The sequence below is a fragment of the Kribbella sp. ALI-6-A genome, assembly GCF_001984195.1.
GTDB lineage: Bacteria > Actinomycetota > Actinomycetes > Propionibacteriales > Kribbellaceae > Kribbella.
In genome coordinates, this window is record NZ_MTQN01000009.1 from 394085 (window position 1) to 509427 (window position 115343).

The following is a 115343-nucleotide window of genomic DNA, read 5'->3' on the forward strand; positions in this document are numbered from 1 at the left end:
TCTGGGCGTCCTGGTCGGCGCCCACAAGGAGTCGATCGCCCATGGTGGCGCGCTGATCGTGGTCGGTCCGCAGCCCCGGGTCCGCAAGATCCTCAAGATCACCAAATTGGAGAAAGTGTTCACCGTCTACTCGTCCCTCGACGACCTCGCCCCCGAGCTCGCCCAGCAGCAGCTCTCGGCGGAGTCGGCCGCGGCCCAGCCGCCACTTCCCGGGGACGCCACCGCGACCCCGCCACCCCAGCCTCCGCTCCCCCACCACCAGGAGCCGAGCTTCTCGCCGCCGCTCCCCCACCATCAGGCGCCGAACCTCTCGCCGCCGGGACGTGACCGCTGATGACCTCCGGCGGCACGATCCCGGACGACGTCCGGAACCCGCTCCTGGCAGACTCGGCCGCCGTCCGCGCGGAGATCGTCGACGAGGTCGGCCTCGCCATGACCGGCTCGCTCAACCTGCGCCGCTGCGTCCTGCAGCTGCTCACCGGCGTGAAGCCGGACATCGCCGACTGGGCGGTCGTGGTCTGGGTCAACCCCCGCACCGGCGGGCTGACCCTCTGGGGCGGCGACGACCCGTCGGCGACCGCGAAGACCTCGCGCCGCTCGATCGCCGGTCAGGCGCTCGAGCGGGTGCTGGTCACCGGGCACACCGAGCTGCTGCACGTAGCGCTCGAGGACCCCGCGTCCGACGCTCTCGCCACGATGATCCCGAACGCCGGACTGCGTGAGCAGGCGGCGGCGTTGCGGCCGGTCGACGTACTCGGCCTGGGCCTGACCGCGCGCGGCGTCACGCTGGGTGCGCTGGTGATGGTCCGCGGCCAGGGACGGGGATTCTCCGAGCAGGACGTCGCCGTCGGTGAGCAGCTGGCGGCCCGGGCGTCGCTGGCGCTCGACTCGGCGCGGCTCTACGAGCAGACGAGCCGGGTCGCGGCGGCGCTGAAGGAGAGCCTGGTCCCGCCGGAGCTGCCGGCGATTCCGGGCCTCGACATCGCGGCCAGGTACCGGCCGGCGATCGAGCACCTCGACATCGGTGGCGACTTCTACGACGTCTTCACCTCCGGCGACGAGTGGCTCGCCGTTCTCGGTGACGTCTGCGGCAAGGGCGTCGACGCCGCCGTCCTGACCGGTCGGGCGCGGCAGAGCATCCGGACGGCGGCGCACTTCGAGCGCGAACCGGGTGCGTTGCTGGCAGCGTTCAACACCGTCTTCTCGCAGGACACGTCGAACCGCTTCATCACGCTGGTCTGTTTGCGGATGCGACCGGCCGCCGACGGGTCGTCGGCCGAGGTGGACATCGCCGTGGCCGGGCATGCCGGGCCGGTGCTGGTGCGCGCCGACGGGCGAACCGAGCAGCTGCCGATCGAGGGCACGGTGGCCGGCGTCGTACCGCGGGTGGACTATCCGACGACCACGGTGCGGCTCGAGCAGGGCGACGCTCTGCTGGTCTTCACCGACGGGGTCGAAGAGGCCCGCGGCGAGAGCGGGTTCTACGGGACGGATCGGCTGATCCGCCTGCTGCGCGAGTACGCCGGTGCGGGTGCGGACGCGATGTGCGGAGCGGTCGAGCAGGACGTGGTCGAGCATCTCGACGGTCGCGCCCACGACGACATCGCCGTGCTGGCGATCAGTTGTGGAGGCACCCTCGGATGGCAGAGCTGACCGTTCCCGAGCTCGACGCGCTCGGCGCCTTCGAACTGGCCTTGGCCACTGTCGACACGGCGGCCGCCCTGCAGGTCGTGGAGGGACTGCTCGCGAACGGCGTACCGCCCGTCGTCGTCCTGACCGACGTCGTCGCCACCGCGCAACGCAACGTCGGGGCGCGCTGGCAGCGCGGCGACTGGACGGTGGCCGAGGAGCACGCCGCGACGGCCGTCGCCGTCGCGGCCACCGAGGCCGTCGCCCGGCACGTGCGGCAACTGCCGGTGACCCGCGGCAAGGCGCTGGTGGCCTGCGCCGAACGGGAGTGGCACGCGCTGCCCGCGATGATCATCGACTGCGCCCTGCGCGCGGACGGCTGGGACACCACGCTGCTCGGGGCGTCGACTCCGCCGCTGCGCCTCGGGCAGTACCTGCAGGATCTCGGCCCGGACGCTCTGGCCGTGAGCTGCTCGATGCTGGGCGCCCTGCCGACGACCAGACGGTTCATCGAGGCGAGTACGACGGCCGGGATCCCGATCGTGGTGGGCGGCGCGGCGTTCGGGCCGGACGACGTACGGGCTCGGGCGCTGGGGGCGACCGCGTGGGCGGCTGACGCGCCGAGTGCCGTACAGGCCGCGCGGGAGTTGCCGACGGTCGTGCAGATGGCCGAGCCGCTTCCCGCGGACGCGACCGCCGAACAGGCCACGCTGGAGCTCTCGCACCGTGAGCTCGCCGGGCGCCTGCAAGCGGTCTGGGAGGTGGATCCTGCTGTGGACATCGCCGAGGACGCGATCAACCAGACCCTGCATGCGGTCTGGGCCGCTCTGCTCACCGGCGACGTACGCCCGATTCCGCAGACGGCTCAGTGGATCGCTGATCTGCTGAGTGCTCGCGACGCGGACCCGCGGCATGCGGTGACACTCGGGCAGCACCTGTGTACCGAGCTTCGCGACTATCCGCTGTCCCACACGCTGCTCAGCACGTCGTGGCCCGCGGCCGTCGGGATCTGACGGCCCGCGGAGCTCATGGGCAGGTCGGCGTGATCGCCTGGGCCGCGGTGCGGTCGCCGGCGGTGATCGGCAGCGCGTACTTGCGGGCGACCTGGAGGTAGCGCAGCACGTAGGTGCAGCGGTAGGCGCGGTTCAGCGGCATCCACTCGCCCGGACCGGCGTCGTTCTTGGAGGCGTTGGCCGGGCCGTCGACCGCGAGCAGGTTGGCGGCCTGGTCGTTGGCGAAGTCGACGCGTCGTTGGGCCGACCAGCGGGCCGCGCCCATGTCCCAGGCCCGGGACAGCGGGTAGACGTGGTCGATCTGCACCTTGGACGCCGCGGCCTTGCGGAACTCGACCCGGCGGCCGGTGTAGGGCTCGGACGGCAGCAGGCCGGCCACGACGACGCAGCTCTTCGCGGTGCGGTTCTGCACCACGGTCAGCTGCGCGGCCAGTACGTCGTTACGGGTGTCGCACCCGTTGTGACCGCCCGGGCCGTTGTGGTCATCGGTCCAGGCCTGACCGAAGCGGTCGCGCTGGTAGCCCGGTACGTCCGGCCGGACCGCGACGACCCGGGCCTGCCGCAGCTCCGCGGCGATCGCCTTCGCCGTACCGGTCGCCGGCTTGGCCGGTCCCGTCGGCTTGGGCGCCGGTGACTTGGTGGCGGTGGGTTCGGTCGCGGGACGGGAAGGGGTCGGGCTGGAGCCGGCGGACGGGTAGGTGCACCCGGCGGTTGTCGCACAGACGAGCAGGACCACGGCGAAGCGAAGGCGGATCACGCGACCGCAAACTACCGGCCTGCGAGCGGCCCGCCCGGCGTACGCGCCGACGCCGGGCGATCGACTACGTCACTCGCTCAGGACCTGGACGACGCGTCGATTTCCGCGCCCGCTCGGCGCGTCGGCGGAAGAATGAGTGCGCTTCGGCGGGGCGCCATCGGTGAGCTTGGTACCGGTTGATTGACTGGGGTCGTGGGTACGGGCGACAAGGTGCTGGTAGCGAAGCGATACAAGTTGGGTCCGTCCATCGGACGCGGGGGCATGGGAGAGGTTTTCCGTGCCACCGACGAGGTGCTCGGACGTACGGTGGCGGTGAAGTTGCTGCTGCCGACCGACCGCGACCCCCGAGCCGCCGAACGCTTCCACCGGGAGGCGCAGGCCGCCGCCCGGCTGAGTGATCCGCAGGTCGTGTCCGTGTACGACTTCGGCAACCACGACGACGGCTTCTTCCTGGTGATGGAACTGGTCGAGGGCGGCACGGTCGCTGACGAGCTCACCCAGCACGGCCCGCTGCCCAAGGACCGCGCGATCGACATCGTCGAACAGGCCGCCGCGGGTCTGGCGGCCGCGCACCGGGAGGACGTCGTCCATCGCGACGTGAAACCGGGCAACCTGCTGGTGGCTCCGGGCGGGGCGGTGAAGGTCGCGGACTTCGGCATCGCTCATCTGCCGGGCCAAGGGGCGACCACGCTGACGGCGACCGGTCAGATCATCGGCAGCTCGCACTACCTCGCTCCCGAGCGGGCGCGGGGTGGCCGGGCCGGCAAGGCGTCGGACGTGTACTCGCTGGGCTGCGTGCTGTACCAACTGGTGACCGGGCGTCCGCCGTTCACCGCGGAGAACCCGACCGCGATCCTCTACCAGCACGTCGACGCCGAGCCGGTACGCCCGAGCCTGGAGCGGCCGGAGCTCGCCGGGTCCTTCGAGACCGTGCTGCTGCGGATGCTCGCCAAGGACCCCGCCGACCGGCCGACGGCCGCGGAGATCGCGGACGGCGCCCTGCGGGCCCAGCAGCCGCTCGGTGACGACTGGCGCGCGGTCGCGGGAGTCCCCGCTGCCGCGGGACTCGCTGCGACCGCTCCCTCGGCTGGTGCTGCTGATGTCCCCGCAGGCGCTGATGTCCCCGCCGGGACCAACCCGCTCGAGGTTGCACCCCGGCCGCCGCGACGCCCTTCGACGAAGATGCTGGCGGGGCTGGTCGCCGTCCTGACGACGACAGCGGCGGTGCTGGCCGGAGTCGCGATCTACGGCAACGACCCGACGCTGCCACCGACGACCGATCTGGGTCCGCAACCGGAGCTCACGACCCCCACGCCCGGCACCACCGCCAGTACGACGGACCCGACGACCACGACTTCCACCAGCGGTCCCACCCAAGGGGCGCCCGGCGGCGAGGCGAGCCCGACGGCGACGGTCCAGCCGACCCAGAGCCCGAGCGCGCAGCAGACCCCGACGCCTGGCACCACGCCGACCGGCGGTACGACACCGTCGCCGACGACGTCACCCACGGGGTCCGTGGAGCCGACGCCTACCCCTAGCCAGCCGACCCAGACGACGCCGTCGTCGGAACCGTCGCCTTCGACCACGCCGTCGTCGGACCCGTCTCCGTCCAGCACTCCGGTGAGTACACCACCCACGCCGGATCCTGCGCGGAACACCAGCTCGCCGTCGACGGACTGACTCCGCGCCGGCCGGAGGGTCGACCGGATCGGCGGCTGATTGCCACAGTTAACGATTACTCAGGCGAGCTGTCGACCAGCCGTTGCCGGAGACCGGTCGCGCGCAGCGCGCGGCGGCTGAGTGCGAGCCGGACGGACTCCTCGGTGCCGACAACCCGCACCCGGCTCTCCGCGCGCGTGATCGCGGTGTAGAACAACTCCCGCGTCAGCAGCCGTGACTCCTCGTTCGGCATCAGCACGGTGACCTCGGCGGCCTGGCTGCCCTGGGCCTTGTGGATCGTCATCGCGTGCAGCGTCTCGATGTTGCCGAGGCGGCTGGGTGCGAAGTCGCGGCGCCCGCGCGAGCTGTCGATGCACACCCGCAGCGAACCGTCCGGCCGCCGAATGGTCACCCCGACGTCACCGTTGTAGATGCCCAGCGCGTAGTCGTTGGCCGTCACCAGCACCGGCCGTCCGACGTACCAGGTGTCCCACAGCGGGTCCTCGGTCTCCTCGGTGATCCACCGCTCGACGGTCCGGTTCCAGTGCTGCACGCCCCACAGACCTTCCCGATGCGCGCAGAGCAGGCGATGCCGGTCGAGCGCCGCCAGCGCGGCGTCCGCATCACCGGCCTCGGCAGCTTCCCGGATCGCCAGTACGTCGGGAAGCAGCGCGGCGCGCAAGGTCTCCCGCGGGTCGTCCTGCTCGACGAAGTGCACCCGCTCCCCACCACCCCGCAGTACGCCGAGTACGTCGTCCGCCCGGTCCTCGCGCACGGCCAACGCCAGTTCGCCGATTTCGCTGCCGAACCGGTGCGAGGTCCGCAGCTCGGCGGCCTCGATGTGCCCGCCGGACACCAGCCCGTCGACGAGATCGGCCAGCACCGCGCCCGCCTCGATCGACGCCAGCTGGTCGGGGTCGCCGACCAGCACCAGCCGGGCTCCGGGCCGGACCGCCTCGAGCAGCCGCGCCATCATCGTCAGCGACACCATCGAGGTCTCGTCGACGACGACGATGTCGTGCGGCAGCCGGTTGTCGCGGTCGTGGCGGAACCGGCTGGACGAGTCCGGCCGCCGCCCGAGCAGCATGTGCAGGGTCCGCGCGTGGAAGTCGCCCAGCCGCGCGGTGTCCTCCGGGGACAGCCGGTCGGACATCTCGCGGCGTACCGCTTCTTCGAGCCGGGCCGCGGCCTTGCCGGTCGGCGCGGTCAGCGCGATCCACGGGCGCCGCTCCCCCGCGATCTCCGCCTGCTCCGCGAGCAGCGCCAACAGCCCGGCGACGGTGGTCGTCTTGCCGGTGCCCGGGCCGCCGGTCAGCACGGTCGTCCACTGCCGGACCGCGGTCTGCGCCGCGGCGCGCTGCTCGACGTACGAGCTGCCGGGGAACAGCCGGTCCAGCCCTGCCAGCAGCACGGCTTCGTTGGCGATCCGCGGCTCCAGTCGCTGGGCGCGACGGCGAAGGTCCTGCTCGACCTGCTCCTCCTCACGCCAGTAGCGATCGAAGTACAGCAGGGTCTCTTCCAGATGCAGCGGGTACGGCGCAGCGAGCAGCGGGCTCGCCCTGAGAGCCGTCAGCCACTCGTCGAGCGCCGGCCAGTCCAGCTCGGCGCCTTCCTCACCGACCTCGTCGCGCACCAAGGCGAGGTCGAGGCAGATCGACCCGGCCCGTACGGCGCGCGCCACCAGCGCGCAGGCGAGCGCCACTGTCTCGTCGGTCTCCCCCAGCATGGCCGTGAGCCGCGACGCGACGTGCACGTCGGCGGCCAGGAGCACGCCGGCCGTGTTGAAGTCCCGCAGGATCCCGGTCGCTCCGAGCGCCAGCGCCGAGTCGAACTCATCGACGGTCGTGGTCATGCCGTCCTCCCGTCGAGCAGCTCGGACAGCGCGAGAACCATTGCCGCAGGCAACGGCCAGCTGAACACCCCGGCCGGATGGCCGTCCACCACCGGAGTCTCCGGGCCGCACATCCCGCGCAGATAGAGATAGACCACTCCGCCGAGATGCGTCTCCGGGTCGTACGCCGGCAACCGCCACCGCAGATAGCGATGCAGCACGACCGAGTACAGCATCGCCTGCAACGGATAGTCGGAGTGCAGCATCGCGGCACCCAGTTCGTCCCGCCCGTACGCCGCGGACGTCGCCGGCTGCTCCGGATCGCCGAGCCGGTTCGTCTTGTAGTCGACCACCACGAACCGATGACTCTCGCCGTCCGGAACCCGCAGGACGACGTCGATCGACCCGGACAGGTAGCCACGCAGACTCTGCCCACCGAGCAAGGGCTGTTCGAGCCGTTCGGCGTACGCGAGCAGCGGGTCGTCAGCCGGCAGATGCGCGCGCATCAGCGGCGCCAGCTCGGACAGGTGCACGTCGACAGACGCGTGGTCGCCACCGGCCAGCGGAATCTCGAAGTCCAGCTCCCGAAGCCGGTCGCGGCGGCCCAGATCGCGCAACGTCAGGCCCGGCGCCAACGGCCCGAGCGGCGTGTCGTGCATCGGCAGCATCGCCGTCGCCAACTCGTCAGGCGTCACGTCGACCCGCCAGAACGGCAGCTGGTCCCGGATCCGCGCGGCCAGCTCGGCGTGCAGGTCCGGCGCCAGCGGGTCGGCGTCCTCCAGCACGGCATGCACCAGCGACCCGAACGTCGCGCCGACCGGCAGCCCTTCCATCGGCGACGGCAACGCGTCGGGCGGCGGGATCGTCGGCGCCGGCACCAGATCGACCGCCTCGTCCTCCAACTGGCTTTCCTCCGGCTCGCTGCCGACACCGCCCACCTGCTGCTCCGCGGCCCGGATCAACCCCGAGTACGACGTACGCCGCCACTGGAGGTCGACCTCACGCGAGAAGCGCGCGATCGTCAGCCCACCGGGCGATTGCTCCACAAGGGGCTCGACGTGATCCGCGATCGCGGATTCCTCGACCACCGGTCCCCCGGCCTGCTGCCAGCGCCGGAGCCAGATCAGCACCTCGTCGTCGGACGTCGCCCGGTCCAGCTGGTCGGGCACGACCGCCTCGCCCTGCTTCCGGCCGCGCAGCAGCCGGGAGATTCCGCCGTTGACCTCGTCCCACGACGGCGCCCACCAGGCCACGACCTGGGACTGGGCCCGCGTCAGTGCGACGTACGTGAGCCGGATGTCGTCACCGGCGACCTCGGCCCGCCAGCGCTTCTCGTTCGCCCGGTACTCGGCCCGGCCCTTGCCGCCGATGTCGAGGCTGCGGATGCCGTTTTCGTGGAACAGCAGCAGCTCCTCCTCGTCGAAGATGTGCCGGTTGAAGCCGAACGGGAGGTAGACGACGGGATACTGCAGTCCCTTGCTCACCCACACCGTCATGATCTGGACCGCGGCGGCGTCGCTGTCGAGCCGGCGCGTGCGCTCGGCCGTCCGGCCCCTGCCGGTGCACTCCTGCCGCAGCCAGTCGAGCAACGCGGGCAGCCCGAACTTCTCCCGGTGCGCGGTGTCGTGCAGCAGTTCGGCCAGGTGGGCGAGGTCGGTCATGTCGCGCTCGCCGCCTCGCCAGGCGAGGACCCGATCCGCCATCCCGTTCAGCTGCGCGGCCTCGAAAACCGCCGCGACGCCACGAGCCCGCAGGTGATCGGCCCAGGCCCGCAGCGTCAGACCGATCCGGTCGGTGAGCTCCTCGCCGCCGGCGTGCAGGCTGGCCGCGGTCTCGCCGAAGAACATCGTCGTCGCCGCGGCCCGGACCAGGCCGGAGCGGTGCGGCTGCTCGAACGCCTCCAGCAGACACAGCCAGTCCTGGGCCGCCTGCGACGCGAAGATGTCCAGGTCACCGGAGTAGACCGCCGGGATCCCGGCCTGGGCGAGCGCCTCGCGGCAGGCCCGTGCGTCCTTGTGCGCCTCGACGATCACCGCGACGTCACCCGCGCGCAGCGGCCGTTCGCCGTACGTCGGACCGGCGGCGAGCAGCCGCCCGATGTCGGCCGCGAGATCCCGCGCGATGTGGTCGCGCAGCTCGTCCATCGGGATGCTCTTGCGGGACGACGAGCCGAACTGCTCGCGGCGTACGACCCGGAGCCGGAACGGCGCGTCGCACGGCGCGCCCGCGAGCCGGCTGCCCTGGTGATGGGCCGCGACGGGGTGGACGACGATGTCGGGGTGCCCGAGCCGGGCACCGCCCAGCACGACCTGCAGACAGTCGACGAGTGGCTGATCGCTGCGCCAGTTGGTCCCGAGGGTCCGTCGCTGCCCCGCGGTCGCCGCCGCCGTCAGGTACGTCGCGATGTCGCCGCCGCGGAAGGCGTAGATCGCCTGCTTCGGGTCGCCGATCAGGACCAGCGTGCTCGAGCCGTTGAACGCGGCGTCGATCACCTTCCACTGCACCGGGTCGGTGTCCTGGAACTCGTCGACCATCACGACCGACCAGCGACGCTGCATCCGCCGCCGCGCCGGCGCGGCCGGATCCTGCAGCGCTTCGGCCAGGCGGGTCAGCAGGTCGTCGTACCCGAGCACGCCGAGCCGGCGCTTGCGGCGCTCCACCTCGTCCAGGACGGCCAGCGCGAACTCGACGCGAACCCCCTCGGGAGAGGACTCGGCGTACTTCTCTGGCACCAGTCGGGTGTGCGGGTTGCCGACCACCTTCAGGGCGAGCTCGAGTGCGGTCCCGCGCGTGATCGGCGGCTGCTCCGCCGAACCGCCGAACCGGGCGAGGTAGAGGTCGTCGACCACTTCGGCAACGAGATCGGTCAGGTCCTCGACCAAGGTGACCCCGGCGTCGGTGTCACCGGCGACGCCCAGGGACCGCAGGACGAGCTGGCAGAACTGGTGCGTCGTCGCGATCGTCGCCGCGTCGAAGTTGGCCAGCGCGTCCCGGAGCCGCCCATGCCGTACGGCGAGCTCGGCGGCGCTCCCGTTGACCAGATGTCCGAGGAGCCCGGGATCGCCCCGCCACGGATCGGGATCGGCCAGAGCCTGCTCGGCCTCCAGCAACTGCGAACGCACGCGTTCGCGCAGCTCCTGGCTGGCCGCGCGGCCGAAGGTGATCAGCAGCATCTCGTCGAGGCGGGCGGCGCCCTCGGCGACGTACCGGGTGACCAGGCCGGCCAGCGCATAGGTCTTGCCCGTGCCGGCGCTTGCCTCCAGCACAGTGGTTCCCGACGGCAAAGGCCCCAGGAGATCGAACCCGTCCATCAGGGCGCTCCCTGCTCGAAGCGCAGCATCGGTTCCCACAGACGCGCCGCGTAGGCGCCGAGCCGGGTGGGCTCGCCCTGCCATTCCTCACCCGGACGCGTCGGCTCGAGCAGGACCTTGAGCGGTGCGTTCGGTCCCCACACGCGGACGTGCGCGGGGTCCGCGTTCTCACCGTCGTAGTTGGCGGGCTTCCACCGCCGCCCGGCGGCGGTCATCGGGTCGTCGTCGGTCCGGCGCGCCTGGCACCAGGCGAAGGAGGTCTTCAACGGCAGCGGCAACGGTTCGCGGCGACCGCTGTCGTAGATCGAGATCAGATCGGCGAGGAAGCCACGCGCCTGCGGTCCGACCGGGCCGAACAGCCGGCTCGCCGGAGTGCGGCCGCTGCGGGGACGGCCGATGGCCAAGCCGGTCCAGTTGTGGTCCTCGTCGTTGGCCGACAACGCGAGCAGCTGGATCCAGGAGGTCAGCAACTGCTTGGCGTCGAGCCGCGAGTAGCTCACCGAGACCAGCCGATACCCGTACACGCCGGGCACCGTACCGGTGAGCCGCCGGCCACCGCCGAGCTCCACATCCACGTCGAACGCCGTGGCGCCGCCCTGCCGATGGGGATGCGCGGTGATCGCCAGGCCCCGCGCGATGTCTCGGATCTCCGTTGCGGTCCGCCAGCCCAGTCGTCCCGGCGGCAGCGTCCCCCGGCGCCACTCGGCCTGCAGCGCGGCGTCCGGGTGGATGCCCGCGAGCATGTCGCGCAGCATCCGGTCCCCGACCGACCACTTCTCCAGGTTGTCGATCTCCACCGGCATCGCGTCCGAGACGCCGTCGATCTCCCACGGCAGGGTCAGGTCGAGCGCCCGGAAGAACCCCTTGACCGGGTCACGGAAGAACGCGAGCAGATCCGCGAGCGCGACGTCCTCGCCGCCGGGCAGTATCAGCGGCTCGGCCAGGAACGTCGGCCGCGGCGGCCGCGAGCCGCCGCCGACCCGCGCCGCCACCAAAGCGGTCGGGTCGAAGGTGAACGGCCCCGGCGTACCGAGCCGGCCGGACTCCAAGTTCTTGCGGTCGAAGGGCTGCAGCGGGTGGTTGACCACCACCGCGTCACGCACCTTCGAGTCGGTCGTGCGGTCCAGGGAGTCGAGCAACTCACCCAGCGGTACGGCGGGCGGCCGCGGCTGACCCGAGTACTCGTTGGCGCCGGTGTAGGTGACGACGAGCGACTCCGTGGCGGCGAGAATCGCGTCGAGCATCAACTGCCGGTCCTCACTGCGCACGTCCCGCTCGCCAGTGACCGGACGCCGGGCCAGGACGTCGTCGCCGTCGGACAGACCGAACCGCGGGAACACGCCGTCGTCGAGCCCGAGCAGGCAGATCACCCGGTGCGGCACCGAACGCATCGGCACCATCGTGCACACCGTCAACGTGCCGCTGCGGAAGTTCGCCCGGGTCGGGCGACCGGCCAGATGGGACGACAGCAGTGCTCGGACGTCGGCCAGGCGCAACGAAGTGGCGGTGAGCGGCCCGGCCTCGGCCGCGACCTGGGCGAACTCGCGGTGCACCTGGCCGACCTGCCAGCCGTCGTCCGGCCCGACGCGGGTCAGCCGGTCGATCCCGTCGCGCAGGGCCTCGAGCCAGGTCGCGAGCGGCTGCGTCCCGTCGAGGCGATCAGTTGCCGCACGCAACCGATCGACGTACTCCGCGAACCTCCCGGCCAGCTCGATCCGGGTGCTGCCCACGTCGTCGAGCGGCAGGGTGGTGTCGATCCAGGCGTGCGCGTCAGCCGACATCGTGACGCCCGCCAGGACCCGGTCGACGCCGAAGCGCCAGGTGTTCTGCGGGAAGTCGGCCAGGCCGAACTGGTCGCGGTCGGTCCGGTCGAACGCCCACCGGACGCCCGACTCGCGCACCCACGCGGTCACGGTGTCGAGATCGTCGTCGGTGAAGCGGAAGCGCCGGCGTACCGGATCGGTCTGCGCCAGGTCGAGCACCTGGCTGGCCGTCGCCCTGCTGCCCGCGAGATCGAGCAACTGGGACGCGACGCCGAGCAGCGGATTGGTCTGGGTCAGCGAACGGTCGGCCAGTTGCACCCGGAGCTGATGGGCCGGATGGCCGTTCTTGTGCAGGTCGCCGAGGCCGAAGCGAGCGCTGATCAGCGGCGCGTAGGTCTCGATGTCGGGGCACATCACGAGGATGTCCCGCGGCTCCAGCGTCGGGTCGGCCTGCAGCATGCCCAGCAGCACCTCACGCAGTACGTCGACCTGCCGGGCGGTGCCGTGGCAGGCGTGGACCTGAACACTGCGATCGCCAGGAGCCAGCTGTCGTCCTTCAGAGGCCACGGTGTTGTTGCGCAGATCGTGCTGCAGCCAGCCGAGAAGTGTGCCGGGCGTCGTTGGTGACGGGAGGTGGCTGTCGACGCTCGGCACCGCCGCGAGCGACAGCTGCAGCTCGCGACTGTCCCGCCCGAGGGTCGCCAGGAGTGGGTGTGCGGCCTGCTGATGCGTCACGTCGTTGGACCGCTCTCCCGCAGTCGCACCCTGCAGCCGCTCCCAGAGCACGCCGCTGGGGTTGGGAAGCCAGAGGTGTACGTCGCGGTGCTCGGCCAGCGCCGACAGCAGCTCGATCTCCGTGACCGGCAGCCGCGTGTGGCCGAACAGCGACAGCCGCGCCGGCAGATCGAGCGACTCGGGCTTCTCACGGAGCTGCGCCACCGTCTCGGCGTGACGGACGGTCGGTGGCGGTGCATCGATCCGCTCGGCCAGTCGCCGCCACAGCTCCGGCTGCCAGCTCAGGTCGTCGTCGATGACCCCGCCGAGGCCGTCGGTGTTCCGCCCGGCGCTCCAGTCCGCGAGCACGGCCGGCCGCTGGACGGCGTACGCCGCGAACAGCCGGGCCAGCCGCGCCGCGACGGCGTACCGGCGTCCGCGGCGCAGCTCGGCCTCGGAGCCGGTGTCGAAGTGGCCGAGGTGTCGCGCGACCGGCTCGCACCACGCCTCGTCGAGCGAGTCGTCCAGCACCGCGAGCAGCGGCCACGCCATGGCGTCGGCCGCCCACGGGTCGTCGTCGGTGATCCCGAGTACCGCGGACACCAGCGACCGCGGCGACGTGAACCGCACCCCGGCGCACACGCCGTCGCCACCTCCCGGCCCGGCGCCCAGCCGGTGCGACAGCCGCTGGGACAACCACCGCTCGATCCCCTTGGCCGGCACCACCACCAGCTCCTCGGCGAACGGGTCGGCCGGCGGCACGGCGAGCAGGTCACCCAGTCCGTCGGCGAGCACGTCGGTGCGCTCGGCGCGGTGCAGGTACAGGGTCACCGAGGAAGCATGCCACGCCACCCCGGCACGCCGTCGGAGGGCAGGCCCAGGCTGTGGACGACCGGTCACTCGTCGGGGTAGCGAAGCCCGATCTGCGCGCGGATCTCGTCCATCGTTCGCATGATGCCGACCGACTCCTCCGGCGGCAGCAACGGGCTGCCCGCGGTCTGGCCTGCGGTGACGAGGCGTTCCATCTCGGCCGCCTGGAACTGCATGCCGCGGCCGCTCACCGGTTCGTCGTAACGGTCGAGCACCTTGCCGCTGTTGTCCAGCAAGGTGACCGGCGCCGGCGTGTACCAGGTGTCGGCGATAGCGATCCGTCCTTCGGTCCCGAGCACGGTTGCGCTGTTCGGACCGCGGGTCTCACTGGAGGAGTACGTCGTCGAGATGGCGCCGCCCTCGTGCCCGAAGACGGTCGCCACCGAGGCGTCGACGCCCGAGTTCCGGAACGCGGCGCGGGCCTGGACCTCGACCGGCCGGCCGAGAATGTCCCACGCGAACGAGACCGGGTAGATGCCGAGGTCGAGCAGGGCACCGCCGCCGAGCTGGAGATTGTTGATCCGGTGGTCGTCGGCCTGCGGAAGGCGCTGGGTGTGGTCGGCGTGCACCGAGCGCACCTGGCCCAGCCGGCCCGACTCGATCAGGCGGTGGACGTGGGCCATGTGCGGAAGGAACCGGGTCCACATCGCCTCCAGCACGACCAGGCCGCGCTCCCGGCCCAGGTCGGCGACGCGCTGGGCCTGGTCGCCGGTCAGCGTGAACGCCTTCTCCACCAGGACGTGCTTGCCGTGCTCGAGGGCGAGCTCGGCGTTGGCGGCGTGGAAGTTGTGCGGGGTCGCGATGTAGACGACGTCGACACCTGGGTCCGCCACGAGTTCCTCGTAGCTGCCGTGTGCCCGTGCGATGCCCAGTTCGGCGGCGAACGACTCCGCCGACGCGAGCGAACGGGAGCCCACGGCAACGACCTGGTGCCCGTGGGCCAGCAGGTCGCGGGCGAAGATCTTGGCGATCCCACCGGTGGCCAGGATGCCCCAGCGCACGCTGCCGTCCGAGCGCGGGAACGGCTCCACCGCGGCGCTCACTGGTCGACCCCGTAGTCGAGCACGACCTGCAGCGCCTTCTCCGGGGTGGCGTCGAGCATCTCGAAGGCAGCCGGTGCGTCTTCGGCGGCGACCACGTCGGTGATCAACTCCTGCAGTGGCAGCTTGCCGTCACGCTCCAGCTCTAGAACGGTCTGCGACATCCGCAGCTCGTCCCAGCGGTGCTGCAGGATCGGCGCGACGCCGGAGATCTGCGAGCAGATGATCGCCACCCGGTTGTGGTGGTACTCCTCTCCCAGCCGAACGGCGGTGGCGCCGCCCTGGAAGAAGCCTCCGGCCACGACCCGGGAGCTGTAGGCGACGGTCCGGACCGCCTCCTGCAGCGCCTGGTAGCTACCGCTCATCTCGATCACGACGTCGGCGCCGCGGTTGCCGGTGAGCGCACGGACCCGCTCGGCGACGCTGTCGGTCGTCGGGTCGAGTGTCAGCGACGCCCCGAGCCGTTCGGCCAGCTCACGCCGCGCCGCCACCGGGTCGACGACGATCACCCGGGCGCCGTTCAGCCGGGCCAGCTGCGCGACGATCTGTCCCGGTACGCCGGCGCCGAACACCGCCACCGTCTCGCCGACGTGGATGTCGGCGTCCAGGATCGCGTTCAGCGCGATCGCACCGATCTTGGCGAAGATGCCGGCGATCGGCGTCGAGCCCTCCGGCAGCAGCCGGTCCTGGACCCAGTCGACCGGCTTGACCACCGACGACCGGTGTCCCCAGGTCCCCCAGACCAGGCGACCGACCAGGTCCGGATCCACGTCGTCACCGACGGACTCGACCCGGCCGACCTCCTCGTACCCCCAACCGTCGAGCGGGTAGGAGTGGGTGGAGTCGCCGGGGACGAACAACCGCCGCTCGGCGTCCCACTCGCTGTTGAGGTAGGGGTTGCTGCCCCGGTAGGCGGTGAGTTCGGTCCCGGCGGAGATCCCGGAGAACAGGGTCTGCAGGCGGACCTCCCCCGAGCCGGCCGGCTGGTCGGGGAAGTCGACGACTTCGGCCTTGCGCGGTGAAGTGAAGCGAACGAGACGTCCCACGGTCTAGATCCTGTTCTCGGTGGTCGGGTTGTTGTCAACGGCAACGAGCCGGAAGAGCAGCGCCTGCTCGGGGTACAGCATGGGTGCCTGCAGCCCGATCTCGGCCAGCAGGTGCCCGGTCACGGTGGTCGGCTCGGTCCACCACGACGGCGGGCCGGCCGCCGTACGGGTCAGGGCGGCGGCGGACAGCTCCACCGGCTCGATCCGGTACGACGTCTCGGCCTTCAGCCCGGGAATCCGGATCCTGCCCGGCCGGGCCTGGTCGGTGGTCGACATGGCGACGAAGGCGAACAGCGCCCTGTCCCCGGCCTGACTGACGACCCCGTGCGCCCAGTACGCGTCGTCGGGGTAGTCGCTGTGCACGGCCCGGCCGGAATGGATCAGCGCCCGTTCGGCCTTGTAGAGGTTCACCCAGGCGGCCAGTTCGTCGAGTTCCGCCGCGGAGGCCGTCCGGAGATCCCACTCGATGCCGAAGTGGCCGAACAGCGCGGTCGCGGCGCGGAAGGCGAGCGAGTGGGTGCGGTGCGTGGTGTGCGCCGTCGGTGCGCCGACATGTGCGCCGACCAGCTCCGGCGGCAGCACCAAACCGGTCCACCGCTGGATCTGCTGACGCTCCAGCGCGTCGATGCAGTCACTCGCCCAGACCCGGTCGGTGTGCTGCAGGATCTCGAGGTCGACCCGGCCGCCACCCGACGAGCAGGACTCGATCTCGAGCCAGGAATGCCGACGGCGCAGCTCGTCCATCAGCCGGTAGACCGCCGCCGTCTGGGCGTGCACCCGCGGGGCACCGGTCGCGCGGTCGCCGGCTTCGGCCAGATCGCGGTTGTGGTCCCACTTCAGGTAGTCGATGTGGTGCTCGGCGACCAGCGCGCTGATCGCTTCGAGGATGTACTCGTACGCCGCCGGGACGGTCAGGTTCAGGACCTGCTGGTACCGGCCGCGGAGCGGCAGCCGGTCCCCCGGCGCGAGGATCCAGTCCGGGTGGGCACGGGCCAGGTCGGAGTCCTCGTTCACCATCTCCGGCTCGAACCAGAGCCCGAAGTCCATCCCGAGTCCGCGGACCGCGTCCACCAGCGGCGCCAGGCCGTTCGGCCAGACCTCCGGGTCCACCTGCCAGTCGCCCAGGCCCGCGCGGTCGTGGCGGCGGTGCCGGAACCACCCGTCGTCGAGCACGAACCGCTCGGCGCCGACCTTCGCGCCGTGCTCGGCCAGCTCGACCAGCGACTCGAGATCGTGGTCGAAGTACACGGCCTCCCAGGTGTTCAGCACGACCGGCCGCGGCGAGGTGGGGTGGTTGCCACGGCTCCGCAGAGTCTCGTGGAAAGCGGCCGCCACCTCGTCCAGCCCGGATCCGTACGCCGCGTACAGCCACGGTGTCGTGTACTTCTCGCCAGGGGCCAGCAGGATCTCCCCGGGCAGCAGGAGCTCACCGCCGCCGAGCATCCGGATGCCGGCCAGGCCGAGTTCCGCGAAGGTGGTGTGGTTGCCGCTCCACGCGGTGTGGACGGCCCACACCTCGCCGCGCTGGAAGCCGAACGACGGCGATCCGGCGGCGAGCACCAGGCTCGAGTCCGAGCCGGTGCGCCCGCGACGTCCTTCGCGAACGTGCGTGCCCGCCGTGAAGGGATGCCGCTGGGGAATGCGCTCGCGCAGGTGGCGGCCGGTGAAGTCGAGCAGTTCCTGCGCTTCGGCCGGTACGGGAAGGGCCAGGCGGACGGCGTCCACGCCGTACGGGCTGGTCTCGTCGGTGTTGGTGAGTTCAGCGCGCAGACGGAGAAGACCCGAGCCCAGGAGATCGATCGTCGTGGTCAGCGCGAGCCCTGCGTCGGGGTCGACCGCGTCCGAGACCAGTGTCTGCTGTTCGCCCGGCGCGCCGGTCAGTTCCCAGCCGACCGAGTTGAATCGGCTCGAGAAGGTCGTTCCGTTGCGGTGGCCTTCGAGTCCCGGCAGCCCCATCCAGCCGGCCGATTGCTCCGGCAGGATCGCGGGCACCCCGGCGCCGTGCAGGCCGTCGGCGCCCGACTGCAGCTCGGCCAGCGTCCGCAGGAACGCCTCGTCCGCTGGTGAGGTGGCCAGGCGGGGTCCCCAGTGCAGGACGCGGGGAACGGCGGCCGAGACGTCGACCACCACCGAGACCTGCCCGGCGGTGAGCACCACCGGGCGCACGGGCGCGGCGCCCGTCGATTCACTCATCGGTTCGATCCTGTCGCTAATAATTTCATCGTGAAACGTGTAGGGTTCAGCATGCCACAGGATCGGGAGGTCGGGTGAGTGGCATCCGTTCCGGCGGCCGGCCACGGGAGAGCTGGGGGCGAGAGATGGAAGACGACGACACGGCCGGTACGGCGCCGCTGTCGGAGCTGTCACGAGCGGTCGCGGTCGACATTCTCGTGCACGGACCACGGTCCCGCCTGCAGCTCGCCAAGAGCATGGGCCTGTCGGCGGCGACGCTGACCCGGCTGGTCAAGCCGCTGCTCGAAGCGGGCGTGCTGGCCGAGACCGAACCGGTCCGGACGCCGGGCCGGGGCCGTGCCTCGATGCCGCTGGACGTGGTCGCCGAGCAGCACCGGTTCATCGGGGTCAAGCTGACCACCGAGTCGATCTACGCGGTCGTGACCGACCTGCGCGCACGCATCCTGGACACCTGCGTGCAACCGATCCGCTCGCTGGACGTACCGGACGTGATCGCCGAGGTGGCCGAGATCGTCGCCGACTTCCGGTCCCGCGGCGGGCCGTCGATCGACGCGGTCGGCGTCACGGTCGGCGGTCTCGTCGACGCCGGCGAGATCGTTGCCGACTCACCCTTCATGCACTGGCGCGAGGTACCGCTGCGCGCCTTGCTGGCCGAGCGTCTGGGCCTGCCGGTCCAGCTGGACAACGACGTGGTGGGGCTCACGCAGGCACAGCACTGGTTCGGTGTCGGCCGGGGACACTCGGACTTCGCGCTGCTGACGGTCGGGGCCGGTATCGGTTACGGGCTGGTGCTGAACAACGCGATGATCCGGACCGAGGTGACGCCGGTCAGCCACTTCCCGATCGACCCGTACGGGCCGTTGTGCCCGCTCGGCCACCGCGGCTGCATGACCGGGTACCTCACCTCCGGCGCGATCACCTCCGCCGTCTCCGGCGGTCTCGGCCGGCCGGTCGGTTACGACGAGGTCCTCGATCTGGCCGTCGCCGGCGATCCCGTGGCCCGCCGGATCGTCGACGAGGCGGCCCGCGCCCTCGGCCAGGCCGCCGCCGGCGTCAGCGCGCTGACCGGCGTCCAGCGCATCATCCTGTCCGGTGAGGGCGTCCATCTGGCCGAGGTCGCCCGCGCTGCGCTCGACGAGGGCCTGCGCCGGTACGCCGGCGTCCGCGGGCCGAACACCGAAGTGGTGATCCGGTCGATGGGCTTCCTGGAATGGGCGCGCGGCGCCGCCACGATCGCGATCCAGCGGGACTTCGCCGGCGGGGTCGGGTCGGCCACCGCCGGTCTGATCGGCCCCTCTTGACACCTTTTCTTTTCATCGCGAAACTAGATCAGCATTCTGATGGGCCGCTCAGGCCCCCGTGGTGGCAGGGCAGCACCCGCTTGCGGTCCGGGCACGGACGCACATCGAGACGAGGAATGGCCATGAAACTCCGTTCAACACTGCAGGCCGCGCTCGCCGCCGCCACGTCGGTCCTCGTCGTGGCCGGCTGCACCGGCACCGGTGGTGCGGCGAGCCCCGGCACCGCCGGGGAGAGCAAGACCCTGCGGTACCTGGTCGAGCAGCCCGAGGACGCCGAGGCGCTGAAGAAGCTCGAAACCCGGCTCGCGGACTTCGAGAAGTCCTCCGGCATCGACGTGAAGCTCGAGGCGATGCCCTACGACAACATGCGCACCGTGCTGCAGACCCAGCTGCGCTCCGGCGACGGACCGGACGTGTTCAACTGGGGCTCGGGCCCGGGCTTCGGCGGGGCACTGGCCAAGGCCGGTCTGCTGTACGACCTCACCGGCGCCTACGAGCAGCACGGCTGGAAGGTCTACCCCTTCGCGAAGGACCGCGTGACCGTGGACGGCAAGACCTACGGCATTCCCGGTGAGATGGAGACCGTCGGCCTGTTCTACAACAAGGACCTGTTCGCCAAGAACGGCATCCAGGCGCCCCGCACGCTGCCGGAGCTGACCGCCGCGGCCGCGGCGCTGAAGGCCAAGAAGATCGTCCCGATCGCCGCGAGCGACAAGGAGGGCTGGCAGGGCGGCCACCTGCTGAGCATGGCGCTGTCGAGCGCGGTCGGCTCCGAGGGCATGGACGCGCTGCTCAAGGGCGAGAAGTCCTGGAACTCGCCGGAGGTCGTCTCGGCTCTGAAGCTGTGGGAGGACTACGGCAAGGCGGGTTACCTGCCGGACTTCCCCACCTCGCTGAGCTACGACAACGCCACGGCCCTGTTCTACTCCGGCAAGGCGGCGATGCTGCCCAACGGCAGCTGGCTGATCCGGGAGCTGGACGCCAACGCGAAGTTCCAGGTCGGCTACATCCCGTTCCCCGCCCAGAACGGACCGGGCATCTTCACCGCGGGCCTGGGCTCCGGGCCGTACGTGTCGGTCGGCACCAAGAACCAGGACGCCGCGCTGAAGCTGGTCGACTTCCTCGCGTCCCCGGAGCACGCGCGCTGGCTGGTGCAGAACCTCGGCGTGATCCCGCCGCAGCCGGTGGACGTCAGCGGCCTCAAGCTCTCGCCGCTGATGACCCAGACCCTGCAGGACACCTCGAAGCTCGCCAGCGACAAGAGCGATCTCGGCTACAACATCGACGTGCTGACCACCGACGTGTTCAACAAGGCGATGTGGGACGGCGTCCAGGGGCTGCTGTCGGGTCAGCGCAGTGCCGAGCAGGTCGCCGAGAGCCTCGACGCCGCGTTCAAGAAGTGACGGCGGGTTCCCGATGAATCGCACCGTCGTCGAGACGTCGCCGGCCCCCACGGCGGCCCCGTCGTCGAGCACACCCGTCAAGCCGCCCCGGCGGTCCGGCCGGCCCCGGTCCGGGACGCCGAGCGTGACCCGCAAGGCGCAGACCCGGCTGGGACTGATCCTGGTCGCGCCGCTGATGGCCATGGTGGTGGTGTTCCTGATCTTCCCGCTGGGCAACGCGCTGTACTACGCGTTCGTCGACTTCAACGGGATCAACCCCCGGCCGCCGTTCGTCGGCCTGGACAACTTCGTCGAGCTGTTCAAGGACCCCAGTGTCTGGGCGGCCCTGAAGAACAACGTGATCTGGATCGTGCTCGGCACGGTCTCGCCGCTGGTCATCGGCCTCGGACTGGCCCTGCTGGTCTGGGGCGTCCGGCGCGGCAGCATCTTCTACCGGGTGGCGTTCTTCTTCCCCTACATCCTTCCGCAGGTGGCGGTCGGCGTGGTCTGGGGCTGGATCTACGACCCCACCCGCGGCTGGCTCAACCGTGGTCTCGAGCTGGTCGGTCTGGGCTCGCTCGGCACCGGCTGGCTGGGCAACCCCGACACCGCCCTGTACGCCGTATTGGGCACCGCCGTGTGGGCCACCTCGGGCTTCGTCTTCGTGATCCTGCTGTCCGCGCTGCGCAACGTCGACACCGAACTCGTGGACGCGTCGCTGCTGGACGGTGCCGGACCGCTGAGCCGGCTCTGGTACGTCGTCCTGCCGCAGATCATGCCGGTGTTCCTGATGGTCACCACGATCACGCTGGTCGGCGGCTTCAGCGTCTTCGACATCGTCTTCATCATGACCGGCGGCGGTCCAGCCGGTGCCACCGAAGTCCTCGGCACCTACGCCTACGGCAACGCCTTCCAGCTCAACCGGATCAGCTACGGCACGGCACTGGCCCTGGTCATCACAGTGCTGGCCATCCCGTTCGCCGTCTGGCTCAACCGGCTGCAGCGCCGGCTCTCACTGCAAGGAATGGGCGCATGAGCACGAGCAGTACCACTCTCCGGCCGCGGCAGGCACTGCGCGGCGGCAGGCACCTCGTGCTGGCGATGCTGTCGGTGCTGATGCTCTTCCCGCTGATCCTGGTCATCTCGACGGCGCTGAAGACCGGCGAGGACGTCCGGACCAATCCGTTCGGTCTGTTCTCCTCGGTCTCGGCGGACAACCTGGTGACGGCCTGGACGGTGGGCTCCTTCGGGGACTACGTGCTGAACAGCTTCCTGCTCTCGGTGCCGAGCACGATCCTCGTGGTCGTGCTGTCCACGCTCGGCGGGTACGCGTTCGCCCGGTTGCCGTTCCCCGGCCGCTCGATCGCCTTCTACCTGGTCGTTCTGGGCCTGCTCGTGCCGTTCTTCACCTACATGATTCCGCTGTACTTCCAGCTGCGCGGCATGGGACTGCTGAACACGCTGGTCGGGGCCAACCTGGTGCTCGCCAGTACCGGCCTGTCGTTCGGCACGTTCTTCATCCGGGCCTTCTTCACCGACCTGCCGACAGAGATCGAGGAGGCGGCCCGGATCGACGGTGCGTCGGAGTGGCAGATCTTCCGCAGCGTGATGCTGCCGCTGGTCAGCTCGGGCGCGGGTGCGCTCGCGGTGTTCACGTTCCTGCAGAACTGGAACAACTTCCTCGTGCCGCTGCTGTACCTGCCGGGTGGCCAGTACCGGCCGCTGACGACCGGCCTCTACCTGTTCCTCGGCGGACGCTCGGTGGACATCGGTCCGCTGGCGGCCGGCACCCTGATCACGATCCTCCCGGTGATGGTGCTGTTCGTGGCCCTGCAGCGACAGGTCACCCAGGGCTTCCTCTCCGGAGCCGTCAAGGGCTGACCCACAGCCCCTCCCCTGTCCGATCCCGACCACGAGGAACCCCCGTGCACGACGTACTGGACCCCCGCGACATCGTTCCCGACGAAGCCGAGCAGCTGGTGCACACCGGCTATCCGGCGGAGTCCTTGGCGGCCAAGGCGCAGCAGGCAGCCCGCGAGGACGACCTTTCCGGACTCGCGCTGATCGAGAGTGAGCTCGGTCAGCTCGAGCGCTCGCCCGGCTGGGCCTTCGACGAGCCGGACGACGCCGACACCTTGCTGGCGCTTGCGGCGGCAGCGCCACGGGCCGCCGTCGACGAGGCCGCGCTGCCGGACCGGATCCGGGGCGCCTGGCTCGGCCGCACGGTCGGCAACACGCTGGGCAAGCCGGTCGAAGGACTGAGCCGCGGTGAGCTGGAGATCTATCTGCGCGCCGCGGGCCACTGGCCCCAGACCGGCTACCTGCCGTTGCTCGATCCGCTGCCGGAGGGTGTCTCCCAGCTGCATCCCTCCGCCACGACGGCGTCGGCCGGGTTGTTCGACGACGTACCGCGGGACGACGACATCGACTGGACGATCCTCGCGCTGTACGTGCTCGAGCGGTACGGCCGTGGGGTCAGCACCGAGCAGATCGCGGCCGAGTGGCTCGACCGGGTGCCGTTCACCCAGACCTATACCGCGGAGCGCGCCGCGTACCGCAATCTGATCCACGGCCTGACGGCACCGCGGACGGCGACCCACCGCAATCCGTACCGCGAGTGGATCGGCGCCCTGATCCGCGGCGACGCGTTCGGTTATGTGAGCCCGGGCGATCCCGGCGAGGCGGCGCGGCTGGCGCTGACCGACGCCCGGCTGACCCACACCGCCAACGGCGTGTACGGCGAGCTGTGGGCAGCGGGTCTCGTCGCCGCCGCGCTGGCGGCGGACTCCGCGGCCGATGCGTTGGCCCGCGCGAGCGTTCTCGTCCCGAAGTCGTCCCGGTTGGCGGCTGCGCTGCGCGGCGTTCAGGAGCTGTTCGACCGTGGCGCCACCCACACCGACGCGCTCGACTGGGTGGACGCCGAGTGGGGACACCTGCCGTGGGTGCACACCGTCAACAACGCCGCCCTGATCGCGATCGGCCTGACCTGGGGCAGCACCTTCATGGACGCCGTCGGCATCACCATCTCCGGCGGCCGGGACACCGACTCCAACGCGGCCACGGTCGGCAGCGTGTACGGCGCGCTGCACGGCGCGGCCGGCGTACCGGCCGAGCTGGTCGGCACCACCCACGACCAGGTGCGCAGCGCGGTGCGCGACTTCGACCGGATCACGATCGACGAGCTCGCGGACCGTACCGTGCGACTGGCACGGGACTTCCTCGCCACCGGCTCGTGATCCCGCGGATCTTCCCCCGCCCGGCGACGCTGGTCGGGCACCGCGGGCTGGGCAAGGGACTGGTCCAAGGCCATCGCGAGAACACGGCCGGCTCGTTCCTGGCCGCCGTCGACGCGGGCCTTCAGTGGCTCGAGGTGGACGTTCGCCGCACCCGCGACGACGAGCTCTTCGTGGTGCACGACGCGGCGCTGGCCGACGGCACGTTCCTCGCCGAGTTGACCGGCGAGCAGGCCCGTCAGTACGGCGCTCTGCCGGTCCAGGATCTGCTGGACCGGCTACCCCCGGAGGTCGGGGTGGTGTTCGACGTGAAGTCGTCGCTCGAGGACGCCGGCCGTGCAGCTGACGCGACCACCGCCGCGCTGCTCGGAACCCTCGCGACCGAGTCCGCGCGACGGCGCCCGACGTTGGCGCAGTCCTTCGACCCGGCGGCATTGCGCCAGCTGCGACAGGCCGCGCCGCAGGTTCCGCTTGGCCTGCTCACCTGGCTGCACTTCCCGATCGGGCAGGCCGTCGCCGCGGCGGCACACCTCGACATCCAGGTCCTGGCCGTCCATGCGGGGTCCCTGTGGCCGACGACCGCCGCCGAGCCGCAGGACGTGCCCTCGCTGGAACGCATCGTCGCCCTCGTGCACGGAGCCGAGCGCGAGCTGCTGGTGTGGTGCCCGACGGCCGAGCAGGCCGGGCACCTGGTCGCGGCGGGGGTCGACGCGATCGTCATCGACGACGTTCCGAGTCAGGTCCGCCGGCTCGCCGCGGGATGCCCGGTATGACCGGCCTGTCCCCGGCCCCGGCCGTCGTGGTGGTCGGCAGCGCGAACGTCGACCTGCGGTTGACCGTCGAGGCGATGCCACGTCCCGGCGAGACAGTCCTTGCCTCCGACATCGATCGCGGCCCGGGCGGCAAGGGCGCCAACCAGGCCGCGGCAGCGGCTCGCGCCGGAGTCCCGACCGCGCTGGTGGCCGTCGTGGGCGACGACGACGGTGGGACCCTGCTCCGGTCCGCCCTGACCGACGCCGGCGTGGACCTCCGCCTGCTACGAACGTCGTCCACCCCGACGGGCACCGCGATCATCACCGTCGATCGCAGCGGGGAGAACGCGATCACGGTCGCCGCCTCCGCCAACGACGAACTGACGATCGACTCCGATGCCGAGCAGGCCGTCAGAACGGCGGCCGTGCTGCTGGTACAGCTCGAGATCCCGCTCCCCTCGGTCCGGGCAGCGGCCGCCGCGGGGCAGTACGTGATCCTCAACGCAGCCCCGGCGACGACCCTGGACGACAGCCTGCTGGCCCACGTCGATCTGCTCGTCGTCAACGAACACGAGGCCGCCGTCGTGGCCGGAAGGACGGACTCGGCCGGCCTTGCTCTCCTGGAGCGAGTCCCCGCGGTGGTTGTCACGCTCGGCGCCGCCGGCGCCGTACTGCTCCGCCGCGACGCCGAGCCTGTTCGCGTCAGTGGAGTCGAGGCGAACGTCGTCGACACCACGGCAGCAGGCGACACGTTCTGCGGCGTACTGGCCGCCGCCCTTGCCACGGGCAGTCCCTTGCCCACCGCCGTCGCCCGGGCGAACGCGGCCGCCTCGCTCGCCGTGGAGAAGCACGGTGCGATCCCGTCCATCCCCGACGACGCCGCGATCACGGCCCGGTTGGCCGGCACGTCCTAGAAGTTCACCAGTCGTGGACCGTGCCGTCCTTCAACCGGTTGAACGGCAGGTACGCCGGCTGGTACGGGAATCTGGCCGCCGCCTCCTCGTCCAGCTCCACGCCGAGGCCGGGCTGGTCGCCGGGGTGGAGGTAGCCGTCCTGGAAGGTGAACGTCTGCCGGAACACCTCATTGGTCAGCGGGCCGTGCGGCATGTACTCCTGGATGCCGAAGTTGTGGATGGCGAGGTCGAGGTGCAGCGCGGCGGCCATGCCGATCGGTGAGATGTCGGTCGGGCCGTGGATGCCGGACTTGATCTGGTACTGCGCGGCGTAGTCGAGCAGCTTGCGCATCGCCGTGATGCCGCCGGTGTGGGTCACGGCGGACCGGACGTAGTCGATCAGCTGTTCGCGGATCAGCGCCTGGTAGTCCCACACGGTGTTGAAGACCTCGCCGATCGCCAGCGGCGTGACCGTGTGGTTGCGGACCAGTCGCAGCGCTTCCTGGTTCTCGGCCGGTGTGCAGTCCTCGAGCCAGAACAGGTCGTACGGTTCGAGGCTCTTGCCCAGCCGCGCCGCCTGGATCGGGGTCAGCCGGTGATGGACGTCGTGCAGCAGCGGCAGCTCCGGACCGAATTCGTTGCGGACCGCCTCGAAGACCGTCGGGATGTGCCGCAGGTACGCGCGGCTGTCCCAGTCCTCTTCGGCCGGGAGCGGAGCGCGCTGCGCCGGTTCGTAGTGTTCGCTCGCGGCGGCCGGGGCGATCACGCCGTACACGGCGTCGATGCCCGGGACCGACGTCTGCACCCGGATGGAGCGGAAACCCTCGTCGAGATGCCGCCGAATCGAGTCGAACAACTCCTCCTGGTCGCGCCCGGACGCGTGGCCGTACGCCATGATCCCGGTCCGCGAGGCACCGCCGAGCAGCTGGTAGAGCGGCAGCCCGGCGGCCTTGGCCTTGAGGTCCCACAGCGCCACGTCGACCGCGGCGATCGCCGTCATCGTCACCGGCCCCCGCCGCCAGTACGCCGACCGGTACAGGAACTGCCAGGTGTCCTCGATCCGGTGCGCGTCCCGGCCGATCAGCAGCGGTACGACGTGATCGGTCAGGTACGACGCGACCGACAGCTCGCGGCCGTTCAGCGTGGCGTCACCCCAGCCGGTCAGGCCGTTGTCGGTGGTCAGTTTCAGCGTGACGAAGTTCCGGTCCGGGCTCGTCACGATCACTTCGGCGGCGACGATGTTCACGGGGCTGGGTCCTCCTTGGCCTGGGGGCAGTGGACTTGCGGACGACGAGTTCGGTCGGGAGTTCGCGGATCGGCTTGTTCGGCGGTGCCTCGGCGGCGAGCAGCTGCACGAGCAGCTCCACCGCCGCCCGGCCCGCGACGTCCTTGGGCAGGTCGAGGGTGGTCAGCGCGGGATCGACCATCGACGACATCGCGATGTTGTCGATGCCGACGACGCTGATCTGCGCCGGTACGGCGACGCCGCGCTCGCGCAGCCCGCCGATCACGCCGAGCGCGACCAGGTCGTTGTAGCCGATCACCGCCGTCACGCCGGAGATCAGCACCCCCTCGGCGGCCGCGGTGCCGCCGTCGAAGGTCGGATCGAAGTTGCCGAGGGCCACGAGTTCGAGGCCGGCGCCGCGGCACTCGGCCTGAAGCGCCTTGAGCCGTCCGCGGTTGCTCCAGCTGCTGCGCGGGCCGGCGACGTACCCGATCCGCCGGTGGCCCAGATCGGCCAGGTGCCGGACGATCTGGCGCATGCCGCCGGCGTTGTCGACGGCCACGGCCGGGATCGAGCCCTCGCGCCGGTTCACGAGCACGACCGGGACCAGACTGGCCGCCTGGCGGAGCTCGGCGGGCTTCATTCGCGGTGAGCAGAGCACGATGCCGTCCACCTGCTTGGCCAGGTTGCGGACCAGGCCGAGTTCGGCCGTCGCGTCCTCGTCGGTGTCGACGACGAACACCTGGTAGTCGGCCCGGTGCGCGGCCTGCTGGATGCCCTTGACCACCGACGGGAAGAACGGGTTGGCCAGGTCGGGCAGGATCAGGCCGAAGTTGCCGGTCCGCCCGGTGATCAGTCCGCGCGCCGCGCGGTTGGGCCGATAGCCGAGATGCTCGGCGACCTTCGTCACCCGCTCCAGCGTCGCCGCCTCCACGACGTCCGGCATCGACAACGCCCGGGAGACGGTCGACGCAGACACGCCCGCGGCCTTCGCGACGTCGCGAATGGTGACGACCATCGCACGCCTCCTCGGTCCGGCCGGGTGAGTCGGCACCGAGTCTGAAACCGTTTGCAGGCCATGTCAACAGCTCGCTCCACCGCCTGCAATCCTTTTCAGATCTCAGCCGGCCCAGCGGCCGGTCAGGAAGGTCAGGGCGACGACGGTGGACAGCGGGACCGCGAGGCACAGATACGCGGTCCTGAACCTCGGCCTGCCCTGAGCCCACAGCGCCAGACCGATCCACAACGGCCACCACAGCAGCGTCGCGCGGGGAATCGACATGTACCAGTACGACGTTCCCAGGGCCAGCAGGCTCACCCCGACGTACGCGGCTTCGCCCCAGTGACGCCGGCGCAGCAGCAAGCCGAGCAGGACCAGACCGATGACCATGGCAACGAGTTCTGCCTGGAACATGATCCCGTAACCCGTGGTCTGCAGGTGGCCGAAGGCGGACTCCCACGTCGTGGCCCAGGAGTCCCACGGGACGGTGAAGGTCCGGTACCAGCCACGCTCCTGGGCGTGCTTCCACGCCATCCAATCGCCGGTCTGCGCGTGGAGGTAGCAGAAGTACCCGATCACCGGCAGCGCCGGCACGGCCAGCCACGGTACGGCGCGCCATCGCCGGTGGGCTCGGACGGTGACGACGAAGTGCACGGCGACCGCGACGGCCAGGAACAGTCCGGTGATGCGCACCGACGTCGCGAACGCCGCGAGGATCGCCGCGAGTGCCCAGCTGTGCCGCCGCGCGGCCAGCCAGGCCGGAAGCGCGAACGCGAGGAACAGCGCCTCCGAGTAGCCCACGGCCAGGAAGATCGCGCAGGGCGACAAGAGGAAGAACAGCACCGCGTCCTGGTCGACGCTCGTCCCTGGCCGATACGCCCGGCCGATCCGTGCCAACGCAACGACGGCAACCCCGCCACTGACGAAGGAGATCAACAGCCCGGACAGCGTCCAGTGCGGTACCACGGTGTGCACGGCTCGCAGCACCAGCGGAAATCCCGGGAAGAACGCCTCCCGGTTGTCCCACTTGTCCGTCCACGGGCCGGAGCTGCCGGGGAAATAGCCGACCCGGGCGATGGCGACGAAGTGGTACCAGTCCCACCGCTGGAACGCCGTACCGAACTTGGCGGGCTCGCGGGTCTCGGGGTTGCCGGGGAACAACCACAGCGCGCAGTACGCCGTCATGCCCACGGCGAGCCGGGTCAGCAAGTAGAGGTACAGCACCCTCCAGTCGGCCGGCGACAACCAATCGCGCCACACGGCTGGTGCGAAGACCCGGCGCAGGCCCGTGGTGTCGGCGGAGCGCAACGGCTCCGTCCTGGTGGTGTGCACTGTCGCATCCTTCGCGGCGCCCGGGAGGGGATCTGGGGTCGACGATCCGGTCGCACCGTCGAACGATTCACCCTGTACTTGCCCGCCGCCCCCAAATCCCTTCTCGCCGTCCTGGCCGGGGCCCGTGGTTGCAGACGTTTGTCGGTGCCGACCGGTAGCGTCCTCGGTGTGGACGTTGGGGAACGCATCGAGGAACTCGCCGACCGGATCGTGCAGCTGCGCGACGCCTACTACCGAGGTGCGCCGGCCGTGGCGGACGCGGAGTACGACGCGATCGAGGACGAGCTGCGCGCGCTGATCGCGGCGAATCCGGAGCTGACACCGGATCCGAATCCGCTGGACCAGGTCGGTGCGCCCGCCGTGCTGCACGCACCGATCCGGCACTCGCGGCCGATGCTGTCGCTGGAGAAGGCGACACGTCCGGAGCAGGTCGAGGCGTTCTTCAACCGCTTCCCCGGCCGGTCCGTGGTGGTCATGCCGAAGCTCGACGGGCTGTCGCTGGCGCTGGTCTACGAGGACGGCCGCCTGGTCCGCGCGATCACCCGCGGTGACGGCACGACCGGTGACGACGTGACTCCGCTGGTCCGCGCGCTGGCCGACGGCGTACCGCCGACTGTCGACGCTCCGGGCCGGGTCGAGGTGCGCGGGGAAGCGGTCATGCTGCGCTCCACCTTCGCGGCCTACAACGCCGCCCACCCGGACAAGCCGCTGATCAACCCGCGCAACGCCGCCGCCGGGACGCTGCGGGCGAAGGATCCGGCCACGGTCGCCGAGCGCCGCCTGCAGTTCCTCGCCTTCGACCTGCACACCGACCCCGACAGCACCGACTCAGACCTCGACCGGGCGCTGCGCACCCTCGGGTTCGCCGTCGCCGACATGCGGCACTGCGACGACGCGGCGGCGGCGCAGGCGGTGATCACCACGATCGAGCAGCAGCGCAACGAGCTGGACTACGACCTCGACGGCGCCGTCCTGCGACTGGCCGACCGGGACGCTTTCGCCGCGGCCGGGACCAGGTCGAGCTCGCCGCGGGGCGCCCTGGCGTTCAAGTTCGCCGCCGAGGAGAAGACCACCGTGCTGGCCGACGTGGTCTGGGACGTCGGCAAAACCGGCAAGATCGCCCCGGTCGCCTGGCTCGAACCGGTGTTCGTCGGCGGTACGACGGTCACTCGCGCGACGCTGGCCAACCAGGAGGTGATCCGGGCGCGCGGCATCAAGATCGGCGACACGGTTCTGGTCCGCCGGGCCGGCGACGTGATCCCGTTCGTCGCGGGCGTGCTCGACGCCTCGAAGCGCACCGGCGCCGAGCAGGACATCGTGCCGCCCACTCACTGCCCGTCGTGCGGACAGCCGCTCACCGAGCAGGGCAACAGCCGCGAACTGTTCTGCACCAACGTCTCCTGCCCGGCCCAGACCGTACGACGCCTGATCCACTGGGCCTCCCGGGCCGCGGCCGACATCGACGCGATCGGCGGGGTCTGGATCGAGCGCCTGGCCGAGGCGGGCATCCTGGAGAACCCGTCGGACTTCTACCACCTGACCAAGGAACGGCTGCTCGAGTTCGACCGCATCGGCGAGGTCTCGGCCGCCCGGATGATCGAGTCGATCGACGCCAGCCGCCAGGTCGGCCTGCGCCGCGCGCTGATCGGTCTCGCGATCCCGATGGCCTCCGAAGGCACCGCGGCCCGGCTCTGCCGAGCGGGCTTCGGCTCGCTGGAGGAGGTCGCCGACGCGGGCGAGGATGGTCTGGTCGCCGTGGACGACATCGGCCCGAAGGTCGCCGCCTCCCTGGTCGAGCACCTCAACCGCCTCCGCCCCGAGCTCGAACGCCTGCGCGCAGCCGGTGTGTCACTCGACGTGCTCGACGAAGACCTGCCACCCGTCGTCGCCGCTGGCGCACCGTTGGCCGGCAAAACCGTGGTCGTCACCGGCGCCATCAGCGACCCCCGCTCCGGCGAGAAGGTCCCCCGCCCCGCCTTCCAGCGCCTGTGCGAACGCGCCGGCGCCACCATCGCGTCCTCGGTCTCCGCGGGCACCGACCTGCTGATCACCGGCGCCGACGTCGGCGCCGCGAAACTCACCAAGGCCGAGAAGCTCGACGTCCAGGTCGTCGACCAGTCCGAGATCTGGTCGCAGCTGTTCGCCGCCGGCATCACGCTCTGAAATCCGTCCCCCGGAACTTGTGCAAGCGCGCCTCAGCCCAGGGCGCACGCCGTACAGTGGCCACTAGGCGTGCATGAATTACGCACAAGTTCGGAGACAACACGTCGCGCTCCCCCGGCGCGATGATTGAGGGTGACCGATGGCGCAGCAGCAACTTCCGGCGCCGGTGCGCTGGGCCGACGAGCGGCTCGGCATCGCCAAGCTGGGCAAGAAGAACCTGCGCAAGGTCTTTCCCGACCACTGGTCGTTCATGCTCGGGGAGATCGCGCTCTACAGCTTCATCGTCCTGATCCTGACCGGCGTGTTCCTCACGCTGTGGTTCAGGCCGTCGATGGCCGAGGTCGAGTACCAGGGCTCGTACAGCCTGCTCAAGGGGCTGGCGATGTCCGAGGCCTACGAGTCGACGCTGCGGATCTCGTTCGACATCCGCGGCGGGCTGTTGATGCGCCAGATCCACCACTGGGCCGCGATCCTGTTCGTCGCCTCGATGAGCGTGCACCTGCTGCGGATCTTCTTCACCGGCGCCTTCCGCAAACCGCGCGAGCTGAACTGGGTGATCGGCATCCTGATGCTGTTCCTCGGGATCGTCGAGGGCTTCATCGGCTACGGTCTGCCCGACGACCTGCTGTCCGGCACCGGACTGCGGATCACCGAAGGTCTGGTGCTCGCCTCGCCGGTGGTCGGGACGTGGCTGAGCTTCTTCATCTTCGGTGGCGAGTTCCCCGGGGACGACTTCGTCTCGCGGTTCTACACCGTGCACGTCCTGCTGATCCCGGGCATCCTGCTCGCGCTGATCACCGTGCACCTGATGCTGGTCGTCTACCACAAGCACACCCAGTTCCCCGGTCCCGGCCGGACCGAGAAGAACGTGGTCGGCTACCCCCTGCTGCCCGTGTACGCCGCGAAGGCGGGCGGCTTCTTCTTCGTCGTGTTCGGGGTGCTCGCGCTGATGGGCGCGCTGCTGCAGATCAACCCGGTCTGGCTCTACGGCCCGTACAACCCGGCCGAGGTGACGGCGGGCTCGCAGCCCGACTGGTACATGGCGTGGCTGGACGGCGCCGTCCGCCTGATGCCGGGCATCGAGTCGGAGTTCTGGGGCGTCACGATCAGCTGGAACGTCGTCGTCCCGGCGCTGCTGATGCCGCCGCTGTTCATCGGCTTCGTCGCGCTCTACCCGTTCCTCGAACAGTGGATCACCGGCGACAAACGCGAGCACCACCTGCTCGACCGGCCGCGCAACGTGCCCACCCGGACCGGCATCGGCGCCGGCATCATCACCTTCTACGGCGTCCTGTGGCTCAACAGCGGCAACGACATCGTCGCCACCCAGTTCGACCTTTCGATCAACGCGATCACGTGGGTGTGCCGGGTGCTGATCTTCCTCGGCCCAGTGGTGGCGTTCTGGATCACCCGCCGGATCGCGATCTCACTGCAACGCGCCGATCGCGAGCGCGTGCTGCACGGTCTGGAGACAGGTGTCATCACCCGCTCCCCCGACGGCGAGTACGCCGAGAAGCACAGCCCGATCTCGCCGTACGAGGCCTACACCTTGACCGCGCGCGAGGATCAGAAACCGTTCGAGCTGGGTCCGGCGACCGACGACAACGGGGTCGTCGCACCACACCGCGGCCGGGACCGGATCCGCGCGGCACTGTCCCGGTTCTACTTCGCGCACGACGTACCGAACCCCGCGCCACGCGAACCCGAGCCGCGCAAGCTCGACCCGCGCGAGCACGAGCCACGCGAGCTCGACGTCAGCGGCTCCCGAGGCTCCGGCGGTCCACCCGAAGCGAAGTGAGGCGTCGGCTCAGTCGCGGACGACTTGCAGCGCCTGCCGGGCGATTTCCCACTCCTCGTTGGTCGGAATCACCAGGACGGCGACGTCGCTGCCGTCCGCGGACACGACGCCGGTCTCCCCCGGCTCGGCGTTGCGATCAGGGTCGAGCTCGATGCCGAGGCGTTCAAGACCCTGGAGGGAGGCGGCGCGCACCTCGGCCGAGTGCTGACCGACCCCCGCGGTGAACACGATCGCGTCGACCGTGCCCAGGACGGCGTAGTACGCGCCGACGTACTTCTTGATCCGGTGGCAGTAGACGTCGAAGGCCAGCTGGGCCCGCTCGTTGCCGGAGGCCCGCAACCGCGACAGCTCACGGAAGTCGTTCTCGCCGGCCAGGCCCTTCAGCCCGGACTTCGAGTTGAGCGCCCGATCGATCTCGTCGATCGACCAGCCGAGCTCGCGAGCCAGGTGAGCATGGATCGCCGGGTCGAGGTCACCCGAGCGAGTGCCCATCACCAGGCCTTCGAGCGGCGTCATGCCCATCGACGTTTCGACCGACTGACCACCCCGGACCGCCGACGCCGAGCACCCGTTGCCGAGGTGGAGCACGATCAGGTTCACGTCGGCGAGGTCGCGCCCGAGCCGTCGCGCGGCCTGCTCGGACACGAACGAGTGCGACGTGCCGTGGAACCCGTACCGGCGAATGCCGTGCTCCTCCAGCCACTCCGACGGTACGGCGTACGTGTAGGCGTGCGGCGGCAGCGTCTGGTGGAACGCCGTGTCGAAGACGGCAACCTGCGGCAGGTCCGGGAACAGCCGGCGCGCGACCTCGATGCCCTCCAGATTGGCCGGGTTGTGCAGCGGCGCGAGCGGCACCAGTTCGGTGACCTCGGCGATCAGCGCGTCGTCGACCAGGCTGGGAGCGGCGAACCGGGATCCGCCGTGCACGACCCGGTGGCCGACAGCCGCAAGGTCCACGTCGTCGAGCGACGGGCCGTGGGTCTCGAACGCCTTGAGGGCGGCGCGCAGGGCGTCCTCGTGCGACGCGATCGGGTCGGAGCTCTCGGTTTCGCCGTCCGGGCCGCGGTGCTTCTGGTGACCCTCCGCCTCGCCGATGCGTTCGATCAGCCCGTCGGCGGCCGCCTCGCCCGAACCGGCGTCCATCAGGCTGTACTTCAGCGAGGACGAGCCCGCATTGATCACCAGCACGTGGTCACTCACCAGCTACCGCCTTCGCTTTGCTGTGCCTGCAGCGCGGTGATCGCGACGGTGTTCACGATGTCCCGCACGGTCGCGCCCCGGGACAGGTCGTTCACCGGTTTGCGCAGTCCCTGCAGGACCGGCCCGACCGCCACCGCGTTCGCGGACCGCTGCACCGCCTTGTACGTGTTGTTGCCGGTGTTCAGGTCGGGAAAGATGAACACCGTCGCGCGACCGGCCACCGGCGAGTCCGGCAACTTGGTCCTCGCGACGGCGGCGTCGATCGCCGCGTCGTACTGGATCGGGCCCTCGACCAGCAGCTCGGGCGCGCGGTCGCGGACGATGGCGGTGGCCTTCGACACCTTTTCGACGTCGGTGCCGGTGCCGGACGTGCCGGTCGAGTACGACAGCATCGCGACCCGCGGCTCGATGCCGAAGGCAACCGCCGTCGCGGCCGACGAGATGCCGATGTCGGCGAGCTGCTCGGCGGTCGGGTCCGGGTTGACCGCGCAGTCGCCGTAGACCAGGACCTGGTGCTGCAGGCACATGAAGAACACCGAGGACACCACCGACACCCCCGGCACGGTCTTGACGATCTCCAGCGCCGGCCGGATCGTGTGCGCGGTGGTGTGGATCGAGCCGGACACCATGCCGTCGGCCAGGCCGAGCTGGACCATCATCGTGCCGAAGTACGAAACGTCCTTGACCAGCTCGCGGGCCCGGTCCAGGTCGACGCCGCGGTGCTGCCGTAGCCGGTGCAGCTCGGCAGCGAACTGCTCCGCCAGTGGGTCGTTCTCCGGATCGACGACCTGTGCCGCGGACAGGTCGAGCCCCAGCCCGGCCGTCTTGGCGCTGATCGCGACCGGGTCGCCGAGCAGCGTCAGGTCGGCCACCCCGCGCCGCAGCAGGACGTCGGCCGCGCGGAGGATCCGCTCCTCCTCGCCCTCCGGCAGCACGATGTGCTTGCGGTCGGCAACCGCCGCGTCGATCAGCTGGTGCTCGAACATCAACGGCGTCACCGCGCTGCTGCGCGCCACCGCGAGCTGGTCCAGCAACGCCTGGCTGTCGACGTGCTGCTCGAACAACGCCAGCGCCGTGTCGATCTTGCGCGGCGAGTCCTTGGTCAGCCGCCCGCGGACCGCGGTCAGCGCCGCCGACGCCGCCTGGGTGTCCAGATCCGTCTCCAGGATCGGCAGCGTGACCGCGAGCCCCTCGATCAGCCGCTGCACCTGGGGCGGCAACGTGAACCCGCCGTTGAGCACGATCGTGGAGATCTGCGGGAAGGTGCGCGAGGCGTGCGCCATCAGTACGCCGAGCACGACCTCCGGCCGGTCCGCCGCCGTGATCACCGCGGCGCCGTCGAACAGCCGGTCGAGCACGTTCGGCATCGTCATCCCGGCCACCACCAGCCCGGTGACCTCGCGCGACAGCAGCTCGGGATCACCGCTCAGCATCCGCCCGGCGATCGGTTCGAGCAGGTCCGCCGGAGTCGGCTGGCTCAGCACCGGTTCCTCCGGCAACGCGTACGCCGGTACGCCGACGCCGCCCAGCGCGTCGACGACCCGGTCGAGGTCCTCGGGCCCGACCCGGTTGGCCACCACCGCGGCGAGAGCCCCGTGGTTGGCGGCCAGTTCGGCGATGGACAGATCCGCGATCGCCCGGAGGTCGTCCGTACTCCGCCGGAAACCGTTGAGCACCAGCAGCACCGGCGTACCGAGGTTGGCCGCGATCTTCGCGTTGTAGGAGAACTCCGTCGGCGTACCGACATCGGTGTAGTCGCTGCCGACCACCAGCACGGCGTCGGCCCGCTCGGCCACGGCGTGGTACCGCCGGACGATCACGTCCAGCGCCGCCTCGGGATCGTCGTGCACCTCGTCGTAGGTGACCCCGACACAGTCCTCGTACGCCAGGTCCACCGCGTCGTGCGCGATCAGCAGGTCGAGCACGTAGTCGCGCCCACCGTGCCGATCGGTGTCCGGCCGCACGATCGGGCGAAACACCGCGACCCGGCCCACCCGCCGCGACAACTGCTGCAACACCCCGAGTGCCACCGTCGACTTCCCGGTGGACCCCTCCACGGACGCGACGTACACGCTGCTCCCCATGCCAGAACCCTAGCCTGTCGGCAGGCGTCCTTCGAGCGTGCACGGAGGGGCAGGATCACCAGTACTCGGGGCGCTCCGGTCGTGAAGGAAGGTGCTCATGGCAACGTCGTACGCCGGGACGCTGCCCGGCGTACGACGTGTTCGGCTCAGAGCCGCGGGTCGCGCGGGTCCTCCAGGCGCTCCTCGCGAACCACCGCGTGACTCGTCCGGCTCCGGCTGGACAGGAAGATCGCCAGCACCAAGCCGAGCGCACCCGCGCCCATCAGGATGTAGCCGACCGCCGTCAGGTCGACCCCGCTGATCCGGTCCGAGACCGCGAAGGCCAGGATCCCGCCCAGCGCGAGCAGGAAGATTCCGGCACCGATACCCATCGCACGCCTCCTCGAGTGTGCTCTTGCCCGGGCGCGTTCCGGCGAACGCCGTTACGTCGTCCCTGCTGTCTCGTGCCCGTCCGGTCGCACGGTGAAACGGTACGCACCTGCTCGCACCGGCCTGACCGCCTGGAAAACCGCCGTTGGCACCCGGCGCTCAGCCGGGCCCGGGTCTCCGCGTTGATCTCGACCACCTTGTCGCCGATCGCGTCGATGCCGACGAAGAACATGCCATCGGCCACGAGCCGGGCGCCGATCGCCGATCGCCGACCGCCTAGACGATGCCGCGTTCCACCGCAACCGATCTCGACGTCGTACAGCTTCGGCGGACCAGATCGGGCTCAGCGGGCGCAGTGTCCGTCGCCTTCCAGTCTTTTCCCTTGCTGGTCAGCGGAAGTCGCGGGATTTGGTCTTGGCCGCCAGGGGCAACGGTTCCAGATGTTCGGCGTTCAGGTTGACGACCTGGCCGGTGCGTTGGACCCGGCCGCGGACGATCACCGCGGCGGCGGTGCGGGCGACCTTGGCATGCGCGTTCCAGGCACCGACCGACAGCACGATGTTGGCCATGCCGGTCTCGTCCTCGAGGTTCATGAACGTGACGCCGGAGGCGGTGGCGGGGCGTTGACGATGGGTGATCACCCCGGCGACCCGGACCCGGGCGCCGTCACGGGCTTCGCGGAGCTCGGCGGCAGACAGGATCGCGGCGGCCCGCAGCTCGGCGCGCATCCGCTGCACCGGGTGACTGGTCGGGGTGATGCTGGTCGACCACAGGTCGGCCATGTCGGTCTCGACCTCGCTCATGCCGGGCAGCATCGGCGGAGGTCCGGCCGCGGTGATGCCGGGAAGACGGTCGGGGCGTTCCTCGGCGGCGGCGCCGGCCTGCCACAGCGCTTGCCGGCGGTCGAGACCGAAGCAGTCGAACGCCCCGGCGGTCGCCAGCGCGTCGACCTGCTTCGCCGTGATCCCGGTACGCCGGACAAGATCGGCCATCGACTCGAACCGGCCGTTCGCCTCGCGCTCGGCGACGATCCGCTCGGCGTCCTTCGATCCGACCGAGCGCACGCCGGCCAGACCGAGCCGTACGGCGTACGCGCCGTCGCGCCGGTGCCTGACGGTGTCGGCCGGCGCATCCGGGTCGAACGGCCCGACGACGGGTTGCGGGTCGACCAGGCAGGCCGGATCGCCGGTCGGGCCGGTGATCTCCTGCCCGTCGACGAGCGGCTCCAGCCCCGCCTCGGCGCCGGACAGGTGCAGATCGGGACGGCGTACCTCGACACCGTGCCGGCGGGCGTCGGCGACCAGCGACTGCGGTGAGTAGAACCCCATCGGCTGCGCCCGCAGCAGCGCGGCCAGGAACGCCGCCGGATAATGCAGGCGGAACCAGGTCGAGGTGTAGACCAGCAGCCCGAAGCTGATCGAGTGCGACTCGGCGAACCCGAAGTTCGCGAACGCCTCGATCTTGTCGTAGATCTCGTCGGCCAGCTGCCCGGTGATCCCGTTCGTGGCCATCCCGTCGTACAGCTTGGTCTTCAGCGAGCTGATCTTCTCCACCCCGCGCTTGGAGCCCATCGCCCGGCGCAGCAGGTCGGCCTCGTCGGCGTCGATCTCGCCGACGGCCATCGCCATCTGCATCAACTGCTCCTGGAACAGCGGCACCCCCAGCGTCCGCTCGAGCACCGGCTTCAGCTTCGGATGCAGGTAGCTGATCGGCTCCTCGCCGGTCCGGCGCCGGATGTACGGATGCACCGCGCCACCCTGGATCGGGCCGGGCCGGATCAGCGCGATCTCGCAGACCAGGTCGTAGAACCGGCGTGGCAGCAACCGCGGCAACGTCGCCATCTGCGCGCGCGACTCGACCTGGAACACACCGACCGAGTCGGCCCGGCAGAGCTGGTCGTAGACGCCGGCCTCCTCCTTCGGGATCGTGTGCAGCGACCAGTGCTCGCCGGTGTGCTCGCGGATCAGGTCGATCACGTACTGCAGCGCGGCGAGCATGCCGAGCCCGAGCAGATCGAACTTCACCAGCCCCATCCACGCGCAGTCGTCCTTGTCCCACTGCAGCACGGTCCGGTCCTTCATCCGGGCGTTCTCGATCGGCACGACCTGCCCGACCGGCCGCTCGGTGAGCACCATGCCGCCGGAGTGGATGCCCAGGTGCCGGGGGAACTTCAGCAGCTCGGTCGCCAGGTTCACCACCCGCTGCGGGATCTCGCCCGCCTCGATCTCCGGCGACCAGCCGTCGACGTGCTTGGACCACGCGTCCTGCTGACCGACCGAGTACCCGAGGGCCTTGGCCGCGTCCCGTACGGCGGACTTCGGGCGGTAGCTGATCACGTTCGCGACCTGGGCGGCGTTGCGGCGGCCGTACTTGCCGTAGACGTACTGGATCACCTCCTCGCGCCGGTCGGAGTCGAAGTCCACGTCGATGTCCGGTTCCTCGGTCCGGGTCGAGGCCAGGAACCGGGCGAACGGCAACCCGTACAGGATCGAGTCGACGGCGGTGATCTCCAGCGCGTAGCAGACCGCCGAGTTCGCCGCCGATCCCCTGCCCTGGTAGAGAATTCCCTTCGTTCGGGCGAAGCGGCAGATGTCGTACACGATCAGGAAGTAGCCCGGGAAACCCTTCTGCTCGATCACGTCCAGCTCCCGCGCCAGCCGCCGGTACGCGTCCGGGCGCTGCTCGCGCGTGCCGTAGCGCAGCTTCGCGCCGGCGTAGGTGAGGTGCCGCAGCCACGACATCGGCGTGTGCCCTTCCGGGACGTCGCGCAGCGGCAGCCGCGGCTTGGCCCGGCGCAGGTCGAACCCGAGCTGGTCGGCCAGCCGCACCGAATGCTCCACCGCGCCCGGGTAGCGGCGGAACAGCTGCCGCATCTCCTCCCCCGACCGCAGGAACGCCGTACCGGCCGGGGGCAGCCAGCCGTCCATCGCGTCCAGATCACGCCGGGCCCGGACCGCGGCCAGCGCCGAGGCGAGCCGGTGGTCGCGTGGCTGCGCGTAGTGCACGTTGTTGGTCGCCACCACCGGCAGGCCTCGCGCCGCGGCCAGATCGGCGAGAATCCGGTTGCGCGACGAGTCGGTCGGCAACTGGTGATCGGTCAGCTCGACCACCACCCGATCGGCGCCGAACAGCGCGACCAGCCGGTCCAGCTCGCGCCCCGCGGCCGCCGGACCGTAGGCGTGTCCGCCCGCCTCCAGCGCCCGGCGGACAAGACCTTTGCGGCAGCCGGTCAGCACCACCCACTGGTCGCGGCCCTGCGCGGCCAGCTCCTCCAGGTCGTACACCGGCCGGCCCTTCTCCCCGCCGGCCAGCTGCGCCTCGGTGATCGCCCCCGACAGCCGGTGATACCCCTCCTGGCCCTCGGCCAGCACCAGCAGATGGCTGCCCTCCGGATCGGCCACCCCGTTCTGCGGGCCGGACAGGTCCAGCGACAACTCCGCGCCGAACACCGTCGGCACCCCGAACGCCGTGGCCGCCTCCGCGAACCGCGCCGCGCCGTAGAACCCGTCGTGATCGGTCAGCGCCAGGCCGTGCAGCCCGAGCTCGGCCGCGGTCTCCACCAGCCACTCCGGCTGCGACGCACCGTCGAGGAACGAGAACGTCGAGTGCACGTGCAACTCGGCGTACGGTACGGCGGCGGCGCGGGCCCGCCCGGCGGCGGCCACCTTGTCCTGCCCCGGCACGTACGGCCCGCGGTGCTGCGACCACGCCGGGCTGTCACCGCCGTCACCGGCCGGGGGGCGGCCGCCGTCGCTGCCCGGCCGCGCCCGGTCCGACAGCCGGCGCTCCAGCTCCGACCACTTCACCGGCGGATTGTTGTAGCCCATCGTCGTGTCCTCCCGTGACCCCCAGAGTAGAACATATGTTCGAAGCTGGGGTACGGTGATCCACATGCTTGGACGGTTCACGGTGCGACCGTCGAACGACGGGGACGGCACCTACGGAGTATGGGACGGCGCGGTCAACGGCTGGCGCTCCCAAGGCCTGAGCGCGGAGGCCGCGGAGCACGCCAAGACCGAGCTCGACGTGCAGTTCGACGCGCACGGCCCGCGCTCGGCCGACGCCGTTCGCCGGGTCAATCCGGCCCAGCCGGTCGAGCACGCCGAGTGGGAGCCCGGCGAGCTGGACATCTGGATCCGCGACGGCGACCAGTGGCTCGGCCGCGTCCGCGACCGCGACGGCCGGCTGGCCTGGGTCCCGGCCGTCGATCTGCGCCCGGCGGCCCAGGACACCACCTGAGCCGCGCCGAGCCGCGAAAATCCGTCGACGGCCCACGGACACCGTGCCTTAAGGTGACCGGATGAGTTTGCGGATCGGTGCGGTGATCGTCGACTCCCGGGACCCCGGCCGGCTGGCCAGGTTCTGGGCCGAGGCGCTGGATTGGGTGATCAGCCAGGACGAGGATCCGGAGTGGGTCGTCGAGCCACCCGAGGGCAGCCGCGAGGACTGCGTGGTGCCCGACCTGCTGTTCATCAAGGTGCCGGAGGCCAAGGCCAGCAAGAACCGCTTGCACTTCGACGTTCGGCCCGAGGACCAAGCGGCCGAGGTCGCTCGCCTGGAAGCGCTGGGAGCCACCCGCGTCGAGGTCGGCCAGGGCGACGACCGGGCCTGGATCGTGATGGCCGATCCCGAAGGCAACGAGTTCTGCGTCCAGCCCGCTTACCCGCCGCACATCCGGTCCGAGTGGCTGCGACGGTACGAGGCCTACCAGCCCGCTGCGCGCTGACCTCAGCCGCGCCGGGTCGGCCGGTAGACGAGCTCCTGGGTGTGACCGTCGAGGGTGCGGCTCTCGATCAGCTCGAGGTCGAAGTCGGCGGCGCCCTGGAAGATCGGCTCGGCTCCGGTCCGGCCGGTGATCACCGGGAAGATCGTCAGCTGGACACGATCGACCAGTCCGGCCGCCAGCAGGGCCCGGTTCATCGACAGACTGCCGTTCGAACGCAACGGCACGTCGGACTCGTCCTTCAGCCGGGCGACGACGTCGACCGCGTCGCCGCCGGCGAGAGTCGCGTCCGGCCAGTCGAGCGGACCTTCGAGCGTCGTCGACACGACCGTCGCCGGCAGGCTCCGCATCCGGCCGTTCACCGGGTCGATCGTGGACTCGTCGGCGCCGGAGCCGAGCAGCTCGACCATCTGCCGGAACGTGTTCGCGCCGAACACCATCCGCTGCTGTTCGCCGTACAGGGCGAGGCGGCGGTCGAGGAACTCGGGGCCTTGCTTGCCCCAGTAACCACCCCAGTCACCACCGTCGTACGACGCGAAGCCGTCGAGCGTGGAGAAGATGTCGAACGTGTAGACAGCAGTCATCGGACTCCCCCTTCGGGTACGGCCGCTCTCGTTGGCGCCCGTTCACTCCTGCTACGAACTCACCTCGTCCGATCCGACACGACAGACCACATCGGCCGCGTCCGAGCTCTCCAGGCTCAGCACCTGGAAGCCCGCCGCACCGAGCTCGTCCCGCAGCGCCTCGGCCGACAGGTGCCTGCGATGCGGGACGTACCAGCGCCCGTCGATCTCGACCAGCTGATCAGCGGCCGAATCGGCAGGAACCTCGCGGTAGTAGATCCCGGTGGACGCGTCGTACCAGAAACCGTCCTCGGCGTCGCGCCCCGGCACGTACAGGGCGGTTGAGATCACGTAGTACCCGTCCGGCCCGAGCCGCGACCGGACGGCCGAGAACACCGCGTCGCGATCCTCGTCGGTGACGATGGACTGCAAGCAGTAGCTGTCGACAACCAGGTCGTACCTGGCCACCGATTCCGCCGGCAGGGCACAGACGTCCGCCACGCTGAAGCCGACCCGCACACCCCGCTCCTCGGCCAGCCGCCGCGCGAGGTTGATCGCCTCGGGGATGAGGTCGATCGCGTCCACCTCGAATCCCCGCGCCGCCAGGAAGCACGCCGCGGGCCCGGTTCCACAGCCGTACTCGAGCACTCTCGTACCAGCGGCCGCCGGAAGCCCGAGCCGCGTGATCACGCGCTCGAGGAAGGCACGGTTCTGGAAGTGGTCGTAGGTCCACGCGCCACTGTGCTCGAACAGGTCGTTCCACTGCGTGTAGCCGAGCTTCTCGATCTCGCGATACACGGACTCGTGCTCCGCGTGGTAGTAGCGCACTGCTGCCTCCCCATGCTTTGGCACCCACGGCGTGCCACCCCAGGTCATCCGAGAGTTACCACTTCTTGATCCAACCAAAGTCCCCGGGCCTCCGTCTACCAAGGCAATCCGGGGCACACGGCCCCGCGATCACCTGGGGGAAACCATGCGTTCCAAGCTTCTCGGCCGAGCCGTTGTCACCGTCGTCACCGCGGCCGCGGCCATCAGCGGTACGGTGCTCGCCGCCGCGCCGGCCGAGGCCGCGTCGGCGTCGGAGTGCCTGAAGGTGCTGACCGAGCCGCAGCGGTGGGGGTACGACGAGACGATGACCACCAAGGGCAAGCTGACCTTCTACACCGGCTGGCCGACCAAGGCGTCCACCTGTGCGGGGGCGTCGGTCTCGCTCGGCATCAGCCGCACCAACACCCATGACTTCCGCAATCAGAACGCCCGGCGGATCGTCGACCCGCGCCGGATCGACCACTTCGCCAGCACGTTCACCTTCGGCGTCGACGGCTACGGCGACTGGATGATCCGGCAGATCGCGGTGAAGGACCGCAGCGGCAAGCTGGCGGTCAAGACGTTCACCAGCGCCACCACCCCGCGGGTCCTGCGCCTGCGCTTCGCGTCCACGATCGCGGCGAACCCGCGCGGCACGCTGGTCCCGAAGGCCGGCCGACTCGCCGTCCAGGGCAACCTGAACGCCTGGCACTACACCGGCCGCCAGATCAACGTGCAGAACCAGCCCGTCGTCGTCCAGCTCCGCAAGGGCGGCAGCGACTACGCCACCAAGGCGACCGCGACCACCAACCGGTACGGCAACTTCGCCACCAGCATCCCGACCGCGGGCCTGAAGGGGTACTCGGTCCGGGTCGCCTACTACTCGAAGATCCCCACCGTCGCCAACCAGTGGTACTACCTCGGCACCATCTCCTGACCCTCCGACTCAGCGGAACAGGTCGAGGCCCTGGCCGATCAACACGGTCGCGAGAATCGTCAGCACGACGATCGTGATCGTGTTCAGGTTGGCCAGGAGCCACGCCTCGAGGGACTTCAGGGCGCGCGCGGACCGCTCCGGCCCGGTCACCGCGACCGCGGCCAGCGGACCGAGCACGGAGAACGACGCCACGGCGACCGTGATCGCCACGGCGCCGATCAGTGAGCCGGAGCTGAGGCCGGCCGTGCCGAGCTGGCTGCCCGCGCTCAGGATGAGCGGCAGGTTCTTCAGATTCGCCAACGCCGCCGCCGCGCCGGTGACGACCAAAGCCGGTGGAGAAAGCAGCGGGACCCGATCGACGATCGCGGGGCGGGGAGCCGGCGTACCGGGAGCCGGACGTTTGCGCCAGTACCGAACAGCGAGTACGGCGAACAGCACCCCGACCGCCAACTGGAAGACGTCCACCCCGTCCCGGGCGACCTTGTCGTTGTCGTCGGCAACCTCGTCGGTCAGCCAGACGACCAGGCCGATCGCGATCGTCAACGCACCGAGCCAGCCCACGGCGAACGACAGACCGGCCCGCACCGGCCGGTCGGACATCAGCACCAGCACGATGCAGATCACCGGCACGGGACTCAACGCGATCGCCATCGCCTGCGGGAGAACCGCGCCAACGACCGGCCACAAGCTGATCACTCTCCCCTGGCGAGCATCCCGTCCGACGACGGTGGCAGTGACGTTCACGAACCGTTCGGCGGCCGGGTCGACGGGACGTGCAGGACTTCGACGATGGCGATGCCCAGCATGTCGAGGTGGTTGAGGATGCCGGCCAGCGCCGCCTGGTCGGCGAGTTGGCCGTGCAGCACCGTCTGCGCCGGTTCCCGATCGACGGACAGCGACGGGAACGCGTCGGTCAGGTCGTGCGACAAGGTGCCCTCGACGCGGATGACGTAGTGGCCCATGGGATGCCCCTTTCACGGCCCCTCGGCACGACTGTGCGGCCCCGGGCAGCGCGCGGCATCACCCGTGCAGGGCGACGTCCGGTCCGCACAGGGCCGGCGCCCGGCCGGCCGCCGGTCTCGGCGGCTGCTCCGCGCGGGCTCCATCTCCGGCGTCCGGCTCCCCCGGATCGGGGGATGGTGATCGCGCGTCCGATCAGCACGCTGGTGACGTGGTCGAGTCTCCGTCTCCCCGACCGGGGACAGCAACCCACCGCACCGTGCGGCAGAAGGTCCCGAAACCTCTGCTGCGCGTCGGCCGGGTCGTGCTCGTGGTGGTCGTGGCGTGGTTGCTCCTGCGGCTGCTGCGCGGGGTGGACTGGAGCCAGGTGGGGTACGCGCTCACCCACCTGAGCCTTTGGCAGATCGGCGTACTGCTGGTCGCCATGCTGATTCGCCGCGCCGTTCTCGCCGCGCCGCTCGCCCTCCTGATCGCCGGACTGAGCTACCTGCGAGCGATGGTCAGCGATGTCGCGGCAGCGGCGGTCGCCACGGTGGCCCCCTCCCCCGGCGACGTCGTGATCCGGCTGGCCATGCTGCGCTCATGGGGCATCGACGCCACGGACGCAGCCTCCGGCCTCACCCTCAGTACGACGCTCTTCTACGTCGTCCGTCTCGCCGCGCCGGCGCTGGGTTTCGCGATCTGGTGGGCCGCACAGGCGTTCTACGCTCCGTTCGCCTGGTCCGGGCTGCTCTTCGGCGCCGGTGCCGCGGTCCTGCTCGTCGGCCTGCTCTACGCCTTACGGGCCGAGCGAACCGCCGCGAGAACCGGACACCTCCTGGGACGACTGCTGCTCCGGGTGCGACCTACGAGTCATGGGCCAGCCGTCTGGAAGGAACGGCTCGTCTCGTTCCAGTCCCACAGCGCGGAGAGGATGCGCCACCGCGGATGGCTCGCGGTTCTGAGTCAGCTGCTGCTGGTCGCGGTGGAGGCCGGCGTCCTGGTGCTCTGCCTGGCGTTCGTCGGCGTGGAGCTGACCGGACCGACCGTCCTGCTGATGGTCTGCAGCTTCATGGTCGCCTATCCGCTGACCGGTCTGCCGCTGATGGGCGCCGGTGTCTTCGACGCGACCTACGCGACCTTCGTCTCCGACCACAGCGCGTTGCAGGCAACGGATCTGGTCGCCGGCCTGCTCGTCTGGCGAGTCGCCGTGCAGCTCGTGCCGGTCATCGTCGGCCTGCTGACGGTCGTGTGGTGGCGACGGGCGAGCACCGTGGCCCCGCACTCACACCGGCGTACGGCGTGATCAGGCACCCTGCAGGATCCTGGCCTTCTCCGCTTCGAACTCCGCGTCGGTGAGGATTCCGTCGTCGCGCAGACCGCCGAGCTCCTTGAGCTGCAGCAGCACACCCGACCTGGCCTCGACCGGAAGAGGCGGAGCCACGGTCGACTCCGCCCACCTGCCCTGCTGTCTGGCGGCGACGCGCTCGTGAACCCGGATGGCGATTCCGGCGACGACAGCCGTGCGTACCGCCGTCCTGAGCAGTCCCACCACGGTTCCCCTCTCAGTCCTGACCGAGTGCCGCCTCGAAGTCCGCGGCCGGGATCCGGCCCGCGGCGACCAGCCGCGCCCCTTCCTGCCGGAGCACGGCTTCCATCGACACGATCCACTCGTTCTCGTAGATGACGACCACGCCCTTGCAACCGGGCGCGATGAACGCGCCGGCCTCCCGCAGGTCGTCGGCGTCGAGCAGCCCGGACGACGAACCGGCGAATCGAGTCAGTTCCGGCATCGCCTCGGCCTCCGCGGTGATCAGCGAGATCTCGCCGTCGGTCGTCTTGCTCAGCACCTCGAAGTCGAGGATCCGGACCAGATCCCGCTCGGCCAGGTGCAGCAACGCCGCGAAGCCGCGCGGGCCAGGGCCGGACGGAGGGATCTCGACCACCAGCAGGTCGATCGGACCGAGCACCGGCTCGGCGTCCTGCTCCGCCATCGGGCCTCCCTCGCGCGGTGTGCACCACAGTCAGGCGACCCATCGTCCCAAGTCACCGCGGCGGACGGATCACCCGAATCAGGTGACCGGGCCGACGTGGCAAGGCCGACGCCGGATGGTGTGCGAACCCTTCCCGCAGGCCCATCCTGACGGCATGACGGCACGCACGTGGCGAAGGGCTCTGCCGTTGCTGGCGTGTGCCTGGATCACGATGCTGCTGGGCTCCACCCAAGCCGCGGCCGCGGCGGCGATGTCTCCCGAGGACACCGCGGCCCAGGCACTGGCCGAGCGCTACGCCCCGGTCGTCAGGTTGCAGGGCGATTCGTCGAACTGCGCGAACGGCGAACAGTTCCAGCCCACCGACGTCGAAGCGGTCCTGGGCGATCAGCAGGTCGCTCTGCGCGGTCCTTGGCGGCCGCCCGAGCTGGTCAAGCCCCAACCGGAGGGCAAGGATCTCGGCCTCGTCTTCCCCGGTCACTTCCTGGACTTTCCCGGCGATCCGCTGCGGCCCGGCTGTGCGTACGCCGAGTGGTCGGCCCGCATCAACGCGGTACACCCCGCGACGGTCTACGCCCACGTCGCCGCCGACCCCGCCTTCCCCGGCCGGCTGTCGCTGGAGTACTGGTTCTTCTACGTCTTCAACGACTACAACAACACCCACGAAGGCGACTGGGAGTCGATCCGGCTCGTCTTCGACGCGGCCACTCCGGCGGCGGCGTTGCGAACGACACCGACCGCCGTGGGCTACAGCCAGCACGGAGGCGCCGAGCGGGCGCGCTGGGGGGACGCCAAGCTGGAGGTCGTCGACGGCACCCATCCGGTCGTCTACCCCGCGGCGGGCTCGCACGCCAACAAGTACGGCCGCCGCCTCTATCTCGGGCGCGGCTCCGAGGGACTCGGCTGTGACGACACGACCAGTCCGCGGGCCGAGCTGAGACCCCGGGTCGCCTACGTCCCGATGGCCCGGGCCGACTACCTGCGGCAGTACCCGTGGCTGGCGTTCGAAGGACGCTGGGGCGAACGGCAACGATCCTTCTTCGACGGGCCCACCGGACCCAACATGAAGTACTCCTGGACCGCGCCCCTCCAGGACGCCGAGACGACCTGGCGCGACGACAGCACCACGGTGCCGGCCGGCACGTTGCTCGGCCCGAGCAGCACCAACGCCTTCTGTACGGCGGTCGCCACCGGATCCAATCTCGTCCGGGAAACCCTCGACCGCACCTGGCTGCTCGGTCTCGTCCTCGCCTCGACCGTGGCATTGATCTGGTTCGCCGCCAGTCGCACACGCTGGTCCGACGCGAATCCCCTGCCCGCCAGGACGCGGCGGGCCTGGGGGCAGACCGTCGTTGCCGCGCTGCGGTTGGTGCGGCAACGACCCGGGTTGTTCGCCCGCTTCGCCGCCGCGTTCGCCGTCCTCAGCCTGCTGACCGTGGCGCTGGCCGGACTGCAGGTGGCCCGCCGGGACGCCCCGACCGACCTCGGTGCTCCCACCGAGAACGCCACCGGCTTCTGGGCCTCGCTGACAGCGCTGGCCGTCACGGTCCTCACCATCGCCACGTACGTCGTACTGCTGGCTGCCGTCACCACGACGCTCGACCAGCTGGACCGGGCCGTGCCGATGACCGCCGAACGCGCGCTGCGCCGGCTGATCCCCCTCTGGAAACCGCTGACGCGGGCCGCGGTGCAGTACTTCGTCGTGATCGCCGTCCTCACGCTCTTCGTCGCGACGATCCCGCTGGCCGTCTACTACGCGGTCAGCCGTGCGTTCGCCGTACCGATCGTGGTGGCGGAGCAGTGTTCCGGACGGACGGCGCTCAGCCGCAGCCGCCTGCTGGTGAAGGGCCGCTGGTGGCGAACCGCCGTCCCGCTGGCGATCGTGACCGGGCTCGGCCTGGCCGTCGGTCCGGTCACCGGCATCACCTTGCTGCTCGGCACGGATCTGCCGCCCGTGCTGGTCAATCTCGTCTCGTCGATGCTCTTCGCACTGGCGATGCCGGTCGCCTGTGCCGCGGTCGTGTACCTGTACTTCGACCGCGCCGTACCGGCGCCGGATTCACCTGGACCAGGTGAGCATCCGGGCACGGACCGAACCTACTCTCGGGAGGGCGGCGGGAGCGTGCGGCACGGCGTGCCACCGGTGCGCTCCGGCTCCTGAGCGAAGGGAGGTCGAGATGGTCGAGCCCGACGGCAAACCACCGACCCGTCCGAACCGGTCGCGCGACTTTCGCCGCCTGGTACCGATCCTGGCCGGCGTACTCGTCGGCGCCCTCGTCACCGCGCTGATCTTCGTCGCCGTCCGGGACGACGGACCCCGCGCCGACCTGTCGTCCGCGGCCGAGGACACCGGTACGGCGATGTGCGCCGCGGTCCCGGTGGCCGACCAGGTGCTCCCGTCGATCGTCACGATCTCCGCGCGCCGCGGCGCCCAGGCCGGCACGGGGTCGGGACAGATCATCACCGAAGGCGGCTACATCCTCACCAACGACCACGTCATCTCGGTCGCCGCCGCGGCCGGTGGCAGCGTGTCGGTCCAGTACAGCGACGGCCGCAGTTCGGCGGCCGTGATCGTCGGCCGTGACCCGAGCACCGACCTGGCCGTACTGAAGGCGTCCGACGCCGCGAAGGACTACCCGCTGATCGGGGTCGGTTCGTCGGCGACCCTGCGGATCGGCCAACCCGTCGTCGCACTCGGCGCTCCGCTCGGGCTCGCCAGCACGGTCACCTCCGGCATCGTCAGTGCGCTGGACCGGTACGTGCCCGTACCGGGCGACGGCGTGACCCACCACTTGATCGGCGCGATCCAGACCGACGCCGCCATCAACCCCGGCAACAGCGGCGGCGCCCTGGTGGACTGCGCCGGACGGCTGGTCGGAGTCAACGCGGCGATCGCCACCGTCCCGAACGCCGCCGGTGTCGGCGGTGGCGGAAGCGTCGGTCTGGGGTTCGCGATCCCGGTCGACCTGGCCAAACCGATCGCCGACGAGCTGATCCGGACCGGGCAGCCGGGACATCCGACCACCGGCCTGCAGGTCCAGGAGATCCCACCCGCCGTCGTCGAGGCGACCGGCGCACCGTCCGGACTCTTCGTGCTCGCCATCGACCCCACCGGGCCCGCCGCCAAGGCCGGCCTGAAGGCGGGCGACATCATCACCCGGATCGGCGACGAACCGGCGGTCAGCAGCGAGCAGATCGTCGTCGCGACACTGACTCGTCAGGCCGGCGACACTCTGGAGCTGACGTACTTGCGGGCCGGGCAGTCAGCCACCACCACGCTGACGCTCGCCGCGCCGTAGACGTCCGACACGGCACCGGACGTCACCCCCGCGAACCGCTCGGCGTCCGCCATCTCACAACGGCCAGACCAGCGGCACGATGATCATTGCTGTCAGCAACCACCACGACATCACCACCAGGCCGAGCTTCCAGTAGTCGCCGAAGTGGTAGCCGGCCGGACTCATGATCATCATGTTCGCGGGAGTGGACACCGGAGTCAGCAGTGACGCCGCACCGGCGACGGCGACGAGCATCAGCACCGGCTGGACGGACGTCCCGGTTCCCTCGGCCGCCGCCACCGCGATCGGTGCGACGATCAGCACGGTCGCGGTGTTGCTGACCACCTGCCCCAGCGCGGCGGTGAGCACGAACAGTGCCAGCAGCAACAGGTACGGCCGGCCCGGCCCGACCGCGTCGATGATCTGATCGGCGATCCGGTCCGCGCCACCGCTGGACTGGATCGCGGCCGACAACGGGATCAGCGCACCGATCAGTACGACGATCTGCCAGGAGATGGCGCGATAAGCCTGGCGCGGCCCGACCACCTTGGTCAGCACCAACGATGTCGCGGCGAGCAGGCCCGCCATCGCCGGCGGCACCGCACCGGTCGCGAGCAGCACGACCATGGCGACGAGCACGGCGACGGCGACCGACGCCTTCGGTCCCCAGGGCACCGCTTGGCGCCGGACGAGCTCCGGTGAGTCGACCAGCAGCACGTCCCGGTCCTTGGTGAGCTCGTCGAGCGCGGGCCAGGGACCGTAGACGACCATCGCGTCACCTTCGGCCAGTTGGGTGTGCTTCGTGCCGCGGTCCTTGCCCATCCGCTGGACGGCGATCACGACGAGATCCCGTCCGCGGTGCATGCCGGGAAAGACGGTCTCACCGACGAGCGACGATCGCGGCGGAATCACCACCTCGACGACTCCGGCGTCCCGGGTGATCAGGCCGGCGACCGGCGTCGGCACGATGCTGACGGCGAGCAAGGAGTCGGCGGTCAGACTGTCGACCTGTTCGGCCGGACCGGACACCACCAGCACGTCCCCGACGTCGATCGCCGCGTCCGCCCGGGCCCGGCCGTTGCTGTCCTGGATCCCGACGATCACCACGTCCGGGTACGGCGTCAGGTCGACGTCGTACGCCGTCCGGCCCAGCAACGGCGACCGCTCGGGGACCCGCAGCCGGTGGAGGCCGTCGGGCAGGGCGTAGTGGGCCTCGAGGGTCTGAGCATGGACGGCGAGGTCGGCGGCCGGATGAGCGGGCCGCGCGGCCGGCAGCAGCTTGGGCCCGAGCAGCACCGACAGCGCGATCGTGCCGACGACGAGCGGGACACCGACCACGGCGAAGGAGAAGAACGCGAAGGGGCCCGCCCCCGCGTCGGCGGCCGTGTCGGACACGATGATGTTGACCGGCGTACCGGTCAGCATCAGCAGCGATCCGGCGCTGCCGGCGAAGGTCAGCGGCATCAGCATCCGTGACGGCGGCTGCCCGATCCGTACCGCGAGCATGACCACGAGCGGAAGCAGCGCCGCGACCGCGCCGTTCAGCGTGATCAGCGCCGACAGGACGGCGGACAGCCCGGTGACGGCGATCAGCAGCCGGCCGCGGGTGGTACCGGCGTACCGGACGATCTGCTGCCCTGCCCAGACGGTGACACCGGTGGAGTCGACGCCCTCACTGACCACGAAGAGCGTGGCGATGAAGATCACGACCGGGTCGCCGAAGCCCGCGAGGACCTCGGTGAAGTCCAGCACCCCGGTCGCCCATAGGGACAGCGCGGTGAGCACCGCGACCAGCTCGACCGGCAGCCGGTTCCACACGAACAGCACGACGGTGAGCCCGAGGATGATCAGGCTCACCGTGCCGTCATCCATGGCGCCGCCCTAGCCGGAGTGCACCGGGGAGGACGGGCCCCAGGGGATCCCGATCAGGTACCACGCCACGTAGAACAGGGTCCAGGCCACCAGGACGATGAACGTGTACGGCAGCATCATCGACACCACCGTGCCCAGGCCGGCCTTCTTGCGGTACTTCTGGCAGACCAGCACGATGAACGGCAGATAGACCATCAGCGGCGTGATCACGTTCGCCGGACCGTCCCCGACCCGGTACGCCGCGACGACGGTCTGCGGCGCGATGCCGAGCCGGTAGAACAGCGGCACGAAGATCGGCGCCAGGATCGCCCACTTCGGGATCACCCCGGGCATGATCAGGTCGATGACGAGCACCAGCACGATGAACCCGATCAGCAGCGGCAGCGCGCCGATGTCGGCCCGCTCCAGCAGGTCGGCCAGGCCGGTCGCGGCCAGCGTCGACATGTTGGTGTAGTTGAAGTAGGCGATGAACTGGGCGATCAGCAGCATCAGGAAGATCAGGCCGCCCAGCCCGTTGAAGGTTTTCACGATCGCGTTGATGACGTTCGTGCTGCCGGTCAGCGACTTGGCTCCCCGGCCGTAGCCGAGGCCGGCGGCCAGGAACAGCATCGAGATGATGAACAGCAGACTGCTCATGAACGGTGAGGACCCGAAGATCTCGCCGGTCTCCGGGTTGCGCAGTGGAGCGTCCGGGATGAAGGTCAGCGCCGAGACGATCGCGAGCGCGACCAGCAGGTAGTAGACCGAGAACCGCAGCCCGCGCGACTCCAGCGCCAGCTCCTCGTCGGACGGCTGGTGGTCAACCGGAGCGTCGGCCGGCGCCTCGGCCGGGTCGTACTTGCCGAGTCTGGGTTCGAGCACGCGTTCGGTGATCACGGTCATGATCGCCGCGCAGAAGATCGTCGCGGCGATGCTGAAGTAGAAGTTGTGCGTGACGTTCAGGGTGACGTCGGGGGCGACCAGCGCGATCGTCTCGTTGGTCACCTCGGTGATGATGCCGTCGGCCGGAGTGATCAGCACGTTCACGAAGAACGCCGCGCTCACACCGGCGTACGCCGCGGCGATGCCGGCCAAGGGATGGCGCCCGAGCGAGGCGAACGCGGCCGCGCCGAGCGGGATCAGGACCAGGTAGCCGGCGTCGGAGGCGACGCTGGAGATGCCGCCGAGCAGCACGATGATGAACGTGATCGCGCCCTTCGGCGCGACCTTCACCATCTTGCGGATCAGCGCCGCGATCAGGCCCGCCTCCTCGGCGACCCCGACGCCGATCATCGCGACCAGGATCACCGCCACCACACCGAAGTCGTTGAAGTTCTGCACGGCCGTGGTGAAGATGAACCGGATGCCGTCGCCGGTGAGCAGGCTCTCGGCGGTGATCGTCTCCTCGTGCACCTCGAAGTCCGGGACGGCCGGCGCCGGCGGCGCGTCGTTGCCGGGCACACTCGTTCCACCCGGGTACTCCGGAGCGACCTCGACGGTGGCGGGCTCGGCGACCTCGGTGGTCACGCTCGTCCCGGCCCAGGACAGGATCTGGGACGTCACGATGACCCCGACGATCAGTCCGAGGAAGATCAGCGCCGGGTGCGGGACCTTGTTGCCGACCCGCTCGATGCCGTCCAGCACCCGCTGCATTCCGCCGGCCTTGACGGGTTTGTCGCCGACCGTCTTGGCACTCATGGCGTCGCCGCCCCGGAGCTGTCCCGCGGACGGGCGAACCGCAGCGCGAACTCGATCAGCAGCCTGGTGCCGAAGCCGGTGGCGCCCTTGTTCCGCCAGCCCCTCGCCTCCGGCAGCTGCGCCGTACCGGCGATGTCGACGTGCGCCCAGGGCAAGCCGTCGACGAACTCCTCGAGGAACAGCGCGGCGGTGATCGACCCCGCGTTCACGCCACCCATGTTGGTTATGTCCGCGATCGGCGAGTCGAGCTGCGACCGGTACGACCGGTGCAGCGGCAGCTCCCAGACGGGTTCGTCCACGGCCTCACCCGCACGCCGCAACTGCTCCACCACCGCGGGGTGGTTGCCCATCACACCGGCGAGTTCGACGCCGAACGTGCGCAGGCAGGCACCGGTCAGCGTCGCGATGTCGACGATCGCGTCGACCGGCTCCTCGGTCGCCAGCGCCAGTCCGTCGGCCATCACCAGACGCCCTTCCGCGTCGGTGTTCAGCACCTCGACCGTCGTCCCGTTGCGCATCCGGAGGACGTCGCCGAGCATCATGGCCGAGCCCGACGGCATGTTGTCGGTGCACATCAGGTAACCGGTGACCGCGGCCGTGCACCCCAGTGCCCGCAGCGCGGTCATCGAGGCGAGCACTGTCGCCGCGCCGGTCATGTCGTTCTTCATCTGGGCGTGCGACTCGTCGCTCGGCTTGAGGCTGATGCCGCCGGAGTCGTACATGATGCCCTTGCCGATCAGCGCGATCCGGCCGGTCGGGTTCTCGGGCTGGTAGCGCAGCCGGACCATCCTGGGCGGTTGCACGCTGCCGCGGTTGACGCCGAGCAGTCCGCCACAGCCCATCGCGATCAGCTGGTCCTTGTCGTAGACCTCCACCTCCAGCCCGGACGCCGTACCGACCTCCACCGCGATCTCGGCCATCCGTACGGCGGACAGCGTCGCGGCCGGGCAGTTGGCCAGGTCGCGGCCGAGGCTGCACGCCTGCGCGACGATCCGGCCGCGCTCGACGCCGGCCCGGGCCTGCTCGGCGTCCTCGTCGGAGGCCACGACCAGCAGGGAGTCCAGCGTGGGGCGGTCGGCGTCCCGGCCGAGGAAGTACCGCCAGCGCGCGAGCAGCACGCCCTCCGTCACGGCCTGGGCGAAGTCCGCGACCGAGATCCCGACGTCGCCCGACGGCACCTCGATCGCCAGTCGCCGGTGATAGGGAACGGCCCTGGCGAACTCCGCCGCCAAGTCCCGCACGAGCGTGCCGTCGATCTCCCGGCCGGTGCCGATCCCGATCGCGACGCGGACCGGTCCGTCGGCCCGGGGCTGCACGAGGGACTGGCCGCGCTGACCGGTGAAGCCGGCTGACGCGAGCGCTGCCGAGTCGCTCCCGAGTTCGGCGGGGGGCTCCGAGTCGGCGGCGACCGGCACGGCGAGCGCGTCGGTCTCCTGCTCGGCCTGCCGCAGCGAACCGACCCCGACGTGGACCCGCCGGCGGGTCGAGGGAATCGGGTCGAAGTCGTCCTTGGTCGTCGTGTGCACGAATCCTCCTCCGGCCGGAGCGCGATTGCCGGCACCCCGCCAGGCACCGGCCGGGGTACCGGTTCCGCGCGACTGCGATCAGCTCTGCAGAGCCTGGACGAGCTCGTCCTCGCGCTCCTTGGTCAGATTGGTCTGGATGATCGTCGGGCTGTACGGCTTGAGCGCGTCTACCACGCGGTCCACGGTGGCCGACCGGGCCAGCAGGAACACCGCGGCCTTGCCGTCCTGCAACTGCGCGCCGACCTGCTTGATCAGGTCGTCGTTGATGCCCACGTCGGTCAGCTTGCCGGCCATCGCACCGGTCGCCGCGCCGACGGCCAGCCCCGCGATCGGGTTCATGAAGATCAGCCCGATCACCGTGCCCCACAAGGCGCCGCTGGCCGCGGCCGGACCGGTCAAGCTCATCGTCTGCTCGATCCGGACCTTGCCCTTGGCGTCCTTGTAGGCGATCGCGGCGTCCTCCCGCTGGAGCAGCTGCTGCTTGGCCAGATCCTCGGTCAGCTGGACGACGCGCTCGGCGTCGTCGCGACTGTCCAGGCCGAGCACTACCAGATGGGTCATGTCGGATTCCTCCATGGCAGGCGCGTCACTCTTGCCGCGCGGACGCCTCATCCCATCAACGGAGTCCGACGCCGGCTTCCTCCGAACAAGGTGATCCCCCGCCGAACCGGTTCGCTCACCCGGTACGGGGGATGGACCCTGCCGGTTACAGCAGGCCCACGGAGCGGCCGACGCGCAACGCCGCGGACCGCTTCTCCACACCCAGCTTGCGGTACAGCGACATCAGGTGCGTCTTCACCGTGTTCTCGGTGATGAACAGCGCCTGCCCGATCTCGGTGTACGAACCGCCCAGCGCGAGTTCACCGAGTACGTCGCCCTCGCGCGCGGTCAGCTGGATCCGGGCGCCGTTGACCACCGCGTCCAGGCGACGCCGTACCGGGCGGTGCTGGTCCGGCCGGGTCCGGGCCAGCAAGGTCATTCCGCCGGCTTCGCGCCATCCGGGCGGATCGCCGGCCAGCTTCTCCAGCGCGACCGCCGCGAAAGGATGCGGGTTCGGGCCGGTCACGTGTCTGCGCAACCGATCCAGGAAGGTGGGTTCCTGACCGACCGCAACGACCGCGTGCAGCAGGTGCTGTGGCGTGACGCGGTTCAGTGTGTCCACCAGGGCGGCGTCGGCGGCCGGTTCGTCACCGGTTCTGGCCAGCAGAGCAGTCCTGAACGAGGCGGCCGCCGCAGCCAGCGGCGGGTACAGGCCCGGACTGTCCAGCACCTCGTCGATCGACGACAAGGTGGTCCGGACGTCGCCCTCGACGATCGACATCATCGCCCGGATCAGCTCGGCCTCCGCCGTGTTGCCGGTGCGCTCGAGGACCCCGACCTGGGTCTCGACGCCGGGCAGATCCCCGATCAGCACCGCGAGGTGGATCCGCAGCAGCGCCAGGTCCCTGGACAGGAACGACGGCAGGGGGCCGGCCGAGGCGGGATCGGTGGTGAGTTCACCGAGTGCTTCGTCGAGTCGCCCGGCTTCCATCAGCAACGCGGCCCGCAACATCAAGCGCAGCGCGCCGACGACGGTGTCGGAGCCGGCGACGTCGGCGTCGGCCACCAACTGGTGGCAGCGCCAGGCGGTGTCCAGGTCCAGTTCGTTCAGTGCCGCGAACCCCAGCACTACCCGAGCGCGAACGACGTACTCGGGCGGAAGTCCGGACCCTTCGCCCGCATCGAGCGCGCCCTGGGCCGACCGGGCGGCGTTCTGCACCTGGCCGCGGACGAACTGCACGACCGCCCGGTGGGCGAGCACACCTGCGACGAGGCGCTGGTGGCCGGCCATCCGCGCGCTGACCAATGCCTCGTCCAGGTCCGTGAGCGCCGCGTCCAGGTCGCCGGACCAGGTTTCCGCGGCGGCCAGCTCGATCAGCAGCCAGGCCAACCTCTCGGGGCCCAGCGCCGAGCGAGGCCGGTCGTCGCCGGCAACTGGTTCCAGCGCGAGCAGGGTTCGCGCGCGTCCGATCGCCACCTCGACGTCGTACCAGCCGTAGCGGGACTGCCACAGCCGCAGCAGTACGGCGTCCGCGGCCAGCGCGTCGTCGTCCGGCGTCCACTGGCCGAGTTCGCTCATCTTCTCGTCGGCCGCCGCTGCGTCCAGCACCGCACCGGCCACGTTCCCGGTGACGCGCCGCAGCAGACCGCGGACTCCGACCAGCCGGGGATGCCGGTCGAGGTAGCCCACCGGGAGGGCGTCGAAGCCGGCCGCGACGAGTTCGCAACCCCCGGCGGCCAGGAGCGCCGGCCCGTGGCGGAGCAGGATCCGCTCGATCAGCGCCGCGTCGCCGGCCCCGAGCGCGCTGCGCAGAGCCTCCTCGTGGTCACCGCGGTTCTCGTGCCACAAGGTCGATCGGCGGTGGGCTTCGACGACCAGGCCCTTGTCCTCGGGGCTTGCCGCGATCCGCCGCCGGAGCAGTTCGACCAGCAGCGGGTGGTACTGGTACTGCGGGTCGCCGCCAGGGCCGTCGGCGTACGCCGTCACCAGGAGTCCATTCCCGGCCAGGTCGGCCAGCATCGGGCCGGCCTCGGCGTCACCGCTCAGCACGGTCGCCAGATGTTCGGTCAGCGAACTCGCGCCGAACGTGCTCAGCAGCATCGCCTGGACTCCCTCGTCGAGGGTGCTCAACGTTTCACCGAGCAGAAGATCGAGTACCGGCCGCTGATTGACCAGTGGCCACCCGACCTCACCGGAGGTCTGCAGCCTTCGCGCGGCGAGCACCAGCGCGGCCGCCCACCCGGCCGTCTTGTGCTGCAACAGCTGGATGTCGTCGGCGGTCGCGTTCTGAGCGTGCGCCCGCACGAGCGCCGCGGCCTCGGCGTCGTCGAACCGCAGATCCCGCGAGCGCAGGATCAACGCCAGCCCCCGGAGCTCGAGCTCCGACACCGGCAGGGGCAGGTCGTACCGGGTCGCCAGCAGCAGCCGGACCGTGTGCGGCGACTGCCGCAAGAGGCGCGACAGCTCGCCGACCGTCGAGGCCGGGAGCCGATGCGCATCGTCGACGACGATCGGATCCGGCACGATCGATTCATCGGCCCAGGCTGTGCGTTCGATGGCCTCGTCGAGTCCGTCCGGCGACTGTCCGGAGACCCACAGCGCAGGGCGGCCCGATCGCTGCCGACGCGTCACCCAGTCCGACAGCAGCACCGTCTTGCCCGTGCCCGCCGGCGCCACGACGATCGTCAACGACGACCGGGCGCCGAGATCCAGGGCAGAGTGCAGACGCTCACGCCGTACCAGCGTGAGTGGCGGTCGCGGGACCTTTCCGGCCGGCTGTCTCGGCGACGCGTTCGCGCGGCCGTTGTGTGCACTCGTCACGCGCGTCACCCCTCCCGTGGGTGGGCGTGCCCTGTGAATGAACGGTTCCCCTGTGCTGCGTTCTGGCAAATTCCGACACTAACCCGTCTCCGGTGATTTCGGCAGAGGCGAACAGGCAGCGTTGTGACGTCGTCCGCTGGGGCAGGTGTTGTTTCAGTCGCCCTCGGGCCGTTCCGGCGGCCGACCATGCACGCGCGGCACCTTGGCACCGATCCAGACCGCCACCGCGACCAGCGCTCCGATGCCGATCAACCATCCCCACAGTCCTTCGGAGACCGGTCCGAGCCGCCCCAGCCCGAAGCCGCCCGGGTCCGTCTGCTCCTGCAGGCTGACGATGTAGGCGATCACGGCCCGTTTGTCCTCCGGGAGCAGCACAGCATCGGAGAAGACCGGCATCTGCTGCGGTCCGGTGAGCATCGCCTGGTACATGTTGCGCGGGGTCGTGCCCATCAGCGTCGGTGCGTACCGTCCGTTCGGCAGCGCGCCGCCACGACCCGCGAAGTTGTGGCAGGCGGTGCAGTTCGTCCGGAACAGCTGACCGCCCCGGACGAGCTCCTCCTGGGTCACCTTGCTGACGTCGTACGACTCCTCGGCCGGCACCGCGGGTCCCGGCGCGAGCGAGGCGATGTACGCCGCCAGTGCCGCGATCTCCTGCTCGGTGTACACCGGAGGCTTCTGCGGCACCTGGGCACCGGTCTGCACCGCCGGCATCCGTCCTGTACTGACCTGGAAGTCGACCGCCGCCGCGCCGACCCCGATCAACGTGGGTCCGGCCACCCGGCCTTCACCGTCGCTCCCACCTTCGGCCTGCAGTCCGTGGCAGCTGGAGCAACCGACCGCGAACAGCCGCCGTCCCTCCTCGATCTGCTGGGACTGTGGCCCGTCGGCCCCCTCGGCGCCGTTCGGGAGCAGTACGGCGTACGCCAGGCCGACCGTGATCAGCGCAGTCCCGACCACCAGCGCCCTGGCGAGCCTCCCACGCCTTCGCATCTGCGCACCTCCCCGGCCGACGGTAGCCAGGCAACCCGACCGCCTCGCCGCCGGGATCGCCCGATTCGGGCGAGTGCGCCGATCAACGAGCGTCGCGCTTGGCCTGCCGACGCGCGTCGGCGGCGCGTGAGGACGCGTCCTTCTTCAGCCCGCCCGTGGTCTTGGTCGCTCGCACCTTCGTGCCGGTCGCCGGCATCGCCCGTTCAGTGACCGCCTTCACCGGAGCCGCCGACTTCGCCGGAGCAGCAGACTTCGCCGCCCGCGCCGCTTCGATCCGTTCGCTGCGAAGCCGCGTCGATGCGCGGCCGGCCGCGGTCGCGACTGCGCGGCTCACCCTCGCGAGCGCGGACTCGAACAGTTCCGCCTTGTCCCGGTCCCGCTGATTGCGCGGGTAGGACTTCCCCCGGCCACCGGCCGGCACCACCGCGGCGCTCGCGCCGCGCCGGTAGTTCTTCACGTACTTGGTCCGGACCCGCCGGATGCGCTGGTGCAGGTCCAGCAGCTCGTCCTCGTCCAAGCCCTTCAGCGCGTCCCGTTCGGTCTCGGCCGCGAGCATCCGCTCGGCGTCCGTCAACGAGTTCAGCAAGCCCTGGTTCATCACACCCTCCTCGCCGCCAACCGCAGAGTACGCGTGGACCGGCAGGCCGTCGAGACCTCGTGCGACAACGTTGCTCAGAGCAACTTATCGGCCGGCGATCTCACCCGAACCGGGTGATCCGCCGGCCACCTGCGGCGCGGGATGATGCCCGGTGTGACCACCAGCAACCGCTCCCCCGTCGGCAGCCACGGCGAGGAGTCGCTGCCCGCTGCCGAGCCGGGAACACTGATGATCCGCGGCGCGGCCGGAGTCGTCTTCGGCGTTCTCGCCGTCGTGTGGCCGGTCACGACCGGGCTCGCACTCGTGCTGCTGTGGGGCTGCTGGGCGCTCTTCGAAGGGATCGGCGCGCTGGTGCAGGCATTCCAGGTGAGTCCCGGCCAATCCCGCCTCGCCTACCTGCTGCTCGGCCTGGCCGGCCTCGCCGCGGCCTTGCTCGCGATCTCCAGCCCCGGCCTGACCGCGACGACCCTGACCTGGATCCTCGGCCTGTGGCTGATCCTTCGCGGCCTCTTCGAAGCCGTCGCCGCCTTCCGCCGCGAGGTCGTCACCGCCCGCTGGCTCTTCCTGCCCGGCGCGGTACTGTCGGCCGTACTGGGAGTTCTGTTCGTCACGAACCCCGGCAGGGCCGCGGTCGGCATCGCCGTACTGCTCGGAACGATGGCCATCGCCTGGGGTCTGGTCTTCCTCGCCTCGGGCCTGCTGCTGCGCTCGCAAAAATCCCGCGCCTGAGCGCCTCCGGATTGCTACGCTCCCGACCATGCACCGCATCATCACTCCGCCGGCCGCCGCTTAGCGGACGGCCGGTCTCAGCGTGCCCGGGTCTGTGACCCGGGCTTCTTCGGGCTGTTCGCAGACGTCCTCATCTGTTCGTGCGAACACCCTGGAGTGTCTGATGCACCACCGTCTCGCGCCGTCGTCGGCGCGTGGTCTTCTGTACGTCGCGCTGGCCGGTATCGCCTGGGGCACCGGCGGTCCCACCGGCGCCCTGCTGTTCCAGAGCAGCGGCCTGGACTCGACAGCGATCTCCTTCTGGCGCCTGCTCGGCGGCGCGGTCTGGCTCGTCGCTGCCTGCCGCCTGCTCGGGCGAGGCCCGGTCATCCAGCAATTCGCCGCCGCGCCGGTGCGGTACATCCTGAGCGGGCTGGGTCTCGCCGTCTGCCAACTCGGCTACTTCGCCGCCATCCCGCGGGTCGGAGTCGCCGTCGCCACCGTCGTCTCGCTGGGGGTCGGTCCGCTCTTCATCGCCCTCGGCGCTCGCGAGCGCATTACCGGTACGTTGCTGCTCGCTGTGCTCGGGTTGGCTCTTCTCGTCTCGGACGGCGGAGCCACCGGCGGCGCGTCGATCACCGGCGTCGCGTTCTCCCTGCTCTCGGGCGCCGGCTACGCACTCACCACCCTGCTCAACCGGGACCGCCAGGACCCGGTGACCAGCGCCCTGCTGGGCTTCACGACCGGCGCGGTGATCTTGTTGCCGCTGGCAATGATCGGAGGGGTCACCCCGGCAGCGGTCAGCTGGCCGTTGCTCGCCTACTTCGGTCTCGTGCCGACCGCTTTGGCCTACGCGCTGTTCTACACCGGCCTCCGATCGGTCCGCGCGTCCACCGCCGCGGTCGTCGCCCTGATCGAACCACTCTTGGCCGCGCTCATCGGCGTACTGGCGTTCCACGAGCACCTGACACCGCTCGGCCTCACCGGCGCGGCCGTCCTGCTCTCCGCAGTCCTGTTCCAGGCCCGCCGCGAGCGGCAGTAGCAACTTATATAAGCGCTGGACTATAGATACAACGATTTGCCCTGGGCACCTGAACAGTACGAGGCGCCCGGCTTGTGCTTTTCGAGGGTTGGGCGACCTCCAGGTCCCGGCAGTTCAGACCAGCAGCTCCGGGGCCGCCCTCGACTCAGTACGTCCCGAGCACCCACTGTGACGGTGACGCCGGGTCGTCGCCGCGCCAGAAGCCCGACCACAGTTCCCGGAACTCCTCGCGGGACAACTGACCGTCGCCGTCGGCGTCGAGCCTGGGGAAAACCTGCTCGACGCCGTCGTCGGAGCCCTTCCAGGCGTACACGACCTGTTTGTGCTCGGCCAGCGCGATCCGGTCGTCACCGTCGTGGTCGATCGCGTCGAACATCACGTCCGCGGTCGCGTACACCGCGTCGTCCATCGCCGGCAGCTGGTCGACGACGTTCATGAGCTCGTCCAGCGACACCTTGTCGTCGTGGTCGGCGTCGGACAGCGTCGCCAGGGCCGACCACCAGCCCATCATGATCGTCCGCATCCGGTCGTGGTTCGCCGTCCCGGGCTCCCAGCCCCGCACGCCCGCCCAGCGGTCGGTCAGCGTCACGAAGTCGGACTCGTTGAGATAACCGTTGCCGTCGGCGTCCATCGCGTGGAAGACCCCCGCCACCTTGCGCCGCTGGAACTCACTGGCCATGTCGCTCCCCTTTCACCGTTCCCGGTGTCCGGTTCGGACGCTACGCGAGTTCAGCCCATTGCGCACTCTGAGCAACCATTTGTGCGCGTCGCGTCACAATTGACGTCTTCCAGGACCCGCTGCGTCGGCCGTCCCGGCGGCCCGGCTGCCTATGCTGGCGGTTGCCGACGTGGACGGAGCAGACCGATGGACGAGATCAACACGTTGTTCGAGCAACGATCCGAGGCGATCCGGGCCAAGGACCTCGATGGGCTGCTGGCGTTCTACTCCCCCGACGTCGTGTACTTCGACGTCGTCCCGCCCTTGCAGTACGTCGGATCCGCCGCCCTGCGCGGCCGGTTCACCCATTGGTTCGAGGGCTTCGACGGCCCGATCGGCCAGGAACTGAGCGAGCTGACCGTCACCGCCGACGGCGATGTCGCGGTCGCCTCGATGCTGATCCGCGCCGGCGGGACCCTGGTGAACGGTCCGCAGATCAGTCAGTGGGTGCGCTCGACGTCGGTCTGCCGCCGCTGGGACCACGGCTGGCTGATCACCCACGAACACGTGTCTCTGCCGGTCGACCTGGCCACGGGGCTGGCCGCGCGCGACCTGACGCCTTGACGGTCCCGGGGACCAGACAACGCCCGAGTCCTGCGATCTCGTCACAACAGCCGACACACCGTGCCGGCTGCACAAGTTCGGCTTCGGCGAAGCGCGCCCAGACCGCACAATCAAAAGGTGACCGAGACCGAGCAGACTCTGAGCGGTGAGCAGCCCACGGTCCAGATGTTCGCCAGGTTCGCCTCGGAGCTGCACGAGGCCGACGGCGTGGAAGAGACCGTCGAGGCGGTGGCGCAGTTCGCGCTGCACGCGGTCGGATGCAGCGCGGCGTCGGTGGCATTGATCGTCCGTGGCCGGCGTCCCGAACAGATGGCGATGACCGACCCCGGACTCGCCGACCTGTACGACGCGCAGATCGCGGCGGGCGCCGGACCGCTGATCACGACCATCCAGCAGGAAGCCCTGGTCACCATCCCGGACGTGGTGACCGAGACCAGGTGGTCACCGGCCTGGGCCGACCAGGTGGCCGCCGCGGGCTATCGCAGCGCGGCCCATCTGCCGCTGAGCATCGGACGCCGTAAGGCCGAGGCGGTCCTGAGCCTGTTCGCCGATCGCCCCCAGGCGTTCGACCGCGACGATCTGGCCGTCGCGCACATCCTGGCCAGGCATGCGTCGGTCGCGATCGCCGCGGCGCGCAACGAGGCGACCCTGGCCGGCGCGGCCGACGCCCGCAAACTGGTCGGGCAGGCCCAGGGCATCCTGATGGAGCGGTTCGACCTCGACGCCGACCGGGCCTTCGAGGTCCTGAAACGCTACTCCCAGGACCACAACCGCAAGCTGCGCGACGTCGCCGACGAACTGATCAGCACCCGGTCCCTTCCTGGCCGCTCCTGAGTCCGGGAACACGTGGTTCAGAGCGAGCCGGTGCCGCGGGACGTGGCGGGCAGCGCGTCCTGCAAGGCTCGGCGAGAGGTGATGCCGAGCTTGGCGAAGACCTTCTTCAGATGCCACTCGACGGTGCGCGGGCTGAGGTAGAGCTCGGCGCCGATCTGCACGTTCGTCCGGCCTTCGCGGGCCAGCCGGGCGATGTGGTCCTCCTGCGGGGTGAGCTCGTCCGGCTTGTCGGTGGCGATCTCGCGAAGGTTGGCGCCGGCACCGACCAGTTCGTGCCGGGCGCGGTGAGCGAACCCGTCGAGGCCCATCGACGCGAACAGCGAGTGGGCGAGCTCCAACTGGATGCGGGCGTCGGCGCGCCGCTGCCGTAGGCGCAGCCATTCGCCGTACAGGAGGTGGGCCCGCGCGAGTTCGGGGCGTAGCCGGGTCGCGCGCAACCGGTCGACCGCCTCGCGGTAGTGCGGCTCGGCCTCGTCGTCGGTCGCGAGCAGCGCGCGGCAACGGGCCAGGACGCCCAGCCCCCAGTCGTTCGCGGTGACGTTCGCGCTCGCGGCGAACCGCTCGACGGCGCCGGCACACAGGTCGGGCCGGCCGGTTCTGGTCGCGGCCTCGATCAGCTCGGGCAGCGCCCAGCGCGTGACCAAATGGTCGGGCTGGCTCTCGTCACCGGCCACGCGCGCTGCGGCGAGCGCTTCGTCGTACCGGCCGAGGCCGTTGAAAAGCACGGCCGTGGACCAGTTCGCCCACTGGACAGCGAGGCCTTCGCCGCCCGACCGGGCATGGTCGATCGCCGTGTCGATGCGCGCCCGGGCCTCGGCTTCCCGCCCCCGCAACGCCGCGTGCAGCATCGCCCCGTACGGCGCCACGCGGGAACGCGTCGCCTCGGTGACGGCATCGGCCTCGACGATCACCCGCGCGGCCGCGGACAGATCGCCACCCCATGCGACCACGATGCCGCGACCGTTGAGTGCGATCGACAACGGCGCGAGGGCACCGGCCGCGCGGGCGAGTTCCACCTGGCGGGTGATGACCTTCTCGCAGTGATCGAAGTCCCAGATCTCCATCGCGGCGTTCGAGGCCAGCACACCCCACTGGAGTCCCTTCTCCAGCGACAGGTCCTCGGTCAGGTACGCGCTCACCGCTCGGCGCAGGACGGGCGCCGCCGCCGCGCGTCCGTCGGTGGTCAGCAGGGCCAGCCCGTCCAGGAGAAGGTCGGACGCGTGCGGACGGCCGGTCGGCCGCGGAGCCGACCGAGCGGCCCGCGAGATCGCCGCCAGCGACGCCGAACTGGCCGGATCACCCGCGAAGAACGCCGCTCCCCAGGCATCGAGATAGGTCTCCCGGGCGAGGGCGACATCCAGCGGCTCCAACCGTCGAGCAGCGCGCAGCAGTTGCACCGGCGCCTCACTGCCGGATCCCGAGGCCGAGACGATCTGCGCCCGCAACAGGTCCACTCGCGCCCGCTGCAGTTCGTCGAGCGCCCCGGCCTCCGCCGCGCCGAGCAGACCGAGGGCTGTCTCGAACTGGCCGGCGTGCAGACTGGCTCGCGAAGCCGCGAGAGCACGCCCCGCCCGCCGGCCGGGATCGCGGGTCAGGACAACCGAGCGCTGCAGGAACGCGGCCGCGGCCGCCAGACCGCCACGGGCTTGGGCACGGTCGGCCGACCGCTCGAGGTCTGCGGCCACCTGCTCGTCGGGTTCGCCGGTCGCGGCGGCCAGGTGCCAGGCGCGCCGGTCGGGGTCGCTCCGGGCGTCGGTCGCCTCGGCCAGCGCCAGATGGGCCGCGCGGCGGTCGTCGGCCGACGCCGAGCGATAGATCGCCGACCGCACCAGCGGATGCCGGAAGCGCACGCTGCCGTCGATCGAGAGCATGCCCTCCGCCTCCGCGGCGGCCGCGGCCGATGCCTGGACTCCGAGCAGTTCGGCGGCTCGCCACACCAGCAGCGGGTCGTCCGCCGGCTCGGCGGCCGCGACCAGGAGCGACCTGCGCGCGTCCTCGGGCAACTGTTCGAGCCGGAGCAGAAAGCTTTGCTCGATCCGGCCGGACAGCTCGTGCGAACCGTGCGGGCCGGGTCCCCCCGGCAACTGCGCCGTACTCAACCGCCGGGGCAATTCCAGCAAGGCGAGCGGATTTCCGCGAGTCTCCGCGACCAGGCGATCCCGCACGCGCGGGTCGAACCGGCCCGGGATGACCGTGGCGAGCAGAGCCCGGGCGTCAGCCTCCGGCAGGCCCTGAAGTCTCAGCTCGGGCAGTCCGACCAGTTCGTGCTCGGTGGTCGGCTCCCGAACGGTGAACACGATCGCCACCGGCTCCGCACCCAGGCGGCGAGCGATGAAGCCGAGGACCTGCCCCGAAGCGCTGTCGAGCCACTGTGCGTCGTCGATCAGGCAGAGCAGCGGCCGTCGTTCGGCAGCCGCCGACAACAACCCCAGCGCGGCCAGTGCGACGAGGAAACGTTGCGGAGGTTCGCCCGACGTACGGCCCAGCGCGACCTCGAGCGCGGCCCGCTGGGGCTCGGGCAGGACGTCCAGCCGGTCGAGCATCGGAGCGCAGAGCTGGTGCAGCCCGGCGAAGGGCAACTCCATCTCGGACTCCACCCCGGCCAGCCGCACGATCCGGAAGCCGGTCGCCGCCTCGGCGCAGTACTGCAGCAGCGCCGTCTTGCCGATGCCGGCTTCGCCGCGGATCACCCGTACGGCGCTGAGGCCGCCGCGGACCTCGGTCAGCAGGTGGTCCAGGTCCTCACACTCGCGTTGGCGCCCCAGCAACACCGGCGTACGACGCACGGTCACGAGTCATGCCTGCCATCGGCGTGGTCGCGACAACGGCATGATCGGTCCCTCGTCTCCGGGCGCTCCAGCGGTCGAGGCCCTGCGCCGCTCATCCTCGCACCGGATCGTGGCACCGGGCAATCAATGACCCGCAGACCGATCAGCGGTGCTTCTGGACCGGACGTTGCTCAGATGGCAGGCTGCTGCAATGCGGTCGACGAATCCGTCCCGGCCGGAACTCCGGGGGCGGCAGTACGAGTGCGAGACGCTGGATCAGCTCGTGCGCGACGCGCAGGCCGGCCGGAGCGCCGCGCTGGTCGTCCGCGGTGAGGCCGGGATCGGCAAGTCGGCCCTGCTGGACCATCTCGAGGCGGCGGCGACGGATTGCCGCGTCCTGCGGGTCGCGGGCGTCGAGTCGCAGATGGAACTCGCGTTCGCGGGGCTGCACGCGCTGTGCACCCCGTTGCTCGGCGAGCTGTCCCGCCTTCCGGCGCCCCAGTCCGAGACGATCGCGACGGCGTTCGGGCTGCATCGGGGCAATCCGCCCGACCGGTTCCTGATCGGGCTCGCCGTGCTGAACCTGCTGGCCGAAGCGGCCCGCGAACAGCCGCTGGTCTGTCTCGTGGACGACGCGCAGTGGCTGGACCAGGCGTCTGCGGACGCGCTGACCTTCGTGGCCCGGCGGCTGGCGGCCGAGTCGATCGTGCTGGTGTTCGGCGCGAGGACGGGCGAGGCCGACGGCCGTTGGGCCGGACTGCCCGAGCTGCCCGTCGGAGGGCTCGACGAGACCGACGCCACCGCGCTGCTCGAAGCGACGGTGATCGGTCCGCTCGACCAGCGGGTGCGGACCCGGGTCCTGCACGAGACGCACGGCAATCCCCTGGCTCTGCTGGAACTGCCGCGCTGGCTGTCGGCGACCGAGCTGGCCTTCGGCTCGGACCAGACGGACCACACCACACTGACCAGCCGGCTCGAGCTCAGCTTCCGGCAACGCGTCGAGCAGCTGCCGGAGCAGTCCCGCCGGCTCCTGCTGATCGCTGCCGCGGAGCCATTGGGCGATGCCGGACTGTTGTGGCGCGCCGCCGAACGGTTGCAGCTCAGCTGGGACGCCGCCTCGGCCGCCGAACGGGCCGGACTGGTCGAGCTGCGCCACACGGTCCGCTTCCGGCACCCGCTGGTGCGGTCGGTGGCGTACCGGTCCGCGACGCCGTACGAACGTCAACAGGTGCACCAAGTCCTGGCCGACGTCACCGACTCGGAGCTCGACCCGGATCGGCGCGCGTGGCACCGCGCCCGGGCCACCTTCGGCCCCGACGAGATGGTGGCCGCCGAGTTGGAGAGTTCGGCCGGGCGGGCACTGGCTCAGGGCGGACTGGCCGCCGCGGCAGCGTTCCTGGAGCGTGCGGCCGCGCTGACACCGAACGCCGCCGTCCGCGCGCGGCGCGAGGTCGCCGCAGCCGAGGTCATGTTGCACGCGGGGACGTTCGACTCCGCGCTCCGGCTGCTGGCCAGAGCCGAATCGGGAGCCCTCAGCGACCTGCAACGGGCCCGCGTCGACGTGCTCCGCGCCCAGATCGGCTTCGCCGCCCAGCGCGGCAACGAGGCACTCCCTCTTCTGCTGGCCGCGGCGCGCCGGCTCGAACCGCTCGACACCGAGCTGGCGCTGGACAGCTACGTCGACGCGTTGACCGCGGCCCTCTTCGCGGGCCGGCTCGCGAACGGCGTCACCGCGGCCGAGGTGGCCCGGGCCGCGCGCAACGCACCGATGCCGGCCGAGCCGCGGCGCGGCGACGTCCTGCTCGAGGGCGTCGCCGTGCAGTTCGCCGACAGCTATCCGGACGCCGTACCGATGCTGCGCCGGGCGGTCCAGGAGTTCGACACCGACGAGCTGTCGATCGAGGAGGGCGTGCGCTTCCTCTGGCTCGCGACGGTCGTCGCCCTGGATCTGTGGGATCACACGTCGTGGAGCACGCTGGCCGATCGGCACGTGCGGATCGCCCGCGAGTCCGGCGCGCTCAGCGCGTTGCCGCTGGCCCTGAACACCCGCGTTTTCGTCGACCTCTTCGCCGGCAACCTGGACGCGGCCGCCGTCCTGGTCGACGAGATCGGCATCGTCACCGAGGTCGCCGGCACCGACCTCACGCCGTACGGCGCGATCGGGCTGGCCGCCTTCCGCGGCGACGCGCAGCTCGCGGAACCGCTGATCGGTACGGCGATGGCCACCGTGACCGAGCGGGGTGAGGGAATCGGCGTGTCCCTCACGAACTGGGCCCGGGCGATGCTCTGCAACGGACTCGGCCGGTACGCCGACGCGCTCACCGCCGCCCGTGAGGCCGCCGCGTATCCCGAGGAGATGGGGGTCGCGAACTGGGCGCTGGTCGAGCTGGTCGAGGCGGCCGGCCGCGCCGGGGAACCGGCGATGGCGGCCGCCGCGCTCGAGCGTCTCCTGGCCTTGACGCGCGCCAGCGGGACCGACTGGGCGCTGGGAGTCGGTGCCCGGTCGAGGGCTCTGGTCGAGCCCGACGACCGGGCCGAAGAGTGCTACCGGGAGGCAATTGATCGGCTCGGTAACACCCCGGTCAGGGTCGAGCTGGCCCGCGCCCAGCTCCTGTACGGCGAGTGGCTGCGGCGCGCGGGCCGCCGGGCCGAGGCCCGCGAGCAGCTCCGGGCCGCGCACGACGCGCTGGCGGCGTCCGGAGTCGGCGCCTTCGCCGCGCGCGCCCGCCGTGAACTCGCGGCGACCGGTGAGACGGTTCGCAAACGGGCCGAGAAGACGCCGCAGGAACTCACTCCGCAGGAGCTGCAGATCGCCCGGCTGGCCACCCGGGGAATGACCAACGCCGAGATCGGCGCGACCTTGTTCATCAGTCCCCGAACGGTCGAGTGGCACCTGGGCAAGGTGTTCGCGCAACTCGGGATCAGCGCTCGCAGCCATCTGCGCGACGTACTGCAAGCCGTCGACTGACTGGTACTCACGAGATCCTCCTGCGCTGCGGGTGATGGCGTACCTCCATCACATCGCCGGGGACCGCGCATCACACCCGGGTGATCCCTGGTCCGGGCCCGGGCCTGCCGTCCGACCAGGGATCTCACTGGCGCGAACGCCGGGCCGCCCGGAACAGACTCGGTGCACCGGCAGGCCGCCCCGTCCTTCCTGCCCGTTGCCCGACCACCAGTGGGAGGAATCCATGTCCACAACGATTCAGAACAACCAGTCCCTCGGCGTACCGTCGTTCGCCGAGGACGCGAAGCTGCGCCGGGAACGACCGACCGGGCCCGTGCCGGAGATCGCGAAAGGACCGGAGGTCCCCGCCGAGGGCTACGCGATGGAGGAGCTCGCCGACGGCGTCTTCTGGCTCGGCGACGGCAGCTACCAGTCGATGTTCGTCGTCACCGGCGAAGGCGTCGTGGCGGTCGACGCCCCGCCGACGCTGGGCCACAACATCCTGCGCGCCATCGGCCGGGTGACCACCAAGCCGGTGACGCACGTGGTCTACAGCCACCACCACTCCGACCACTGCGGGGCGATGTCGATCTTCCCCGACAACGCCCGTCGTTACGCCCAGCGCGCGACCGCGCAACGCCTCGAGTTCCTGGCCGATCCGGACCGGCCGCTTCCGACCGACGTCTTCGACGAGTCGTTGACGATCGACGCCGGCGACCACACTCTCGAGCTCGCCTACCCGGGGCCCAACCACAGCGAGGGCAACAGTTTCATCCACCTGCCCAACCAGCGCGTGCTGATGCTGGTCGACGTGATCTTCCCCGGCTGGGTGCCGTTCTCGAACATCTCCCTGTCCGCGTTCGTCCCGGGAGTTCTTCACCTGCACGAAACGACGCTGCGCTACGACTTCGACCACCTGGTCACCGGCCACGTGACCCGGCCCGGCACTCCCGAGGACGTCCGCGTCCAGCTCGAGTACCTGACCGATCTGCGCACCACCGCCGAAGCCGCGCTGTCCAGCGTCGACCTGTCCAGCACGATGGCGGGCGTCGACATGTCCAACGCCTGGGCGGTGTTCCGCGCCTACCTCGACGCGGTCGCCGCCGCGACCACGGACGAACTCGTCCCCCGCTGGAAGGATCGCCTCGGCGGCGCCGACGTCTTCACCCTGCCCAACGCCTGGGCGATGGCCGAGTCACTGCGCCTCGACCTCAACTCCTTGGGACCTTTCGGCACCAGGCCCTGACTCAGCGGCGGACGCGCGGGCCGTCGTGGTCGCCGGGGTGCCGGCGGCCGGACGGTCCCGCTCGCCGTCGGTTCGCGGAAGGTCACGCAGGGCGTCTTCGAGCGCGCGGGCAACGGCCCGGTCGCAGGCGGTGGCGTCCCCCTGCCAGATCTGCCGGACGAACACGTCCGCGACCACTTGGGGCGGCCGTCCGCACCGGCTGGCCCAGGCACGGATCACGTCACCGGCCTGCTCCGCGCTGACCCCGAACCACTCCATCAGCAGACCCTTGGCCTGCTCCACGGCTGCCGCGTCGTCCACCCGCGACGCGCTCGCCTCGACCGACTCCGATCCGATCATCGACCCGTTCCTCACCACGAGCCGGCGGCGATCCCCGGCTGGATTTACAACCTCTGCCGCCAGCCCGGGTCCGGTACCCTCGGCGCCCGGGCCACATGCGGTTCCGGCGGGCCGGTCACTTCCCGTCGCGGGACGGTCTGTTCCAGTGCTCGTTCCAGGCCTTCACCGCGAGTCCTTGCCGACGTGGAACCGCTGGTGGTACAGCGATCGCGCCTGGTCCAGCGCCTCCTGCCCGATCCGCGCCAGCGGGCGAACCTCCACGACCAGCGGCTCGTGGTCCGGTCCCCAGCCGGCCACCTCACCGGTCAGCAGCCACGGATAGCGGTCCTTCTCCTCCCCCAGTTCGGCGTACTTGCACACCCGGCGCGCGATCCAGTCCTCCGGCGGACGAGGCCACCACGGCTCCGGCGTGACCGGCGTCGCGGAGAGTCCGGGCAGTTCGACGTCCGCCTCGTAGTCCCGGCTGGCTCCGGACCGAGCGTCGTGCCACGGCCCCTTCGAGTACCGCAGCAGTACGCCGTCCCGCGCACCGATGAACTCGACCAACTCGGCCAGGCTTGCGATCACCGGCAACTCGTACGGCGTCTCCACCAGCACCAACGGCGGCGACGACTTCTCGCTCATGCCGCCGAGGTACCCCGCCGCATGAGCAAGCATCACCACCGTGGAGGCCGGAGCCGGATATCTTCACAGCATGCTGAGTCTGGGAGCCCTGGTTCGGGATCCGGCGCTGGAGTTGACGGTGCTGGTGCCCGGACCGCCGGGGGCGTTGGAGCGCGAGGTGTTGTGGGTGCACAACACCGAACTGCCCGACCCGTCGGCGTACGTGCGGGAGCGGGAGCTCGTGCTCACCAACGGTCTGTGGCAGGCCGAGACGACCCCGGCGGAGTTCGCGGCCACCGTGCATCGCGCGGGCGCCGCGGGGATCGTGTTCGGGCTCCGCGTGGACGCCCGGACGACGCCCGGCGAGCTGGTGCGGGCCTGCGAACAGCTCGGGTTGCCGCTGGCGGAGATCTCGGTCGAGGTGCCGTTCACCGCCGTGACGCGGGCCGCGTCGATGCTTCAGGCGGACCAGCGGCGTGACGCCCTGGTCGGCATGGTCCGGCGCGGCGACGCGTTGGCGGCCGCGATCTCGCACGGCGCCGGAGCCTCCGGCGTGCTCGCCGTGCTGCGGCGTGAGCACGATCTGCCGCTGGCCGTGGTGGACCGGATGGCGCGTCCGCTGGCGGCTGCGGGTGCGGAGCTCACGCCGGCGCAATGCCGACTGGTCGCGGAGGGACTGGCTCGGCGGCCGCCCGCCCTGGAGGTGGAGCTGGAGGCCGGGTCCGGCCGGGCCACGTTGTTCCTGGTCGGCGCGGTGGGAGACACCGACGCGGCGCTCGTCTGCCTGCGGCCGTTGGCCGAGCTGAGCCGGGCCGAGCAGGACGCGCTGGAGCAGTCGGCCCGCTTCCTGAGCCTGGAGGTCGCCAAGCAGCAGGCGGTGCAGGCGATCGAGCTGAGGTTCGCCAGCGAGCTGCTCGACATGATCCTGTCCGGCTCGCGGCGCGCGGCGGAGGTCCCCGACCGGTTGCGAGCGTTCGGCGTCGACCCGAGCGGTGAGCTGGTCGTGCTGACCACCGCCTTCGCCGGCGGCGACGAGTCGACGCTGCCCGGGCTGACCGAAACCGTCAGCGGTTTCTTCCTGGCCGCCGGGCTCGCCGTGGTCGTTGCCGGAGGCACCCAGGACGTGGTCGCCGTGCTGCAGCGACCTCGCCAGGACGTCCGGGAGCTGGCCGAAGCGCTGCGCCGGACGATCGCCCGGCGCTTCCCGGACCGTCGTACGGTGATCGGGCTCGGTGAACCGGCGGCCAACGCCCAGGCGCTGCGGCAACCGCTGATCCAGTCCCGTGAGGCGTGCCGGGTGCTGCGGCGTCGACCGGCTCCCGCCGTCGCGACGTTCCGCGACCTCGGCACGCATCGGCTGCTGCTCGGGTTGCACGACACCGAGACACTGCGGGGGTTCGCGGACGCGATCGTGCAGCCGCTGCGCGAGTTCGACCAGCGCCGCGCGGCGAGTCTCGAGATCACCTTGCGCGCGTTTCTCCAGCACGACGGCCAGTACGGCGCGACCGCGGCCGCGCTGTACGTGCACGTCAACACCCTGCGCAACCGGCTGGCCAAGATCACCGAGTTGACCGGGCGCGACGTCACCCGGACCGAGGACCGGGTCGACCTGTTCCTCGCGCTGGAAGCCGACGAGCTGGTTCAGTCCGGGTAGACGTCCCTGCCGACGTCGGGCACAGCCACCGGCCGCACCGGCAGCGCGTCGTCCGCCCGCGCCCGCAGCGCGATGTCACGACACCGGGCGAAGCTGACGTCGCCACAGGACTGGGCGTACTCGATCAGTTCGCGCACCGCCATCAGGCGCCCGGGCCGGCCGGACAGGAACGGGTGCAGGCAGAGCGTGAACAGGCATCGGTAGAACCGCATCCCGTCGAGTTCGGCCTTCCACAGCTCCAGCACCTTGCGCGGCGACTCGATGACCGAACCGATGTCGGGCTGCGGCAGGTAGGCGTACTGCTCCCAGTCGTCCAGCGACCAGTGCACCGGCAGCTCGACCACTCCACCCGGCCGCAGCAGGTACGGCCGGTCGTCGCCCATCAGCGAGGAGTCGTACAGCAACCCGTGCTCGGCGATCAGTTCCGGCGTACGGACGGTCGCCTCCCACAGGGCGGCCCGGTGCCCGAGCACCTCGATGCCCTGCGCATCGAAAACCGCGAGCGCCCGTTCGAAGTCGTCGCGCTCCTCCTGGCTGGTCAACGACGTCGGCGGCCGATGGCTGTAGGAGTGGTGGGCCACCTCGTGCCCGCGCTCGACGATCGACGCGGCCAGGCCCGGGCGTTGCTCGGCGACCCACCCCGGGACGAAAAACGTCGCCGGCACCTCGAGCTCGTCCAGCAGCGCGAGGATCCGCGGTACGCCGACATCCGGGCCGTACGCCTGGTGCGACATCGTGGACAGGTGGTCCGCGTAACGCCGGCCACGGGCCAGCACCGGGGTCTCCGCGTCCACGTCGAACGTCAGCGCGGCCACCGCCGCGGCGCCGCCGGACCAGCTCTGGCTCATGACCTGACAGCTTGCCACGCCCGGGCGGTCGCCAGCGTGACGTCCGGGTGCAGCATGTCCCGGTCGAAGGCACGAAGCTCCGAGTCGTCGGTCAGCCGCTTCGGCAGGTCCGGATTCACCAGCGCACCGCGGGCGACGGACACCAGGTCGGCGTGACCGTCGGTGAGGACCTGCGCGGCTTGGTCCGGATCGTGCATGCCGCCGTTGGCGATCACCGGCAGTCCGGTCAGGCGGCGAGCCAGGCCGGTGATGGTCCGGCCGTCCGGGAGTGTGGAGGTCTCCAGCCAGTCACGCCCCTCGCTGGCCAGGTGCAGGTACGACGCGCCGGCCTCGGCGATCGTGGGAAACACGATCTCGGCGTCGGCCGCTCCCCCGGGCCAGCGATGGACAAGGTCGTTCACCTTGGTCTGCGACAACCGGACGCCGACCGGCATCCCGGTGGGCAGCGCTTCGACGACGGCGGCCGTCACCCGGGCGGTCAGGCGGATCCGGTTGGCCACGGGTCCGCCGTACTCGTCGGTGCGCCGGTTCGTGTAGTCGGTGAGGAACTGGTCGAGCAGGTATCCGTTGGCCGCGTGGATCTCGACACCGTCGAAACCGGCCTGTAGCGCGGCAAGCGCCGCAGCGACGAAACCTTCGACGACCGCGTCCAGCTCCTGCGCGGTCAACTCGTGCGGGACCGGCCAGGGACCGCTGCCGCCGTAGTCCGGCATCATCTCGCCGCGGGGCTGGATCGCCGACGGACCCGCCGTCCGCGCGGAGTACGGATTGCCCTGGGAGAGCGCGCCCGCGTGCATCAGTTGCGCGATCATCCGGCCGCCCGCGGCGTGCACCTGGCCGGTCACGTTGCGCCAGGCAACGACCTGCTCGGCGCTCACCAGTCCGGGCTGGTTGAGGTAGCCCTGGCTGTACTGCCGGTCGGTGTACGTCCCCTCCGAGACGATCAACCCGAAACCGCCGGCCGCGAAGTCGGCGTAGTACCGCGCCATCTCGTCGGTCGGGACGCCGTCCGGGGTGGCCGAGGTGCGGGTCATCGGGGCGACCACGAGCCGGTTCGGTACGTCGTACGGACCGAACCGTACCGGCTGGAGCGCGGGGTGCGGAGTGCTGGTCATCGAAGATCCTCCAGTACGTCGAGAGCGAGGTCGGTGGGGTTGGCGCCGTTGATCACGGTGAGGTCCTGAGGACAGGCGGACAGCACTACGACGCAGTCGAGCTCCGCGCGGAAGGTGACGGTGTCACCGGCGCTGGTGGCCGCGGGCAACCAGTCGAGCCGGCCGTCGTGGTCGGCCTGGACCCGCATGAAGACGTTGACCGGCTGCGGGATCACCGGCGCGCTCAGCCCGACCGATGCCAGCGCGGCGGTCAGGTTCTCCGCACACGACGGGTGGCCGGGGGCGCCCAGGCCGGCGTACCGCTGAGGGTCGCAGGCGGCGATCAGCAGATCGTGGTGACCGGGTGAGGTGTCCTCGACCAGGGTCAGGATCGGGCGCCGGCGATCGGTCACGAAGGTCTCGCCCAGCGCGGGCCACAAGCGGCTGGTGGCCGTCCGGGTGTGGGCGGCGCTCAGGTGCTCGCCGGACTTCTCGCCGGCCACGAAGGCGAACAGGTCGCCGACCTGCCCGCCCTCCAGATCGGTGACGCGGACGAACTCGCCCCGGGCGACCCGCACCGCGCGGCCGGAGCGCGCCGGGACGAGAGTCCGTTCAGCAGTTGGTGTCATGACGGCAACTCAAGCACCGCGAGTCACTGTTGTTCGATAGATCTTTCTCCACACCTGAGGGCTGTCAGTAGAGGATTCTCCACTGACAGCCCCGGTGTCAGGCCGCAGGACCCTCGAGGATCTCGACGTAGCCGTCGGTGCCGTGGACGCGGATTCGCTGGCCGTCCTGGATCAGGCGGGTGGCCTGCTCCACGCCCACGACGGCCGGCAGGCCGTACTCGCGGGCGATGACCGCGCCGTGTGTCATCAGGCCGCCGACCTCCGTCACCAGACCCGTGATGCCGACGAACAGGGGCGACCAACTGGGGTCGGTGAAAGCGGTGACCAGGATGTCGCCCGGTTCGAGGTCGGCCTTCGCCAGGTCGAGGATGACGCGGGCCCTGCCCTCGACGGTTCCGGCGGACACCGGCAGGCCGACCAGCGCACCGGCCGGTACGTCGTCGCGCCGGTACGCGCCGTTGATCGCCTCGCCGTCGGAGGTGAGCACCCGTGGCGGCGTGAGCGACTGGTAGGAGCGGAACGCGTCCTTGCGTTCCTGGACGAGGTGACCGTCCACCTCGTGGGTGCGCACGACATCGTGCAGTTCCTGGAAGGTGAGGTAGAAGATGTCTTCCTTCTCCGCGAGCACACCGGCCTGCACGAGCCGCTCGGCCTCTCCCAGCAGGGCCTGCTTGTAGACGAAGTACCGCCTGATCAGGTTGTACTTCGGGTACTCGCGGTAGCCGATGAAGGTCCGGACCCGGTCGATCATCCGTTCGGTCTCGGCGGCCTTCTGCTCACCGTCCGGCAGGGCCCGCAGGCGTTCCAGCACGTCCTGCCGGAACGCCTCGGCCTTCTGCCGACCCTGCTCGAAGCGCTGCCGGGCGGTCCCCGGCTCGAAGAGCTTGACGTTGTCGAGGATCAGCGGCACGAGCGTGGACGGGCTCTCGCTCCATCGCGGCCGGGTGATGTCGATCTCGCCCGCGCAGCGCATGCCGTACCGGTCGAGGTACCCCTCGATCGCGTCACGCGCCGCGGCCCCGCCCTCGTACTTCGGCAGCTCGTCCAGGAAGTCCTCGCTGTCGACGCCCTGCAGGAACGCCACCACCTCCGGGTGCGGGCGGATCACGTCGGCGACGTCGAGCAGGTCCAGGCCCATCTCCGAGGTGATGTTGTGCGGCGCGGACAGCGTGAGCGTGTCGGCCGCGTTCTTCTCCCCCAGCCACTCCTGCAGGTGGTCGTTGAGCCACCAGGTGGCGTCCATGCCGGCCATGATCGCCTGCATGCTCAGGGGATCGCCGAGGACTCGCTTGTGCTCCTGGAACGCCTCCAGCAGGAAGTCGAACAGCGCGGGTCCGGCCAATGGCGCGATGTCGCGCCGCAGCGCTTCGGTGGAGACCTGGCTGCGCTCCACCAGTTCAATGACGACGGCCGGATCGGTCTCGATCGGCGGCGGGGCGGACGCGCCACCGGCCGGCGGTCCAGCGGGAGCCTCGTCGGGCCCGGTCACGATGAAGTCGCCGCGGTCCAGCACCGTTTCCAGAGCGTCGCGGATCAGCGGATCGGCCCGCCCGACGAGATCCAGGAATCCGGGCCGGATCGCCGGCGAGGCCAGCCGCGCGGTCGCGTCGACGAACAGCCGACCGGCGGCCTCGTACATCGGCGCCATCGCCGTCAGCTGCCACATCGACCAGCCCAGGGGCTTCATCGCGTCGGTCATCATCTGCTGGTGGCCGACGGACAGGAACACCTGGTTGCCCTGATCCCCGGTCTCCGGGACGGGGAACAGCGTCGTGATCGGACGGCTCTGAACGATCAGGAAGTCGTCGTCGACCAGGCACCACTCGATGTCCTGCGGGCGGCCGAAGTGCGCTTCGATCCGTCGTCCGAGCTGTACGAGCCGAACGGCCTGCTCGTCGGTCAGCGCGGGCTGCTCCTGCCGGTCCGCATCGATCGCCACCTCCCGCGTCCCACCGGTCGGCAACGCCTCGACGGCGAGTTGCTTGGCAGCGATCGTCTTCGCGACGACTTCGTCGCGCACCGTGAACACGTCCGGATTCACCAGGCCGGAGACCAATGCCTCGCCCAGGCCGAAGCCGGCGTCCACGGTGGCGACCTTCCGGTTGCCCGAGACGGGGTCGGCCGTGAACAGGATGCCGGCCGCCTGCGAGAACACCATCTGCTGCACGACCACGGCCATGTGGATCCTGCGGTGATCGAAGCCGTTCCGCAGCCGGTAGGTCACGGCCCGCTCGGTGAACAGCGAGGCCCAGCACCGGCCGATGTGCTGAAGGATCGCCGCCGGGCCGACGACATTGAGGTACGTGTCCTGCTGGCCCGCGAACGAGGCCGTCGGCAGGTCCTCCGCCGTCGCACTCGACCGGACGGCGTACGCCGCGTGCTCGCCGAATCGCCCGACTGCGTCGCTCACCGCCGCCGCGAGCTCGTCCGGGACCGTCATCGCTTCGATCGCCTGACGGATCTCCGCGCTGAGCGTGCGGATCCCCTCCCGGTCGTCCGCGGCCAGCCGCGACAGCGCGGCGAGCCGGTCGTCGATCGACGGCGCGTCGGCCATCGTCCGCCGGAACGCCTCCGTCGTCACACAGAACCCCGGCGGAACGCGCACCCCGTCGATCCGCGACAACTCCCCCAGGTGCGCACCCTTGCCCCCGGCAACAGCCACCTCCCGCCGGCCGATCTCACCGAGATCCAGCACGTACCGCCCACTCGACAACCGCACCTGCACGTCGTGTCCCCATTTCGCCGGAAAGAGCATCGGCCGACGATTCTGCGCCACGAACCGGGGCTTGCGGCAAGCCCCCCGGTGCGCTATACCTTGGGAGTGGCAAGGAGAAGACTCTCCTTGCCTTTGCTTTTGGCCCAGTGATGCCGAGTCCTGGTTCAGCGGGGAAACAGCGGCTGGTAGTCGCGGCTGACGTGGTGGACCTTGCGGTAGCCCAAGGTCCCGAGCACCACCGCCGCGACAACGGCGGCGACGACACCGATCACCGTTCGCGCCGTGTGCCCCGCGCCGATCGCCTGCCCGACCACCGCGGCCAGGACTCCGGTGACGACCGCGTCGACCACGCCGACGATGAGCGGCGAGCCCGACAGCCAGTGCGTGACGCCGACCCGGTCGCGAAAAGCGTAGGTCTGCAGCATTCCGGGCTTGTCGTCGTGATGACTCGCCACGAAGTACGGCTCCAGTTCCGGCGCGAGCTCGATGTAGGCGTGCCGCAGCCGATTCATGCCGATCACCAGCCAGGCGTCCTCGACGTCGGCCTCGACCAGCCGGAAGAACGTGCCCAGCCCGATCAGCAGCACCACCGGCAGAATCAGCATCGCGAACATCCGGAACCCCGAGCCGAAACCGGTCGCGTTCGCCACCAGCGACAACGCGATCACCGCGGCGGACAACACCGTCAGATAGGTGCCCGTCCGGCTGAAGATCTCGCTCCATGTCATGCTGCGCGTCGCCAGCAGACTCCAGTGCTCGGTGACCAGGAACTGCACATGCGGACCACCGCTGACGTCGACACCGTCCATCGACACCGGCGGCCGCCCCGGCGGCTGCTGCCTCATCCGCTCTCCCCTGCTCGCGTCGACCCTGTAAGAGCCGCTCACCAGACGACCCAGCTCAGACCATACGCCGGGATCGCCGGCCTCGACCGACGCTCGCGGAGCCGGGACCGGCCGGAATCCCGGCCGGTCCCGGCACGACTACTTCGGCACCTTGTCGTACGCCGTCTGCTGGATCTCGAGGTAGCGCTTGAGGCCGAGACCCTCGAGACCCTTGACGTAGGCGTCCCAGTCGGAATCGATGTTCTTCGAACCGGTGATGAACTGCAGGGCGTTCTGCTGGATGTAGTTCTCGATGTTCGTCTGGAGGGTGGCGATCTCACTGCCGAGCGACGGGTCGATCCAGACCTTCCAGTACGGGTAGATCGCCGACTTGTCCTCCTTGCCCTCGTAGAGCTTCGTGGCCTCGAACAGCCGTCGCTCATAGCCGGCCTGGGAGTAGATGTCGGTCGCGATCGCCTCGGAGTTCCGGTACCGCTCGGTGTTGTTGTACTGCGCCAGCGCCTGCCACCCGGAGTTCGGCGGAGCCGTGCCCGGCTTGATCGGGATCTGCGCGAACAACGGCTTCAGTGACTTGTCGAGCGCGACGTCTCCGGGCTGCGGTTTGCGCCAGGTCTTGCCTTCTTTGCCCCAGAAGGCGTTGATCTGTCCTTCGTCGGTGAACATGTAGTCGAGCAGCTTGATCGCCTGGATCTGCTCTTCGGGGGTGGCCTTGTTCGTCAGCACGAACGTCGCACCGGGCGCGCTCGGGAAGTTGTACCCGGTGTGGTTCACGCCCTGCGGTCCGGTGAGCGGCGGTACGGCGTCGTACTGTTTGTCGCGACCGTCGGCGGCGCCGATGCTGACCGCGATGCCCAGGTGCAGGACGGTCGCCGAGCCGAGCATCGGCACCTTGCCGCTGTCACCCTGCTGCTGCAGCGCGTCCGGGTTCTGGGTGAAGGCGCCCTTGTCGATCAGGCCTTCCTTGTACAGCGAGTTCAGGTACTTGAGGCCCTCCCGCCAGCCGTCCTTGTCGGCCTGCGTGTCGACCTTGCCGTCCTTCAGCACCAGGGTCGAGTTGTTGTTGCCGCTGGTGCCCTGCGGGTTGTAGATGAAGGCGTTCATGAAGTACGGGATCAGCGCGTCCCGCACACTCGCGCTGAGCGGGATCTCGTCGGCCTTGCCGTTCCCGTTCGGGTCCTGGGTCTTGAAGGCCCGCAGGACCTTGACCATGTCCTCGGTCGTCTTCGGCTGCTCGAGCCCGAGCTTCTTCAGCCAGGACGAGTTCATCCACAGCTTGCCCTGGTACGAGCAGTGGTAGCAGTCGACCCACTGCGGCAGACCGTAGATCTTGCCGTCCGGCGCGGTGGCCATCGCCTTCCACTCCGGCTCCGCGTCCAGGGCCTTCTTGATGTTCGGCCCGTACTGGTCGATCAGCTGGTTCAGCGGTACGACGACGCCCTGGTTCGACAGTCTCAGCAGATCGGCCTGGCTGAACTGGTCGACCCAGGGGATCAGCAGGTACAAGTCGGGATAGTCACCACTGGCCAGGGAGATCTGGCGCTTCTCCTTGGCCGGCCCACCGTCGAACGTGGTGTTCTGCCACTTGAAGGACAGGTTGAACTTCTCCTTCACCAGCTTCGTGAAGTCGTTGGTCGCCAGGTTCCAGTCGGCCGCCTGAGGTGCGAACACATCGATGGTGACCGCGGGATTCCCGGTGATGGTCGGCAACGGCTTGCTCTGTGGGTCTTCCTCTCCGCCCCCGGTACAGGCCGCGAGCGCGAGTGCCAGGACGGTCAGGCCGGCGATCGTGGCAGACCTTCTCTTGCTGAGCTGAACAGACATAGGTCCCTCACAGGAGTCGAGGTGATGCGGAGGATCAGCCCTTCACGGCGCCGATCATGATTCCCTTGGTGAAGTAGCGCGCGACGAACGGATAGATCAGCAGCACCGGCACACTGGCCACGACGATCAGCGAGTACTTGAGCAGGTCGGCCAGTTGCTGGCGCTGCAGAACAACAGACGCGTCGACGGCCCCGCCGCCGGTCGTGTTGAGGATCAGGATGTTGCGCAGGACGAGCTGCAGCGGGAAGAGATCTGGGCTCTTCAGGTAGATCAGGGCGTCGAAGTAGGAGTTCCACTGCATGATCGCGTACATCAAAGCGACCACCGCGATCATCGGTTTGGCCAGCGGGATCACCACCGACCACAGGAACCGCAGATCGCCGCAGCCGTCGAGCTGGGCGGCCTCCACCAGCTCCTCGGGAATCGCGGTCCGCAGGTAGGTCCGGGCGATGATGACCTGCCAGACGCCGATCGCCTGGGGGATGATCAGCGCCCACCGGGTGTCGAGCAGGCCGGCGGACTGGACCACCAGGTACGTCGGGATCAGGCCGCCGGTGAACAGCATCGTGAACAGGATCACGGTCATCACCACGTTGCGGCCGACCAGCGTCCGGCGCGACATCGGGTACGCGATCGCGATCGTCATCGTGACGCTGACGATCGTGCCGACGACGGTGTAGAACAACGAGTTCAGGTACCCCTGGACGATCTGCGGGTTCTGGAACACCGCGTGGTACCCGCGCAGCGAGAACTCCACCGGCCAGAACAGCACCCGGCCGGACGACACCGCTTCAGGGCTGCTGAACGAGCTCGCCAGGATGTACAGCAGCGGTGCCAGGACCACCACCAGGAACACGGTCAGCAGCAGATAGACACAGACCAGGAAGATGCGGTCCGTGCGCGGCTCGCGGATTCGGCGAGCCCGTTCCGCGCGGCGCTCGGCCCTCTTGCCCAGCACCGTCGTGGCCCCACTGCGAGCGCTCATGACCACAGTCCGTTTCCGGTGATCCGCTTGGCCACGACGTTGACCGCCAGCAGCAGGACAAGGTTGATCACCGAGTTGAAGAGCCCGACCGCGGTGGCCATGCTGAAGTCCGCGTTCAGCAGACCCGTCTTGTAGACGTAGGTCGCGATGATTTCCGACTGGCTCAGGTTGAGGGGATTCTGGAACAGGAAGGCCTTCTCGAAACCGATCGCCATGATGTTGCCGACAGCAAGCACCAGGATGATCACCGCCGTCGGCATGATGCCCGGCAGGTCGACGTGCCGGATCCGCTGCAACCGGCTGGCACCGTCGATCCGGGCCGACTCGTGCAGGGCGGGATCGATCCCGGCCAGCGCGGCCAGATAGATGACCGCGGAGTACCCGGTGGTCTGCCAGACGTCGGACCAGACGTAGATGTGGCGGAAGTAGTCCGGGTCCCCGAGGAAGTCGATCGCCGGCACCCCGAAGAACCCCAGGCCCTCGTTGACGATGCCGAGCCGCGGCGACAGCACCAGGATCGTCATCGACACGACCACCACGGTCGAGATGAAGTACGGCGCGTACGTCACCAGCTGCACGCTCCGCTTGAACAGGCCGTTGCGGATCTCGTTCAGCGCCAGCGCCAGGATGATCGCGAGCGGGAAACTCGCCGCCACCGTGTAGACCGAGAGCACGAAGGTGTTCTTCACCAGGGTCCAGAACACCGGGTTGGCGAAGAACAGCTCGAAGTTCTTCCAGCCGATCCACGGGCTGCCCCAGATGCCCTTGGTCACGTTGAAGTTCTTGAACGCCAGGACGGCGTTCGCCATCGGGATGTACTTGAAGATCGCGAACCAGATCAGCGGCACGACCATCAGCAGGTACAACGTCCAGTGCCGCTGGAAGCTGCGGCGCAGCCCCTTGATGCCCGGGCGTTCCCGGCGCCGTCGCCGGGGCCGGACCGGTTCTTCGCCGGCCGGGGGCCGGACGGTGGTCAGGGTTGCCATCAGATCTCCTCGTCCGTGCCGGCGGTCACGTCGAACTCACCCGGTGCCCGACGTCCGCGGTCAGCCGGACCGTCGCCCGGTCGTCGCCGCGGCGTACCACGCGTTCCTGGTCCCGATCGGCCGTCAGCACCGCCTCCACGCCGTACGGCGACCAGGTGATGTCGACGGTGACGCCTCCGCGCGCCCTCAGACCGGTCACCCGGCCGCTCGGCCACTGCGCCGGCAGAGCGGGCAACAGCTCGATCTCCCCGGTGTGGCTCTGCAGCAACATCTCCGCGATGCCCGCGGTCGCCCCGAAGTTGCCGTCGATCTGGAACGGCGGGTGCGCGCAGAACAGGTTCGGGTACACGCCCGCGCCGCTGCCCGGGCGACCGGTCGCGGAGTCGTCGGCGGGTCTGAGGAACACCGTGACGAGTCGGTGCGCCGCTTCGGCGTCGCGCAGCCGCGCGCGCAGGTTGATCTTCCACGCCAGCGACCAGCCCGTGGCCTCGTCCCCTCGCAGGTCGAGCGTCCGGGCGGCCGCGGCGGCCAGGTCAGGCGTCCCGTCGGGTGTGATCGCGTCACCGGGGTGAAGGCCGATCAGGTGGGACATGTGACGGTGGTGCGGATCCTCCTCCGGCAGGTCGGCAGCCCACTCCTGGAGTTGTCCGCGGGCACCGATCGGAGGATCAGGCAACCGTTTGCGGGCGGTGGACAACTCGGCGACGAGGGGATCGACGACGTCGAGCAGCCCGGCGGCCTGCTCGACCCGCTGGAAGAGGTCGGCGATGAGCGACAGGTCCATCGTCGCCGACTCGGTGACCGAGGCGGGCCGGCCGTCCGGCGCGATGTAGTCGTTCTCCGGCGACGTCGACGGCGCCGTACCGAGACTGCCGTCCGGCCTTTCGACCAGCCAGTCCAGGCAGAACTCGGCCGCTCCCCGCAGCGTTCGCCACGACCTGCCGAGGAACTCCAGATCGCCGGTGAACGCGTAGTGGTCCCACAGGTGACGGCTCAGCCAGGCACCGGCCATCGGCCAGTTCGACCAGCGCGGGTCGCCTTCGACCGGGAGCGACCAGCACCAGGCGTCGGCGTTGTGGTGCGCGGTCCAGCCACCGCACCCGTAGCGCTCCCTGGCGGTTCGGCGGCCGGCCTGCGCGAGATCGCCGATGTACCGCAGCAGCGGCTCGTGACACTCGGACAGGTTGGTGGTCTCCGCGGGCCAGTAGTTCATCTCGGTGTTGATGTTCACCGTGTAGTTCGAGCTCCACGGCGGCCGCGGAATGTCGTTCCAGATGCCCTGCAAGGTGGTCGGCAGACCGCCGGGTCGCGAGCCCGCCACCATCAGGTAGCGGCCGTAGTTGAACACCAGCGCCGCCAGCCCGGGATCCTCGGCGTCGACCGCTCGCGCGACCCGCTGATCGGTCGGCACCTCGGACAGCTCCGCCGGACCGGCCAGCTCGAGCGAGCCGCGACGAAACAGCCGCCGGTGATCCTCCTGATGGGCAGCTTTGAGCGCGCCGTAGTCACGATCGATGGACGCGAGCACGACCTGGTCAGCCGCGAGCAGGCACTGCTCCGCGGTCCGGGTCGGTGCCGAGAACGGACCGTCGTACCCGGTGGCGGTCGCCAGCAGCAGGGTGATCTCGGTAGCCCCCTCGACCACGAGCTCGGACTCCGTCGCGTCGACCTCCCCGTCGCTGGTCGCCCGCAAGGCGATCGCGGCCTCCATCCCCCGATCGGCACCGTCGGAGTACCGGACCGGCTCCGGTACGTCGCGATGCGGTGGCGCGACCTCGGCCGGTGCCTGCAGCAACAAACCCAGCCCGCCGTCCACTGCCTGGAGGCGCGACTGCAACTGTGAGGTCAGCCTGCACGTCAAGCCCAGAACGGGCTCCGACGCGGTCATCCGATGAACCAGTACGCCGTCCGGCGCGCTGACAAAGGTCTCCTGCCGGACCGCCACTCCCCCGACCTCGTACTGCGACCAGGCCACCGCGGCATCGAGATCGAGTTCGCGCCGGTACTGCGTGACGTCGGCGGGGGACGGCATGACGCCGTTGATCCGGCTCTCCAGCAGCAGGTCGCCCAGCGGCAGGTAGGCCTGGCAGTAGCCGGAGTGGAATCCGCGGGCCAACTCGTGCGCCCTGCGGAGGTCACCCGCCCGCATCGCGTCCCGAACCGCCTGCACCGCCTCACCGCCGGTCGCGCCGAGCGGAGTCGCCAGTAATCGCGCGGTCTCCGGGCCACCCGACCACAGCGTTTCGTCGTTCAGCCCGATCCGATCGCTGCCGACGCCGCCGAAACACATCGCGCCGATCCGGCCGTTGCCGAGCGGCAGCGCTTCCAGCCACGAGGCCGCAGGCCGGTCGTACCACAACCGCTGCGCGCCGACGCGGTCCGAGCTCACCAGGTTGCCCATACCGAAACCCTCCGTCTGGCGACGAGGTATTGATCCCATGATTTTCCGGGATCGTAGCGCCAGGTCCTCCTGTGGTCCATACTGAACGACACTTGGATTGAGCAAAGATCCCATCTATTACTGAGCTGAGGGCCCGCCATGCCACACATCACCTCGGTCGAGGTCGTTGACGTCCGCTTCCCCACCTCGCTGAACAGCGACGGATCCGACGCGATGAACAAGGACGGCGATCACTCGGCGGCCTACGTCGTCCTGCACACCGACGACCCGGCGCTGTCCGGGCACGGCTTCACCTTCACGATCGGGCGCGGCAACGACCTGTGCGTGGCCGCCGCCGTCCAACGCGCACGGCCCCTGATCGGGCGGGACGTCGACGAGCTGTGCGAGCACCTCGGCGGGACCTATCGGGAACTGCAGTCGGACAGCCAATTGCGGTGGCTCGGCCCGGACAAGGGCGTCATCCACCTCGCGCTGGCCGCGGTGATGAACGCCGTCTGGGATCTCGCGGCCCGGCGGGCCGGCGTCCCGCTGTGGCGGTTGCTGTCCGACATGTCGCCGGAGGAGTTGGTCGACGCCGCGGATCTGCGCTACCTGAGCGACGTGCTGACCCCCGAGCAGGCCGTCACCCTGCTCGACCGGCAAGTTGGGAGCCGAAAGCAACGAATCGAGCAGCTCGCGGAGTCCGGCTACCCCTGCTACACGACGTCGGCCGGCTGGCTCGGCTACTCCGACGAGAAGCTTCGTCGGCTGTGCGAAGAAGCCGTTGCCGCCGGCTACAAGCACGTGAAGCTCAAGGTGGGCGCGGATCTGTTGGACGACATCCGGCGCTGCGGGATCGCGCGGGACGTTCTCGGGCCCGAGGGCAACCTGATGATCGACGCGAACCAGGTGTGGGACGTGCCGGAGGCGATCGAGTGGGTGAAGGCGCTGGCGGAGTTCGAGCCGTTGTGGATCGAGGAGCCGACCAGTCCCGACGACGTCCTTGGGCACGCCGCGATCCGCAAGGCCGTCGCACCCATCGGTGTCGCCACCGGCGAGCACGGGATGAATCGCGTGCTCTTCAAGCAACTGTTCCAGGCAGGCGCCATCGACTACTGCCAGCTCGACGCGGCCCGCCTCGGCAGCGTCAACGAGGTGCTCGCGGTCTACCTGCTCGCCGCCTGGTTCGACGTACCGGTCTGCCCGCACGCCGGCGGGGTGGGCCTGTGCGAGCTGGTCCAGCACCTCGCGGTGTTCGACTACGTCGCGGTGTCCGGCAGCCTCGACCGGCGGGTCACCGAGTACGTCGACCACCTGCACGAACACTTCGTCGACCCCTGCGTCGTCCGCGACGGCGCGTACGTGCTGCCGACCGCCCCCGGCTACAGTGCCGAGATGCACAGGGAGTCACTTCAGACCTACCGGTTTCCGGACGGTACCTACTGGGCTGCACGCGCGGAACGGGATCCGCTCCCGTGACCGGCAAACCGGCCGACAAAGCGCGCAAACCGGGCGTGTCCCAGACCGATGTCGTGGTCCAGAGCGTCCGGCAGATGATCATCGACGGCCGGCTGCGCTCGGGCGACCGGCTGCCGATCGAGAAGGAGCTCGCGGCGGCGCTGGGGGTGTCCAGGAACGCCCTGCGTGAAGGGGTTCGCGCGCTGTCGATGATGGGCGTGCTGGAGACCCGGCAGGGTGACGGCACCTACGTCACCACGCTGGACCCGTCGATGCTGCTGGCCCCGATGGGTTTCGTCGTCGACCTGCAGGACGGCACCGGCACCCACCACCTGCACGCCGTCCGGCGGATGCTGGAGACCGAGGCGGCCGCCTCCGCGGCGCGGCAGATCGAGCCGGCCGAGCTCGACGCGGCCGCCGAGCTGCTGCGCCTCAACGAGGCCGAACTGCGGCGGGCGGATCCGAACCACGAAGCCGTGATCGAGAACGACATCGCCTTCCACGCCATCATCGCCGACGCGGCCCGCAATCCCGTCCTGGCAGCGCTGATCAACGCGCTCGGCGGACGCACGATGCGCGATCGTCTGCGCCGCTCGATCACCCAGCCAGGCGCCGACGAGACCGCTCACCGCGAACACCTCTCGATCCTGGCCGCACTCACCACCCACGATCCGGACCGGGCCCGCACCCGGATGGCGGCCCACCTGTTCACGGTGGAGGACTACCTGCTCGAGACCCAACGACGTGCACCCGACCCCGAAACGGAACCGGTGGATGAACTCACTGCGCTGGAGCACTCCTGACCTGTCCCTGACCTTCGCCCTCGACGACGGCCCGGTGCGGTTGACCGCCGTACGACCGGCCGCGCAGCCGCCGGCCGATGCTCCGGATCTCGATCAACCGCTCGTCGAGGTCACGGCCCTCGGCCACGGGCTCTCGCCGAGCACCAGCAGGCATGTCGACACGGTGCTCGGCAAACGGCTGCGCCACGTGAGCCATGAGGTCTCCGACGCAACGCTGCGCATCGTCCAGGAGGACGCCGAGACGGGGCTGCGCGTCACCAGCGTCTTCGACGCCGGCGCCGGCGTCCGTGCCTGGTCCGAAGCGTCGCTGACCGGTCCGGGCGCGCTCGAGCTCACGTTCCTGTCGTCGCTGGTCGTCGGCCTCGCGTCGGTCGACGCCGACCTGCACTGCGCGGCGAACAGCTGGATGGCCGAAAGCCGATGGTCGGTCCGAGCGTTGCGCGCCGAGGCGCTGGCGCCGATCGTGAGTGAGGGGCATCGTCCGGTCGCCAGGAGCCGGTACGCGGTGACCAGCCTCGGTTCGTGGTCCAGTGGCGAGTGGCTGCCGGTCGGCGTACTGGTCGATCGGGAGGTGCCGTCCGCGCTCGGATGGCAGATCGAGCACAACGGGCCTTGGCACTACGAGCTGGGCGAGACCAGGCGCGGCGGTTACCTGTTGCTGAGCGGCCCGACCGATCAGGAGCACCAATGGAGTGCGGAGGTCACCGCCGACAGACCGTTCACCACCGTGCCGGTCTCGCTGGTGGCCGGGTCCGACCGGGACAGTGTGTTCGCGGCGCTCACCCGGCAGCGCCGCGCCGTACGACGCCGTCGCCCGATCGACGACCGGAAGCCGGTCGTCTACAACGACTACATGAACACCCTGCTGGGTGACCCGACCACCGACAAGCTCCTGCCGCTGATCGACACGGCCGCGGACGTCGGCGCGGACTACTTCTGCATCGACGCCGGCTGGTACGCCGAGGGCGACTGGTGGAACACGGTCGGCGCCTGGCGCCCGTCGACGACCCGCTTCCCGAACGGGCTGGCCGAGGTCCTGGACCGGATCCGCTCGCGTGGCATGGTGCCCGGCCTCTGGCTCGAACCCGAGGTGATCGGCGTCCGCTCCCCCATCGCCCAGGAATTGCCGGACGACGCCCTCCTCACCCGCCGCGGCGTCCGCGTCGCCGAGTCCGGCCGGTACCTGCTCGACCTGCGCAACGCGGCGGCCCGCGAGCACCTCGACTCCACGGTCGACCGCCTGATCCGCGAGTTCGGCGTCGGGTTCTTCAAGTTCGACAACAACACGATGACCGGCCCGGGCACCGACAAGGGCGGGACCTCACTCGGGCACGGACTGCTGGAGCACAACCGCGCACTGCTCGACTGGCTGGACGGCGTACAGGCTCGGCATCCCGAGCTGCTGATCGAGAACTGTGCCTCCGGCGCGATGCGGATGGACTACGCGATGCTCTCGCGCCTCCATCTCCAGTCGACGTCGGACCAGGAACATCCGTTGCTCTACGCGCCGATCACGGCCGCGGCACCCGCCGCCGTACTCCCGGAACAGGCCGGGCACTGGGCGTACCCGATCAGCGGCAGTACGCGCGAGCAGTTCACCTTCGCGCTCGTCAACGGCATCCCCGGCAGGCTCTACCTGTCCGGACACCTCAACCGGATGACTCCGGCCGAGCTCGACCTCGTCCGCTCCGCACTCTCCGCCCATCGGGCCGTCCTCGAGGATCTCGACTCGCTCGAGCCCGCGTGGCCACTCGGTCTGCCCGCCTGGGACGACGAGTGGATCGCCCTGTGCCTCAACGGCCCCGCCGCGTCGTACCTGACGGTCTGGCATCGCGCTCCCGGCCCCTCGACGATCACACTTCCTCTCCCCCAGGCGGAGATCGAGCCTCACTTCCCCAGCGACCTCGCCGGCTGGAGCTTCAGCCAGACCGGAGACTCCCTGACCGTCACCACTTCCGCGCCCGAGCCGTCCGCCCGTGTGCTCCGGCTGACTCGAACAACCTGACCGAGGGGTCAAGCGGCCTCGGGCGTGCGCTTCTTGGCGAGGCGTTCCGTGTTCGGCCACCTGACGTCGTGCGCCCAGCCGAGCCGTTCGAACCATTTGATCAGCCGGGCGTTGATGTCGATCTGCCCCTTCAGTACGCCGTGCCGCGCGCACGTGGGGTCGGCGTGGTGCAGGTTGTGCCAGGACTCGCCCTGGCTCAGGATCGCCAGCCACCACACGTTGCCGGCCCGGTCGCGGGAGGCGAAGGGCTTGCCGCCGGTGACATGGCAGATCGAGTTGATCGAGAACGTCACGTGGTGCATCAGCGCGATCCGGACCAGCGTGCCCCAGAAGAACCCGGTGGCGGCGCCGTGCCACGACCGGTCCCACAGGCCACCGATCACCGCGGGCGCCAGCAAGGAGATCACCGCCCACGTCCGGAAATGCCGCGAGATCGCCGCCACGTCGCGGTCTTTCAGCAGGTCCGGCGCGTAGTGCTTCGGGTCGGCGCGGTCGTTGCCCCACAGCACCCAGCCGACATGGGCGAAGACGAAGCCCTTGGTCACCGCCCAGGCGCTGGTGCCGTAGCGCCACGGCGAGTGCGGGTCGCCGTCGCGGTCGGAGAACTTGTGGTGCTTGCGGTGGTCGGCGACCCAGCGGATCACGGGTCCTTCGAGCGCCATACTGCCGGCGACGGCCAGGGCCACCTTGAGCCCGCGGTTGGGCTTGAAGGAGCCGTGCGTGAAGCCGCGGTGATAGCCGACGCCGATACCGGTCGTGGTGATCACGTAGAACGCGACCAGCAGCACGACGTCGCGCCAGCCGATCCAGCCGCCCCAGGCGACGTAGATGCCGGGCACCAGCGCGAGCGTGGGCACGACGATGAAGACCCAGATCAACCCGCGCTCGAGCTTGCCGCCGGTGGCCTGGAACTCCTCCGGCGGCGAGTCGTCGATCTCTGCTGCTGAACTCACTGTCCACTCCTGGAATGCTGGGGGGTACCCACCAGGTGCCCCGGTACCCACGGATCCACTCCTTACGGCACCGATGTTCGGGAATAGCCGCGCGTCCGCCGGCGTTGTACCCCGTAGGGCGACGGATCCTGATGTGCCGCACGACGGCATCGGCCGCGCCGCTCACGGCCCCGTGTGTTCTGCCCCGGGCTCCCGATCTGAAGGACTCACTCTTTATGGCACCGTCAAGTGCCCTGCTCGACCGACCGACCACCGCCCGGCCGCAGTCCAAGGGCAGTGACTTCACGCCGTTGCTGCGCGAGATCAAGGACGCCGCGCTCCTGGAACGCCGGACCGGGCGCTACCTGGTCTCCATCGCCGTCAATCTGTTGTGCCTGGCCGCGGTCGTGGCCGGGCTGATCCTGCTCGGCAACTCCTGGCTCGTGCTGCTGCTCGCGATTCCGGCCGCGCTGTTCACCACCCGGGCCGCGTTCTTCGGCCACGACGCCGGCCACCAGCAGATCGGCCGCTCGCGGCGCCTGCACGACGCGCTCGGGCAACTGCACGCGAACCTGCTGCTGGGGATGAGCTACGGCTGGTGGAACGACAAGCACAACCGGCACCACGCCAACCCCAACCACACCGACAAGGACCCCGACGTCGCCGCCGGCGTCCTGGTCTGGACCCTTGACCAGGCCGAAGGCCGCACCGGTCTGCACGGCTGGCTCAGCCGGCACCAGGCCCGCATCTTCTTCCCGCTGCTGACGCTGGAAGGCGTCGCGCTGAAGGTGTCCAGCATCCGCTACCTGCTCGGCCGTCCGCGCCGCGAAGCGTGGCTGGAGCTCGGCCTGATCGCCGCTCACCTGACCATCTACGTCGGTGGGTTGCTGCTGATCATGTCGCCGCAGAAGGCGATCGTGTTCGCGATCCTGCACCACGCCCTGTTCGGGCTACACCTGGGCAGCGTCTTCGCGCCGAACCACAAAGGCATGGAGATGCCCGGCGCCGACACGCACTGGGGCCACCTCGAGAAGCAGGTCCGCACCTCCCGTAACGTCAACGGGCATCCGGTCACCGACTGGATGATGGGCGGCCTGAACTACCAGATCGAGCACCACCTCTTCCCGAACATGCCGCGCGCCAACCTGCGACACGCGCAAGGGGCCGTCCGCGCACACTGCCAGCGGATCGGCGTTCCGTATCTGTCCACCGGCATCGTCACCTCGTACGCACAGGGCCTTCGCCACATGCACGAGGTCGGCCGGGGACTGCGCGAACCCAGTCATTCCTGACCTGTCCGTCGCCGAGTGGGCGTTCCCTCGTCCGGGGGAACGACTTCACTCGCGCGAGGGAAGCGCCCGGCGATCGGCGCACCCACACTGGAGGGCGTGAAAAGCTCGACAGGCCGCGCGGCCGCCTACCTCACCGTCGCCGCGATGGTGCCGTACCTCTCGCTCAAAACCGCCTGGCTGCTCGGCAGCGACCTCGGCGTCGTCCAGGCCGGCCTGATGAGGACCACGCCCTTTGTCGTGGGCAACCTGATCACCGCCGTGATGGAGGTGGTCGGTGCGGTGGTCGCGGTGGCCCTGGTTCACCAGTGGGGACGACGCCTGCCCGCGTGGCTGGTGCTGTTCCCGCTGTGGGTCGCCGGAGGTCTGCTCGCGCCGGTGACGCTCGCAGCCCCGGTCGGCTATCTCGCGGGCACCAGCTCGGTGGCGGACAACCCCATCGACGGCCTGGAGGGCTGGGTGTACGGCGTCGTCTACACCGGCTTCAGCCTGCAGGCCGCCGGGCTGGCGGTCGCTTTCGTGCTGCATGTGCGGGCCCGATGGGGACACGTCTTCCGCGCTCGCCTCGACGCCACGCGGTCACCGAGCACGCTCCAGGTGCGGCTGATCGCTGCACTCGGTGCGCTGGTCGTCCTGGTCGCCGCTGCCCGCCTGTTCTGGGCCTTCGGCGGACCGACCGGACTGGCCAGTGAGGTGGTCGCCGGCCGGAGCACCGCCCAGCGCGCGTTGGACTTTTCGTCGGCAAGCCTGGCGCTCGCAGGACTGCTCGGACTGATCGTCCTCGTCCATCGCCGGCCGCGCGCGGTCCGGCTCTGGGTGCCGCTGGCGGCCGCTGGGCTCGGTACGGGCGCGATGTTCTGCTCCGGCGGCTACCAACTCACCCTCGTGCTCGCCCCCGGTACGCCGTTCGACGCGGCCGGCGGTGGCTGGTTCGGCGCGACCATCGCCGCCCAGGTGGTGGCCGGCCTCCTGGGCGCGATGATCCTGTCCACGGTTCGTGATCAGCTGGTCGTCAGGACGAAGTTCGCCGACACCTGCCAGCTGAGCGGGCGACCGCCGTACGAGAAGGCGGGCACCAGGTAGCGGTAGGCGAAGCGGCCGCGCTGCGTGGCGGTGAAGGTGTACGTGCCGACACCGTTGCTGGTCGAGACCCACTTCAGGTCGCGCCAGGCCTGGCCGTCCCAGCGCTGCAGCGTGGTCCGGACGTTCGCGGGCGGCGCGAGCGTCACCCGGGTCGTCACGCGCTGGCTGTACGTCACAGTGGAGTCCGTGAAGCTGCCGCGGACACTCGGTCGGGTCAGCGTCGTCGAGGCGCCGCTGATCACGCCGAGCCCCAGGCTCCCGCTGCCGAACTGGTCCGGTACGGCGACCCGGTACTGCCGCGTCCCCCACGCGACCGGCGCGAACCGGAACGTGCCGGTGGCCGTGCTCTGGACGACGCCCACGACGTACCAGGGCGCGGCGGCGTCGGCTCGCGCATGCAGCACGACCGGGCGCGACGGTTCGGCGACGTCCTCCGCCCAGCAAAGACCGGCACCACACAGACGGGTGGACCGCTGGAGCTGCCCGGTGATCACCGTCGGCTGTCCGTACGTCGTCGCGGCCGGGACGGTGAGGCTCCGGAATCGTTCGGTGTCGACGTCGACGCCCGCCGCGGCGTACGAGTCGGACCACTCGTTGTAGTCGCGCACGCTGACCGAGATCGGCGCCGCTTGCGTTGGGGTGAACGTGGCCGACGTCGCGGTCCCTGCGTCGACCATCAGGTCCCAGATGGAGACCTTGGCCAGACTCGCGTACACCTGGAACCGGTGGGGGCCTGGCGTGAGGTCGAGCGGATCGCCCGGATTGGGATCCACCGGTTCGGCGCCGGCGTGCCACTTCATCGTGAACTGGTTCCTTGCCGCCGCGGTCAGCGAGTCGACGACAGGCGTGCCGCGCAGCAACGTGTCGAAGGCCGTCGACACCCCGGCCGGACTCGTCGATTCGTTGCCCCCGACATACACCGCGACCCTGACCATGGGCGCCGTGTCGAATTGGGAGACCGGCAGATCCACCTGGTTGCCCGCGGAAGCGGGAACCGAGGTCAGCCAACCGAGGCCGCCCGCGTACTGCGGGAACACCCGGTTGGGCACCGAGCCTGTCTCGCTCCACGTCACTCGGACGTGGGTGTGCGCGGTGTTGGCCCACGCCACCATCACATTGCTCGGCGCCGGGTCGGCCGCGTGAGCCGGACTCACCAGCCCGACCGTCATCAGCAGCCCCAAGGCCGCAGTCACCACACCTGTTCGCACAGGAACCACCCACTCTCGCCTGCTTGATGCACCCAGGAGAGCGGAAGTTGCCTGCTCAGGCCCTCCTGCTCCGCGGGCAACGCGACGGGGGCTGAATCCGTTGAGCGCGCATCTTCGATCGTGTTTGCTTTCGGCACCGAACTGTCGGTACCGCTGGTGCCGGCTTGGCTGTTACAGGGAGTTCACCATGCAGGACGGTGTCGTCGATCCCGGTGCCCACAATCGGGAAGCCTGGGACAGGCTTGTCCAGGAGGGCAACGAGTGGTCGAGGCCGGTGAGTACTGAGGAGGTCGTGCGCGCCCGCGGGGGCGACTGGTCGATCGTTCTCATCGGGCATGAGCCGGTCGACCGCTCCTGGCTACCGACGGACCTGACCGGCAAGGACGTGTTGTGCCTGGCCTCCGGCGACGCGGCGTTCGATGTTGTGTTCCACCCGGTGTCGAACTTGTTCGCACCCGACCTGGCACCGGTCTGGCGTGAGTGCTTCCGCGTCCTGCGATCGGGCGGGACTCTGCTCGCGGGTTTCCTCAACCCCGATGTGTACTTGTTCGACCACGAGGCCCTCGACGAACGCGGCGAGCTGATCGTCGTGCACAAGCTGCCCTACAGCGACGTCACGCAGTACTCCGCCGAGGAACGCGCCACGAAGTTCGGCGCGGAGGCCCCTCTCGAGTACAGCCACACCCTCACCGACCAGATCGGCGGGCAACTCGCCGCGGGGTTCGTCCTCACCGGCTTCGCCGAAGCACCGCACCACTCCAACGCATCCGCCGACTACCTGTCGCACTATTTCGCGACCCGGGCGGTCAAGCCAGGCTGACCCCGCCACGGCGCCGGGGTAAAACCAGAAGGGTTCTTCGCGAAGAACTCTTCTGGGTTAGGCTACGACTCATGAGTGATCAGTCGCCAGCGGGCGACATCGTTTTGGATGTGGCTGCTTTGCGGGTGCTTGCTCACCCGATGCGGCTGACTTTGCTGGAGCACCTGCGGCAGCGTGGTCCTGCGACGGCGCGACAGCTCGCGGAGCACTACGAGATCGACTCTGGCGCAGCGAGCTACCACCTGCGGCAGTTGGCAGACGGGGGTCTGATCGAGGAGGACACTCAGCGTGGCACCAGGCGCGATCGGTGGTGGCAGGCTCGGCATCGGTCATCAGTGCACGATCCCGCAAGCGGTGGACCTGACGAGCGAGAGGACAGTCGCGGTTACCTGCATGCGGTGCTGCTCGCGTACAGCGAGCAGCTGCGACGGTTGGCGTACACCGCACCGCTGCTGCCCGACGAGTGGTATGAGGCGTCAACGTTCAGCAACTACACACTGCGATTGACCCCGGCCGAACTCAACGAACTGAAGTCAGAGCTGGCTGCGGTAGTCAACAAGTACCGCCACCGCGAGAACGAAGCTGGAACGCCAGTGGCCGTCCAGCTCCACGGGTTTCCACTGCTCGAGCCCGACGATGGCGCATAGCGGCACAACGCCGACGGCTGCCTACCGGGACAGCAATGTTCTGCGCTGGGCGACGGCGTACGCCGCATCGGTCAGCGGCGACGTCGTCTTCTTTCTGACCTTATCCTGGGCGGTGACCCGGGTTGCCGGGCCGGCGCAGGTCGGCGCGGTGCTGGCCGTCGGAGCCATTCCCCGGGCGCTGTTGATGCTGGTCGGTGGAGTGATCGCCGACCGGTACGGGCCGCGCCGAGTGGTGATTGGCAGCGACTTCGCCCGCTGCGTGATCATCGCCTGCGCTGCCGCGCTGATGCAGTTCACCGCGGGCGGGCTGCCCATGCTGTACGCCGTCGCGTTCGTCTTCGGCGTGATCGACGCGCTGTTCATGCCTGCCGTGGGGGCTCTGGCGGGCCAACTCACCGATCCAGGACAACTCGGCCGGGTGCAAGGACTGCGGGTGCTCGCGGTCCGGGTCAGCAACGCGGTCGGTCCCATGATCGCCGCGATCGTGTTGACCGCCGCCGGAGTCGCCGCAGGCTTCGGTCTGGCCGGGCTGCTGTTCACCCTGTCCTTCGGTCTCCTCCTTGCCGTCCGCCTGAACCGGGGACGGACCGCCGAGCGTTCGACCGGCTCACCGTTGGACGATCTGCGGGACGGGGTGCGGTACCTACGGAGAAACCGGCGACTGGCCCGCCTCGTCGTGGTGGTCGGGCTGAGCGAGCTGTGCTTCAGCGGTCCGTTAGGAATTGGCCTGGTCCTACTGACCGCCGAACGGCATTGGGGTCCGGCCATCCTCGGCTGGGCCCTGAGCGTGTTCAGCATCGGAGGTGCAGCCACCGGAATCCTGCTCACCGCTCTGCCTCGCGTCCCGCGAGCGGGGGTCGCGCTCGTGGGCGCCCTGACAGCTACCGCCGTACTGGTCGGCGCCCTGGGCCAGGTCACCACGGCCGGCGCCCTGATCGTCGGTTCCGCCGCGCTCGGAACGATCAGCGGCGCGGCGATGGCCATCGGCAACGCCTTACTCCAACGCACGACCGAACCTCGGTATCTCGGCAGGGTCGGCTCGGTGACTTCCCTGTGCACCCTCGGCCTGAGCCCCCTGCTCTACCCGCTCACCGGCCTGATCGCGGCTGCGTGGGGAACAGGCGTCTTCTTCGCCGGATGCGCCTCGGTGTGCCTGCTGGCCGCGATCACCGCCGCGACGGCCAAAGCAATCCGCGACTCCGAACTCTGATGCCACCGCCGACATAAACGACTCCGGATCGAAGAGATGACCAGCAACGCCACCGCGCGCCTGGCCGAAGCCAAGGACCGGGCATGGCTCGGCGAGGTCGCCGCCTTGGAGGAATCGCTGAAGCACCTGCGCCAGCGCCGCGCCGAAGCCGAGCAGCAGCTTCCCATCAGCGGGGACCAGCCGGTGGGGTGATCAGCTGCCAGGCAGCGTATCGACGTCGCCGGGCCTGAGGTCGGCGCGGTGGCGGACCAGACGCAGCGGGTGGCGGTAGTGGCCGGCTTGCAGGGCAGCGTCGGCGGCGACCTCGACGACGACCTTCGGCTGCACCTTGACGATCGGGGTCTTGCTGCCCTTGCCCCAGTGGGTGGCGATCTGGTCGGGCCACGGATGCCTGACACCGGCCGGCTTGAGCAGGTTGGCGATCGCGGCGGCTTGACCTTCAGCCACTCGCGTCGCCCGGGCAGGTACCGGCTGGAGGCGCCTTTCACCACGAGACCTTCGACGCCGCTGGCCTTGAACGCTTCCAGCCACTCTTTCGCCTCGCTGGCATCGGCGGTCACCGGAGAGAGCTGCAGCGGCGGGGTCCAACCCTCGGCGAGAGCTTCCAGCCGGGCACGGCGGGCGGTCCAGCGCATCGGGCGTACGTCGACGCTGTCGACGACCAGGATGTCGAAGGCAACGAACGAGGCCGGCTGGGCGGGCGCGAGACGCCGCCGCACCGTGGCGGCGGTGTTGGCCATCCGCTGCTGCAGCGCGTCGAAGTCGAGCCGTTCGCCGGTCCACACGACCAGTTCGCCGTCGAGTACACAGTCGACCTTCACCTGGGCAGCCAGTGCGGCCTGGACGTCGGGGAACTTCGCGGTGAAGTCGTTGCCGTTGCGCGACCACAGCACCTGTCCGCCGCGGCAGACCGCGCCGACGCGGCTAGTTGACTGAACTCTTCAGTACGCGCGTGTGCCCTAATCGCTGGCCACGTAGCGCGCCGACCAAGAAGCAGTTGCTGAAGTGGATCAAGGGGGAGGCTGATCGAGATCAGAGCGGGCCCTGTCGTCACGGCCCGCTCCTCAGCAGCCGTCGAGAGTTACTGCCGATCTCGTCTGCTGCGGATGACGCCACCATCCGAGGTCCGGAGGGATGTCACTGGGATTGGGCCGCGGTGGAGAACATGGGGGATATCAGCCCAGGGCAGGATCGGTTCGGTGGGTGTCAGAGTGCGCAGGCGCTCGAGCGCCTGCGCCGAAGGGACAGCCAGTGCGGCTGCGGCCTCCGGGGTGAAGGGCAAATAGTCGTCGGCTGGCTGCGGCTGAAAGAGCGGATCGTGCCGCTTGAGCAGAATGCAGGTCCGTTCGGGCGAGAGTAGCTCCGCATCGATGGTCCAGTAGTCGGGCTGTCCGCTGACCCGGCCCGCCTCGCGGAGGGCGTCGAAGATCAGAGTCGGGTGGACGGGTGAGAAGAACAGCACGTCGGCCCATCGGCACCCAAGCGGATGTACTGGATGGTCCATCACGTGGGGTCGCCGGGCGTACTTCAAACGCTCTCGATCGTAGAGGGCCGGGTAGCGGTGCCGGATCAGGTTCAATGGCAGGAGATCGTCACCCAGAAGGTTCTGGACCGCTGCCTTGTACAGAAGTATGGGCATACAAAAATTCTCCGACGCGGAGAGATCCGCTCGGAGAAGGAGTTGCAGTTTATCCGGTCGCGCACCGTCCTACAAGGCGTCCCGCAGGTCGATGGTTCAGTGAAGGTAGCCGTCCCACTGCAATTCATAGCGGGATCCGCCTGGCATTCCATGCTTGCCCGGCAGTTGCTCGACGGCCTTGGCGAGTTCGAGCTGGACCGGCCCGGTGAGTTCGGGCGACAAGTTGCCCATAGCCACAGTGTGGCCCCGGCGGCCCAGCTTGGTCCCGCTCGGATGGATGACAGCCGAGCAACAGCCTTGGTCGAGGTCTCGGGCGCCAGGACTTCGTCACGGCTGCTCAGCTGCGTCGTTGGTGGCGGCGATGGCGCTGACGGCACTGGCGATGATGCTGCTGATGGTGTCGGGCGCGGTTTCGGGTGAGGGGCAGCCGGCGTCGAGCCAGGCGATGACGGCTTCGACGGCGATCGTGGGGATCGGGTCAGCAGCGCCTGATCCGGCGGGTTGACGCAGATCGCGGATCTACCGCCACATTGTCGTATCCGTGGTGGCGCCGATCGTCTCCCCTGTAAACCCACCAAACCGGGAGGCACCATGCAACCCACCCTCAATGTGCTCGACATCGTGGTCACAGACCTCGGCGCCGCGATCGGCTTCTACCGGCTTCTCGGGCTGGAGTTCGTCCGTGACCAGTACATGCCCGACGACCACGCCGGCTGTGACCTGCCCAACGGGCTGCACCTGATGCTCGACACCGACGAGCTGCGCACGAAGACCACCGCGCACTGGATCCCGCCCGCCAACGGCCGGACTTTCCTCGCCTTCGAGCTCGGAAGCCCGGCCGACGTCGACGCCAAGTACGCCGAACTGACCGCGGCCGGAGTCACCGGGCTGCAAGAGCCCTTCGACGCTCCCTGGGGCATGCGCTACGCCACCGTCGCCGACCCGTCCGGCAACGGCGTCGACCTGTACGCCAACCTGCCCGCCGATCCGACACACTGAAGGCCAGGAGGTCACCTCATGAAGTACGTACTGATGTTCGTCGAGACCGAACAGTTCGCCAAAGACCTCGCGGCGATGAGCGCCGACGAGCGCGAGCGGGCCTACCAGCGGGTCAACCAGTGGTTCCTCGACCACTCCGACAAGATCCGCGGCGGCCACAAACTCCAGGGACCCCACACCGCCACCACCCTGCGCCTCGACGGACCCACCCCGGTCACCACCGACGGGCCGTTCATCGAGGGCAAGGAAGTGGTCAGCGGCTTCACCGAAATCGACGTCGCCGACCTCGACGAGGCCCTCCGGATCGCCAAGGAGTGGCCAGGCTGCCCGGTCGTCGAAATCCGCCCAGTGGAGTCATGACCACCACTCCCGCCGCCGACGAACTGGCCCGCGTGGTGCGAGACCACGCGGGCCGGCTCGCGGCATCCCTGGTCTCACTGCTCGGGGACTTCTCCACCGCCGAAGACCTCGTCCAGGACGCCGTCGAGACCGCACTGCGCCGCTGGCCCGTCGAGGGCATCCCCGACCGGCCCGACGCCTGGCTGTTCACCGTCGCCCGACGGCGGGGACTCGACGTACTGCGCCGCCAGCAGAACTACCGCTCCAAGCTCGCCGAACTTCAGTGGCCCCTGCAGCCCGCGCCCGACGACCGGCTGCGACTGATCTTCACCTGCTGCCACCCCGCCTTGGCCCGCGAAGCGCAGATCGCATTGACCCTTCGAGTGGTCTGCGGCCTCACCACCGGCCAGATCGCCGCCGCCTTTCTCACGTCCGAGACAACGCTCGCGCAACGCATCACCCGCGCCAAACGCAAGATCGCCCAGGCTGGAATCCCGTACCGGATCCCCCGCGACGACGAACTCCCAGACCGCCTGGACGAGGTGCTCACCGTCATCTACCTGCTCTTCAACGAGGGCTACCTGTCGAGCAGCAGCGATCGCGCACACTCACGCGACCTGGTGGACGACGCCGAATGGCTCACCGCGCTTCTGGCCGGCCTCCTGCCGGCCGAACCCGAAGTCACCGGACTCCTGGTCCTGATCCGGCTCCATCGCGCCCGCACCGCAGCCAGGTTCAACGACGCCGGTCAACTCGTCCTGCTCCAGGACCAGGACCGCAGTACCTGGGACCACGCCGCGATCACCGCCGCGACCGCGCTGCTCACCCGCACCGCCCGCCGTCACCGCGCCCCCGGCCCGTACCAGGTGCAGGCGGCCATCGCCGCCTGCCACAGCGAGGCCCCCAGCTGGGACGACACCGACTGGGAACAGATCCTCGTCCTGTACGACATGCTGCTGCACCTGCAACCCACCCCTGTCACGCGGCTGCACCGCGCCGTTGCCGTCCGGTACGTCCACAGCGCCGAAGCCGCCCTCACCGAACTCGGCGCCCTGCACCAAGAACTCGACAACTACCCGCTGTACCACGCCACCAACGCTGAACTGCTCCGAGCCGTCGGCGACTCCGAAGGGGCAACCAAAGCCGACCGGCGCGCTCTCGAACTCACAACCAACCCCGCACAGGCCGAAGTGCTGAAAGAGCGACTCGCTGGCGCCGAGCTGACTTGACGAGTTCAGCGAAGGTAGCCGTCCACTTCAGTTCGTAGCGGCGACCACCCGGCAGCGCCCGCTCCCCCGTTGTGGGGTGGTGCACCTGGCGCGGGGCTCGGTTCTGCTCGACCGTGTCTCAACCACGCCCACCCGGCACGTCGTCTTCGGCTCCACTCACCAGGTCGCCACGGCATACCGCGCAGCGACCGTGCGACCGCCGTTTGTCACGGCGTGGTGCTTCCTCTTGACAGACTCCAGGCCGAGGCTTAGTTTCTCACTAAATTTAGTGCCGAAGTAAGTTGTAGAGGAGCGCCGCGTGGTGAACGCCCAAGGTCCGATTCCGCGCGGTGATCTGGTGCCGTCGGGGGTTGTCGGGCTGCTCGGGACGCAGGGGCCTACGTCGCGGGCGGAGATCGCGCGGGCGCTCGGGCTGAGTCCGGCGACCGTCACGCAGGTGACGAAGGACCTGATCGCGCGAGGGCTGGTCGAGGAGTTGGAGTCGGTGCCGTCGACGGGTGGGCGGCCGGCGCGGTTGATCGGGCTGGTGACGGACGCGGGGGTCGCGCTCGGGGCGAAGGTGACGGCGGACCACGTGGCGGTGGTGACCGTCGAACTGGACGGGACGGTGCGGTCGTCGACGGAGCACGACTACGACCCGGCGGCGGAGGACGCGATCGCGCGGCTCGGGCAGATTCTGGCCAAGGAGATCGCCGAGCTCGACGATCGGCTGCTCGGCGTCGGGGTCGGCGTACCGGGGGCGGTGGATTCGCAGGCGTCCGGGATCGTGGACGCGCCGACGCTGGGCTGGCAGGCGGCGCAGGTCGGGCCGACGCTGCGTGCGGCGCTCGACACCCCGGTGCTGGTCGACAACGACGTGAACACCCTGGCCGCCGCAGAGCGGCTCTACGGGATCGGCCGGGACCACTCGGCGTACCTGGTGGTCACGATCGGGCGCGGCATCGGGTGCGGGATCGTCGTTGACGGCGGCATCTACCGCGGCGCGAACGGCGGCGCCGGGGAGATCGGGCACATCCCGGTCTTCGGCGACGGTGATCTTCCGCCCTGCACGTGCGGCTCGACCGGTTGCCTGGAGGCATACATCGGGGCCGCAGGCATCGTTCGCGCCGCTCGCGCCCGGAAGGCGATCGGCCCGCGCGGGACCATCGCCACCCTGGTACGGGCCGCGGGCAACGGTGACGCCGCGGCGCGACAGATCTTCGAGCAGGCCGGCGCGATGCTCGGCCGGGCGCTCGCCGGGGTGATCCACACGGTCGACCCCGAGGTGGTCGTGCTGATGGGTGAGGGGGTGGACGGGTGGGAGTTCTGGCAGACCGGTTTCGAGCCGTCGTTCCGGCGATCGTTGCTACCGGCCCGCAAAGACGTGCCGGTCGTGGTGGAACCGTGGACGGAGGACCAGTGGGCCCGCGGGGCCGCGTCGCTGGTGCTCACCTCCCCGTTCGACTCGGCCGGCAACGGCGGCGAGCAGAGCCGCCTGGTCCGCGCGCGGATGGGGACCCGATGAACGGGGTGACGGTGGAGGCACGCGCGACCGCCGCCGGTCCGGTCCGGGACCTGCCTACCACACCAAAGCGTCCACGCCGCCGCCCAGGACAGTGGAAGCGCCTCGGCTGGGTGCTGTTCTTCTTGCTGCCGAGCGCCATCCCGTTGTTCGTCTTCACGCTGATCCCGATGGTGTCGTCGCTCTGGGTCAGCCTGCACCAGTGGAACCTCATCTCCCCGATGAAGTGGGTCGGCTTCGGCAACTACGCCAACCTGCTCGGTGACGAGATGACCCGCCGGGTCTTCCTGCACACACTGATCTACGTCGTCGGCTACCTACCCCTCGTGTACGTCGGCGGGCTGCTCCTGGCGCTCGCACTCAACCAGAAGCTGAAGGGCCGCTCCTTCCTGCGAGCGACGTACTTCCTCCCGGTGGTGACCAGCTGGGTGGTCGTCGCGCTGGTCTGGAAGTGGCTGCTCAACCCCACCAACGGCCTGGTCAACCAGGTGCTCGGCGCGATCGGCCTGCCCGAGCCGGGCTGGTGGACCGATCCCCAGTGGGCGCTGCCCGCGGTGATGCTCTCGTCGGCCTGGAAGGACCTGGGCTTCGTGATGGTGATCCTGCTGGCCGGGCTGCAGGCCATTCCCGGTGAGCTCCACGAGGCCGCGATGGTGGACGGCTCGAGCCCCTGGCAGCGCTTCTGGCGGGTCACGCTTCCGCTGCTGTCTCCGTCGACCTTCTTCGTGGTGGTGATCTCGCTGATCAACGGCTTCCAGGTGTTCGACCAGGTCTACGTGATGACCGCGGGCGGCCCGGCCGGGTCCAGCCAGGTGGTCGTCGGGCAGATCTACGACCTGACCTTCCGCTACGGGCGCGCCGGTGAGGCCTCCGCGCTCTCCTGGATCCTGTTCGCGGTCATCCTGCTGATCACCGTCGTCCAGATCCGCGGCCAGCGCCGGTGGGTGCACTATGCGTGACACGCGCTCGCTGCCCGCCAGACTGGCCCTGTACGCCGCGGTGCTGGTGGGCGCCGCGATCATGCTCTTCCCGTTCCTGTGGACGGTGATCACCTCGATCACCCCGGAGGGCTCGCTGGCCGACGGCCCGAAACTCGTCGTCGACGATCCCACCCTGAACGCCTACCGCACCCTGCTCGACGCGATCCCGATGTGGCGGATCATGCTGAACTCGCTCGGCATCGCGATCGCCTCCACCGTGCTGCAACTCGTCACCGGCGCGATGGCGGCGTACGGGTTCGCGCGGTTGCAGTTCCCGTTGAAGAACGTCGTGTTCGGGTTCTACCTGGCCACGCTGATGGTGCCGCTGCAGGTGCTGGTCGTGCCGCTGTTCATCGAGATGAAAACGCTGAACCTGCAGGACACGTACTTCGCGCTGCTCGCCCCGACGATCGCGTCGGCGTTCGGGGTGTTCCTGCTCCGGCAGGCAGTCACCGCCGTACCGCTCGAACTGGACGAGGCCGCCACCATCGACGGCGCGGGACACCTACGCATCTTCACCACCATCGTGCTGCCGCTGATCCGGCCCGCGCTGGCGACCGTCGCGGTGTTCGCGTTCATGGGCAGCTGGAACAGCTTCCTGTGGCCGCTGGTGGTGATCAGGTCGCCGGAGTTCATGACGCTCCCGCTCGGCCTGTCCACCCTGCAGGGCCAGTTCACCACCCAGTGGGACGTCGTGATGGCGGGTTCCGTCGTCTCGATCGTGCCGATCGCTGTCGTCTACCTGCTCGCGCAGCGCCACATCATCGCCGGTGTCGCACACACCGGCATCAAGTGAGGGCCTGCACCAACCGAAAGAAGGCATCATGGCTCTACTCAAGTTCGCCGTGGCGGGGGTGGCCGCGGCGCTCGCGCTGACGGCCTGCGGCCAGGGATCGGCCACCAAGGAGGCGGCCGCGCCGGAGGGCAAGTCCGTCGTCCGCTACATGAACTTCTCGTCCAACGACGGCCACGAGAAGGACCTGACGGCGATCGTCAACGCCTTCCAGACCGCCAACCCGAACATCACCGTGCAGGTCGAGACCGTTCCGTACGCCGACTACTTCACCAAGCTGCAGACCTCGGTGGCCGGCGGCAACGCGGCCGACGCGTTCGAGCTGAACTACGAGAACTTCGTCACCTACGCCAAGAACGGCTCGCTGGCCGAGCTGAAGGACGTCGACGGCTCGGTCTACAAGAAGTCCCTGTACGACGCGTTCAACGCCGACGGCAAGCAGTACGGCGTGCCGGAGTCGTTCTCCAACGTGGTGCTGTTCTACAACAAGGCGCTGTTCAAGAAGGCCGGTGTGGCGGAGCCGACCGCGGAGTGGACCTGGAAGGACGAGCAGGCCGCGGCCGCCAAGCTGACCGACAAGGGCGCAAAGGTCTGGGGCGACTACCAGCCGGTGTCGTACAACGAGTTCTACAAGGTGCTCGCGCAGAACGGCGGTGAGTTCCTGAACGCCGACCGGACCGAGGCGACCTTCAACTCACCCGAAGGCGTCGAGGCGGCGAAGTTCCTGATCGACAAGGTCGGCAAGTCCATGCCGACCGAGGCCGACGGCGCCGGTACGCCGGACTTCGACTCCAAGCTGTTCAAGTCCGGCAAGCTCGCGATGTGGCACACCGGGATCTGGATGTTCTCCGCGATGGCCGACGCGCCGTTCGAGTGGGACGTCGTGGTCGAGCCCGGCAACACCAAGAAGGCGTCGGCGATGTTCGTCAACGGCCTGGTCGTGTCGGCGGCGTCGAAGAACGCGGAGGCCGCGCAGAAGTGGATCACGTTCCTCGCCTCGTCCGACGAGACCACCAAGACCCGGCTCGCGAGCTCGTGGGAGCTGCCGCCGGTCGCCGACGAGGCCAAGCTGGCGCCGTACCTGGAGCAGCCGAAGCCGGCCAACCGCGAGGCCGTGTTCGCCGCGCTCGAGGAGACCGTGCTGCCGCCGGTGATCGAGCGTCAGCAGGAGATGCAGGACCTGGTCACCCAGGAACTGACCTCCGCCGCGGCCGGCCGCAAGCCGGTCGAGAAGGCGCTGGCCGACGCCCAGACCAAGGTCAACGGCCTGCTGAAGAAGTGAAGGACGCGATGATCCCCACCTCCGCCCCGAACCTGAGCGAGCTCGCCCGGCTGCGCGAGCTCGCCAGGCACAGCCACACGGTGATCACCCAGCACCAGGACCCGGGTGGCGCCTATCCCGCCGCGCCGACGTTCTCGGCGTACCGGGGGTACGCGTGGCTGCGCGACGGCTCGTTCACGGCCGAGGGCATCTCCCGGTACGGCGACGTCGCCTCGGCCGGCCGGTTCCACGACTGGGTGGACGGCGTACTGCGTCGTCGCCGCGCGCAGGTGGACGACCTGCGCGCGGCCCTGGCCCGGGGCGAGACGCCGTCGCCCGAAGCGATGCTGCCGACCAGGTTCACCTTCGACGGGCAGAACGGGTCGGACCCGTGGTGGGACTTCCAGACCGACGGGTACGGGATGTGGCTGTGGTCCGTCATCACGCATGCCGCGCGGCACGGGCTGGACCTGGCCCGGTGGCAGGCGGGGATCGACGTGGCGGTGGACTATCTGATCGCCTTCTGGGACCGTCCCTGCTACGACTGGTGGGAGGAGCACGTCGAGCAGCGGCACGTGTCGACGCTCGGCGCGATCTACGGCGGGCTGGTCGCCGTCGCGCCGCACACCTCGACGCCGGTGCTGGAGGTCGCCGGGCGGATCCGGACGCTGGTCGAGACCGAGGGTGTGCACGACGGTCACCTGGCCAAGTGGCTGGGAAGTTCGGCCGTCGACGGATCGTTGCCGTCGTGCGTCGTCCCGTTCGGACTGGTTGCCCCCGGCTCCCAACTGGCGGGCGGCACTCTCGCGGCCGTCGCGCAGGAGCTCGACGTGGACGGCGGCGTGCACCGCTTCACCGCCGACGTGTTCTACGGGGGCGGGCAGTGGATCCTGCTGTCCGCCCTGCTCGGCTGGAACCTGGCCGCGGCGGGCGACACCGTCGGCGCGTGGCGGCATCTTCGCTGGATCGCCGATCAGGCGGACGAGAACGGCGACCTGCCCGAGCAGGTCGGCCACCGGCTGCTCCACCCCGACTCCCGTGAGGAGTGGGTCGCCCGCTGGGGCACCGTCGCGAGTCCACTGCTCTGGTCCCACGGCATGTACCTGATCCTCGCCGACGAACTCGGCATCACCGACAAGGACGCTTGATGCTCACGCACCGACCCCACGGCATCGAACACCCGTACGCCGCTTCGCCCGACCAGCGCGTCCCCGTGCTTGCGCTGACCGGCCAGTCCGTTCGGCTCGGCGTCGTCGCGCCCGACGCAGGCCAGGTGATGTGCGAATGGGGCTCGGTGGAGCTGCCGATGGAACGAGCTGTCACGGCGGCCGCGGACGCTGCCGCGCTGGCCGGCGGCGACGGGCATCTGAGCGAGGCTCAAGCCAAGTCTCTCGGCGCCGACGGCGCGTGGTCGGTGACCACTCCCCCGGTGCTCGAGCCGGTGAAGTACCGATTCCGCGCCGGCACGGTGACCACCGAGTGGTTCGAGGTTTCGCCTGCCGCGTGGGCGTCGTCCGGCGGGGAGATTCGCGGTGGGGACGGGCGGGTGCGCAACGTCGAGTGGTTGACCTCGGCGGAGGGCGTGCACCGGGCGCGGTTGTCCTTCGAGCTCGGACCCGACGACCACCTGGTCGGGTTCGGCGAGCGGTACGACGTACTGGATCAGCGTGGGCGTGACCTGGACGCGGTCGTGTTCGAGCAGTACAAGTCGCAGGGGGTTCACGGGCGGACCTACCTGCCGATGCCTTTCGCGCATGTCGTGGACGGATCGGGCAACGGCTGGAGCTTCCACGTCCGGACCTGCCGGCGTACGTGGTACTCCTCGGACGAGACGAAGCTGACGATCGAAGTGGCTCTGGGCAATGAGCCGGTGGTTGACCTGGGCATCTACGAGGGTTCGCCGACCGAGGTGCTCAAGGCCTTCCTGGACGAGGTGGGCCGGGCCGAGGAGCTGCCCTCGTGGGTGTTCCGGCTGTGGGCCTCGGGCAACGAGTGGAACACCCAGGAGCTGGTCACCGCCCGGATGGACACGCACCGGGACCTGTCGATCCCGGTCGGGGTCGTGGTGATCGAGGCCTGGAGCGACGAGGAGGGCATCACCATCTGGCGGGACGCGCGCTACGAGGTGACCACCGACGGCAGCGCACACGCGGCGAGCGACTTCACCTATCCCCCGGACGGCGCCTGGCCGGACCCGAAGGCGATGATCGACGACCTGCACGCGCGCGGGATCAAGGTGATCCTGTGGCAGATTCCGCTGCAGAAGACCGAGTTCAGCACCGGACAGGTGGCGGCCGACGCCGCGGCGATGGTGCGTGACGGCCACGCCGTGCTGGAGGCCGACGGTACGGCGTACCGCAACCGTGGCTGGTGGTTCCCGCAGGCGTTGATGCCCGACCTGTCGGTGCAGCGCACCCGCGACTGGTGGACGGCGAAGCGGCGCTACCTGGTCGAGGACCTGGACGTCGACGGGTTCAAAACCGACGGCGGCGAGCACGCGTGGGGTCACGACCTCGTCTACGCCGACGGCAAGCTCGGTGACGAGGGCAACAACCTGTACCCGGTGCACTACGCCCGGACGTTCGGCGACCTGCTCCGTTCGGCCGGCAAGGCGCCGGTCACCTTCTCACGCTCGGGCTTCACCGGTTCGCAGGCGCACGGCATCTACTGGGCCGGCGACGAGGACTCCACCTGGGAGGCGTTCCGCTCGTCCGTGACCGCGGGCCTGACCGCCGCCTCGTGCGGGATCGTGTACTGGGGCTGGGATCTGGCCGGATTCTCCGGACCGGTGCCCGACGCCGAGCTTTACCTCCGCGCGGCCGCCGCCTCGGTGTTCATGCCGATCATGCAGTACCACTCGGAGTTCAACCACCACCAGCTCCCGCTCCGCGACCGCACCCCTTGGCACGTCGCCGAGATGACCGGCGACGACCGGGTCGTCCCCCTCTTCCGCTCGTACGCCGAACTCCGCGAACGCCTGGTCCCCTACCTGACCGAACAGGCCGCCCGGACCATCAGCACCGACCGCCCATTGATGCGCCCGCTCTTCTTCGACCACGCCGACGATCCCGAGGTGTGGAACCACCCACACCAGTACCTGCTCGGCGACGACCTGCTGGTCAACCCGGTGCTGGAGCCCGGCGCGACGCACTGGACGACGTACCTGCCCGCCGGCGACTGGACCGACGTCTGGACGGGCGAGCCGGCCGGCGCCGGACAAGTCACCCGCGAGGTGCCGCTGACCGTCGTACCGGTGTATGCGAAGACCAGCAGTTGGCAACGGCTCGCGCCGATCTTCGTCACGCCAGGTACGTGACGAGGTCCGCGATCGAGACCATCGCGAAGTCATGAGCGTCGGCGAACGCGCGCAGGTCGGCGCCGGTCATCAGCGTGCCGTCGTCGTTCATCAGCTCGCCGATCACCCCGACCGGCGGCAGCCCGGCCAGCCGGACGAGTTCGACCGTCGCCTCGGTGTGACCGGGCCGCTGCCGGACACCACCGTCGACCGCGCGCAGCGGGAGGATGTGACCGGGCCGAATCAGATCCGCGGGCTGCGCCGACGGGTCGGCCAGCACGCGCACGGTGCGGGCCCGGTCAGCGGCCGAGATGCCGGTGCCGACACCGGTACTCGCGTCGATCGACACCGTGTACGCCGTGCGCAGGCTGTCCTGGTTGTGCGGGACCATCAGCGGCAGCTCGAGCCGGTCGAGGATCTGCGGCGCGGCCGGCGCGCAGACGTACCCGCTGGTGTAGCGGACCAGCAGCGCCATCAGTTCGGGCGTAGCCAGGCTCGCGGCGAAGGTCAGGTCGCCCTCGTTCTCGCGGTCCTCGTCGTCGACGACCACGACCGGGCGGCCACGGCCGATCTCGGCGATCGCGCGGTCGATGGTGTCCAGGCGGGTTGTCGTCACGGCGGTGCTCACGGTCGCTGTCCTCTCGGCAAGGCGCTCCGGGGCAACGACAAGCTCCGCGACGCCGGCCACGCCGCGCCCGGGTGTTCGCACCCAGGCGTCGACGGACGACGTCCCGCAGATTGCCACGTGCGTCTTCCCATCCGGACTTTCACCGTCGGTCCTGGAATTCCACCAGGTCAACCGGACCTCCTTGCGGAGGTACGGGTCGCGGACTGTCACCGCCGGCTCGGAATTTCACCGACCCCAGAGCACGTGTTCTACGTTTGGCCGCCAGTCTATCGGCAGACTCGGCCCGCGCGGTGTTTTGTCGGTCTCAGCTGATCGGCATCTCCTCGGGGAGCGAGACGCTGATCAGCGCGGTCGACAAGATGCCGCGCAAGAGCGTGCCGGTGGTGGACAAGGTCGTACAGGTCATCGGCGGCCTCGCCGACGCGACGTAGCTTTCCCAGTTGGGTACAGGGGTTGGAAAGCACCACCGAGGAGGAGTCCAATGAGCACCAGCCAGGTCAATCCCCCGCCCTTCGACGGCCCCGAGAGGGACGCGACCGACGCCGACCAGGACCCGAACACCGTGAGCGACCGGGCCGACGAAGGCAAGCCGCTGGCGGAGTCGGGCCTGCCCGACCCCGACGAGGCTCCCGCTGACGACGACCCCAACGACCAACTCCTCCGCGACTAGCTCGGCTGGAAGAACTCCAGCAACCTCCGACTGGCGTCCGACCTGCTCACGCTCGCCAGCGGAGAAGCTGTCCTGGCGGCGATCGGCGGCGTCGACCTCGACACGGTCGTGCCGGCGGTCGCCGCGGTCAACGCCTACGTGATCGTCGCGGTTCGCCGGGAGATCCTCACCTGGACGCCGACCAGTCGTTCCGGATCGGCCTCGACCTCCTGCTAGACGGCATCGCGGCCCGCATCTCGGGCTGACCCCACCCCGCGACCTGAGCACCGCCCTCCAGGGCGGGGCTCACGCATGTCTGCGTAGCACACTGGGATAGACGATGGACATTAGTGTGTGCCACACAGTATCGTGTGAGGCATGGCCGACGCCGAAGAACTGATTCTCAGCCAGGCCCAGGAGCTCCGTCGCGGGACGGTCGTCCTGGCCTGTCTCGCGCTGCTCGAAGCACCGCAGTACGGCTACGCGCTGCTGGTGACGCTGAACGACGCGGGCGTCACGGTCGACGGCAACACGCTGTACCCGTTGCTGCGCCGGCTGGAGAAGCAGGGCCTGCTGACCAGCGACTGGAACACCGACGAGTCGCGGCCGCGCAAGTTCTACCGCGTCACCCCGGAAGGCTCGCGCGTGCGGGCCGGCCTGGTGCGCGAGTGGGAGGACCTGGTGGACTCGATCGCCCGACTGACCAAGGAGAACCGATGAGCGGGAACACGCTGACCGATCGCTACGTGCACGAGGTGGTCCGGCGGATCCCGGCCGACCAGCGGGCCGACGTGGCCGACGAGCTGCGCACGACCATCGCCGACACCGCCGACGCGCGGGGTGCGGCCGACCCGGAGGCCGCCGAGCGCGCGGTGCTCACCGAGATGGGCGACCCGATCCGGCTCGCCGCCAAGTACGCCGACCGGCCGCTGGCTCTGATCGGGCCGGAGCTCTACCCGGCGTACGTCCGGCTGCTCAAGCTGCTGCTGACCACCGTGCTGCCGATCGTGGTCGCGGTGCTGGTGGTGATCGAAGTCCTGGACAGCAATGACGTCGGCGCGGCGATCGGCAGCGCGATCGGCGGCATCCTCACCGTCGGCGCGCAGATGATCGCCTGGCTGACGGTGGTGTTCGCCCTGATCGACCGCTCCCGGCACCGCGAGACGGCGGTCGCGGAGGTCGACCAGTGGAGCCCCGACGACCTGCCCGAACTCCGGCAGACCGAGAAGCGGGACTCCGGCGCCGCCCTGGCCATCGGATGGAACGCGCTGGTGCTCGCGCTGATCGTCTGGCAGCACACCGCCGCGCCGTACCGGGCCGGCAACGATCGCATCGAGGTGCTCGACCCGGCGCTGTGGTCGGGCTGGATCTGGCCGATCCTGGTCGGCCTGGCCGGCGTCGTGACGCTCGAGGTGATCCGCTTCGCCACCCGCACCTGCACCATGCTGCACGCCGGCCTGTACGCCGTGGCCGAACTGCTCGTCACGCTGCCGCTGGCGTGGATCCTCTCGCAGCACAAGTTCTTCAACCCGGCATTCCTGGCCGACGTCAACAACGGCTGGACGGTGCCGGACGCGGTCTACACGATCGCCGTGATTGCCGTCCTGCTCGTCAGCGGTTCCGAGATCGTCAGCCGCTTCCGTGAGGCTCGCGCACAGAGCTGACCGTCACGGCTCCGAGCAGCGCCCGGCGCTCAGGCTTCCGCAAGGACCTGGGCGCCGGTGCGTTCCGGGGCTTGGCGGCGGTAGGCGCCGGGCGCAACGCCGAACTCGCGTTTGAACGCGGCGGCGAAGGCGAACTCCGAGGTGTAGCCGACCTGGTGGGCGATCGAGGCCAGGGACGCGTTGCCGCTGCGGAGCATTCGCGCCGCCGTACTGAGGCGCCACCAGGTCAGATAGGTCAACGGCGGCTGGCCGACGAGAGCGCTGAACCGGCGGGCGAAAACAGTCCGGGACAGGCCGGCTTCGCGGGCGAGTTCCTGGACGGTCCACCGTCTGGCCGGATCGCGGTGGATCTGGTGCAGGGCCGCCGTGATCGCGGGATCGGTGAGCGCGGCGCCCCAACCGGTCTCCGACCGGCCGGACTCGGAGTCGAGCCACTCTCGCAGCAGGTACACGAGCAGCAGATCGAGCAGCGCGGGCTGCGCGGCCTCCGCACCGGGACGGTTCTCGGCCAGGTCCGCGCGCAGCAGGTCGACCGCCGCATCCAGTCCTGACCGCCGGCCAGGGTGCGCCGGGAGATGCACGACCTCAGGCAACGATCGCAGGAACGGATGGGCCAGCCCGCGGTCCAGTCGGTAGGCGCCGCAGAGCAGCAGCGCCTGGTCGGGCGCCTCGTCGTACTCGCCGATGTTGTCGACGCCGGCGTCGGGCGGCAGCTCGGACACCTTCCGGCCCGGGCTGTCGCTCATCCCGTGCTGTACGCCGTGCGGCAGGAACACGACGTCGCCGGCGCTCAGCGCGACCGGTTCGCCCGCTGGTGGGATCAGCCAGCACGATCCCTGCAGCACCACATGGAATCCGGCGCCCGGATAGGGCCCGAACCGGTTGCCCCATCGCCCTACCCGCTGCGACCGGGTGAACTTCGGCACTCCGACCCGCGCGCTGGCGATGACGTCACTGAACACGTCCACTCCCCCAGCCTACCGGGACGATCACGTATGTTTCCGACCGATCGCCAATTAGGAAAGCCCACTCCTGGTTCCTGGGCTGACATCGCCAACACCGACAACCAGGGTCATGGTCGCCGAATCCAACTGATCCGACGGCCGTCAGGATCGCTCGCCGACCGGCCCGGTCCGATCGGCCGGCCGGTCGTCAGCGACCGTCAGCAGTTCGGCGCGCCGGTCGAGACGTCGTGAGCTCATCCATTGGTAGCCGACACCCACCACGGCAAGCACCGCCAGGACCGACCACTGCGGCCGGCCGTCGGGCTTGAAGACGACCGCCGCGATCATCAGTACGACGAACGGAAGCGTCATCCACACCCCGAGCCGGGCCTTGGCCGCATCGTGCCGGTTCAGCCGTAGCGCGGCCGCCCGGAGCTCGGGGTCGGCCGGCGCCGGGCCTCGTCGCGCGGCGCGGAACACCGTGCTCCACTCGTCGCGCGGCACCTCACCGATCAGCGCCCGTACTTCGCGCCGCGGCTTCTCGGTGGCGAAAGTCACCAAGGCGCCGTACAAAAGGCCGGCGACCAGTCCGAACAGGATGATCTCCAGCGGATCGGACCAGTGGTCCCAGAGGATGCCGATCGACATGATCGCGCCGAACGGCAGTCCGTACAGCAGGCACAAGATCCATCGCGGGGCGGTGTTCAGGTAGGCGCGCACACCGAACCAGTGCCCCAGAAGTTCGGCGTACGAACGGTTCAACGCTCCCGGTACAGCACGAGGTGCTCGTGGTAGAGGACGCCGTCGCGGACGTCGCCGGTGGCGGTGAAACCGAGGTCGTCGAAGTAGTCGAGGTGGGTGCCGGTGACGGTGTAGCGGCCGGTGTAGGCGCGGAGGCGGCCGTCGCGGGCTTCCTCGTAGCGGCCGTTGGGCAGCAGTTCCTGCCGGATGCGGCCGTCGGCGGTGACCCACATTCCGACGTACGGATGGGGGTCGGACGAGGGAGTGGTGGAGGGCCGGCCGGCGCCGGGGGCCTCGGTGGCGCAAGCGGTCAAGGTGGCGAGCAGGCCGAGGGCCAGCAGGTGCTTCGGGATCATGAGTGGTCCTTTCGGGTTGTCACTGCCAGGGTTCGAGAAGGTGGGTGGTCAGCCGGTGCAGTTCGTCCTGCGCGGTGTGGTCGCGCGCGGACCGGCTCGGCGCCGCGGGGCTGCCGTCGTCGAGGTACGCGCCCGACCTCACTCCGTACGCCGTTGCGGCCTGGACGAGGTTCCGGGCGCCGTGCTCGACCGGCGCGCCGCCGACGCCGTACATCGCGTGCAGCAGGCCGGTGCTGATGACGCCCGGGCTGATGCTGACGATCGTGGGCGCTGCCGGCTGGCGTGCGAGCCACAGCGCGTGCATGATCATCGCCAGCTTCGAGCGGGCGTAGGCGATGGTCGGACTGTAGGTGTGCCGCTCGAGCTGGAGGTCGTCGAGCCGCAGGTCGGCCGACAGATGGGTGGCCGACGACACGTGCACGACCCGCCCACCCGGTCGCTCCAGCAGCAGCGGTGTGAGGCGCTCGGTCAGCAGTACGGCGGCCAGGTAGTTGACCTGGAACGTCGTCTCGTACCCGTTGGCGCTGAGCCGGCGTTCGGGAGCGCCTGGCCGGCCCGCGTTGTTGACCAGGACGTCCACGTGCCCGACCAGGTCACGGATACGTCCGGCCAGGGTGACGACCTCGTCCAGGTTGTCGAAGTCGGCTTGCAGGTAGTCGATTTTGGCCTTGCCGCTCCCGAGCCGCGACAGCGTGGATCGCGCAGCGCTCTCGGGCTCGGGTCCGTGCAGGATGAGGTGGGCGGTGGAATCGTCGTGGGCCAGGTCCCGCGCGGCGGCCAAGCCGATACCGCTGGTCGCCCCGGTCAGGACGATCGTGCGCCCGGAGGCGCCGTGCTCGTCGGCTGCGACGTCGGTCATGACAGCTCCTTCCAGTGCTGGGATCAGGCGTTGCGAGCAGTCTGCAGAACGTGGTCCCGGGACTCCCGTACGTCGTCCCGCAGGGCCGGCAGGTCGACGTCCAGGACAGTGCCGGCCCACTTGCGGACCTCACCGGCGATGAAGACGGCGTCGATGTTGCGCGGGTCGGAGCCGAGCACGAGCGTGCCGATCGGGTCGTTCAGCGGCATGTTGTTCAGGTCCTCGGCGCGGACGACCAGCAGGTCGGCCTGCTTGCCCGGCGTGAGCGAGCCGGTGACGTCGCCGAGCCCGATCGACCGGGCACCCTGCAGGGTGGCGAAGTCGAGCACGTCCCGGACCCCGATCCGGCTGGGCGTCGCGGTGGTGCCGTAGGCGCCGTTGACCGCGCGCATCCGCTGGATCGCGTGCAGGGTGCGCATCTGGGTGAACATGTCACTGGCCAGGGCGACCTCGACGTCGATGCT

General features: G+C 70.0%; 101 protein-coding genes, 1 pseudogene and 1 riboswitch (2 of these 103 running past the window's edge). Of the genes and pseudogenes, 49 read left to right on the plus strand and 53 right to left on the minus strand.

Annotated elements, in window-relative coordinates; translation table 11 throughout:
• The 3 genes in view from BWI15_RS10880 to BWI15_RS10890 are tightly spaced (each overlapping or abutting the next) and all read left to right on the plus strand, a layout consistent with a single transcriptional unit that may run on beyond the window.
• On the plus strand, positions 1-334 hold the 3' portion of the coding sequence (locus BWI15_RS10880; protein ID WP_077014215.1) for an STAS domain-containing protein. Its footprint begins 188 nt before the window's first position; 334 of the gene's 522 nt are visible here — the last part of the coding sequence; its start codon lies off the left edge, out of view; it ends in the stop codon at positions 332-334.
• Positions 334-1653 (plus strand): PP2C family protein-serine/threonine phosphatase, encoded by a 1320-nt coding sequence (locus BWI15_RS10885; RefSeq protein WP_077014216.1) that lies wholly within the window; start codon positions 334-336, stop codon positions 1651-1653. Before BWI15_RS10880 ends, BWI15_RS10885 begins: the two co-directional genes overlap by 1 nt.
• Positions 1641-2642: a cobalamin B12-binding domain-containing protein gene (locus tag BWI15_RS10890; protein ID WP_083750672.1), complete on the plus strand. Its 1002-nt coding sequence runs from the start codon at positions 1641-1643 to the stop codon at positions 2640-2642. Before BWI15_RS10885 ends, BWI15_RS10890 begins: the two co-directional genes overlap by 13 nt.
• A gap of 13 nt (positions 2643-2655) precedes the next feature.
• Here the strand turns inward: BWI15_RS10890 and BWI15_RS10895 are convergent, their stop codons facing one another.
• The gene (locus BWI15_RS10895; protein WP_077014217.1) at positions 2656-3399 is read right to left on the minus strand and encodes an HNH endonuclease family protein; all 744 of its coding nucleotides are present in this window, start codon (positions 3397-3399) and stop codon (positions 2656-2658) included.
• 210 nt (positions 3400-3609) lie between these two features.
• Between BWI15_RS10895 and BWI15_RS10900 the strand changes: the two genes are divergently transcribed.
• Complete coding sequence (locus BWI15_RS10900) at positions 3610-5079, plus strand: serine/threonine-protein kinase (RefSeq protein ID WP_077014821.1); 1470 nt, start codon at positions 3610-3612, stop codon at positions 5077-5079.
• Between the two features lie 55 nt (positions 5080-5134).
• Here the strand turns inward: BWI15_RS10900 and recD are convergent, their stop codons facing one another.
• From recD to BWI15_RS10930, 6 genes are all read right to left on the minus strand, one after another.
• Positions 5135-6910 (minus strand): exodeoxyribonuclease V subunit alpha, encoded by a 1776-nt coding sequence (gene recD / locus BWI15_RS10905; RefSeq protein ID WP_077014218.1) that lies wholly within the window; start codon positions 6908-6910, stop codon positions 5135-5137.
• A complete protein-coding gene (locus tag BWI15_RS10910; protein WP_077014219.1) occupies positions 6907-10200 on the minus strand; it encodes a UvrD-helicase domain-containing protein in 3294 nt (1097 codons plus the stop codon). The genes recD and BWI15_RS10910 overlap by 4 nt, the downstream gene beginning before the upstream one ends.
• The gene (recC, locus tag BWI15_RS10915) at positions 10200-13508 is read right to left on the minus strand and encodes an exodeoxyribonuclease V subunit gamma (protein WP_077014220.1); all 3309 of its coding nucleotides are present in this window, start codon (positions 13506-13508) and stop codon (positions 10200-10202) included. The genes BWI15_RS10910 and recC overlap by 1 nt, the downstream gene beginning before the upstream one ends.
• Positions 13509-13573: 65 nt before the next feature.
• A complete protein-coding gene (locus BWI15_RS10920) occupies positions 13574-14590 on the minus strand; it encodes a Gfo/Idh/MocA family protein (protein ID WP_237771221.1) in 1017 nt (338 codons plus the stop codon).
• Complete coding sequence (locus BWI15_RS10925; protein ID WP_077014222.1) at positions 14587-15633, minus strand: zinc-dependent alcohol dehydrogenase; 1047 nt, start codon at positions 15631-15633, stop codon at positions 14587-14589. Before BWI15_RS10925 ends, BWI15_RS10920 begins: the two co-directional genes overlap by 4 nt.
• A 3-nt stretch (positions 15634-15636) precedes the next feature.
• Positions 15637-17826 carry an alpha-galactosidase gene (locus BWI15_RS10930; protein WP_077014223.1) on the minus strand — a complete coding sequence of 730 codons (2190 nt, stop codon included), beginning with the start codon at positions 17824-17826 and terminating at the stop codon, positions 15637-15639.
• 125 nt (positions 17827-17951) lie between these two features.
• Between BWI15_RS10930 and BWI15_RS10935 the strand changes: the two genes are divergently transcribed.
• From BWI15_RS10935 to BWI15_RS10965, 7 genes are all read left to right on the plus strand, one after another.
• Positions 17952-19127 carry an ROK family transcriptional regulator gene (locus tag BWI15_RS10935; RefSeq protein WP_077014224.1) on the plus strand — a complete coding sequence of 392 codons (1176 nt, stop codon included), beginning with the start codon at positions 17952-17954 and terminating at the stop codon, positions 19125-19127.
• A 122-nt stretch (positions 19128-19249) separates the two neighbouring features.
• Positions 19250-20530 (plus strand): ABC transporter substrate-binding protein, encoded by a 1281-nt coding sequence (locus tag BWI15_RS10940; RefSeq protein ID WP_077014225.1) that lies wholly within the window; start codon positions 19250-19252, stop codon positions 20528-20530.
• 13 nt (positions 20531-20543) lie between these two features.
• On the plus strand, positions 20544-21545 hold the full coding sequence (locus BWI15_RS10945) for a carbohydrate ABC transporter permease (RefSeq protein WP_083750674.1): 1002 nt from the start codon (positions 20544-20546) through the stop codon (positions 21543-21545).
• Positions 21542-22390: a carbohydrate ABC transporter permease gene (locus BWI15_RS10950; protein ID WP_083750675.1), complete on the plus strand. Its 849-nt coding sequence runs from the start codon at positions 21542-21544 to the stop codon at positions 22388-22390. The genes BWI15_RS10945 and BWI15_RS10950 overlap by 4 nt, the downstream gene beginning before the upstream one ends.
• Before the next feature lie 44 nt (positions 22391-22434).
• Positions 22435-23745, plus strand: coding sequence for an ADP-ribosylglycohydrolase family protein (locus BWI15_RS10955; RefSeq protein ID WP_083750676.1), 1311 nt, complete (start codon positions 22435-22437; stop codon positions 23743-23745).
• Positions 23742-24515, plus strand: a complete 774-nt coding sequence (locus tag BWI15_RS10960; protein WP_083750677.1) for a glycerophosphodiester phosphodiesterase — start codon at positions 23742-23744, stop codon at positions 24513-24515. The genes BWI15_RS10955 and BWI15_RS10960 overlap by 4 nt, the downstream gene beginning before the upstream one ends.
• Positions 24512-25408 carry a ribokinase gene (locus BWI15_RS10965; protein WP_077014226.1) on the plus strand — a complete coding sequence of 299 codons (897 nt, stop codon included), beginning with the start codon at positions 24512-24514 and terminating at the stop codon, positions 25406-25408. Before BWI15_RS10960 ends, BWI15_RS10965 begins: the two co-directional genes overlap by 4 nt.
• Before the next feature lie 4 nt (positions 25409-25412).
• Here BWI15_RS10965 and manD read toward each other — a convergent pair whose 3' ends face one another.
• The 3 genes from manD to BWI15_RS10980 form a co-directional block, all read right to left on the minus strand.
• Positions 25413-26633 (minus strand): D-mannonate dehydratase ManD, encoded by a 1221-nt coding sequence (manD, locus tag BWI15_RS10970; protein WP_077014227.1) that lies wholly within the window; start codon positions 26631-26633, stop codon positions 25413-25415.
• Positions 26536-27630, minus strand: a complete 1095-nt coding sequence (locus BWI15_RS10975) for a LacI family DNA-binding transcriptional regulator (protein WP_077014228.1) — start codon at positions 27628-27630, stop codon at positions 26536-26538. The genes manD and BWI15_RS10975 overlap by 98 nt, the downstream gene beginning before the upstream one ends.
• A 102-nt stretch (positions 27631-27732) precedes the next feature.
• On the minus strand, positions 27733-28944 hold the full coding sequence (locus BWI15_RS10980; protein WP_202817615.1) for a mannosyltransferase family protein: 1212 nt from the start codon (positions 28942-28944) through the stop codon (positions 27733-27735).
• 168 nt (positions 28945-29112) lie between these two features.
• Between BWI15_RS10980 and ligA the strand changes: the two genes are divergently transcribed.
• Positions 29113-31107, plus strand: a complete 1995-nt coding sequence (ligA, locus tag BWI15_RS10985) for an NAD-dependent DNA ligase LigA (protein ID WP_077014827.1) — start codon at positions 29113-29115, stop codon at positions 31105-31107.
• A 139-nt stretch (positions 31108-31246) separates the two neighbouring features.
• A complete protein-coding gene (gene qcrB / locus BWI15_RS10990; RefSeq protein ID WP_083750678.1) occupies positions 31247-32905 on the plus strand; it encodes a cytochrome bc1 complex cytochrome b subunit in 1659 nt (552 codons plus the stop codon).
• A 9-nt stretch (positions 32906-32914) separates the two neighbouring features.
• Here the strand turns inward: qcrB and BWI15_RS10995 are convergent, their stop codons facing one another.
• From BWI15_RS10995 to BWI15_RS11015, 5 genes are all read right to left on the minus strand, one after another.
• Positions 32915-34105, minus strand: coding sequence for an acetate/propionate family kinase (locus BWI15_RS10995; protein ID WP_077014229.1), 1191 nt, complete (start codon positions 34103-34105; stop codon positions 32915-32917).
• Positions 34102-36189, minus strand: a complete 2088-nt coding sequence (gene pta, locus BWI15_RS11000; protein WP_077014230.1) for a phosphate acetyltransferase — start codon at positions 36187-36189, stop codon at positions 34102-34104. Before pta ends, BWI15_RS10995 begins: the two co-directional genes overlap by 4 nt.
• Positions 36190-36335: 146 nt before the next feature.
• Entirely contained in the window at positions 36336-36560 is a 225-nt protein-coding gene (locus BWI15_RS11005; RefSeq protein WP_077014231.1) for a DUF6458 family protein, read from the minus strand.
• Positions 36473-36880, minus strand: a complete 408-nt coding sequence (locus tag BWI15_RS39805) for a hypothetical protein (RefSeq protein ID WP_202817648.1) — start codon at positions 36878-36880, stop codon at positions 36473-36475. The genes BWI15_RS11005 and BWI15_RS39805 overlap by 88 nt, the downstream gene beginning before the upstream one ends.
• Positions 36881-36947: 67 nt before the next feature.
• The gene (locus tag BWI15_RS11015) at positions 36948-40385 is read right to left on the minus strand and encodes an error-prone DNA polymerase (protein ID WP_077014233.1); all 3438 of its coding nucleotides are present in this window, start codon (positions 40383-40385) and stop codon (positions 36948-36950) included.
• 64 nt (positions 40386-40449) lie between these two features.
• On the opposite strand from BWI15_RS11015, the gene BWI15_RS11020 reads away from it, so the two are divergent.
• Entirely contained in the window at positions 40450-40797 is a 348-nt protein-coding gene (locus BWI15_RS11020) for a hypothetical protein (protein WP_077014234.1), read from the plus strand.
• 61 nt (positions 40798-40858) lie between these two features.
• On the plus strand, positions 40859-41284 hold the full coding sequence (locus BWI15_RS11025) for a VOC family protein (RefSeq protein ID WP_077014235.1): 426 nt from the start codon (positions 40859-40861) through the stop codon (positions 41282-41284).
• Between the two features lie 2 nt (positions 41285-41286).
• Here BWI15_RS11025 and BWI15_RS11030 read toward each other — a convergent pair whose 3' ends face one another.
• Both BWI15_RS11030 and BWI15_RS11035 read right to left on the minus strand, forming a co-directional pair.
• Positions 41287-41865, minus strand: a complete 579-nt coding sequence (locus BWI15_RS11030; protein ID WP_077014236.1) for a dihydrofolate reductase family protein — start codon at positions 41863-41865, stop codon at positions 41287-41289.
• A 51-nt stretch (positions 41866-41916) separates the two neighbouring features.
• Positions 41917-42672, minus strand: coding sequence for a class I SAM-dependent methyltransferase (locus BWI15_RS11035; protein WP_077014237.1), 756 nt, complete (start codon positions 42670-42672; stop codon positions 41917-41919).
• Positions 42673-42817: 145 nt separating this feature from the next.
• Here BWI15_RS11035 and BWI15_RS11040 point away from each other — a divergent pair, with 145 nt between their 5' ends.
• Positions 42818-43588: a hypothetical protein gene (locus BWI15_RS11040; RefSeq protein WP_077014238.1), complete on the plus strand. Its 771-nt coding sequence runs from the start codon at positions 42818-42820 to the stop codon at positions 43586-43588.
• Between the two features lie 9 nt (positions 43589-43597).
• On the opposite strand, the gene BWI15_RS11045 is transcribed toward BWI15_RS11040, so the two are convergent.
• Both BWI15_RS11045 and BWI15_RS11050 read right to left on the minus strand, forming a co-directional pair.
• Positions 43598-44275 carry a GAP family protein gene (locus BWI15_RS11045; RefSeq protein ID WP_143465483.1) on the minus strand — a complete coding sequence of 226 codons (678 nt, stop codon included), beginning with the start codon at positions 44273-44275 and terminating at the stop codon, positions 43598-43600.
• A gap of 53 nt (positions 44276-44328) precedes the next feature.
• Positions 44329-44550 carry a hypothetical protein gene (locus tag BWI15_RS11050; RefSeq protein ID WP_077014240.1) on the minus strand — a complete coding sequence of 74 codons (222 nt, stop codon included), beginning with the start codon at positions 44548-44550 and terminating at the stop codon, positions 44329-44331.
• A gap of 257 nt (positions 44551-44807) precedes the next feature.
• Between BWI15_RS11050 and BWI15_RS11055 the strand changes: the two genes are divergently transcribed.
• Positions 44808-45833, plus strand: a complete 1026-nt coding sequence (locus tag BWI15_RS11055; RefSeq protein WP_077014241.1) for a lysylphosphatidylglycerol synthase domain-containing protein — start codon at positions 44808-44810, stop codon at positions 45831-45833.
• Here the strand turns inward: BWI15_RS11055 and BWI15_RS11060 are convergent, their stop codons facing one another.
• Complete coding sequence (locus BWI15_RS11060) at positions 45834-46079, minus strand: SHOCT domain-containing protein (protein WP_202817616.1); 246 nt, start codon at positions 46077-46079, stop codon at positions 45834-45836. It abuts the gene before it with no gap.
• Between the two features lie 13 nt (positions 46080-46092).
• The gene (locus tag BWI15_RS11065) at positions 46093-46521 is read right to left on the minus strand and encodes a DUF6325 family protein (protein WP_077014243.1); all 429 of its coding nucleotides are present in this window, start codon (positions 46519-46521) and stop codon (positions 46093-46095) included.
• 154 nt (positions 46522-46675) lie between these two features.
• On the opposite strand from BWI15_RS11065, the gene BWI15_RS11070 reads away from it, so the two are divergent.
• Positions 46676-48679 carry a hypothetical protein gene (locus tag BWI15_RS11070; protein WP_143465485.1) on the plus strand — a complete coding sequence of 668 codons (2004 nt, stop codon included), beginning with the start codon at positions 46676-46678 and terminating at the stop codon, positions 48677-48679.
• Between the two features lie 16 nt (positions 48680-48695).
• Positions 48696-49817, plus strand: coding sequence for a S1C family serine protease (locus tag BWI15_RS11075; protein ID WP_083750681.1), 1122 nt, complete (start codon positions 48696-48698; stop codon positions 49815-49817).
• Positions 49818-49871: 54 nt separating this feature from the next.
• Here the strand turns inward: BWI15_RS11075 and BWI15_RS11080 are convergent, their stop codons facing one another.
• From BWI15_RS11080 to BWI15_RS11110, 7 genes are all read right to left on the minus strand, one after another.
• Entirely contained in the window at positions 49872-51668 is a 1797-nt protein-coding gene (locus tag BWI15_RS11080) for an SLC13 family permease (protein ID WP_077014245.1), read from the minus strand.
• Between the two features lie 9 nt (positions 51669-51677).
• Positions 51678-53345, minus strand: a complete 1668-nt coding sequence (locus tag BWI15_RS11085) for an AbgT family transporter (RefSeq protein ID WP_077014246.1) — start codon at positions 53343-53345, stop codon at positions 51678-51680.
• Positions 53342-54871, minus strand: a complete 1530-nt coding sequence (locus BWI15_RS11090) for a leucyl aminopeptidase family protein (RefSeq protein WP_077014247.1) — start codon at positions 54869-54871, stop codon at positions 53342-53344. Before BWI15_RS11090 ends, BWI15_RS11085 begins: the two co-directional genes overlap by 4 nt.
• Positions 54872-54949: 78 nt before the next feature.
• The gene (locus BWI15_RS11095; protein ID WP_077014829.1) at positions 54950-55432 is read right to left on the minus strand and encodes a DUF1269 domain-containing protein; all 483 of its coding nucleotides are present in this window, start codon (positions 55430-55432) and stop codon (positions 54950-54952) included.
• A gap of 145 nt (positions 55433-55577) precedes the next feature.
• A complete protein-coding gene (locus BWI15_RS11100) occupies positions 55578-58232 on the minus strand; it encodes a LuxR C-terminal-related transcriptional regulator (RefSeq protein WP_143465487.1) in 2655 nt (884 codons plus the stop codon).
• A gap of 153 nt (positions 58233-58385) precedes the next feature.
• The gene (gene qcrC, locus BWI15_RS11105; RefSeq protein ID WP_077014249.1) at positions 58386-59222 is read right to left on the minus strand and encodes a cytochrome bc1 complex diheme cytochrome c subunit; all 837 of its coding nucleotides are present in this window, start codon (positions 59220-59222) and stop codon (positions 58386-58388) included.
• Between the two features lie 82 nt (positions 59223-59304).
• The gene (locus tag BWI15_RS11110) at positions 59305-59820 is read right to left on the minus strand and encodes a hypothetical protein (RefSeq protein ID WP_077014250.1); all 516 of its coding nucleotides are present in this window, start codon (positions 59818-59820) and stop codon (positions 59305-59307) included.
• A gap of 153 nt (positions 59821-59973) precedes the next feature.
• On the opposite strand from BWI15_RS11110, the gene BWI15_RS11115 reads away from it, so the two are divergent.
• Together BWI15_RS11115 and BWI15_RS11120 are read left to right on the plus strand one after the other, a co-directional pair.
• Positions 59974-60549 (plus strand): HdeD family acid-resistance protein, encoded by a 576-nt coding sequence (locus BWI15_RS11115; RefSeq protein ID WP_168197288.1) that lies wholly within the window; start codon positions 59974-59976, stop codon positions 60547-60549.
• A 163-nt stretch (positions 60550-60712) separates the two neighbouring features.
• Complete coding sequence (locus BWI15_RS11120; RefSeq protein ID WP_077014251.1) at positions 60713-61570, plus strand: DMT family transporter; 858 nt, start codon at positions 60713-60715, stop codon at positions 61568-61570.
• Between the two features lie 145 nt (positions 61571-61715).
• On the opposite strand, the gene BWI15_RS11125 is transcribed toward BWI15_RS11120, so the two are convergent.
• Positions 61716-62249 (minus strand): EF-hand domain-containing protein, encoded by a 534-nt coding sequence (locus tag BWI15_RS11125; RefSeq protein ID WP_077014252.1) that lies wholly within the window; start codon positions 62247-62249, stop codon positions 61716-61718.
• Positions 62250-62435: 186 nt separating this feature from the next.
• Between BWI15_RS11125 and BWI15_RS11130 the strand changes: the two genes are divergently transcribed.
• Complete coding sequence (locus BWI15_RS11130; RefSeq protein ID WP_077014253.1) at positions 62436-62852, plus strand: YybH family protein; 417 nt, start codon at positions 62436-62438, stop codon at positions 62850-62852.
• A gap of 117 nt (positions 62853-62969) precedes the next feature.
• On the plus strand, positions 62970-63686 hold the full coding sequence (locus BWI15_RS11135; protein WP_330359527.1) for a GAF and ANTAR domain-containing protein: 717 nt from the start codon (positions 62970-62972) through the stop codon (positions 63684-63686).
• Between the two features lie 17 nt (positions 63687-63703).
• Here the strand turns inward: BWI15_RS11135 and BWI15_RS11140 are convergent, their stop codons facing one another.
• Positions 63704-66478 (minus strand): ATP-binding protein, encoded by a 2775-nt coding sequence (locus tag BWI15_RS11140; RefSeq protein WP_077014254.1) that lies wholly within the window; start codon positions 66476-66478, stop codon positions 63704-63706.
• 187 nt (positions 66479-66665) lie between these two features.
• Here BWI15_RS11140 and BWI15_RS11145 point away from each other — a divergent pair, with 187 nt between their 5' ends.
• Both BWI15_RS11145 and BWI15_RS11150 read left to right on the plus strand, forming a co-directional pair.
• Positions 66666-69422, plus strand: a complete 2757-nt coding sequence (locus BWI15_RS11145; RefSeq protein WP_077014255.1) for a helix-turn-helix transcriptional regulator — start codon at positions 66666-66668, stop codon at positions 69420-69422.
• Positions 69423-69645: 223 nt separating this feature from the next.
• On the plus strand, positions 69646-70647 hold the full coding sequence (locus BWI15_RS11150; RefSeq protein ID WP_168197289.1) for an MBL fold metallo-hydrolase: 1002 nt from the start codon (positions 69646-69648) through the stop codon (positions 70645-70647).
• Here the strand turns inward: BWI15_RS11150 and BWI15_RS11155 are convergent.
• Both BWI15_RS11155 and BWI15_RS11160 read right to left on the minus strand, forming a co-directional pair.
• Entirely contained in the window at positions 70597-70986 is a 390-nt protein-coding gene (locus BWI15_RS11155) for an ANTAR domain-containing protein (RefSeq protein WP_077014256.1), read from the minus strand. The genes BWI15_RS11150 and BWI15_RS11155 overlap by 51 nt on opposite strands.
• Positions 70987-71148: 162 nt before the next feature.
• Positions 71149-71610, minus strand: coding sequence for a DUF6098 family protein (locus tag BWI15_RS11160; RefSeq protein WP_077014257.1), 462 nt, complete (start codon positions 71608-71610; stop codon positions 71149-71151).
• Positions 71611-71680: 70 nt separating this feature from the next.
• Between BWI15_RS11160 and BWI15_RS11165 the strand changes: the two genes are divergently transcribed.
• Entirely contained in the window at positions 71681-73243 is a 1563-nt protein-coding gene (locus tag BWI15_RS11165) for a PucR family transcriptional regulator (protein WP_077014258.1), read from the plus strand.
• Here the strand turns inward: BWI15_RS11165 and BWI15_RS11170 are convergent.
• The 9 genes from BWI15_RS11170 to BWI15_RS11210 all read right to left on the minus strand — a co-directional run bounded on the left by BWI15_RS11170 (position 73231) and on the right by BWI15_RS11210 (position 85568).
• Entirely contained in the window at positions 73231-74091 is an 861-nt protein-coding gene (locus BWI15_RS11170; protein WP_077014259.1) for a polysaccharide deacetylase family protein, read from the minus strand. The genes BWI15_RS11165 and BWI15_RS11170 overlap by 13 nt on opposite strands.
• Complete coding sequence (locus BWI15_RS11175) at positions 74088-75206, minus strand: oxidoreductase (RefSeq protein WP_077014260.1); 1119 nt, start codon at positions 75204-75206, stop codon at positions 74088-74090. The genes BWI15_RS11170 and BWI15_RS11175 overlap by 4 nt, the downstream gene beginning before the upstream one ends.
• Entirely contained in the window at positions 75203-75814 is a 612-nt protein-coding gene (locus BWI15_RS11180) for a DUF1989 domain-containing protein (RefSeq protein WP_077014261.1), read from the minus strand. The genes BWI15_RS11175 and BWI15_RS11180 overlap by 4 nt, the downstream gene beginning before the upstream one ends.
• Positions 75815-75911: 97 nt before the next feature.
• On the minus strand, positions 75912-78569 hold the full coding sequence (rph, locus tag BWI15_RS11185) for a rifamycin-inactivating phosphotransferase (RefSeq protein WP_077014262.1): 2658 nt from the start codon (positions 78567-78569) through the stop codon (positions 75912-75914).
• A gap of 125 nt (positions 78570-78694) precedes the next feature.
• Complete coding sequence (locus BWI15_RS11190; protein ID WP_143465489.1) at positions 78695-79375, minus strand: hypothetical protein; 681 nt, start codon at positions 79373-79375, stop codon at positions 78695-78697.
• Positions 79376-79513: 138 nt separating this feature from the next.
• Positions 79514-81196 (minus strand): extracellular solute-binding protein, encoded by a 1683-nt coding sequence (locus BWI15_RS11195; RefSeq protein ID WP_077014264.1) that lies wholly within the window; start codon positions 81194-81196, stop codon positions 79514-79516.
• A gap of 34 nt (positions 81197-81230) precedes the next feature.
• A complete protein-coding gene (locus tag BWI15_RS11200; protein WP_077014265.1) occupies positions 81231-82181 on the minus strand; it encodes a carbohydrate ABC transporter permease in 951 nt (316 codons plus the stop codon).
• Complete coding sequence (locus tag BWI15_RS11205) at positions 82178-83167, minus strand: ABC transporter permease (RefSeq protein WP_083750684.1); 990 nt, start codon at positions 83165-83167, stop codon at positions 82178-82180. The genes BWI15_RS11200 and BWI15_RS11205 overlap by 4 nt, the downstream gene beginning before the upstream one ends.
• 25 nt (positions 83168-83192) lie before the next feature.
• Positions 83193-85568, minus strand: a complete 2376-nt coding sequence (locus BWI15_RS11210) for a glycoside hydrolase family 95 protein (protein ID WP_077014266.1) — start codon at positions 85566-85568, stop codon at positions 83193-83195.
• 138 nt (positions 85569-85706) lie between these two features.
• Here BWI15_RS11210 and BWI15_RS11215 point away from each other — a divergent pair, with 138 nt between their 5' ends.
• Genes BWI15_RS11215 through BWI15_RS11225 form a run of 3 tightly spaced genes read left to right on the plus strand, consistent with a single transcriptional unit; the run spans position 85707 to position 89813 of the window.
• The gene (locus BWI15_RS11215) at positions 85707-87026 is read left to right on the plus strand and encodes an L-fuconate dehydratase (RefSeq protein ID WP_077014267.1); all 1320 of its coding nucleotides are present in this window, start codon (positions 85707-85709) and stop codon (positions 87024-87026) included.
• Positions 87023-87808, plus strand: a complete 786-nt coding sequence (locus BWI15_RS11220; RefSeq protein WP_202817617.1) for a FadR/GntR family transcriptional regulator — start codon at positions 87023-87025, stop codon at positions 87806-87808. The genes BWI15_RS11215 and BWI15_RS11220 overlap by 4 nt, the downstream gene beginning before the upstream one ends.
• Positions 87780-89813, plus strand: a complete 2034-nt coding sequence (locus BWI15_RS11225) for a glycoside hydrolase family 36 protein (RefSeq protein ID WP_077014268.1) — start codon at positions 87780-87782, stop codon at positions 89811-89813. Before BWI15_RS11220 ends, BWI15_RS11225 begins: the two co-directional genes overlap by 29 nt.
• A gap of 8 nt (positions 89814-89821) precedes the next feature.
• Here BWI15_RS11225 and BWI15_RS11230 read toward each other — a convergent pair whose 3' ends face one another.
• Positions 89822-90766 carry an acyl-CoA desaturase gene (locus tag BWI15_RS11230; protein ID WP_077014269.1) on the minus strand — a complete coding sequence of 315 codons (945 nt, stop codon included), beginning with the start codon at positions 90764-90766 and terminating at the stop codon, positions 89822-89824.
• 215 nt (positions 90767-90981) lie between these two features.
• Here BWI15_RS11230 and BWI15_RS11235 point away from each other — a divergent pair, with 215 nt between their 5' ends.
• Both BWI15_RS11235 and BWI15_RS11240 read left to right on the plus strand, forming a co-directional pair.
• Entirely contained in the window at positions 90982-92037 is a 1056-nt protein-coding gene (locus BWI15_RS11235; protein ID WP_077014270.1) for a fatty acid desaturase family protein, read from the plus strand.
• Positions 92038-92133: 96 nt separating this feature from the next.
• Entirely contained in the window at positions 92134-93117 is a 984-nt protein-coding gene (locus BWI15_RS11240; RefSeq protein ID WP_077014271.1) for a hypothetical protein, read from the plus strand.
• Here the strand turns inward: BWI15_RS11240 and BWI15_RS11245 are convergent.
• On the minus strand, positions 93036-94310 hold the full coding sequence (locus BWI15_RS11245; RefSeq protein WP_143465491.1) for a hypothetical protein: 1275 nt from the start codon (positions 94308-94310) through the stop codon (positions 93036-93038). The two genes, BWI15_RS11240 and BWI15_RS11245, sit on opposite strands and share 82 nt — an antisense overlap.
• Before the next feature lie 289 nt (positions 94311-94599).
• Between BWI15_RS11245 and BWI15_RS11250 the strand changes: the two genes are divergently transcribed.
• The 4 genes from BWI15_RS11250 (at position 94600) to BWI15_RS39295 (ending at position 97194) form a co-directional block, all read left to right on the plus strand.
• Positions 94600-95145: a class I SAM-dependent methyltransferase gene (locus BWI15_RS11250; RefSeq protein ID WP_237771223.1), complete on the plus strand. Its 546-nt coding sequence runs from the start codon at positions 94600-94602 to the stop codon at positions 95143-95145.
• Positions 95146-95216: 71 nt separating this feature from the next.
• Positions 95217-95792 (plus strand): winged helix-turn-helix domain-containing protein, encoded by a 576-nt coding sequence (locus tag BWI15_RS11255; protein ID WP_077014274.1) that lies wholly within the window; start codon positions 95217-95219, stop codon positions 95790-95792.
• On the plus strand, positions 95782-97002 hold the full coding sequence (locus BWI15_RS11260) for an MFS transporter (protein ID WP_077014275.1): 1221 nt from the start codon (positions 95782-95784) through the stop codon (positions 97000-97002). The genes BWI15_RS11255 and BWI15_RS11260 overlap by 11 nt, the downstream gene beginning before the upstream one ends.
• Before the next feature lie 36 nt (positions 97003-97038).
• Positions 97039-97194, plus strand: a complete 156-nt coding sequence (locus BWI15_RS39295; RefSeq protein WP_168197281.1) for a hypothetical protein — start codon at positions 97039-97041, stop codon at positions 97192-97194.
• On the opposite strand, the gene BWI15_RS39300 is transcribed toward BWI15_RS39295, so the two are convergent.
• The 4 genes and pseudogenes from BWI15_RS39300 to BWI15_RS40445 all read right to left on the minus strand — a co-directional run bounded on the left by BWI15_RS39300 (position 97195) and on the right by BWI15_RS40445 (position 98872).
• Positions 97195-97449 carry a hypothetical protein gene (locus BWI15_RS39300; protein ID WP_077014276.1) on the minus strand — a complete coding sequence of 85 codons (255 nt, stop codon included), beginning with the start codon at positions 97447-97449 and terminating at the stop codon, positions 97195-97197.
• Positions 97450-97493: 44 nt separating this feature from the next.
• Positions 97494-97895 (minus strand): annotated as a pseudogene (locus BWI15_RS40710) (ATP-dependent DNA ligase); the annotation flags it as partial.
• A 188-nt stretch (positions 97896-98083) separates the two neighbouring features.
• Positions 98084-98641, minus strand: a complete 558-nt coding sequence (locus BWI15_RS11280) for a hypothetical protein (RefSeq protein WP_077014277.1) — start codon at positions 98639-98641, stop codon at positions 98084-98086.
• Positions 98642-98737: 96 nt separating this feature from the next.
• On the minus strand, positions 98738-98872 hold the full coding sequence (locus tag BWI15_RS40445) for a hypothetical protein (RefSeq protein ID WP_269087161.1): 135 nt from the start codon (positions 98870-98872) through the stop codon (positions 98738-98740).
• Positions 98873-99002: 130 nt separating this feature from the next.
• Here BWI15_RS40445 and BWI15_RS39305 point away from each other — a divergent pair, with 130 nt between their 5' ends.
• From BWI15_RS39305 to BWI15_RS39310, 10 genes are all read left to right on the plus strand, one after another.
• A complete protein-coding gene (locus BWI15_RS39305; protein ID WP_168197290.1) occupies positions 99003-99146 on the plus strand; it encodes a hypothetical protein in 144 nt (47 codons plus the stop codon).
• An 86-nt stretch (positions 99147-99232) separates the two neighbouring features.
• Complete coding sequence (locus tag BWI15_RS11285; RefSeq protein ID WP_077014278.1) at positions 99233-99640, plus strand: VOC family protein; 408 nt, start codon at positions 99233-99235, stop codon at positions 99638-99640.
• A gap of 18 nt (positions 99641-99658) precedes the next feature.
• Positions 99659-100000, plus strand: a complete 342-nt coding sequence (locus BWI15_RS11290) for a YciI family protein (protein ID WP_077014279.1) — start codon at positions 99659-99661, stop codon at positions 99998-100000.
• Complete coding sequence (locus BWI15_RS11295) at positions 99997-101208, plus strand: RNA polymerase sigma factor (protein WP_077014280.1); 1212 nt, start codon at positions 99997-99999, stop codon at positions 101206-101208. Before BWI15_RS11290 ends, BWI15_RS11295 begins: the two co-directional genes overlap by 4 nt.
• A 298-nt stretch (positions 101209-101506) precedes the next feature.
• Complete coding sequence (locus tag BWI15_RS11300; RefSeq protein ID WP_077014281.1) at positions 101507-102712, plus strand: ROK family transcriptional regulator; 1206 nt, start codon at positions 101507-101509, stop codon at positions 102710-102712.
• Positions 102709-103668: a carbohydrate ABC transporter permease gene (locus tag BWI15_RS11305; protein WP_237771224.1), complete on the plus strand. Its 960-nt coding sequence runs from the start codon at positions 102709-102711 to the stop codon at positions 103666-103668. Before BWI15_RS11300 ends, BWI15_RS11305 begins: the two co-directional genes overlap by 4 nt.
• Positions 103661-104485: a carbohydrate ABC transporter permease gene (locus BWI15_RS11310; RefSeq protein WP_077014282.1), complete on the plus strand. Its 825-nt coding sequence runs from the start codon at positions 103661-103663 to the stop codon at positions 104483-104485. Before BWI15_RS11305 ends, BWI15_RS11310 begins: the two co-directional genes overlap by 8 nt.
• 28 nt (positions 104486-104513) lie before the next feature.
• On the plus strand, positions 104514-105764 hold the full coding sequence (locus tag BWI15_RS11315) for an ABC transporter substrate-binding protein (RefSeq protein ID WP_077014283.1): 1251 nt from the start codon (positions 104514-104516) through the stop codon (positions 105762-105764).
• An 8-nt stretch (positions 105765-105772) separates the two neighbouring features.
• Positions 105773-106891, plus strand: coding sequence for a glycoside hydrolase family 15 protein (locus tag BWI15_RS11320; RefSeq protein WP_083750753.1), 1119 nt, complete (start codon positions 105773-105775; stop codon positions 106889-106891).
• On the plus strand, positions 106891-109059 hold the full coding sequence (locus BWI15_RS39310; protein ID WP_077014284.1) for a glycoside hydrolase family 31 protein: 2169 nt from the start codon (positions 106891-106893) through the stop codon (positions 109057-109059). Before BWI15_RS11320 ends, BWI15_RS39310 begins: the two co-directional genes overlap by 1 nt.
• On the opposite strand, the gene ribB is transcribed toward BWI15_RS39310, so the two are convergent.
• Complete coding sequence (ribB, locus tag BWI15_RS39315) at positions 109043-109666, minus strand: 3,4-dihydroxy-2-butanone-4-phosphate synthase (protein WP_077014285.1); 624 nt, start codon at positions 109664-109666, stop codon at positions 109043-109045. The genes BWI15_RS39310 and ribB overlap by 17 nt on opposite strands.
• A gap of 113 nt (positions 109667-109779) precedes the next feature.
• Positions 109780-109913: riboswitch (FMN riboswitch) on the minus strand.
• A 43-nt stretch (positions 109914-109956) separates the two neighbouring features.
• Here ribB and BWI15_RS39320 point away from each other — a divergent pair.
• The 4 genes from BWI15_RS39320 (at position 109957) to BWI15_RS11345 (ending at position 111979) form a co-directional block, all read left to right on the plus strand.
• Positions 109957-110097 (plus strand): hypothetical protein, encoded by a 141-nt coding sequence (locus BWI15_RS39320; protein WP_168197291.1) that lies wholly within the window; start codon positions 109957-109959, stop codon positions 110095-110097.
• 50 nt (positions 110098-110147) lie between these two features.
• The gene (locus tag BWI15_RS11335) at positions 110148-110336 is read left to right on the plus strand and encodes a hypothetical protein (protein WP_077014286.1); all 189 of its coding nucleotides are present in this window, start codon (positions 110148-110150) and stop codon (positions 110334-110336) included.
• 357 nt (positions 110337-110693) lie between these two features.
• The gene (locus BWI15_RS11340) at positions 110694-111035 is read left to right on the plus strand and encodes a PadR family transcriptional regulator (protein WP_077014287.1); all 342 of its coding nucleotides are present in this window, start codon (positions 110694-110696) and stop codon (positions 111033-111035) included.
• The gene (locus BWI15_RS11345; RefSeq protein WP_077014288.1) at positions 111032-111979 is read left to right on the plus strand and encodes a permease prefix domain 1-containing protein; all 948 of its coding nucleotides are present in this window, start codon (positions 111032-111034) and stop codon (positions 111977-111979) included. The genes BWI15_RS11340 and BWI15_RS11345 overlap by 4 nt, the downstream gene beginning before the upstream one ends.
• Before the next feature lie 29 nt (positions 111980-112008).
• Here the strand turns inward: BWI15_RS11345 and BWI15_RS11350 are convergent, their stop codons facing one another.
• From BWI15_RS11350 to BWI15_RS11370, 5 genes are all read right to left on the minus strand, one after another.
• On the minus strand, positions 112009-112947 hold the full coding sequence (locus BWI15_RS11350) for an AraC family transcriptional regulator (RefSeq protein WP_077014289.1): 939 nt from the start codon (positions 112945-112947) through the stop codon (positions 112009-112011).
• Between the two features lie 138 nt (positions 112948-113085).
• Positions 113086-113685, minus strand: coding sequence for a hypothetical protein (locus BWI15_RS11355; RefSeq protein ID WP_077014290.1), 600 nt, complete (start codon positions 113683-113685; stop codon positions 113086-113088).
• Positions 113682-114020, minus strand: coding sequence for an Atu4866 domain-containing protein (locus tag BWI15_RS38335; protein ID WP_083750688.1), 339 nt, complete (start codon positions 114018-114020; stop codon positions 113682-113684). Before BWI15_RS38335 ends, BWI15_RS11355 begins: the two co-directional genes overlap by 4 nt.
• Before the next feature lie 19 nt (positions 114021-114039).
• Complete coding sequence (locus tag BWI15_RS11365; protein ID WP_077014291.1) at positions 114040-114879, minus strand: SDR family NAD(P)-dependent oxidoreductase; 840 nt, start codon at positions 114877-114879, stop codon at positions 114040-114042.
• 23 nt (positions 114880-114902) lie between these two features.
• Positions 114903-115343, minus strand: partial view of an amidohydrolase family protein gene (locus tag BWI15_RS11370; RefSeq protein WP_077014292.1) — the end only. Its footprint extends 978 nt past the window's final position; the window shows 441 of its 1419 coding nt (coding positions 979-1419); its start codon lies off the right edge, out of view — the gene reads right to left on this strand; its stop codon occupies positions 114903-114905.

What these genes read in the sequence shown, in the direction of transcription:
- BWI15_RS11235 (WP_077014270.1), top strand. Translation starts at nt 90,982, where the DNA reads ATGGCACCGTCAAGTGCCCTGCTCGACCGACCGACCACCGCCCGGCCG.
- BWI15_RS39310 (WP_077014284.1), top strand. Translation starts at nt 106,891, where the DNA reads ATGCTCACGCACCGACCCCACGGCATCGAACACCCGTACGCCGCTTCG.
- BWI15_RS11030 (WP_077014236.1), bottom strand. Translation starts at nt 41,865, where the DNA reads ATGACTGCTGTCTACACGTTCGACATCTTCTCCACGCTCGACGGCTTC.
- BWI15_RS11120 (WP_077014251.1), top strand. Translation starts at nt 60,713, where the DNA reads ATGCACCACCGTCTCGCGCCGTCGTCGGCGCGTGGTCTTCTGTACGTC.
- BWI15_RS39305 (WP_168197290.1), top strand. Translation starts at nt 99,003, where the DNA reads ATGGCGCTGACGGCACTGGCGATGATGCTGCTGATGGTGTCGGGCGCG.
- BWI15_RS11225 (WP_077014268.1), top strand. Translation starts at nt 87,780, where the DNA reads ATGAACTCACTGCGCTGGAGCACTCCTGACCTGTCCCTGACCTTCGCC.
- BWI15_RS11180 (WP_077014261.1), bottom strand. Translation starts at nt 75,814, where the DNA reads ATGACACCAACTGCTGAACGGACTCTCGTCCCGGCGCGCTCCGGCCGC.
- BWI15_RS11200 (WP_077014265.1), bottom strand. Translation starts at nt 82,181, where the DNA reads ATGAGCGCTCGCAGTGGGGCCACGACGGTGCTGGGCAAGAGGGCCGAG.
- recD (WP_077014218.1), bottom strand. Translation starts at nt 6,910, where the DNA reads ATGACCACGACCGTCGATGAGTTCGACTCGGCGCTGGCGCTCGGAGCG.
- BWI15_RS11110 (WP_077014250.1), bottom strand. Translation starts at nt 59,820, where the DNA reads ATGAACCAGGGCTTGCTGAACTCGTTGACGGACGCCGAGCGGATGCTC.
- BWI15_RS11175 (WP_077014260.1), bottom strand. Translation starts at nt 75,206, where the DNA reads ATGACCAGCACTCCGCACCCCGCGCTCCAGCCGGTACGGTTCGGTCCG.
- BWI15_RS11025 (WP_077014235.1), top strand. Translation starts at nt 40,859, where the DNA reads ATGAGTTTGCGGATCGGTGCGGTGATCGTCGACTCCCGGGACCCCGGC.
- BWI15_RS11320 (WP_083750753.1), top strand. Translation starts at nt 105,773, where the DNA reads ATGATCCCCACCTCCGCCCCGAACCTGAGCGAGCTCGCCCGGCTGCGC.
- BWI15_RS10940 (WP_077014225.1), top strand. Translation starts at nt 19,250, where the DNA reads ATGAAACTCCGTTCAACACTGCAGGCCGCGCTCGCCGCCGCCACGTCG.
- BWI15_RS11310 (WP_077014282.1), top strand. Translation starts at nt 103,661, where the DNA reads ATGCGTGACACGCGCTCGCTGCCCGCCAGACTGGCCCTGTACGCCGCG.
- BWI15_RS11145 (WP_077014255.1), top strand. Translation starts at nt 66,666, where the DNA reads ATGCGGTCGACGAATCCGTCCCGGCCGGAACTCCGGGGGCGGCAGTAC.
- rph (WP_077014262.1), bottom strand. Translation starts at nt 78,569, where the DNA reads ATGCTCTTTCCGGCGAAATGGGGACACGACGTGCAGGTGCGGTTGTCG.
- BWI15_RS11020 (WP_077014234.1), top strand. Translation starts at nt 40,450, where the DNA reads ATGCTTGGACGGTTCACGGTGCGACCGTCGAACGACGGGGACGGCACC.
- BWI15_RS11190 (WP_143465489.1), bottom strand. Translation starts at nt 79,375, where the DNA reads ATGAGGCAGCAGCCGCCGGGGCGGCCGCCGGTGTCGATGGACGGTGTC.
- BWI15_RS11155 (WP_077014256.1), bottom strand. Translation starts at nt 70,986, where the DNA reads ATGATCGGATCGGAGTCGGTCGAGGCGAGCGCGTCGCGGGTGGACGAC.
- BWI15_RS11215 (WP_077014267.1), top strand. Translation starts at nt 85,707, where the DNA reads ATGCCACACATCACCTCGGTCGAGGTCGTTGACGTCCGCTTCCCCACC.
- BWI15_RS10945 (WP_083750674.1), top strand. Translation starts at nt 20,544, where the DNA reads ATGAATCGCACCGTCGTCGAGACGTCGCCGGCCCCCACGGCGGCCCCG.
- BWI15_RS11295 (WP_077014280.1), top strand. Translation starts at nt 99,997, where the DNA reads ATGACCACCACTCCCGCCGCCGACGAACTGGCCCGCGTGGTGCGAGAC.
- BWI15_RS11285 (WP_077014278.1), top strand. Translation starts at nt 99,233, where the DNA reads ATGCAACCCACCCTCAATGTGCTCGACATCGTGGTCACAGACCTCGGC.
- BWI15_RS11085 (WP_077014246.1), bottom strand. Translation starts at nt 53,345, where the DNA reads ATGAGTGCCAAGACGGTCGGCGACAAACCCGTCAAGGCCGGCGGAATG.
- BWI15_RS11160 (WP_077014257.1), bottom strand. Translation starts at nt 71,610, where the DNA reads ATGAGCGAGAAGTCGTCGCCGCCGTTGGTGCTGGTGGAGACGCCGTAC.
- BWI15_RS11255 (WP_077014274.1), top strand. Translation starts at nt 95,217, where the DNA reads ATGAGTGATCAGTCGCCAGCGGGCGACATCGTTTTGGATGTGGCTGCT.
- BWI15_RS38335 (WP_083750688.1), bottom strand. Translation starts at nt 114,020, where the DNA reads ATGATCCCGAAGCACCTGCTGGCCCTCGGCCTGCTCGCCACCTTGACC.
- BWI15_RS11170 (WP_077014259.1), bottom strand. Translation starts at nt 74,091, where the DNA reads ATGAGCCAGAGCTGGTCCGGCGGCGCCGCGGCGGTGGCCGCGCTGACG.
- BWI15_RS11015 (WP_077014233.1), bottom strand. Translation starts at nt 40,385, where the DNA reads ATGGGCTACAACAATCCGCCGGTGAAGTGGTCGGAGCTGGAGCGCCGG.
- BWI15_RS39295 (WP_168197281.1), top strand. Translation starts at nt 97,039, where the DNA reads ATGACCAGCAACGCCACCGCGCGCCTGGCCGAAGCCAAGGACCGGGCA.
- BWI15_RS11050 (WP_077014240.1), bottom strand. Translation starts at nt 44,550, where the DNA reads ATGGGCCACTACGTCATCCGCGTCGAGGGCACCTTGTCGCACGACCTG.
- BWI15_RS11315 (WP_077014283.1), top strand. Translation starts at nt 104,514, where the DNA reads ATGGCTCTACTCAAGTTCGCCGTGGCGGGGGTGGCCGCGGCGCTCGCG.
- BWI15_RS11125 (WP_077014252.1), bottom strand. Translation starts at nt 62,249, where the DNA reads ATGGCCAGTGAGTTCCAGCGGCGCAAGGTGGCGGGGGTCTTCCACGCG.
- BWI15_RS11095 (WP_077014829.1), bottom strand. Translation starts at nt 55,432, where the DNA reads ATGACCCATCTGGTAGTGCTCGGCCTGGACAGTCGCGACGACGCCGAG.
- BWI15_RS11005 (WP_077014231.1), bottom strand. Translation starts at nt 36,560, where the DNA reads ATGGGTATCGGTGCCGGAATCTTCCTGCTCGCGCTGGGCGGGATCCTG.
- BWI15_RS11210 (WP_077014266.1), bottom strand. Translation starts at nt 85,568, where the DNA reads ATGGGCAACCTGGTGAGCTCGGACCGCGTCGGCGCGCAGCGGTTGTGG.
- BWI15_RS11260 (WP_077014275.1), top strand. Translation starts at nt 95,782, where the DNA reads ATGGCGCATAGCGGCACAACGCCGACGGCTGCCTACCGGGACAGCAAT.
- BWI15_RS11305 (WP_237771224.1), top strand. Translation starts at nt 102,709, where the DNA reads ATGAACGGGGTGACGGTGGAGGCACGCGCGACCGCCGCCGGTCCGGTC.
- BWI15_RS11205 (WP_083750684.1), bottom strand. Translation starts at nt 83,167, where the DNA reads ATGGCAACCCTGACCACCGTCCGGCCCCCGGCCGGCGAAGAACCGGTC.
- BWI15_RS11290 (WP_077014279.1), top strand. Translation starts at nt 99,659, where the DNA reads ATGAAGTACGTACTGATGTTCGTCGAGACCGAACAGTTCGCCAAAGAC.
- BWI15_RS11340 (WP_077014287.1), top strand. Translation starts at nt 110,694, where the DNA reads ATGGCCGACGCCGAAGAACTGATTCTCAGCCAGGCCCAGGAGCTCCGT.
- BWI15_RS11195 (WP_077014264.1), bottom strand. Translation starts at nt 81,196, where the DNA reads ATGTCTGTTCAGCTCAGCAAGAGAAGGTCTGCCACGATCGCCGGCCTG.
- BWI15_RS11345 (WP_077014288.1), top strand. Translation starts at nt 111,032, where the DNA reads ATGAGCGGGAACACGCTGACCGATCGCTACGTGCACGAGGTGGTCCGG.
- pta (WP_077014230.1), bottom strand. Translation starts at nt 36,189, where the DNA reads ATGGGGAGCAGCGTGTACGTCGCGTCCGTGGAGGGGTCCACCGGGAAG.
- qcrB (WP_083750678.1), top strand. Translation starts at nt 31,247, where the DNA reads ATGGCGCAGCAGCAACTTCCGGCGCCGGTGCGCTGGGCCGACGAGCGG.
- BWI15_RS11070 (WP_143465485.1), top strand. Translation starts at nt 46,676, where the DNA reads ATGACGGCACGCACGTGGCGAAGGGCTCTGCCGTTGCTGGCGTGTGCC.
- BWI15_RS11150 (WP_168197289.1), top strand. Translation starts at nt 69,646, where the DNA reads ATGTCCACAACGATTCAGAACAACCAGTCCCTCGGCGTACCGTCGTTC.
- BWI15_RS11130 (WP_077014253.1), top strand. Translation starts at nt 62,436, where the DNA reads ATGGACGAGATCAACACGTTGTTCGAGCAACGATCCGAGGCGATCCGG.
- BWI15_RS10930 (WP_077014223.1), bottom strand. Translation starts at nt 17,826, where the DNA reads ATGAGTGAATCGACGGGCGCCGCGCCCGTGCGCCCGGTGGTGCTCACC.
- qcrC (WP_077014249.1), bottom strand. Translation starts at nt 59,222, where the DNA reads ATGCGAAGGCGTGGGAGGCTCGCCAGGGCGCTGGTGGTCGGGACTGCG.
- BWI15_RS10965 (WP_077014226.1), top strand. Translation starts at nt 24,512, where the DNA reads ATGACCGGCCTGTCCCCGGCCCCGGCCGTCGTGGTGGTCGGCAGCGCG.
- BWI15_RS10975 (WP_077014228.1), bottom strand. Translation starts at nt 27,630, where the DNA reads ATGGTCGTCACCATTCGCGACGTCGCGAAGGCCGCGGGCGTGTCTGCG.
- BWI15_RS10935 (WP_077014224.1), top strand. Translation starts at nt 17,952, where the DNA reads ATGGAAGACGACGACACGGCCGGTACGGCGCCGCTGTCGGAGCTGTCA.
- BWI15_RS11065 (WP_077014243.1), bottom strand. Translation starts at nt 46,521, where the DNA reads ATGGCGGAGCAGGACGCCGAGCCGGTGCTCGGTCCGATCGACCTGCTG.
- BWI15_RS11165 (WP_077014258.1), top strand. Translation starts at nt 71,681, where the DNA reads ATGCTGAGTCTGGGAGCCCTGGTTCGGGATCCGGCGCTGGAGTTGACG.
- BWI15_RS11075 (WP_083750681.1), top strand. Translation starts at nt 48,696, where the DNA reads ATGGTCGAGCCCGACGGCAAACCACCGACCCGTCCGAACCGGTCGCGC.
- BWI15_RS11040 (WP_077014238.1), top strand. Translation starts at nt 42,818, where the DNA reads ATGCGTTCCAAGCTTCTCGGCCGAGCCGTTGTCACCGTCGTCACCGCG.
- BWI15_RS10890 (WP_083750672.1), top strand. Translation starts at nt 1,641, where the DNA reads ATGGCAGAGCTGACCGTTCCCGAGCTCGACGCGCTCGGCGCCTTCGAA.
- BWI15_RS11335 (WP_077014286.1), top strand. Translation starts at nt 110,148, where the DNA reads ATGAGCACCAGCCAGGTCAATCCCCCGCCCTTCGACGGCCCCGAGAGG.
- BWI15_RS40445 (WP_269087161.1), bottom strand. Translation starts at nt 98,872, where the DNA reads ATGGGCAACTTGTCGCCCGAACTCACCGGGCCGGTCCAGCTCGAACTC.
- BWI15_RS11080 (WP_077014245.1), bottom strand. Translation starts at nt 51,668, where the DNA reads ATGGATGACGGCACGGTGAGCCTGATCATCCTCGGGCTCACCGTCGTG.
- BWI15_RS11365 (WP_077014291.1), bottom strand. Translation starts at nt 114,879, where the DNA reads ATGACCGACGTCGCAGCCGACGAGCACGGCGCCTCCGGGCGCACGATC.
- BWI15_RS11280 (WP_077014277.1), bottom strand. Translation starts at nt 98,641, where the DNA reads ATGCCCATACTTCTGTACAAGGCAGCGGTCCAGAACCTTCTGGGTGAC.
- BWI15_RS10885 (WP_077014216.1), top strand. Translation starts at nt 334, where the DNA reads ATGACCTCCGGCGGCACGATCCCGGACGACGTCCGGAACCCGCTCCTG.
- BWI15_RS10950 (WP_083750675.1), top strand. Translation starts at nt 21,542, where the DNA reads ATGAGCACGAGCAGTACCACTCTCCGGCCGCGGCAGGCACTGCGCGGC.
- BWI15_RS10910 (WP_077014219.1), bottom strand. Translation starts at nt 10,200, where the DNA reads ATGGACGGGTTCGATCTCCTGGGGCCTTTGCCGTCGGGAACCACTGTG.